The 110,557-nt window shown below is 65.7% G+C and carries 105 protein-coding genes and 3 rRNA genes (2 of these 108 cut by a window edge); 66 read left to right on the forward strand and 42 right to left on the reverse strand.

Annotated features, from left to right (window positions below; all coding sequences use genetic code 11):
* The 3 genes from SriyCCGPB3_RS01545 to rrf (SriyCCGPB3_RS01555) form a co-directional block, all read left to right on the forward strand.
* Window positions 1–424, forward strand: a 23S ribosomal RNA gene (locus SriyCCGPB3_RS01545); it begins 2,454 nt to the left of the window's first position.
* Window positions 425–549: 125 nt separating this feature from the next.
* Window positions 550–664: ribosomal RNA gene (gene rrf, locus SriyCCGPB3_RS01550) — 5S ribosomal RNA — on the forward strand.
* Window positions 665–797: 133 nt separating this feature from the next.
* Window positions 798–912: ribosomal RNA gene (gene rrf / locus SriyCCGPB3_RS01555) — 5S ribosomal RNA — on the forward strand.
* Window positions 913–1,165: 253 nt separating this feature from the next.
* Here rrf (SriyCCGPB3_RS01555) and SriyCCGPB3_RS01560 read toward each other — a convergent pair.
* On the reverse strand, window positions 1,166–2,875 hold the full coding sequence (locus tag SriyCCGPB3_RS01560) for a M28 family metallopeptidase (RefSeq protein WP_180855420.1): 1,710 nt from the start codon (window positions 2,873–2,875) through the stop codon (window positions 1,166–1,168).
* Window positions 2,876–2,960: 85 nt separating this feature from the next.
* A complete protein-coding gene (locus SriyCCGPB3_RS01565) occupies window positions 2,961–3,623 on the reverse strand; it encodes a hypothetical protein (RefSeq protein ID WP_110710815.1) in 663 nt (220 codons plus the stop codon).
* Between the two features lie 95 nt (window positions 3,624–3,718).
* Between SriyCCGPB3_RS01565 and SriyCCGPB3_RS01570 the strand changes: the two genes are divergently transcribed.
* Together SriyCCGPB3_RS01570 and SriyCCGPB3_RS01575 are read left to right on the forward strand one after the other, a co-directional pair.
* Entirely contained in the window at window positions 3,719–5,017 is a 1,299-nt protein-coding gene (locus tag SriyCCGPB3_RS01570; protein WP_350259767.1) for a murein hydrolase activator EnvC family protein, read from the forward strand.
* A gap of 108 nt (window positions 5,018–5,125) precedes the next feature.
* The gene (locus SriyCCGPB3_RS01575; RefSeq protein ID WP_350259768.1) at window positions 5,126–6,586 is read left to right on the forward strand and encodes a S41 family peptidase; all 1,461 of its coding nucleotides are present in this window, start codon (window positions 5,126–5,128) and stop codon (window positions 6,584–6,586) included.
* Between the two features lie 83 nt (window positions 6,587–6,669).
* Here the strand turns inward: SriyCCGPB3_RS01575 and SriyCCGPB3_RS01580 are convergent, their stop codons facing one another.
* The gene (locus SriyCCGPB3_RS01580; RefSeq protein ID WP_019662230.1) at window positions 6,670–7,362 is read right to left on the reverse strand and encodes a rhomboid family intramembrane serine protease; all 693 of its coding nucleotides are present in this window, start codon (window positions 7,360–7,362) and stop codon (window positions 6,670–6,672) included.
* A gap of 226 nt (window positions 7,363–7,588) precedes the next feature.
* On the opposite strand from SriyCCGPB3_RS01580, the gene SriyCCGPB3_RS01585 reads away from it, so the two are divergent.
* The 3 genes from SriyCCGPB3_RS01585 (at window position 7,589) to SriyCCGPB3_RS01595 (ending at window position 10,816) form a co-directional block, all read left to right on the forward strand.
* A complete protein-coding gene (locus SriyCCGPB3_RS01585) occupies window positions 7,589–9,016 on the forward strand; it encodes an outer membrane protein transport protein (RefSeq protein ID WP_153856994.1) in 1,428 nt (475 codons plus the stop codon).
* A gap of 140 nt (window positions 9,017–9,156) precedes the next feature.
* On the forward strand, window positions 9,157–9,756 hold the full coding sequence (gene pnuC / locus SriyCCGPB3_RS01590; protein WP_153856995.1) for a nicotinamide riboside transporter PnuC: 600 nt from the start codon (window positions 9,157–9,159) through the stop codon (window positions 9,754–9,756).
* Window positions 9,743–10,816 (forward strand): AAA family ATPase, encoded by a 1,074-nt coding sequence (locus tag SriyCCGPB3_RS01595; protein ID WP_350259769.1) that lies wholly within the window; start codon window positions 9,743–9,745, stop codon window positions 10,814–10,816. The genes pnuC and SriyCCGPB3_RS01595 overlap by 14 nt, the downstream gene beginning before the upstream one ends.
* A 119-nt stretch (window positions 10,817–10,935) precedes the next feature.
* Here the strand turns inward: SriyCCGPB3_RS01595 and putA are convergent, their stop codons facing one another.
* The gene (putA, locus tag SriyCCGPB3_RS01600) at window positions 10,936–14,154 is read right to left on the reverse strand and encodes a bifunctional proline dehydrogenase/L-glutamate gamma-semialdehyde dehydrogenase PutA (protein ID WP_153856997.1); all 3,219 of its coding nucleotides are present in this window, start codon (window positions 14,152–14,154) and stop codon (window positions 10,936–10,938) included.
* Between the two features lie 274 nt (window positions 14,155–14,428).
* Here putA and SriyCCGPB3_RS01605 point away from each other — a divergent pair, with 274 nt between their 5' ends.
* Genes SriyCCGPB3_RS01605 through SriyCCGPB3_RS01630 form a run of 6 tightly spaced genes read left to right on the forward strand, consistent with a single transcriptional unit; the run spans window position 14,429 to window position 19,258 of the window.
* A complete protein-coding gene (locus SriyCCGPB3_RS01605; RefSeq protein ID WP_004153894.1) occupies window positions 14,429–14,905 on the forward strand; it encodes a DUF2244 domain-containing protein in 477 nt (158 codons plus the stop codon).
* Window positions 14,906–14,916: 11 nt separating this feature from the next.
* The gene (coxB, locus tag SriyCCGPB3_RS01610) at window positions 14,917–15,870 is read left to right on the forward strand and encodes a cytochrome c oxidase subunit II (protein ID WP_153856998.1); all 954 of its coding nucleotides are present in this window, start codon (window positions 14,917–14,919) and stop codon (window positions 15,868–15,870) included.
* A gap of 59 nt (window positions 15,871–15,929) precedes the next feature.
* Window positions 15,930–17,537 (forward strand): cytochrome c oxidase subunit I, encoded by a 1,608-nt coding sequence (ctaD, locus tag SriyCCGPB3_RS01615; protein WP_004153896.1) that lies wholly within the window; start codon window positions 15,930–15,932, stop codon window positions 17,535–17,537.
* A gap of 8 nt (window positions 17,538–17,545) precedes the next feature.
* The gene (locus tag SriyCCGPB3_RS01620; protein ID WP_153856999.1) at window positions 17,546–17,782 is read left to right on the forward strand and encodes a hypothetical protein; all 237 of its coding nucleotides are present in this window, start codon (window positions 17,546–17,548) and stop codon (window positions 17,780–17,782) included.
* Window positions 17,779–18,369: a cytochrome c oxidase assembly protein gene (locus tag SriyCCGPB3_RS01625; RefSeq protein ID WP_149909064.1), complete on the forward strand. Its 591-nt coding sequence runs from the start codon at window positions 17,779–17,781 to the stop codon at window positions 18,367–18,369. Before SriyCCGPB3_RS01620 ends, SriyCCGPB3_RS01625 begins: the two co-directional genes overlap by 4 nt.
* 13 nt (window positions 18,370–18,382) lie before the next feature.
* Window positions 18,383–19,258: a cytochrome c oxidase subunit 3 gene (locus SriyCCGPB3_RS01630; protein WP_005412024.1), complete on the forward strand. Its 876-nt coding sequence runs from the start codon at window positions 18,383–18,385 to the stop codon at window positions 19,256–19,258.
* A 20-nt stretch (window positions 19,259–19,278) separates the two neighbouring features.
* On the opposite strand, the gene SriyCCGPB3_RS01635 is transcribed toward SriyCCGPB3_RS01630, so the two are convergent.
* The gene (locus tag SriyCCGPB3_RS01635; protein WP_010484233.1) at window positions 19,279–19,497 is read right to left on the reverse strand and encodes a twin transmembrane helix small protein; all 219 of its coding nucleotides are present in this window, start codon (window positions 19,495–19,497) and stop codon (window positions 19,279–19,281) included.
* A 57-nt stretch (window positions 19,498–19,554) separates the two neighbouring features.
* Here SriyCCGPB3_RS01635 and SriyCCGPB3_RS01640 point away from each other — a divergent pair, with 57 nt between their 5' ends.
* The 6 genes from SriyCCGPB3_RS01640 (at window position 19,555) to SriyCCGPB3_RS01665 (ending at window position 25,415) form a co-directional block, all read left to right on the forward strand.
* Window positions 19,555–20,271, forward strand: coding sequence for an SURF1 family protein (locus SriyCCGPB3_RS01640; RefSeq protein ID WP_350259770.1), 717 nt, complete (start codon window positions 19,555–19,557; stop codon window positions 20,269–20,271).
* A 108-nt stretch (window positions 20,272–20,379) separates the two neighbouring features.
* On the forward strand, window positions 20,380–20,949 hold the full coding sequence (locus SriyCCGPB3_RS01645) for a hypothetical protein (protein ID WP_110710826.1): 570 nt from the start codon (window positions 20,380–20,382) through the stop codon (window positions 20,947–20,949).
* A gap of 10 nt (window positions 20,950–20,959) precedes the next feature.
* A complete protein-coding gene (locus SriyCCGPB3_RS01650) occupies window positions 20,960–22,123 on the forward strand; it encodes a COX15/CtaA family protein (protein WP_087921290.1) in 1,164 nt (387 codons plus the stop codon).
* A gap of 4 nt (window positions 22,124–22,127) precedes the next feature.
* Window positions 22,128–23,021 (forward strand): heme o synthase, encoded by an 894-nt coding sequence (cyoE, locus tag SriyCCGPB3_RS01655; RefSeq protein WP_014035731.1) that lies wholly within the window; start codon window positions 22,128–22,130, stop codon window positions 23,019–23,021.
* A gap of 166 nt (window positions 23,022–23,187) precedes the next feature.
* A complete protein-coding gene (locus SriyCCGPB3_RS01660; protein WP_350259771.1) occupies window positions 23,188–23,994 on the forward strand; it encodes a calcium-binding protein in 807 nt (268 codons plus the stop codon).
* A gap of 668 nt (window positions 23,995–24,662) precedes the next feature.
* Window positions 24,663–25,415: a hypothetical protein gene (locus tag SriyCCGPB3_RS01665; protein WP_350259772.1), complete on the forward strand. Its 753-nt coding sequence runs from the start codon at window positions 24,663–24,665 to the stop codon at window positions 25,413–25,415.
* Window positions 25,416–25,532: 117 nt separating this feature from the next.
* Here the strand turns inward: SriyCCGPB3_RS01665 and SriyCCGPB3_RS01670 are convergent, their stop codons facing one another.
* From SriyCCGPB3_RS01670 to SriyCCGPB3_RS01685, 4 genes are all read right to left on the reverse strand, one after another.
* Window positions 25,533–26,504 carry a bile acid:sodium symporter family protein gene (locus SriyCCGPB3_RS01670; RefSeq protein ID WP_164162237.1) on the reverse strand — a complete coding sequence of 324 codons (972 nt, stop codon included), beginning with the start codon at window positions 26,502–26,504 and terminating at the stop codon, window positions 25,533–25,535.
* Window positions 26,505–26,532: 28 nt separating this feature from the next.
* Window positions 26,533–27,033 carry a protein tyrosine phosphatase family protein gene (locus SriyCCGPB3_RS01675; protein WP_350259773.1) on the reverse strand — a complete coding sequence of 167 codons (501 nt, stop codon included), beginning with the start codon at window positions 27,031–27,033 and terminating at the stop codon, window positions 26,533–26,535.
* Window positions 27,034–27,060: 27 nt separating this feature from the next.
* A complete protein-coding gene (gene dnaG, locus SriyCCGPB3_RS01680) occupies window positions 27,061–28,800 on the reverse strand; it encodes a DNA primase (RefSeq protein ID WP_110710830.1) in 1,740 nt (579 codons plus the stop codon).
* A gap of 61 nt (window positions 28,801–28,861) precedes the next feature.
* On the reverse strand, window positions 28,862–29,779 hold the full coding sequence (locus SriyCCGPB3_RS01685; protein WP_153857005.1) for a YihY/virulence factor BrkB family protein: 918 nt from the start codon (window positions 29,777–29,779) through the stop codon (window positions 28,862–28,864).
* 213 nt (window positions 29,780–29,992) lie between these two features.
* On the opposite strand from SriyCCGPB3_RS01685, the gene SriyCCGPB3_RS01690 reads away from it, so the two are divergent.
* Complete coding sequence (locus SriyCCGPB3_RS01690) at window positions 29,993–30,931, forward strand: hypothetical protein (RefSeq protein WP_228756498.1); 939 nt, start codon at window positions 29,993–29,995, stop codon at window positions 30,929–30,931.
* 78 nt (window positions 30,932–31,009) lie between these two features.
* Here SriyCCGPB3_RS01690 and SriyCCGPB3_RS01695 read toward each other — a convergent pair whose 3' ends face one another.
* Together SriyCCGPB3_RS01695 and rpsU are read right to left on the reverse strand one after the other, a co-directional pair.
* Window positions 31,010–31,456, reverse strand: coding sequence for a GatB/YqeY domain-containing protein (locus SriyCCGPB3_RS01695; RefSeq protein WP_180855405.1), 447 nt, complete (start codon window positions 31,454–31,456; stop codon window positions 31,010–31,012).
* 133 nt (window positions 31,457–31,589) lie between these two features.
* A complete protein-coding gene (rpsU, locus tag SriyCCGPB3_RS01700; protein WP_002808376.1) occupies window positions 31,590–31,805 on the reverse strand; it encodes a 30S ribosomal protein S21 in 216 nt (71 codons plus the stop codon).
* Window positions 31,806–31,971: 166 nt separating this feature from the next.
* Here rpsU and tsaD point away from each other — a divergent pair, with 166 nt between their 5' ends.
* Window positions 31,972–32,997 (forward strand): tRNA (adenosine(37)-N6)-threonylcarbamoyltransferase complex transferase subunit TsaD, encoded by a 1,026-nt coding sequence (gene tsaD, locus SriyCCGPB3_RS01705; RefSeq protein WP_180859627.1) that lies wholly within the window; start codon window positions 31,972–31,974, stop codon window positions 32,995–32,997.
* Window positions 32,998–33,053: 56 nt separating this feature from the next.
* Here the strand turns inward: tsaD and SriyCCGPB3_RS01710 are convergent, their stop codons facing one another.
* The gene (locus SriyCCGPB3_RS01710; protein ID WP_350259774.1) at window positions 33,054–33,764 is read right to left on the reverse strand and encodes a hypothetical protein; all 711 of its coding nucleotides are present in this window, start codon (window positions 33,762–33,764) and stop codon (window positions 33,054–33,056) included.
* 307 nt (window positions 33,765–34,071) lie between these two features.
* On the opposite strand from SriyCCGPB3_RS01710, the gene folB reads away from it, so the two are divergent.
* From folB to SriyCCGPB3_RS01730, 4 genes are all read left to right on the forward strand, one after another.
* Window positions 34,072–34,425, forward strand: a complete 354-nt coding sequence (gene folB, locus SriyCCGPB3_RS01715; protein ID WP_110710836.1) for a dihydroneopterin aldolase — start codon at window positions 34,072–34,074, stop codon at window positions 34,423–34,425.
* Between the two features lie 62 nt (window positions 34,426–34,487).
* Window positions 34,488–35,759, forward strand: coding sequence for a mechanosensitive ion channel family protein (locus SriyCCGPB3_RS01720; protein ID WP_110710837.1), 1,272 nt, complete (start codon window positions 34,488–34,490; stop codon window positions 35,757–35,759).
* A 128-nt stretch (window positions 35,760–35,887) separates the two neighbouring features.
* Entirely contained in the window at window positions 35,888–38,062 is a 2,175-nt protein-coding gene (locus SriyCCGPB3_RS01725; RefSeq protein ID WP_350259775.1) for a glycoside hydrolase family 3 N-terminal domain-containing protein, read from the forward strand.
* Between the two features lie 131 nt (window positions 38,063–38,193).
* A complete protein-coding gene (locus SriyCCGPB3_RS01730; RefSeq protein WP_248858844.1) occupies window positions 38,194–38,736 on the forward strand; it encodes a hypothetical protein in 543 nt (180 codons plus the stop codon).
* A gap of 70 nt (window positions 38,737–38,806) precedes the next feature.
* Here the strand turns inward: SriyCCGPB3_RS01730 and SriyCCGPB3_RS01735 are convergent, their stop codons facing one another.
* The gene (locus tag SriyCCGPB3_RS01735) at window positions 38,807–39,970 is read right to left on the reverse strand and encodes a PQQ-dependent sugar dehydrogenase (RefSeq protein ID WP_350259776.1); all 1,164 of its coding nucleotides are present in this window, start codon (window positions 39,968–39,970) and stop codon (window positions 38,807–38,809) included.
* A gap of 168 nt (window positions 39,971–40,138) precedes the next feature.
* Between SriyCCGPB3_RS01735 and yiaA the strand changes: the two genes are divergently transcribed.
* Window positions 40,139–40,594 (forward strand): inner membrane protein YiaA, encoded by a 456-nt coding sequence (gene yiaA / locus SriyCCGPB3_RS01740; RefSeq protein ID WP_110710841.1) that lies wholly within the window; start codon window positions 40,139–40,141, stop codon window positions 40,592–40,594.
* 108 nt (window positions 40,595–40,702) lie between these two features.
* On the opposite strand, the gene SriyCCGPB3_RS01745 is transcribed toward yiaA, so the two are convergent.
* The 6 genes from SriyCCGPB3_RS01745 to SriyCCGPB3_RS01770 all read right to left on the reverse strand — a co-directional run bounded on the left by SriyCCGPB3_RS01745 (window position 40,703) and on the right by SriyCCGPB3_RS01770 (window position 47,128).
* Window positions 40,703–41,026, reverse strand: a complete 324-nt coding sequence (locus SriyCCGPB3_RS01745) for a hypothetical protein (RefSeq protein WP_110710842.1) — start codon at window positions 41,024–41,026, stop codon at window positions 40,703–40,705.
* A 111-nt stretch (window positions 41,027–41,137) separates the two neighbouring features.
* Window positions 41,138–42,439, reverse strand: a complete 1,302-nt coding sequence (locus SriyCCGPB3_RS01750; protein ID WP_350259777.1) for an APC family permease — start codon at window positions 42,437–42,439, stop codon at window positions 41,138–41,140.
* Window positions 42,436–43,194 (reverse strand): L,D-transpeptidase family protein, encoded by a 759-nt coding sequence (locus SriyCCGPB3_RS01755; protein ID WP_350259778.1) that lies wholly within the window; start codon window positions 43,192–43,194, stop codon window positions 42,436–42,438. Before SriyCCGPB3_RS01755 ends, SriyCCGPB3_RS01750 begins: the two co-directional genes overlap by 4 nt.
* Before the next feature lie 15 nt (window positions 43,195–43,209).
* Entirely contained in the window at window positions 43,210–44,058 is an 849-nt protein-coding gene (locus SriyCCGPB3_RS01760; RefSeq protein WP_094000606.1) for a MurR/RpiR family transcriptional regulator, read from the reverse strand.
* 538 nt (window positions 44,059–44,596) lie between these two features.
* A complete protein-coding gene (locus tag SriyCCGPB3_RS01765; RefSeq protein WP_110710846.1) occupies window positions 44,597–45,691 on the reverse strand; it encodes a dipeptide epimerase in 1,095 nt (364 codons plus the stop codon).
* Window positions 45,692–47,128, reverse strand: coding sequence for an SH3 domain-containing protein (locus tag SriyCCGPB3_RS01770; protein ID WP_350259779.1), 1,437 nt, complete (start codon window positions 47,126–47,128; stop codon window positions 45,692–45,694).
* Between the two features lie 132 nt (window positions 47,129–47,260).
* Here SriyCCGPB3_RS01770 and SriyCCGPB3_RS01775 point away from each other — a divergent pair, with 132 nt between their 5' ends.
* The 10 genes from SriyCCGPB3_RS01775 (at window position 47,261) to hglS (ending at window position 58,776) form a co-directional block, all read left to right on the forward strand.
* Window positions 47,261–48,751: a transglutaminase-like domain-containing protein gene (locus tag SriyCCGPB3_RS01775; RefSeq protein WP_350259780.1), complete on the forward strand. Its 1,491-nt coding sequence runs from the start codon at window positions 47,261–47,263 to the stop codon at window positions 48,749–48,751.
* Window positions 48,752–48,802: 51 nt separating this feature from the next.
* A complete protein-coding gene (locus SriyCCGPB3_RS01780; protein WP_350259781.1) occupies window positions 48,803–51,805 on the forward strand; it encodes a TonB-dependent receptor in 3,003 nt (1,000 codons plus the stop codon).
* A gap of 65 nt (window positions 51,806–51,870) precedes the next feature.
* Complete coding sequence (locus SriyCCGPB3_RS01785; RefSeq protein ID WP_350259782.1) at window positions 51,871–53,424, forward strand: serine hydrolase domain-containing protein; 1,554 nt, start codon at window positions 51,871–51,873, stop codon at window positions 53,422–53,424.
* The gene (locus SriyCCGPB3_RS01790) at window positions 53,357–54,070 is read left to right on the forward strand and encodes a M15 family metallopeptidase (protein ID WP_350259783.1); all 714 of its coding nucleotides are present in this window, start codon (window positions 53,357–53,359) and stop codon (window positions 54,068–54,070) included. The genes SriyCCGPB3_RS01785 and SriyCCGPB3_RS01790 overlap by 68 nt, the downstream gene beginning before the upstream one ends.
* Before the next feature lie 227 nt (window positions 54,071–54,297).
* Complete coding sequence (locus SriyCCGPB3_RS01795; protein WP_032968343.1) at window positions 54,298–54,669, forward strand: hypothetical protein; 372 nt, start codon at window positions 54,298–54,300, stop codon at window positions 54,667–54,669.
* 232 nt (window positions 54,670–54,901) lie between these two features.
* Entirely contained in the window at window positions 54,902–55,312 is a 411-nt protein-coding gene (locus SriyCCGPB3_RS01800; RefSeq protein ID WP_004139214.1) for an EF-hand domain-containing protein, read from the forward strand.
* A gap of 105 nt (window positions 55,313–55,417) precedes the next feature.
* Window positions 55,418–55,927, forward strand: a complete 510-nt coding sequence (locus tag SriyCCGPB3_RS01805) for a DinB family protein (RefSeq protein WP_049400072.1) — start codon at window positions 55,418–55,420, stop codon at window positions 55,925–55,927.
* Window positions 55,928–55,973: 46 nt separating this feature from the next.
* Complete coding sequence (locus tag SriyCCGPB3_RS01810; RefSeq protein ID WP_164161726.1) at window positions 55,974–56,726, forward strand: HAD family hydrolase; 753 nt, start codon at window positions 55,974–55,976, stop codon at window positions 56,724–56,726.
* 31 nt (window positions 56,727–56,757) lie between these two features.
* Window positions 56,758–57,246 (forward strand): hypothetical protein, encoded by a 489-nt coding sequence (locus SriyCCGPB3_RS01815; RefSeq protein WP_350259784.1) that lies wholly within the window; start codon window positions 56,758–56,760, stop codon window positions 57,244–57,246.
* 165 nt (window positions 57,247–57,411) lie between these two features.
* Window positions 57,412–58,776 (forward strand): 2-oxoadipate dioxygenase/decarboxylase HglS, encoded by a 1,365-nt coding sequence (gene hglS, locus SriyCCGPB3_RS01820; RefSeq protein WP_350259785.1) that lies wholly within the window; start codon window positions 57,412–57,414, stop codon window positions 58,774–58,776.
* 147 nt (window positions 58,777–58,923) lie between these two features.
* On the opposite strand, the gene SriyCCGPB3_RS01825 is transcribed toward hglS, so the two are convergent.
* Complete coding sequence (locus SriyCCGPB3_RS01825) at window positions 58,924–60,438, reverse strand: acetyl-CoA hydrolase/transferase family protein (protein ID WP_350259786.1); 1,515 nt, start codon at window positions 60,436–60,438, stop codon at window positions 58,924–58,926.
* Window positions 60,439–60,802: 364 nt separating this feature from the next.
* On the opposite strand from SriyCCGPB3_RS01825, the gene glnE reads away from it, so the two are divergent.
* On the forward strand, window positions 60,803–63,598 hold the full coding sequence (gene glnE, locus SriyCCGPB3_RS01830) for a bifunctional [glutamate--ammonia ligase]-adenylyl-L-tyrosine phosphorylase/[glutamate--ammonia-ligase] adenylyltransferase (RefSeq protein WP_350259787.1): 2,796 nt from the start codon (window positions 60,803–60,805) through the stop codon (window positions 63,596–63,598).
* A 588-nt stretch (window positions 63,599–64,186) separates the two neighbouring features.
* On the opposite strand, the gene SriyCCGPB3_RS01835 is transcribed toward glnE, so the two are convergent.
* From SriyCCGPB3_RS01835 to SriyCCGPB3_RS01855, 5 genes are all read right to left on the reverse strand, one after another.
* A complete protein-coding gene (locus SriyCCGPB3_RS01835; RefSeq protein ID WP_087921316.1) occupies window positions 64,187–64,747 on the reverse strand; it encodes a queuosine precursor transporter in 561 nt (186 codons plus the stop codon).
* A gap of 75 nt (window positions 64,748–64,822) precedes the next feature.
* Window positions 64,823–65,335 carry a hypothetical protein gene (locus tag SriyCCGPB3_RS01840; RefSeq protein ID WP_350259788.1) on the reverse strand — a complete coding sequence of 171 codons (513 nt, stop codon included), beginning with the start codon at window positions 65,333–65,335 and terminating at the stop codon, window positions 64,823–64,825.
* Window positions 65,336–65,364: 29 nt separating this feature from the next.
* Window positions 65,365–66,216 (reverse strand): DUF2145 domain-containing protein, encoded by an 852-nt coding sequence (locus tag SriyCCGPB3_RS01845; RefSeq protein ID WP_350259789.1) that lies wholly within the window; start codon window positions 66,214–66,216, stop codon window positions 65,365–65,367.
* 48 nt (window positions 66,217–66,264) lie between these two features.
* On the reverse strand, window positions 66,265–66,492 hold the full coding sequence (locus SriyCCGPB3_RS01850) for a hypothetical protein (RefSeq protein WP_110710861.1): 228 nt from the start codon (window positions 66,490–66,492) through the stop codon (window positions 66,265–66,267).
* A gap of 128 nt (window positions 66,493–66,620) precedes the next feature.
* Window positions 66,621–67,580 carry a mitochondrial fission ELM1 family protein gene (locus tag SriyCCGPB3_RS01855; protein ID WP_197612549.1) on the reverse strand — a complete coding sequence of 320 codons (960 nt, stop codon included), beginning with the start codon at window positions 67,578–67,580 and terminating at the stop codon, window positions 66,621–66,623.
* 126 nt (window positions 67,581–67,706) lie between these two features.
* On the opposite strand from SriyCCGPB3_RS01855, the gene SriyCCGPB3_RS01860 reads away from it, so the two are divergent.
* Complete coding sequence (locus SriyCCGPB3_RS01860; RefSeq protein ID WP_110710863.1) at window positions 67,707–68,297, forward strand: malonic semialdehyde reductase; 591 nt, start codon at window positions 67,707–67,709, stop codon at window positions 68,295–68,297.
* An 86-nt stretch (window positions 68,298–68,383) separates the two neighbouring features.
* On the forward strand, window positions 68,384–69,091 hold the full coding sequence (locus SriyCCGPB3_RS01865) for a YceI family protein (RefSeq protein ID WP_005415047.1): 708 nt from the start codon (window positions 68,384–68,386) through the stop codon (window positions 69,089–69,091).
* Window positions 69,092–69,312: 221 nt separating this feature from the next.
* Here SriyCCGPB3_RS01865 and SriyCCGPB3_RS01870 read toward each other — a convergent pair whose 3' ends face one another.
* On the reverse strand, window positions 69,313–69,714 hold the full coding sequence (locus tag SriyCCGPB3_RS01870; RefSeq protein ID WP_350259790.1) for a hypothetical protein: 402 nt from the start codon (window positions 69,712–69,714) through the stop codon (window positions 69,313–69,315).
* Between the two features lie 207 nt (window positions 69,715–69,921).
* On the opposite strand from SriyCCGPB3_RS01870, the gene SriyCCGPB3_RS01875 reads away from it, so the two are divergent.
* Window positions 69,922–70,755: a hypothetical protein gene (locus SriyCCGPB3_RS01875; protein ID WP_350259791.1), complete on the forward strand. Its 834-nt coding sequence runs from the start codon at window positions 69,922–69,924 to the stop codon at window positions 70,753–70,755.
* Between the two features lie 190 nt (window positions 70,756–70,945).
* Here the strand turns inward: SriyCCGPB3_RS01875 and SriyCCGPB3_RS01880 are convergent, their stop codons facing one another.
* The gene (locus tag SriyCCGPB3_RS01880) at window positions 70,946–71,743 is read right to left on the reverse strand and encodes a siderophore-interacting protein (RefSeq protein ID WP_164161733.1); all 798 of its coding nucleotides are present in this window, start codon (window positions 71,741–71,743) and stop codon (window positions 70,946–70,948) included.
* A 59-nt stretch (window positions 71,744–71,802) separates the two neighbouring features.
* On the reverse strand, window positions 71,803–72,363 hold the full coding sequence (locus SriyCCGPB3_RS01885; protein WP_350259792.1) for a PadR family transcriptional regulator: 561 nt from the start codon (window positions 72,361–72,363) through the stop codon (window positions 71,803–71,805).
* Between the two features lie 569 nt (window positions 72,364–72,932).
* On the opposite strand from SriyCCGPB3_RS01885, the gene aceE reads away from it, so the two are divergent.
* The 6 genes from aceE to SriyCCGPB3_RS01915 all read left to right on the forward strand — a co-directional run bounded on the left by aceE (window position 72,933) and on the right by SriyCCGPB3_RS01915 (window position 78,807).
* Complete coding sequence (gene aceE, locus SriyCCGPB3_RS01890; RefSeq protein ID WP_197616195.1) at window positions 72,933–75,620, forward strand: pyruvate dehydrogenase (acetyl-transferring), homodimeric type; 2,688 nt, start codon at window positions 72,933–72,935, stop codon at window positions 75,618–75,620.
* Window positions 75,621–75,683: 63 nt separating this feature from the next.
* Window positions 75,684–76,208, forward strand: a complete 525-nt coding sequence (locus SriyCCGPB3_RS01895; protein ID WP_197612545.1) for a hypothetical protein — start codon at window positions 75,684–75,686, stop codon at window positions 76,206–76,208.
* Between the two features lie 3 nt (window positions 76,209–76,211).
* Window positions 76,212–76,742 carry a biosynthetic peptidoglycan transglycosylase gene (locus tag SriyCCGPB3_RS01900; RefSeq protein ID WP_197612544.1) on the forward strand — a complete coding sequence of 177 codons (531 nt, stop codon included), beginning with the start codon at window positions 76,212–76,214 and terminating at the stop codon, window positions 76,740–76,742.
* Window positions 76,743–77,234: 492 nt separating this feature from the next.
* On the forward strand, window positions 77,235–78,245 hold the full coding sequence (locus SriyCCGPB3_RS01905) for a hypothetical protein (protein WP_197612543.1): 1,011 nt from the start codon (window positions 77,235–77,237) through the stop codon (window positions 78,243–78,245).
* A gap of 68 nt (window positions 78,246–78,313) precedes the next feature.
* The gene (locus SriyCCGPB3_RS01910) at window positions 78,314–78,562 is read left to right on the forward strand and encodes a hypothetical protein (protein WP_197612542.1); all 249 of its coding nucleotides are present in this window, start codon (window positions 78,314–78,316) and stop codon (window positions 78,560–78,562) included.
* 65 nt (window positions 78,563–78,627) lie between these two features.
* Window positions 78,628–78,807, forward strand: coding sequence for a hypothetical protein (locus SriyCCGPB3_RS01915; protein ID WP_197612541.1), 180 nt, complete (start codon window positions 78,628–78,630; stop codon window positions 78,805–78,807).
* 625 nt (window positions 78,808–79,432) lie between these two features.
* Here SriyCCGPB3_RS01915 and SriyCCGPB3_RS01920 read toward each other — a convergent pair.
* A complete protein-coding gene (locus SriyCCGPB3_RS01920; RefSeq protein WP_197612540.1) occupies window positions 79,433–79,657 on the reverse strand; it encodes a hypothetical protein in 225 nt (74 codons plus the stop codon).
* A 324-nt stretch (window positions 79,658–79,981) separates the two neighbouring features.
* Window positions 79,982–80,197 carry a hypothetical protein gene (locus SriyCCGPB3_RS01925; protein WP_197612539.1) on the reverse strand — a complete coding sequence of 72 codons (216 nt, stop codon included), beginning with the start codon at window positions 80,195–80,197 and terminating at the stop codon, window positions 79,982–79,984.
* A gap of 580 nt (window positions 80,198–80,777) precedes the next feature.
* Here SriyCCGPB3_RS01925 and SriyCCGPB3_RS01930 point away from each other — a divergent pair.
* The 6 genes from SriyCCGPB3_RS01930 to SriyCCGPB3_RS01955 are packed head-to-tail and all read left to right on the forward strand — an operon-like array spanning window position 80,778 to window position 84,646.
* A complete protein-coding gene (locus SriyCCGPB3_RS01930) occupies window positions 80,778–81,005 on the forward strand; it encodes a PAAR domain-containing protein (protein ID WP_350259793.1) in 228 nt (75 codons plus the stop codon).
* Window positions 81,006–81,007: 2 nt separating this feature from the next.
* Complete coding sequence (locus SriyCCGPB3_RS01935; protein WP_197612536.1) at window positions 81,008–81,448, forward strand: DUF4123 domain-containing protein; 441 nt, start codon at window positions 81,008–81,010, stop codon at window positions 81,446–81,448.
* On the forward strand, window positions 81,438–81,791 hold the full coding sequence (locus tag SriyCCGPB3_RS01940; RefSeq protein WP_263469223.1) for a hypothetical protein: 354 nt from the start codon (window positions 81,438–81,440) through the stop codon (window positions 81,789–81,791). Before SriyCCGPB3_RS01935 ends, SriyCCGPB3_RS01940 begins: the two co-directional genes overlap by 11 nt.
* Before the next feature lie 2 nt (window positions 81,792–81,793).
* Window positions 81,794–82,513 (forward strand): Tox-REase-5 domain-containing protein, encoded by a 720-nt coding sequence (locus SriyCCGPB3_RS01945; RefSeq protein ID WP_350259794.1) that lies wholly within the window; start codon window positions 81,794–81,796, stop codon window positions 82,511–82,513.
* Window positions 82,510–83,211: a hypothetical protein gene (locus SriyCCGPB3_RS01950; protein WP_350259795.1), complete on the forward strand. Its 702-nt coding sequence runs from the start codon at window positions 82,510–82,512 to the stop codon at window positions 83,209–83,211. Before SriyCCGPB3_RS01945 ends, SriyCCGPB3_RS01950 begins: the two co-directional genes overlap by 4 nt.
* Before the next feature lie 10 nt (window positions 83,212–83,221).
* Window positions 83,222–84,646: a GAD-like domain-containing protein gene (locus SriyCCGPB3_RS01955; protein ID WP_350259796.1), complete on the forward strand. Its 1,425-nt coding sequence runs from the start codon at window positions 83,222–83,224 to the stop codon at window positions 84,644–84,646.
* 230 nt (window positions 84,647–84,876) lie between these two features.
* Here the strand turns inward: SriyCCGPB3_RS01955 and SriyCCGPB3_RS01960 are convergent, their stop codons facing one another.
* Entirely contained in the window at window positions 84,877–86,508 is a 1,632-nt protein-coding gene (locus SriyCCGPB3_RS01960) for a hypothetical protein (protein WP_197612532.1), read from the reverse strand.
* Window positions 86,509–86,843: 335 nt separating this feature from the next.
* Here SriyCCGPB3_RS01960 and SriyCCGPB3_RS01965 point away from each other — a divergent pair, with 335 nt between their 5' ends.
* A complete protein-coding gene (locus SriyCCGPB3_RS01965) occupies window positions 86,844–87,989 on the forward strand; it encodes a YncE family protein (RefSeq protein WP_350259797.1) in 1,146 nt (381 codons plus the stop codon).
* A gap of 168 nt (window positions 87,990–88,157) precedes the next feature.
* Window positions 88,158–89,057: an HNH endonuclease gene (locus SriyCCGPB3_RS01970; RefSeq protein ID WP_350259798.1), complete on the forward strand. Its 900-nt coding sequence runs from the start codon at window positions 88,158–88,160 to the stop codon at window positions 89,055–89,057.
* Window positions 89,058–89,127: 70 nt separating this feature from the next.
* Here SriyCCGPB3_RS01970 and SriyCCGPB3_RS01975 read toward each other — a convergent pair whose 3' ends face one another.
* Together SriyCCGPB3_RS01975 and SriyCCGPB3_RS01980 are read right to left on the reverse strand one after the other, a co-directional pair.
* Window positions 89,128–89,427 carry a hypothetical protein gene (locus SriyCCGPB3_RS01975; protein ID WP_350259799.1) on the reverse strand — a complete coding sequence of 100 codons (300 nt, stop codon included), beginning with the start codon at window positions 89,425–89,427 and terminating at the stop codon, window positions 89,128–89,130.
* Window positions 89,428–89,604: 177 nt separating this feature from the next.
* Entirely contained in the window at window positions 89,605–90,084 is a 480-nt protein-coding gene (locus tag SriyCCGPB3_RS01980) for a DUF4440 domain-containing protein (protein ID WP_350259800.1), read from the reverse strand.
* A gap of 220 nt (window positions 90,085–90,304) precedes the next feature.
* Between SriyCCGPB3_RS01980 and SriyCCGPB3_RS01985 the strand changes: the two genes are divergently transcribed.
* Window positions 90,305–91,117, forward strand: coding sequence for an alpha/beta fold hydrolase (locus SriyCCGPB3_RS01985; protein WP_350259801.1), 813 nt, complete (start codon window positions 90,305–90,307; stop codon window positions 91,115–91,117).
* Window positions 91,118–91,127: 10 nt separating this feature from the next.
* A complete protein-coding gene (locus SriyCCGPB3_RS01990) occupies window positions 91,128–91,301 on the forward strand; it encodes a hypothetical protein (RefSeq protein ID WP_350259802.1) in 174 nt (57 codons plus the stop codon).
* 122 nt (window positions 91,302–91,423) lie between these two features.
* Here SriyCCGPB3_RS01990 and SriyCCGPB3_RS01995 read toward each other — a convergent pair whose 3' ends face one another.
* On the reverse strand, window positions 91,424–92,104 hold the full coding sequence (locus SriyCCGPB3_RS01995; RefSeq protein ID WP_350259803.1) for a hypothetical protein: 681 nt from the start codon (window positions 92,102–92,104) through the stop codon (window positions 91,424–91,426).
* Window positions 92,105–92,236: 132 nt separating this feature from the next.
* Here SriyCCGPB3_RS01995 and SriyCCGPB3_RS02000 point away from each other — a divergent pair, with 132 nt between their 5' ends.
* Both SriyCCGPB3_RS02000 and SriyCCGPB3_RS02005 read left to right on the forward strand, forming a co-directional pair.
* Window positions 92,237–92,896: a hypothetical protein gene (locus SriyCCGPB3_RS02000; RefSeq protein WP_350259804.1), complete on the forward strand. Its 660-nt coding sequence runs from the start codon at window positions 92,237–92,239 to the stop codon at window positions 92,894–92,896.
* A 106-nt stretch (window positions 92,897–93,002) separates the two neighbouring features.
* A complete protein-coding gene (locus tag SriyCCGPB3_RS02005) occupies window positions 93,003–93,971 on the forward strand; it encodes a polysaccharide deacetylase family protein (RefSeq protein ID WP_350259805.1) in 969 nt (322 codons plus the stop codon).
* Between the two features lie 3 nt (window positions 93,972–93,974).
* Here the strand turns inward: SriyCCGPB3_RS02005 and SriyCCGPB3_RS02010 are convergent, their stop codons facing one another.
* Window positions 93,975–94,901, reverse strand: coding sequence for a class I SAM-dependent methyltransferase (locus tag SriyCCGPB3_RS02010; protein WP_433963283.1), 927 nt, complete (start codon window positions 94,899–94,901; stop codon window positions 93,975–93,977).
* A gap of 99 nt (window positions 94,902–95,000) precedes the next feature.
* Window positions 95,001–95,420 carry a hypothetical protein gene (locus SriyCCGPB3_RS02015; RefSeq protein ID WP_350259807.1) on the reverse strand — a complete coding sequence of 140 codons (420 nt, stop codon included), beginning with the start codon at window positions 95,418–95,420 and terminating at the stop codon, window positions 95,001–95,003.
* A gap of 90 nt (window positions 95,421–95,510) precedes the next feature.
* Here SriyCCGPB3_RS02015 and SriyCCGPB3_RS02020 point away from each other — a divergent pair, with 90 nt between their 5' ends.
* Window positions 95,511–95,795, forward strand: coding sequence for a hypothetical protein (locus SriyCCGPB3_RS02020; RefSeq protein ID WP_049454421.1), 285 nt, complete (start codon window positions 95,511–95,513; stop codon window positions 95,793–95,795).
* Between the two features lie 88 nt (window positions 95,796–95,883).
* Here SriyCCGPB3_RS02020 and dmeF read toward each other — a convergent pair whose 3' ends face one another.
* Complete coding sequence (dmeF, locus tag SriyCCGPB3_RS02025; protein WP_350259808.1) at window positions 95,884–96,870, reverse strand: CDF family Co(II)/Ni(II) efflux transporter DmeF; 987 nt, start codon at window positions 96,868–96,870, stop codon at window positions 95,884–95,886.
* Window positions 96,871–96,920: 50 nt separating this feature from the next.
* On the opposite strand from dmeF, the gene SriyCCGPB3_RS02030 reads away from it, so the two are divergent.
* Window positions 96,921–97,205 (forward strand): metal-sensing transcriptional repressor, encoded by a 285-nt coding sequence (locus tag SriyCCGPB3_RS02030; RefSeq protein ID WP_110710900.1) that lies wholly within the window; start codon window positions 96,921–96,923, stop codon window positions 97,203–97,205.
* A gap of 124 nt (window positions 97,206–97,329) precedes the next feature.
* On the opposite strand, the gene SriyCCGPB3_RS02035 is transcribed toward SriyCCGPB3_RS02030, so the two are convergent.
* A complete protein-coding gene (locus SriyCCGPB3_RS02035; RefSeq protein WP_110710901.1) occupies window positions 97,330–97,701 on the reverse strand; it encodes a MerC domain-containing protein in 372 nt (123 codons plus the stop codon).
* Window positions 97,702–97,770: 69 nt separating this feature from the next.
* On the opposite strand from SriyCCGPB3_RS02035, the gene SriyCCGPB3_RS02040 reads away from it, so the two are divergent.
* Complete coding sequence (locus tag SriyCCGPB3_RS02040; protein ID WP_350259809.1) at window positions 97,771–99,096, forward strand: GTP-binding protein; 1,326 nt, start codon at window positions 97,771–97,773, stop codon at window positions 99,094–99,096.
* Window positions 99,097–99,174: 78 nt separating this feature from the next.
* Here SriyCCGPB3_RS02040 and SriyCCGPB3_RS02045 read toward each other — a convergent pair whose 3' ends face one another.
* Together SriyCCGPB3_RS02045 and SriyCCGPB3_RS02050 are read right to left on the reverse strand one after the other, a co-directional pair.
* On the reverse strand, window positions 99,175–100,782 hold the full coding sequence (locus SriyCCGPB3_RS02045) for an ATP-binding cassette domain-containing protein (RefSeq protein ID WP_350259810.1): 1,608 nt from the start codon (window positions 100,780–100,782) through the stop codon (window positions 99,175–99,177).
* Between the two features lie 225 nt (window positions 100,783–101,007).
* Window positions 101,008–101,907: a LysR family transcriptional regulator gene (locus tag SriyCCGPB3_RS02050; RefSeq protein WP_350259811.1), complete on the reverse strand. Its 900-nt coding sequence runs from the start codon at window positions 101,905–101,907 to the stop codon at window positions 101,008–101,010.
* Window positions 101,908–102,135: 228 nt separating this feature from the next.
* Between SriyCCGPB3_RS02050 and SriyCCGPB3_RS02055 the strand changes: the two genes are divergently transcribed.
* Together SriyCCGPB3_RS02055 and SriyCCGPB3_RS02060 are read left to right on the forward strand one after the other, a co-directional pair.
* A complete protein-coding gene (locus SriyCCGPB3_RS02055; protein ID WP_350259812.1) occupies window positions 102,136–103,314 on the forward strand; it encodes a serine hydrolase domain-containing protein in 1,179 nt (392 codons plus the stop codon).
* Window positions 103,311–104,495, forward strand: a complete 1,185-nt coding sequence (locus SriyCCGPB3_RS02060) for an MFS transporter (RefSeq protein ID WP_350259813.1) — start codon at window positions 103,311–103,313, stop codon at window positions 104,493–104,495. The genes SriyCCGPB3_RS02055 and SriyCCGPB3_RS02060 overlap by 4 nt, the downstream gene beginning before the upstream one ends.
* A gap of 315 nt (window positions 104,496–104,810) precedes the next feature.
* Here the strand turns inward: SriyCCGPB3_RS02060 and SriyCCGPB3_RS02065 are convergent, their stop codons facing one another.
* A complete protein-coding gene (locus tag SriyCCGPB3_RS02065) occupies window positions 104,811–106,427 on the reverse strand; it encodes an EAL domain-containing protein (RefSeq protein WP_153856190.1) in 1,617 nt (538 codons plus the stop codon).
* 229 nt (window positions 106,428–106,656) lie between these two features.
* Here SriyCCGPB3_RS02065 and cycA point away from each other — a divergent pair, with 229 nt between their 5' ends.
* Window positions 106,657–108,030 carry a D-serine/D-alanine/glycine transporter gene (cycA, locus tag SriyCCGPB3_RS02070; RefSeq protein ID WP_180854847.1) on the forward strand — a complete coding sequence of 458 codons (1,374 nt, stop codon included), beginning with the start codon at window positions 106,657–106,659 and terminating at the stop codon, window positions 108,028–108,030.
* 218 nt (window positions 108,031–108,248) lie between these two features.
* The gene (locus tag SriyCCGPB3_RS02075; RefSeq protein WP_180848209.1) at window positions 108,249–109,025 is read left to right on the forward strand and encodes a lytic transglycosylase domain-containing protein; all 777 of its coding nucleotides are present in this window, start codon (window positions 108,249–108,251) and stop codon (window positions 109,023–109,025) included.
* Between the two features lie 94 nt (window positions 109,026–109,119).
* Here SriyCCGPB3_RS02075 and SriyCCGPB3_RS02080 read toward each other — a convergent pair whose 3' ends face one another.
* Window positions 109,120–110,557 carry the 3' portion of a tetratricopeptide repeat protein gene (locus SriyCCGPB3_RS02080; protein WP_197612515.1) on the reverse strand. Its footprint extends 83 nt past the window's final position, so the window shows 1,438 of its 1,521 coding nt (coding positions 84–1,521); its start codon lies off the right edge, out of view; the stop codon is at window positions 109,120–109,122.

Genomic DNA, 110,557 nt, shown 5'->3' on the forward strand with positions numbered 1-110,557 from the left:
TCGACGGCGGTGTTTGGCACCTCGATGTCGGCTCATCACATCCTGGGGCTGTAGTCGGTCCCAAGGGTATGGCTGTTCGCCATTTAAAGTGGTACGCGAGCTGGGTTCAGAACGTCGTGAGACAGTTCGGTCCCTATCTGCCATGGGCGTTGGAGATTTGAGAGGGGCTGCTCCTAGTACGAGAGGACCGGAGTGGACGAACCTCTGGTGTTCCGGTTGTCACGCCAGTGGCATTGCCGGGTAGCTATGTTCGGAAGCGATAACCGCTGAAAGCATCTAAGCGGGAAGCGCGCCTCAAGATGAGATCTCCCGGGGCACAAGCCCCCTGAAGGAACCATGTAGACTACGTGGTTGATAGGTCAGGTGTGTAAGTACAGCAATGTATTGAGCTAACTGATACTAATGATCCGAGAGGCTTGACCATATAACCTCAAGTTGCCTTGGCTTTACGACAGCGTCGTAAGAGCATCCAAGTGCACGCTACGTCACAAGAACTATGCGAGGCTGGCGCCTTGTCCCTCGGGACGAGTGCGACTCTCCAAAAGCCTCCCTGGTGAAATTAGCGCTGTGGAACCACCCGATCCCATCCCGAACTCGGAAGTGAAACGCAGCTGCGCCGATGGTAGTGTGGCTCAAGCCATGCGAGAGTAGGTCATCGCCAGGGTTTACACCCAAAACCCCGCTGCTTACGCAGCGGGGTTTTTCTTATTAAGTGAAGGCACTGCATTTTCCGGGTACCTTCCGCCCCACGGGCAAGATCGCGAAGCTGGCGCTGCAAGCGCTGCTGCAACCGTCTCCCTGGTGAAATTAGCGCTGTGGAACCACCCGATCCCATCCCGAACTCGGAAGTGAAACGCAGCTGCGCCGATGGTAGTGTGGCTCAAGCCATGCGAGAGTAGGTCATCGCCAGGGTTTACACCCAAAACCCCGCTGCTCACGCAGCGGGGTTTTTCTTTGTGCTCAGGAAATACCGGTAGTGCCGGCCGCTGGCCGGCAGGCGCGTTGATGAAACCGCCGCGAGCGGCGGCGCCAACCAAGGTTGGCGACTATCGATGGCAGAGTGCCAACCAAGGTTGGTATCCACCAATGGTGGAGCGCAAAAAAAAGCGGCGCCCTGTCGGGCGCCGCTCAGGCTTGAACCATGGTCAGTCGAGCATGGCTCGACTTACTTGGCCGGGACCTTGTCCTTCATCATCGCGTCGCGGGCAGCCTTGAACGGGTTGCCTTCGTACCAGTTCGGCCAACGATCACCACCGGCCAGTTCCTTGCCCACGCCGTACATCAGCTGCAGGTCTTCCACGGTGCCGTCCAGCTTCCAGGTGGCCGCATCGAACTCGTCCTTCGGGCCGTGGTAACGGTTGGCGCCGTAGTCGGCTGCAGCCTTGCGACCCGCGTCCACGCCACCCTCGCGCAGGTCTTCGCCGCCATCGGCGTACAGGGCTGGCACACCGGCCTTGGCGAAGTTGAAGTGATCGGAGCGGAAGTAGAAGCCACTCTGCACCGAGGTCTCACCGTGCAAGGTACGGTCCTGGGCGGCAGCCAGCGGCTTGAGGATGTCCTCCAGCTCCGAGCTGCCGAAGCCGGTGACGGTCACGTCCTTGGCACGGCCGGCCACCGACATCGCATCGATGTTGATCACACCGGCGATCTTGTCCAGCGGGAAGGTCGGATGGGCAACGTAGTACTTCGAACCCAGCAGGCCGGACTCTTCCAGGGTCACCGCCAGGAACACCACCGATCGCTCCGGCTTCGGCTCCTGGTGGGCCATGGCTTCGGCCACTTCGAGAATGCCGGCCACGCCGGTGGCGTTGTCGACTGCGCCGTTGTAGATGTTGTCGCCGGTCTCACCCTCATGCTTGCCGAGGTGGTCCCAGTGCGCCATGTACAGCACGGCCTCGTCAGCGCGCTTGCTGCCCGGCAGCACGCCCACCACGTTGCGCGACTGCTTCTGCGCGATCTGGCTCTTCAGGTCGACCGCAGCGGTCGCCTTCAGCGGCACCGGCTTGAAGCCGCGTTTGCTGGCGTCCTTGTAGGCCTGTGCAAGGTCCAGGCCGGCACCGGCGAACAGCGCCTTGGCGGCGTCGGCACTCAGCCAGCCCTGCACCGGGATACGTGCTTCCGGGTCATCCTTGGCCGGCAGGTCGTACTGCGGGCCGGCCCAGGAGTTCTTCACCACGTCCCAACCATAGGAAGCGCCGGCGGTGTCGTGCACGATCAGTGCAGCAGCGGCACCCTTGCGCGCGGCCTCCTCGAACTTGTAGGTCCAGCGGCCGTAGTAGGTCATGCGCTTGCCGTCGAACAGCTTCGCGTCATCGACGTGGAAGCCCGGATCGTTGACGAACATGACGACCGTCTTGCCCTTCCAGTCCTGGCCGGCGTAGTCGTTCCACTTCTGCTCCGGCGCGTCAACGCCGTAGCCGACGAACACCAGGTCGCTGGCATCGACCTTCACCTCGGCCTGGCCGGTACGGGTGCCGACCACCATGTCGGTGCCGAACTTCAGCTCGGTGGTCTTGCCGCCCTGGGTGATCTTCAACACGGTCGATTCGTCGGCCGTGGTCTCGGTCATCGGCACATCCTGGAACCAGCTGTCGCCGTTGCCGGGCTGCAGGCCGATGCGCTGCATCTGGTCGCGGATGTAGTTGACCGTCAGTTCCTCGCCCTTGCTGCCCGGGGCGCGGCCTTCGAACTCATCCGAAGCCAGGGTCTTGACCATCTCGGCGAAATCGCCGGCGTTGATCTCCGGGGAGAACTGATGGGCGGCCGGCTTCGCAGCGGCGGTGTCGGTGGCCGGCGCGGCGGCCGGCGTGTCTTCGCCTTTGCAGGCACTGAGCGCGGCCGCAGCGGCCAGGCACAGGAGGAGTTTGCGGGGCATCATCGATTCCTGGGAAACAAAGGGCGGCCGCACGTCTTGTACGACCGGTATCAGCGAGTATCACCGAACCCGAAGGCCGGTGCGCTCAGTCCGCGGGGGCGGTTTCGGTATCGAACGGGATCGGCTCGGCGCCGGTGACCGGCCCGATGCGGGCGGTGCGATGCACGTACAGCACCACTTCGCGTTCGAACTGCAGGGAGCCGTTGACCACCGCATTCGGTCCGATGATCACGCGCGGCTTGCGGCTGGCGGTCAGCGAGACGCTGAAGTTCGGTTTGCGCACGTGCACGCCGCCGTTGACCTGCGAGCCGATGCCCACGGTGATGTCACCGTTGACGGTCTCGACGTCCTTGCCGACGCGGCTTTCGACCAGACCGATGCCGCCGTTCACGGTTTCAACGCCGCCTTCGACCTCGCTGCCGCGGTCGGTGAAGATGCTGCCGTTGACAGTGCTGACGCTGCCGCGCGCGATGACTTCGCGGCCCAGGCGCACACCGCCGTTGACTGTTTCGATCTTGCCGGTGCGTGCGCGGTCGGCGACCTTCACCCCGCCGTTGACGGTATCGATGCTGCCGGTCTCGACGCCTTCACCGACGCGGATACCGCCGTTGACGGTATCCAGCTTGCCGTAGCGTTGGCCGGCTTCGGCGCTGATGCTGCCGTTGACCTTGCTGATGTTCTCCTGGGCACAGACTGGCCCGGTGGCCAGTAGTACGCCCAACAGCAGCGGAATGGAAAGAGCTTTCATGGGGACCTCGATGGATGTGCGGCTGGCAGGCCGCGTGCGGAGATGTCACCATTCCCCGGTAGCCCCTGCAACTGCCTGAAGTCACTGGAAAGCCCTTGCGCGACAACGCCTTGCCATCACGCCGACATCACATCGCCGCCTTGCGCGGCGGGCGCTGCCTGCTGTTGGGGCTGGCGATCGCCCTGGCGCTGCCGCTGCCGGGCGCCGCGCAGACCACGCGCGAGACCGAGCGCAAGCTGCAGAAGCTGCGCAGTGAGCTGAAGGGCGTGGCGCAGGAGCGTCGGCAGATCGAGGGCCAGCGCGGCCAGGCCTCACAGCAGCTGCGTGAGGCAGATGAAAAGGTGGCCCGCACCGGCCGTGCGTTGGCGCAGACCGAAACCGCGCTGCGCGAGCAGGGAAGGGCCCTGGCCGAGGCCGAACAGCGCCGCAGCACGTTGCAGGCCAACCTCACCCAGCAGCACCGCGAGCTGGCCGGCCTGCTGCGCGCGGCCTACCAGCTGGGCAACCATGCACCGTTGAAACTGCTGTTGTCGCAGGACACGGTGGCCGATGCCAACCGTGCCCTGGCCTACCACCGCTATCTGCAGCGCGAGCGGGCACAGCGCATCACCACGCTGACGGCTGACCTGAAGGAACTGGAAGCGCTGCAGGCGCAGATCGCCGAGCGCAAGCAGAAGCTGCAGGGCGCGCAGCAGGACCAGAAGCAGCAGGCAGCGGCCCTGGAAGTCGATCGCCGCGATCGCGCAAAGACGGTTGCCTCGCTGGACGAGCGCTTCAAGGACCAGCGCGAGAAGGAACAGGCGCTGGGCCAGGATGCCAAGGCGCTGGAAACACTGCTGGCCAATCTGCGTGCGGCCGCCGCCCGTGCCGAGGCCGAGCGTCGCGCGGCTGCACGCCGTGCAGCTGCGGAGAAGGCTGCCGCCGAACGTGCCGCACGCCAGGCAGCGGCACAGGGACGGCCGCCACCGCCCACCAAGGTTCCGCCGGCGGTGGCGTCCGCACCGGCCCCGAAGGTCGGTGGCCTGGGCTGGCCGTTGTCCGGCAACCTGTTGGCCCGCTATGGCGGCAAGCTGCCCGATGGCCGCACCAGCAGCGGCGTACTGATCGGTGCGCCGGCCGGCAGCACCGTCACCGCCGTGGCCGACGGCACCGTGGTGTTCTCCGACTGGATGACCGGCTACGGCATGATCCTGATCGTTGACCACGGCAACGGCTACATGAGCCTGTACGCCCACAACGACACCCTGCTGAAGGATGCCGGCGCGCGGGTCAGCCGCGGCGATGCGGTGGCCAAGGTCGGCAATTCCGGTGGCCAGGGCGTGACCGCGCTGTACTTCGAGCTGCGCCGGGGCGGGCAGCCGGTGAACCCCGACAGCTGGCTGCAGCGGCGCTGAATCCGGCGCTGTCGCGTGGCGGGCGGATTCAACGGGAATTTAGCTGTGCTTCGCGCATAATCGACGCATGTGCCTTGGGCACGATGCCAACGTCGACAGGAGTGATCCATGCGCGCAGCCCGTACCGCCACCCTCTTGCTGGCCCTGTTGCCAGTGCTGTCCTGGGCGCAGCAGACCGCGCCCGCTCCGAGCCAGGAAACCAGTGGGCAGGCAGCGAACAGCGAGGAGGCGGTGACCTCGAAGGTGCCGCTGGAGGAAATCCGCCGCTTCGTGGCCGTGTACAACGCGGTGCGTGCCGCCTATGTCGACCCGGTCGATGACAAGAAGCTGATGCAGGCGGCGGTGCGTGGCCTGCTGCTCGACCTCGATCCGCACAGCACCTACTTCAACAAGGAAGACGCGCAGGCCTTCGACGAGCAGGCCAATGGTGCCTACGAAGGCATCGGCGTGGAACTGCAGCAGCAGCCGGACAACGCCAGCATGAAGGTGATCTCGCCGATCGACGACACGCCGGCGGCCAAGGCCGGCATCCTCGCCGGTGACCTGATCATCGCCATCGACGGCAAGCCGATCAGTGCGATCGATGCCAGCGAACCGCTGCGCGGCCCGGCCGGCAGCAAGGTAGTGCTGACCATCGTGCGCGAGGGCAAGCCGAAGCCGTTCGATGTCAGCCTGACCCGCCAGACCATCCGCGTGACCAGCGTGCGCAGCCGCCTGCTGGAGCCGGGTTATGGCTACATCCGCCTGAGCACCTTCCAGGCCGATACCGGTTCGGACTTCCAGAAGCACGTGCAGCAGCTGCAGAAGCAGTCCGGTGGCCAGCTCAAGGGTCTGGTGCTGGACCTGCGCAGCAACCCGGGTGGCCTGCTGACTGCTGCGGTGCAGGTGGCCGATGATCTGCTCGACAAGGGCAACATCGTCAGCACCCGCGGTCGCATCAGCATCAGCGATGCCCGTTTCGACGCGACCCCGGGTGATCTGCTGAAGGGCGCACCGGTGGTGGTGCTGGCCGATGCCGGTTCGGCCAGTGCATCGGAAGTGCTGGCCGGTGCGCTGCGCGACAACAAGCGCGCGCGCGTGGTCGGCAGCCGCACCTTCGGCAAGGGCTCGGTGCAGACCGTGCTGCCGCTGGACAACGGTGATTCGGTGAAGCTGACCACCGCGCGCTATTACACGCCCAGCGGCAAGTCGATCCAGGCCACCGGCATCGTGCCGGATGTCGAACTGAAGCCCGCCGCCACGCCGGCCGAGGATGCACTGCCGGCCAGCCTGAGCGACTACAGCGAAGCGACCCTGCCGGGCCACCTGCGCGGCGACGACGAAGGCACCGAGGGCTACCACGCCGGTGCGGTGCTGCCGGGCGATGGCCCGATCAACGACGCGCTGGCCGAGCTGAAGAACCCGGGTTCGGTGGCTGCGCGGTTGAAGGCCGAAGCGGCCAAGGCGGAGGCTGCCAAGGCCGCGAAGGCTGCAGCGGCGAAGCCCGAAGCCAAGCCGGAGCCGAAGGTCGAACCGAAGGCGGACAGCACGCCGGAAACCAAGCCCGCCCCGGTTCCGGCCAAGCCCTGATTCTGCAGAGTCGAGCCATGCTCGGCTGATCTACGAACGAGCGGGTGAGCGTGGAGCCGGCCAGCGGCCGGCACGACCCGGTGTCAGAAGCCGTGGCGCTTGCGCAGGCGGCGGGCGATGGCCGCCCGCACGTAGACCCCGTACACCACGCCGAACACGAAGCCGCCGATGTGCGCCCACCAGGCCACCATGCCGAAGCTGGGGCCGATATGGGCGAATACGACCTGCAACGCGGCCCAGACACCGATCAGCAGGTAGGCTGGGGCGCGCACGAACTCCAGGAACAGGCCGAGCGGGATCACCACGCCCAGCCGGGCGCCCGGGAACAGGGCCAGGTAGGCGCCGATCAGTGCGGAGACCGCACCGCTGGCACCGATGATGATCTGGTCCGGGCTGCCCATGGTGTAGATCGCCACCAGATTGGACACCGCACCGCCGACCAGGAACAGCAGCAGCAGCCGCCACGGGCCCAGCACCCGCTCGGCGGGCAGGCCGAAGATCAGCAGGAACACCAGGTTGCCCAGCAGGTGCGACCAGTCGGCATGCAGGAACAAGGCGGTGAACAGGCGCAGCACGCTGCCGTCCTGCAGGGTCGCCCACCAGTCCAGCGGGTGGGTCAGGCCGGTGGACAGGGCGCCCCAGTCCAGCCAGAGGCTGCCGCGGGCATCGTCCGGACGCGAGATCGACCACAGGAACGCCAGCCACAGTGCCGCAAACAGCACGGGCGTGGCCCAGCGCAGGGCCGCCTTCTTGCGCGACGGGAGGGAGACGAACATGGGCACTAGCCTAGCGTGCGGGCGCTTGCGGCGGGGATTGTCCTGTTCAGCTTTTGGGACGAAAAAACCGCCACTGCTGTTATTGTTTCATTAACAGCTCTGGGTAATACTCGCATACGGCGTCGTATGTCGGGAGGGGAATCCGGCGCGCTCCGATGGGTCCCAGGACCTGCCGGGCGCAGGCGCACTCAGAGCAACATCACCGCTTACCGGAGAGAGAACTACGATGCAAACCGCTTCCACCATTGCCCGTCTGACCCTGCTGGCCGTCGGCGTTGCCGGTGCGCTGGCCGCCGCCGACGCCAACGCTGCCGCCTTCCAGCTGAAGGAAAACAGTGCCAAGGGCCTGGGCCGCGCGTTCGCCGGCTCCACCTCGGCCGAGGGCGACGCCTCGGTCATCGCCACCAACCCGGCCTCCATGCGCCTGCTCGACGGCACCATGCTGCAGGGCGACGTCAGCGCCATCAGCTTCGGTGCCAAGTTCCGTGGCCAGGGCAAGTACGCCAACGGCGCTCCGATTTCCGGCGGCAACGGCGGCGACGCCGGCATGATCGCCCCGGTCCCGGCGGCCTACTTCCACCTGCCGTTCGGCGAGAAGGAGAACATGCACTTCGGCGCCTCGCTGACCGTGCCGTTCGGCTTCAAGACCGAATACGACCGTGACTGGGTCGGCCGCTACAACGGCGTCAAGACCGAGCTGCAGGCGATCGACCTGGGCGTGGCGTTCTCCTACGACGTCAACCCGTACCTGTCGTTCGGTGCTTCGGTGTTCGCCGAGCGTCTGAACGTCGACCTGACCAGCGCCGTCGATACCGGCACCGCGATCAACGCCAGCGCCCAGCAGAAGGCTGCCGCTGCCGTTCTGGCTGCCGGTGGCACCGCCGCCCAGGCTGCTGCCGCCTCGCGTCAGGCCGCTGTCGCCATGGCCCAGCAGGGCTTCGCTCCGGGCACCGCCGATGGCTTCCTGCGCATCAAGGGTGACGAAGTGTCCATGGGCTACACCCTGGGCATGACCGTCAGCCCGGTGGAAGGCACCAACATCGCCTTCAGCTACCGCTCGCAGGTCAAGCACAAGATCAACGACGGCAAGGCCGACTTCACCATTCCGGGCAACGCCGCAGCCTTCCTGGCCGCTGCCGCTCCGGGCACCTTCATCGACAGCAAGGGTCGTGCCTCGATCACCCTGCCGGCCAGCGCCACCGTCAGCTTCACCCACCGCGTGAACGACCAGTGGAAGATCATGGCCGACGTCTCGCGTACCGCCTGGAGCAAGTTCGACCAGGTGGCCGTGCAGTATGACTCCAACCAGCCGGACAGCGTGCTGCCGTTCCACTACCGCGACACCACCTTCGCGTCGATCGGTACCGAGTACCGCATGAACGAGAAGCTGACCCTGCGCGGCGGTCTCGCCTACGACCAGACCCCGACCACCGACGCCCACCGCGACGTGCGCGTGCCGGACACCACCCGCAAGTGGCTGTCGCTGGGTCTGACCTACGCGGCTTCGGAAAAGATGGAATACAGCGTGGGCTACACCCACCTGTTCACCAAGGATCCGAACATCACCTCGACCTCGGCCACGGCCAACACCGTGACCGGCAAGTACAAGGTAAGCGGCGACGTGCTGGCGGCTTCGATGCAGTACAAGTTCTGATCCAGGCGATTGCCTGACGCAGGACGAAGGAGGCCCCGCGCAAGCGGGGCTTTCTTTTTGTGAGGTAGCTCGGGGCATCCATGCATGGCATGGATCTACCGGATCGTCCACGCAGCGCGCGGATCCATGACAATAGGGCGATGAACCTGTCCGATCCGAACTTCCAGCTGGAGCTGGCTGCCAACATTGCCGTCGCCGGCTCGATCCTGCTGGCCGGCCGCAACAACGTGCACACCTGGTGGCTGGGCATCGTTGGCTGCGCCTTGTTTGCCGCTGTGTTCGAACGATCGCACCTGTACGCGGACATGGTGCTGCAGTTCTTCTTCATCGCCATCAGCGTGCTGGGCTGGTGGCAGTGGCTGCGTGGCGACCATGGTGCGCCGCTGCCGATCACCGCGCTGCGGCCGCGGGCATGGGCCTGGCTGGCGCCGCTGGCGGTGGTGGCCACGTTCGGCTACGGCTGGATGCTGACCCGGCTGACCAACGCCTATGCGCCCTACATCGATTCGGCGGTGCTGGTGTTGAGTGTGATCGCGCAGATCCTGATGATGCGGCGCAAGCTGGAATCGTGGTGGGTGTGGCTGCTGGTGAACACCGTTGCGGTGCCGCTGTACTACAGCCGTGGCCTGCACCTGACCTCGATCCTGTACGTGGGCTTCTGGATCAATGCGCTGGTGGCCCTGCGCCATTGGCGGCACCTGATGCGCGACGAGGCCAGGGCGGCCGATGCCGCTGCCTGAGCGCGTTGCGCGCGGCCTGGTAGTGGGCAAGTTCTGCCCGCTGCATCTCGGCCACGAACGCCTGATCGACTTCGCCGCCACGCGCTGCCAGCAGCTGCTGGTGATCGGCTGGTCGCAGCCGGGCTTTGCCGGCTACAGCGCCGAGCGCCGCGAGCGCTGGCTGCGTGCGCGTTTCCCGCAGGCGACGGTGGCGGTGCTGGATGACACGCGACTGGCGGCATTGTGCACGCAGCACGGTTTGCCCGTGCGCACGCTGCCGCAGGACAGTGATGACGAACAGGTGCAGCGCGACTTCACCGCCTGGCTGTGCCTGAACCTGTTCGGTGGGCCAGTGCAGGCGGTGTACACCGGTGAGGACTACGGGGACGGTTTTGCCGATGCGCTGGCAGCCTGCTTCAACGCACCGGTGCGGCATGAACGGCTGGAACGCTCGCTCGATGTCGGCCAGGCCAGTGGCACCCAGCTGCGCGCCGATCCGCATGCGCATCGCCATGGCCTCGCACCGCAGGTGTATGCCGTCCATGTGCAGCGCGTGGCGTTCATCGGTGGCGAGTCCAGCGGCAAGACCACGCTGGCGCGCGTGCTGGCCGAGCGCCTGCAGACCGCCTGGGTGCCGGAGTACGGCCGCACCCTGTGGGAGCAGCAGGGCGGAGAACTGACGCCGGACGATCTGCTTCGCATTGCAATGACACAGCCACAGCACGAAGAGGAGGCCGCGCGGCGCGCGCATCGCTGGCTGTTCTGCGATACCACGCCGTGGGTGACGCTGGGGTACAGCGGCTGGATGTTCGGCACGGCACCGGAGCCGCTGCGGCAGGCGGCACGACGACGCTACGACCTGCTGTTCCTGTGCGCACCGGATATTCCGTTCGACCAGGACGGTACGCGTGTGGGCGAAGCCTTCCGGGCGCAGCAGCATGCGTGGTACCTGGCGCAGCTGCAGGCAGAGGGTGTCGAGTACGTGCTGCTGGAAGGCGATCTGGAGATGCGCATCGCACGGGTGCAGGGCGAGCTGGCGAAGCGGGCGGACAACCGGTTCAGTGTCGCCCCGCCTCTGTAGGGCCGATCCAGTGCCCGCATGCACCATGCAAGCCGAGCGTGGGCTCGGCTCTACAGGATGCAGAAGCACAAAAAACCCCGCTTTCGCGGGGTTTTTCGTTCACTGCAACTACTGGGCGATCAGTCGCCCAGGGTCAGCAGCGAGGCGTTGCCGCCGGCGGCGGTGGTGTTCACCGTCACCGTCTTTTCGGTGGCGAAGCGCAGCAGGTAGTGCGGGCCGCCGGCCTTCGGGCCGGTGCCGGACAGGCCCTGGCCGCCGAACGGCTGCACGCCGACCACCGCACCGATCTGGTTGCGGTTGACGTAGACGTTGCCGACGTGGACGCCGTTGCTGATGCGGTCGACGGTCTCGTCAATGCGCGAATGCACGCCCAGGGTCAGGCCGTAACCGGTGGCGTTGATCTGGTCGATCACCGCGTCGAGCTGGTCGCCCTTCCAGCGGATCACGTGCAGGACCGGCCCGAAGATTTCCTTGTGCAGCTGGCCCAGGTCCTTCAGCTCATACGCGCGCGGTGCGAAGAAGGTGCCGTTGGCCGCTTCGGCGGACAGCTCGGCGGCGGCGATCAGGCGCGCTTCGCGGTCCATGCGTTCGGCGTGGTCCTGCAGGATCTTCAGTGCATCGGCGTCGATCACCGGGCCGACGTCGGTGGACAGCAGGCCCGGATTGCCGACCTTCAGTTCCTTCATCGCGCCGGCCAGCATGGTCATCACCTTGTCGGCGATGTCGTCCTGCACGAACAGCACGCGCGCGGCCGAGCAGCGCTGGCCGGCGGAGGTGAAGGCCGAACCGATCGCGTCCTTGACCAGCTGTTCCGGCAGCGCCGAGGAGTCGGCGATGAAGGCGTTCTGGCCACCGGTCTCGGCGATCAGCACACCGATGGCGGCGTCACGCGCAGCCATGGCGCGGTTGATCGCACGTGCGGTGTCGGTGGAGCCGGTGAAGGCCACGCCAGCCACGCGCGGGTCGGCGGTCAGCGCGGCGCCGACGGTGGCACCGTCGCCCGGCAGGTACTGCACCACCTCGGCCGGCACGCCGGCGTCATGCAGCAGCTTCACCGCGTAGTAGCCGATCAGGTTGGTCTGCTCGGCCGGCTTGGCGATGACGCTGTTGCCGGCAGCCAGTGCGGCAGCGACCTGGCCCAGGAAGATCGCCAGCGGGAAGTTCCACGGGCTGATGCAGACGAACACGCCGCGGCCATGCAGCTGCAGCTCGTTGGACTCACCGGTCGGGCTCGGCAGCTTCTCGGCGTGGCTGAACTGCTCGCGCGCCTGCTTGGCGTAGTAGCGCAGGAAGTCCACCGCTTCGCGCACTTCGGCGATGCCGTCGGGCAGGCTCTTGCCGGCTTCCTTCACGCACAGCGCCATGAACTCCGGCATGCGCGCTTCCAGCTGGTCGGCGGCGTGCTCGAGGATGGCGGCGCGGCTGGCGGCCGGGGTGCGGTTCCAGGCCGGCTGCGCGGCCACGGCATTGGCCAGGGCCTTCTGCACGGTGGCGGCATCGGCGGCCTGCCACTGGCCGACCACCTCGCGGGTGTCGGCCGGGTTGGTCACCGGCAGCGAGGCGCCGGTCGGGTTGGCACCCGGTACCAGCGGGGCGGCCTGCCATGGCTTGACGGCTGCGTTGAGCTGCTCGGCCAGGGCGCGCAGTTCGTTGTCGTTGGCGAGGTTGGCGCCCATGGAGTTCTTCCTGTCGTGGTTCTGGCTGCGCAGCAGGTCAACCGGCAGCGGGATCTTGGGATGCGGAATCGATTCGAACGAAGCGACCATCTCGACCGGATCGCGGATCAGGTCGGCGATCGGCACGCGCTCGTCGGTGATGCGGTTGACGAAGCTGGAGTTGGCGCCGTTTTCCAGCAGGCGACGCACCAGGTACGGCAGCAGGTCTTCATGCGAACCGACCGGCGCATACACGCGGCAGGGCAGGTTCAAGCGGTCGGCCGGCACCACTTCGGCGTACAGGTCGTCGCCCATGCCGTGCAGCTTCTGGTGCTCGTACACGCCGCCATTGGCGATGCTGCGCACGGCCGCGATGGTGTGTGCGTTGTGCGTGGCGAACATCGGGTAGATCGCGTCGGCATGGGTGAACAGGCGCTTGGCGCAGGCCAGGTAGGAGACGTCGGTGTTCTGCTTGCGGGTGAACACCGGGTAGCCCGGATAGCCTTCGATCTGCGCGCGCTTGATCTCGGCGTCCCAGTAGGCGCCCTTGACCAGGCGCACCTGCAGGCGGCGACCGGCGCGGCGCGCCATGTCGGCCAGGTGGTCGATCGTGTACGGCGTGCGCTTCTGGTAGGCCTGCACGACCACACCGAAGCCATCCCAGCCGGCCAGCGACGCATCGGAGAACACCTGCTCGATGATGTCCAGCGACAGTTCCAGGCGGTCGGACTCTTCGGCGTCGACGGTGCAGCCGATGCCGTAGCTCTTGGCCAGCTGTGCCAGTTCCAGCACGCCCGGCACCAGGTCCTTCAGCACGCGCTCGCGCTTGGCGTGCTCGTAGCGCGGGTACAGCGCCGACAGCTTGATCGAGATGCCCGGGGCGTTGTTGACGTCGCCATCCGGACGGCCGCCGCGTGCCTTGTGGTCGCCGCCGATGGCGTGGATCGCACGACGATAGTCTTCCAGGTAGCGCAGCGCGTCCTTCATGGTCAGCGCGCCTTCGCCCAGCATGTCGAAGGAGTAGCGGTAGTTCGCGTTGTCGCCCTTGTGCGAGCGCGACAGCGCTTCGCTGATGGTGCGGCCCATGACGAACTGGTGGCCCATGATCTTCATCGCCTGGCGCACGGCCAGGCGCACCACCGGCTCACCAACGCGGCCGACCAGGCGCTTGAACGCGCTGGGCGCATCGGCGCGGGTGGCGTCGTTCATCTGCACCAGCTTGCCGGTCAGCATCAGGCCCCAGGTGGAGGCGTTGACCAGCACCGAGTCGCTGCCGCCCAGGTGCTTTTCCCAGTCGGCATCGGCCAGCTTGTCGCGGATCAGCTTGTCGGCGGTGTCCTGGTCCGGAATGCGCAGCAGCGCCTCGGCCACGCACATCAGCAGCACGCCTTCCTCGCTGCCCAGGTCGTACTGGCGCATGAAGGCTTCGATCGCGCCCTGGTCCTTGGCCCGCACGCGCACGCGGCCGACCAGGTCGGCGGCCAGCGCCTGTACCTTGGCCTGCTCCTCGGCGGGCAGGCGGGCCTGCGCCAGCAGCTCGCGCACGTGGCTGGCCTCGTCCTTCAACCAGCCATCGGTGATGGCCTGGCGGAACGGGTTGGGGGGCGCCGGCAGTTCCGGCGACAGCAGCGCGCCGGGACGCAGGGCGTCGCTGGCGGCAGGGGAGGAGGAAGGTGCGTTCATGCCGGTCCGGCCAGTGGAAAACTTGGCGATTTTAATCATTTTTGCGGGTTGCGGAAGTGCCCCTCAGCCACCTTCGTGAAGCGCTGATAGCCCCTAGCTGCGGTGGATTCAGCGTGTTCAGCAAGCTCGGCAGAATTTGTGCTGAATTCGTCATTCGTGCCGCCGGCCTCATGCTGTGTTGCAGCATGGGAAAAAGTGTGAATGCACCCTTGCTACCGGCGAGAGGGCGGGGCTACCATCGAGACGTTTCCCGCGGCAGGAACGCGGTTGCGACATGATCGAGGTGCTTCCAGCTCCGGATGGGTCAGGTACGCAGCTGCGGCTGCGTCCCCCACGGGCGCTCGATGCCCGGCAGTTCGTCCTGTTGTTCACCGTGTTGTCGGGTGCGATGTGGCTGGTGTCCGCCCTCGGGTGGTTGGCCGGCAATGCATTCGCCCCCCTGTTCGCGCTGCTGTACAGCCTGGTGCTGGCGGCGGCACTGCGTGCCTTGTGGCGCAGTGGTGAACGGCAGGAGGAGATCCGGGTAGTGCCGGCGTACGTGGAGGTCATCCCCGTACCCGGTGGATCGCCGGTGTTCCGGGCCCACCCCCACTGGGTGCGCCTGCTCACCGACGATGAGAGGGTCCGGCTGGCATCCAGCGGCCGGCAGGTGGAGGTGGGGAGTTTCCTCGCGCCGGCCGAACGTCAGACGCTTGCAGAGACACTTGAAAGCTTGCTCGCCGCCAGCGATGGCGGCAACCGACGACGCTAAGGGTCTAGGCAATGAAGCAAAGCAGCAGGTGGGGCACGAAGTGCGTTGCAGCGGTCACCGCCATGGTGGCCGGGGGACTGATGCCGGCGTTGGCCTGGGCCCAGGCGGCCGATCCCAAGCCGTGGCAGCTGAACATGGGCAAGGGGGTGACCCAGACCTCGCGCCTGGCCTGGGAATCGAACAATCTCTCGTTGATCATCTGCACGGTGATCGGCGTCATCGTGTTCGGTGCGATGGCCTACGCCATCTTCAAGTTCCGCAAATCCAAGGGCGCGGTCGCCGCCACCTTCAGCCACAACACCAAGGCCGAGGTGATCTGGACGGTGATCCCGGTGATCATCCTGATCGTGATGGCCTGGCCGGCCACGGCCAACCTGATCAAGATGTACGACACCCGCGATGCCGAGATGACGGTGAAGGTCACCGGCTACCAGTGGATGTGGAAGTACGAATACCTCGGCGAGAACGTCACCTTCACCAGCCGCCTGGACCGCGAGTCCGACCGCGTGCGGCAGAGCGGCATCGTGCCGACCCGCGAAAGCCATCCGCACTACCTGCTGGATGTCGACAACCGCCTGGTGCTGCCGGTCGATACCAAGGTGCGCTTCGTCATCACCTCCGATGACGTGATCCACGCCTGGTGGGTGCCGGCGCTGGGCTGGAAGCAGGACGCCATTCCCGGCTTCATCAATGAAGCCTGGACCAGCATCGAGCAGCCCGGCGTATACCGGGGCCAGTGCGCCGAGCTGTGCGGCAAGGACCATGGCTTCATGCCGATCGTGGTCGAGGCGGTGTCCAAGGAAGAGTTCAAGCAGTGGCTGGCGCAGCGCAAGCCGGCGCCGCCCGCCGAGCCGGCAACGCCTGCGGCACCTGCCGAGCCGACTGCACCGACGGGAGAGGCACCTGCTGCGCCTGCCGCTGCTGAAGCCGGCAGCGCGCCAGCCACCGCGGCCAGCGGAGCGTGATGTAAAGCCCGCGGCCGTTCGCGGCCGTGGTGACAACCGATTCTGAGAGGTGTTTTGCAATGGCGCACTCGGCAGTTGGGCACGACGATCACCATCACCAGCAGAGTTTCTTCGAGCGTTGGTTCTTCTCGACCAACCACAAGGACATCGGCACGCTGTACCTGGGTTTCAGCTTCATCATGTTCATCATCGGTGCGGCGATGAGCGTGGTGATCCGCGCCGAGCTGGCACAGCCGGGCCTGCAGTTCGTCAAGCCCGAATTCTTCAACCAGATGACCACCGTGCACGCGCTGGTGATGATCTTCGGTGGCGTGATGCCGGCCTTCGTCGGACTGGCCAACTGGATGATTCCGCTGCAGATCGGCGCGCCGGACATGGCGCTGCCGCGCATGAACAACTGGTCGTTCTGGCTGTTGCCGGTGGCCTTCAGCCTGCTGCTGCTGACCCTGTTCCTGCCCGGTGGTGCGCCGGCCGGCGGCTGGACGCTGTACCCGCCGCTGTCGCTGCAGGGCGGCTACAACGTGGCCTTCAGCGTGTTCGCCATCCACGTGGCCGGCATCAGCTCGATCATGGGTGCGATCAACATCATCGCCACCGTGCTCAACATGCGCGCGCCGGGCATCGACCTGCTGAAGATGCCGATCTTCTGCTGGGCCTGGCTGATCACGGCCTTCCTGCTGATCGCGGTGATGCCGGTGCTGGCCGGTGCCGTCACCATGCTGCTGACCGACAAGTTCTTCGGCACCAGCTTCTTCAACGCCGCCGGTGGCGGTGACCCGGTGATGTACCAGCACATCTTCTGGTTCTTCGGCCACCCCGAGGTCTACATCATGATCCTGCCCGCCTTCGGCGTGGTCAGCGAGATCATCCCGACCTTCAGCCGCAAGCCGCTGTTCGGCTACCAGGCGATGGTGTACGCCACCGCCGCGATCGCGTTCCTGTCGTTCATCGTCTGGGCCCACCACATGTTCACCGTGGGCATGCCGCTGGGCGGCGAGATCTACTTCATGTTCGCCACCATGCTGATCTCGATCCCGACTGGCGTGAAGGTGTTCAACTGGGTCAGCACGATGTGGCGTGGCTCGCTGACGTTCGAGGCGCCGATGCTGTGGTCGGTGGCCTTCGTCATCCTGTTCACCATCGGTGGCTTCTCCGGCCTGATGCTGGCCATCGTGGCCGCCGACTTCCAGTACCACGACACCTACTTCGTGGTCGCGCACTTCCACTACGTGCTGGTGACCGGCGCGGTGTTCGCGCTGATCGCGGCGGTGTACTACTGGTGGCCGAAGTGGACCGGGCGGATGTACAGCGAGAAGTGGGCCAAGGTGCACTTCTGGTGGTCGATCGTATTCGTCAACCTGCTGTTCTTCCCGCAGCATTTCCTCGGCCTGGCCGGCATGCCGCGCCGCATTCCCGATTACAGCGTGGCCTTCGCCGACTGGAACCTGATCAGCTCGATCGGTGCGTTCGGCATGTTCGTCACCCCGTTCATGATGGCCGCGATCCTGCTGTCCTCGCTGCGCAACGGCGAGAAGGCCGAGGCCCGATCGTGGGAAGGTGCGCGCGGCCTGGAATGGACGCTGCCGTCGCCGGCACCGGCGCATACCTTCACCACGCCGCCGACCATCCGCCCGGGGGATCTGGCGCATGACGACATCACGCATTGAGGTGGGGCATGCATAACGAGAGCCCGCTCCCGATCGGTAGCGTCGAGCCAGGCTCGACTGACGAAAAGCAGCCGAGCATGGCTCGGCTCTACAACAACGAAGCGCAGCCGACCGGCGGTCGGCTCTACCAGGGCGGAAGCATCGAACAGCAGCGCCAGCGTGCGAAGCGCACGGCGATGTGGGTCGGCGCCATCGCCGTGCTGGTCTACGTCGGCTTCATCCTCAGCGGGGTGATCGGCCGATGAGCGAGGCACCGGCCAGCACGCCGTCACCCAGCGCCGGGCTGCCGCGCCTGATCGGCGTGGCGGTGGCGGTGTTCCTGCTCACGTTCTCGCTGGTACCGCTGTACCGCATCGCCTGCGAAAAGGTGTTCGGCGTGCGCCTGGAACGCGGTCCCGGTGGCGAAGCGAGTGCCGGCGCGGCGGCCGGCAAGCGCACCGTGCGCGTGGAGTTCGATGGCGGCGTCAACTCGCGCCTGCCCTGGTCGTTCCATCCCGAACAGTTGACCATGGACGTGGTGCCGGGCGAGCTCAACGAGGCGCTGTACTTCGCCCGCAACGACAGCCAGCAGGCGGTGGTCGGCAGCGCGGTACCGTCGGTGGCGCCGGCGCGTGCGTCGGGCTTCTTCAGCAAGACCGAGTGCTTCTGTTTCACCGCGCAGACGCTGCAGGCCGGCGAGAAGCGCGACATGCCGGTGCGCTTCATCGTCGATCCGGACCTGCCGCCGGAGATCAAGACGATCACCTTGTCCTACACCTTCTACCGCAACGACGCGCTGTCCGATCGGCTGGCTCCGGCCGCCACCTCGGAAGGCGCGCACGCCGCACCCTGACCCGGATACCGACATGGCCCAGACACCGACCGATGCCAACGTGTACTTCGTCCCGGCCCAGAGCAAATGGCCGTTCGTGGGGTCCATCGCGATGATGGTGACCATGGTGGGCGTGGCCAGCTGGCTCAACGATGCCAGCTGGGGACGCTGGACGTTCTACATCGGCATCGCGATGCTGGTGCTGACCCTGTTCTGGTGGTTCAGCGACGTGGTGCGTGAGTCGCAGGCGGGCAACTACAACCACCAGGTCGATGGCTCGTTCCGGATGGGGATGATCTGGTTCATCTTCTCCGAGGTGATGTTCTTCGGTGCCTTCTTCGGCGCGCTGTTCTACACCCGCAACCTGGGCCTGTCGTGGCTCAGCGGCGAAGGCCGCGGGGTGATGACCAACGAGCTGCTCTGGCAGGGCTATTCCGCCGGATGGCCGACCAATGGCCCGGCGGCGATCGGTGGTGCGTTCCAGACCATTCCGGCCTGGGGCCTGCCGCTGATCAACACGCTGATCCTGTTGACCTCAGGCGTGACCCTGACCATCGCCCATCACGCGCTGAAGGCCGGCAACCGCCGCCAGCTGCTGATCTGGCTGGGCCTGACCGTGGTGCTCGGCCTCGGCTTCCTGACCCTGCAGGCGGAGGAGTACATCCACGCCTACAAGGAACTGAACCTGACGCTCGGTTCGGGCATCTACGGTTCGACGTTCTTCATGCTGACAGGCTTCCACGGCGCGCACGTGCTGCTGGGCACGATCATGCTGATCGTGATGTGGCTGCGTTCGGCCAAGGGGCACTTCACCCGCGACAACCATTTCGGTTTCGAAGCCGCCGCGTGGTACTGGCACTTCGTCGACGTGGTGTGGCTGATGCTCTTCATGTTCGTCTACGTGCTTTGACCGCGCACGTATCGGTGGCCTCAGCCGCCGATGCCGTGCGGTTTGATCCAGCCCATGTAGATGCTCACGATCACCAGTACGATCAAGGCCACCGACACCCCGATGCGGCGTGTCAGTGCGTTGACCGTGCGCTTGGTCTGGCCGCGGTCGACCAGCAGGTAATACAGGCCGGCGCCCAGATTCCAGACGATGACGATCAGAAACGCGATTACCAGCAGGGTCTTCAGCGAATCACTCATGCGCGGCTCGAGGGCAGGGTGGATGCGCCTATCTGACCGCGTTTGCGCGGACTTGTCATGATGCGCCAGCACACGCGCGTGATCGGCTGGCTGTTGGCGGTGCTGGCGATGGCCGGTTTCAGCGCATTGGGGCTGTGGCAACTGCAGCGCATGCATGCCAAACAGGCAATGTTGGATGCACAAGGTCCAGCCGTGGCACAGGCGCTGCCACTGGCGCAGGCTCTGGCGGCGCCCGGCGCGTTGCACGGCGTGGCCGACCACGGCCGCTTCCTGCCCGGCGTGGTGCTGCTGGACAACCAGACCCGGCATGGTCGCGCCGGGGTGAAGATCTATCGTCCGTTCCGCAGTGACGGAGGCAGCGTGCTGCTGGTCGACCTCGGCTGGCGCGCGCTGCCGCCGGATCGCACGCTGCCGGATGTGCCGGCGCCGCCTTCGCCGGTGGCGGTGCGTGGGTTGTTGGCGCCGCCGCCGTCGGCGGGACTGGCACTGGGCCCGGCGTTCTCCGCTACCGATGAGGCCGGGCGTTGGCTGGCCAGCCGTTTGCCCGCCGAAGGCCTGGCGCGCGCGCTGGGGCTGCAGGCGTTACCCGAACGCGTCCTGCGCCTGGACCCGGCACTGCCATTCGGCGATGAGCGTGACCTGGACCTGCTGCCGAACACACTGCCGCCGCAGCGTCATCTGGGCTATGCCGTGCAGTGGTTCGGGCTGGCCCTGACCGTGCTGGTCGTTGCGCTGGTGCTGGAGCGGCGTAGGAGACGCTCCATGGCCCGGTAGTGCCGGCCGCTGGCCGGCTCCCCTCGGATTCCTGGATGCCGGCCAGCGGCCGGCACTACCGGGGCACCCCACCCGCATCCCTTGCCCAACCATGAGAAAATGCCCCGCATGAACACTGCTACGTCCCCGCAGGCGCGCGGCTCCGGCCGCCGGACCCTGGTGCTGCTGTTTGCCGTGTTCTTCGGGGCGGTGGCGCTGGCCGCGGTACTGCGCTTCTCCGGCTGGCAGCCGACCGGGCACCGCAACGCCGGCCAGCTGCTGAAGCCGCCGGTGGACCTGCGCCAGCAGGCGCCGACCCTGGCCAGTGGCCAGCCCTATGCCTGGAATCCCGAGGCCCGCACCTGGCGCCTGCTGGTGGCCCCATCCGGCGCCTGCGACGCGCAGTGCGTCACTTTGTCGCAGGGACTGGGCAAGGTGTGGCAGCTGTTCGGCCATAACGCCGATAATGTCGAGATCCTGTGGCTGGGTACGCCACCGGCGTCGATCGCCTCGCTGCCCGCGCTGCGGCCGCTGGCTCCGTCGCCAGCCCTGCGCGCGGCGTTGCCGGGCGTCGATGATCCGGCGGGACTGCCGGTCTACGTGATCGATCCGAACGGCTTCGTGATCATGCGCCATGCCCCGGGCTCCGACCTCGGTGGCCTGCGCAAGGACATGGCCACGTTGCTGAAACTGAAGTGAGTCCCGTTTGATGAGCCTTTCCGCGCGTCCGGCGCTGCACCGCAATTTCCACCGCCTGGCGTGGTTCGCCATGATCATGACCGCGAGCACGATCATGTTCGGCGCGTTCGTGCGCCTGTCCGATGCCGGCCTGAGCTGCCCGGACTGGCCGACCTGCTATGGCCAGGCCACCTGGCCGCAGCACGTGGAAGAGACCATCGGCCACCCGGCGGCGGAGATCCGCCCGCTGGAGACCCACAAGGCCTGGCGTGAGCAGGTGCACCGCTTCCTGGCTGGCGCGCTGGGCATCGAGATCCTGACCCTGGCCCTGTTGGCCACGCGCAAGCGGCGATTCGGAAGCACGGCGGTGGTGACCGCCTGCGTGCTGGTGGCCGCCGGCATACCGCTGTACATGATGGGCTGGCATGGCACCGCCAGCGCCTTGGCCCTGATAGGCGAGGCGATCCTGCTGATCGCCGCGCTGCGCTGGAGCAACATCGACCTGGCGCGCGCTGCATTGCTGACCTTGGCGGTGGTGATCTTCCAGGCCCTGCTGGGCATGTGGACGGTGACCCTGCTGCTCAAGCCCATCGTGGTGATGGGCCACCTGCTCGGCGGCATGCTGATGTTCGGCCTGCTGGTGTGGATGGCCTGGCGCGCGACGCACATGCCGATCACCCTGGCTGAAGCGCCGAAGCTGAAGTGGCTGCTGCGCATCGGCGTCGCGGTGCTGGTCACCCAGATCGCGCTGGGTGGCTGGGTCAGCGCCAATTACGCGGCGCTGGCCTGCGGCGGTGGCAGCGCCTCGCTGGACAACTTCCCGCGCTGCGCCAACCAGTGGTGGCCGCAGCACAACTTCGTCGAAGGCTTCACTCTGTGGCGTGGCATCGGCGTGGACTACGAAGGGGGCGTGCTGGATGGCGCCTCGCGCATCGCCATCCAGATGGCACACCGCCTGTTCGCGGTGGTGGTGGCCGTCTACCTGCTGTGGCTGGGCGTGCGCCTGTTCCGGTTGCCGAGCATGCGTGGCTGGGCCAGCGCGCTGATCGCGCTGCTGGTGCTGCAGGTCACCCTCGGCATCCTCAATGTGAAGCTGGCGCTGCCGCTGGAAGTGGCGGTGGCCCACAACGGCGTGGCCGTTGCCCTGTTGTTCGTGCTGGTCAGCCTGCTGGCCCGCCTGCGTGCCCCGGACTGATTCCATGTTTTCCAATTACCGCCAGTACTGGGACCTGACCAAGCCCAAGGTCGTCGCCCTCATTGTCTTCACCGCCCTGGTCGGCATGGTCCTGGCCATCCCCGGCGTGCCCAGCTGGGAGCAGGTGCGCGCCGGCGTGCTCGGCTTCCTCGGTATCTGGCTGGCGGCCTCGGCCGCCGCCGCGATCAACCAGCTGCTGGATGCGCACATCGATGCGCAGATGGCCCGCACCTCGTGGCGTCCGCTGGTGGTGGGCAAGGTCAAGCCGTGGCAGGTGCTGGTGTTCGCCGGCGTGCTGATCGTGCTGTCGATGACCATCCTGGTGCTGTGGGTGAACCTGATCACCGCGGTGCTGACCTTCGCCTCGTTGATCGGCTACGCGGTGATCTACACCGTGTACCTCAAGCGTGCGACCTCGCAGAACATCGTCATCGGTGGCCTGGCCGGCGCGATGCCGCCGATGCTGGGCTGGGCCGCGGTGACCGGCATGCAGGGCTCGTCGGACTGGGCGTACTCGTCGCTGCTGGTGCTGATCATCTTCATCTGGACCCCGCCGCACTTCTGGGCGCTGGCAATCTTCCGCCGCGAGGACTACGCCAAGGCGGAGATCCCGATGCTGCCCGTGACCCACGGCGTGGTGCACACCCGCAAGCAGATCATGGTGTATTCGGTGGTGCTGGCGCTGGTCTGCCTGCTGCCGTACCTGGTGGGCATGAGCGGTGCGTTCTACCTGGGCGGCGCGATCGTGCTCAACGCCGTGTTCCTCTGGTACGCCTGGCGCATGCTGGACCCGCCGGACGAGCTGTTCTCGATGAAGATGTTCTATTACTCCATCGTCTACCTGATGGCGCTGTTCGCCTTCCTGCTGGTGGACCACTGGATCCTGCCCTGGTTGTGACGGGCGGGTGCATCCACGCATGGCGTGGATCTCCTGTAGAGCCGAGCCCATGCTCGGCTGAGGGTTGATCGGAGAAGCAGCCGAGCACGGGCTCGGCTCTACACTTGATCTGCGCCAGCTGCGTCGCCATTGCTGTTCCTGACCCCAAGGAAAGGACGGCGCAGGGATGCATTCGATCTTCCGCTGGACCGCGGCGCTGCTGCTGACGCTGGGCATGGCCCTTGGTGCGCATGCCGATGACACCGCCGCGCAGATCCGCCAGCATGCCGGTGACCATCGCCTGCTGGTACTGGGCGAATTCCACGGCACCCGCGAGACCCCGCTGCTGGTGCGCCAGCTGGTGGACGACTACAGCCGCACCGGCCCGGTCGTGCTGGCGCTGGAACTGCCACGCGGCGAAACCCCCACGCTACACGATTACCTGGCTTCCGACGGCGGCGAGAAGGCACGCCAGCAGCTGCGCGGGCGTGCCTTCTGGAGCGTGCGCGACGACCAGCACGATGGCCGTCGCAGCCGCGACATGCTGGCGATGATCGAAAGCCTGCGCGTGCTGAAGTCGCAGGGGCGTGTGATCGAAGTCGTTGGCTATGACGTCAATGCCAGCAAGGGCGGCAACCAGGCCCGCGATGACCACATGGCTACCGAGTTGCGGCGCCTGTACCGGCGTCTGCCGGCTGACGCACGCATGCTGGTGCTGACCGGTAACGTGCACGCCATGCTGCAGCGGCCGCAGGGCATGCCGCCGGAAATGCAGCTGCACCCGATGGCCTCCCAGCTGCGGGATCTGGAGATCTACAGCGTGCGGTTGGGCGCGCAGCGTGGTCAGGCGTGGGGATGCGCGGGCCGCTGCGTGGCGCGGTCACTTCCAGAGCAGGTGGCCACGGCGCCGCGGGTCGATGCCGATGCGAAACGGCCGTACGACCTGTGGGTGTGGATGCCGGAGTTGAGCGTCGGCACGCTGGTGGGCCCGTAACGGCAGGCAACCCATCCACGCATGGCGTGGATCTACTGGTGGTTCACGCCATCGGTGGGAGTAGAGCCACGCCATGCGTGGATGGGCTCTCACGGAACCCGGCGCAGCCAGTGTCGGGTTTCGCCCGGGATGGCTGCAACTGCGCGCATCGACCAAGCCGTCGCGCTGTAGGGTTTTGCCGCGCTGTCAGCTTCCTGCACGCAAGGCGTCACAGATACCGACTGTTCCACCAGACCGGATCATCAACAGTAGATACACAGGTATTGCGGGATGACTCGCAATTCTGTGGAGCAATCAATGAGATGTCATGTTTCTCTGCCCATCGTTCTGTGTGCCGCGCTTACCTGCCTGGCTGGCAATGCGGCAGCAGAAGTAAAAGCACTGAGTCGGGCCAACTGCATTGGATTCATCAACGAATCCGTGACCTATGAACGGCCCCAGTTTCGCAGTTTTCAGGGGTCGGCCGTAACCAGGCACGTTCCCCTCGGGAACATTGAGCCGAAGCATGCTTTCGGTGCGCCTAACAATGGACTGTACTCCTGGCGATTTTACGCAGGCGATGGCAGTGATCCAGAACGAATGGTTGTTCACGGATATCACACATGGGTGCTGGGCGGACGCGTATTTACGCAATCCACGAGTGCGGTCGATTGCCAACTTTCGGAGTGGTGAGCATCATGAAGAGTCTTTGCTTTATCGCATTCTCGCTGGCCATGTCGATGTCAGCTCAAGCATCCCAGAATGAACCTGCTCCCGATGCGGTAGGGAGCTGGCTACACCAACGCGCCATGCAGGCTGCAATGCAGGAGGCCTCGGCAATGGGAAGATCGTCCGCCAGCGTGGGCAGCTACCAGATGGTGAAACTGGCAGACCTTGATGCCCCCCGAGAAGTGAAGCGGCAGCTTCGCGATGACATCGAACGATCCAACGGTGTCGTGCGGGTTGCAGCAGGGAGCATCCCAACGCAGGCCGAAATGCTGGCTGCCGTGCCGCGGACTCACCGCTCAACTCCAGAACTACGCCAGCGCCTGCCGCAGCCACCCAGCAGGCTGGAAAGCAGCCTGCTGGGCGCAGCCGAGATGATTGGCATGGAGCCCAGTGGTGCGTTGGAGGGTGGAAAGTCCTCGGGCTTGAGCCGTTTCTACCGGCTGGAGGGTGTCGGCATCGTGGAGTTCAGCGAGAACAACTTCCTCGCTGCGGGCATGCAGATCGAGGTCATCGCGGAGGCGCAGAACACCGTGGTGGACGGCAAGCCCGCTTACCTCGGGAAGGTTGTGGATAGTGTCGGCCGTACTCGGGTTGAGCTTGCCTGGACGGGAGACAGCAAGACCTACAGTCTGACCGTCACGGGCGAGCCGGGCAGCGACGTGGAGCGCAACGCCCGAGTGCTGCACGACATCGCCGCGGCCATCGTGGATTAGCGGCGGCGTATGCGTCATCCACGCATGGCGTGGATCTACTGCGGGTTCACGCTATCCGCGGTTTGGTAGATCCACGCCGCGCGTGGATGGGCTCTCTACAAAAACCCGCGCGCCCAATCAGGGCGCGCGCTTCGCATACCGCTGCGCGATCACACCGCAGACGATCAGCTGGATCTGGTGGTAGATCATCACCGGCAGCACGATGGCGCCGAGGCTGCCGCCGGCGAACAGCACCTTGGCGATCGGCACGCCGGTGGCCAGGCTCTTCTTCGAGCCGCAGAAGACGATGGCGATCTCGTCCTCGCGGTTGAAGCGAAGGCGGCGGGCGATGAAGGTGATCAGCGGCATGGCGATGCCGAGCAGCACGGCGGCGACCACCGCCACGGCCAGCAGCGACAGCAGCGGTGTCTTGCTCCACAGGCCCTCGGTGACGGCTTCGCCGAACGCGGAGTACACCACCAGCAGGATGGTGGCCTGGTCGGTGTAGCGCAGCAGCGCGCGCTGCCTCTCTACCCAGCCGGCAATCCACGGCCGCAGCAGATGGCCGGCCACGAACGGCACCAGCAGCTGCAGCATGATGCCGCCGATCGCGTGCAGCGGGTCATGCACGCCGCCGGAGGTACCGGCCAGCGCGGTCAGCAGCAGCGGCGTCAGGAACACGCCGAGGATGCTCGACAGCGACGCGCTGCATACCGCTGCAGGCACGTTGCCGCGGGCCATCGAGGTGAACGCGATGGACGACTGCACGGTGGAGGGCAGGGTGCACAGGAACAGCACACCCAGGTACAGCTCCGGGGTCAGCAGCCAGCCCGACAGTGGCTTGAACATCAGCCCCAGCAGCGGGAACAGGATGAAGGTGCAGGCCAGGATGGTCAGGTGCAGCCGCCAGTGCAGCATGCCGCCGATGATCGATTCGCGCGGCAGGCGTGCGCCATGCAGGAAGAACAGCGCGGCAATGGCGACGGTGGTGACATCGTCGAGGACGATGGCGGCGGCGCCCTTCATCGGTAGCAGCGAGGCCAGGCCGACGGTGCACAGCAGGGCGAGGGTGAAATTGTCCGGTCGCAGGCGCGACCACCAGCGGGTCATGGTGGGCAGAGTCCTTGGTGCGGAGGGTTCAGGGCGAGGTGACCGGTGTGGCCAGGCGCTGGCGGGTGGCGGCTTCCAGCGACTTCAGGCCGGCACGCTGGCCGAGCTGCAGGGCCTGTTCCGGGCTGGCGTGTTCGTAGCGTGCATTGACCAGGCCGAGCACGGCACCGGCGCGGTTGCCGGAGGCGCAGTGCAGCAGCACCGGCCCCTGGCTCTGCTGCAGGACCTGGTGCACCGCGCGTACGTTGGCGGCATCGAGCCCCTCGGCGCCGGCCACGGGAATGCGCACGTAGCGCAGGCCCAGTGATTCGGCCACGCGGGTTTCGTCGAAGCCCCGGTCCTCGCCGGGCTGGCGCAGGTCGATCACGGTGCGCACGCCCTGCGCGGCCAGGGTCTGCAGCTGTGCGACGCTGGGTTGGCCGCCGGCATACAGGCCGGGGCGGACTTCGTTGAGGGGCGCGTCTTCGGCCAGGGCCGTCAGTGGCAGGCAGAGCGACAACAACAGCAGGCAGGTCAGGCGCAGCAGCATGGTCCTCTCCGGGAAAATGTTCTGCCGCTACAGGCGCAGTCCGGCGCGGGCCTTCAGCAGCTCGCGCAGTTCGTACTTGTCAGTATCGTCCAGACCCTGCTGCCGCTGCTTTGCCAACAGCTCTTCCAGACGTTGCACCAGCAGCTGTTTCTCCAGCTGGGCGACGGCATCGTGCAGTTCCTGGGTCCAGCTCGCATCGTCGCCCGGCATCGTCTGCGCGGCCAGGGTATGCAGCGACGCTTGCTCCTCACGCCCGTCGAAGTGCTCCAGCAGGGCGCCGGTGCTGATGTCCGGGCGCTGTTCGACCAGGCCCAGCAGCTCCAGCAGCAGCTCCACGCCGGGCAGGCGCAGGCCCTGGAAGTGGTGCTTGCCGCCCAGCGTCAGTGCCAGCGACGGCTGCTGCAGCAGTACGGCGATCGCGCCGCGTACCAGGCTGCGCTTGGCCACGGGCTGGATCGTTCGCGAGGGCTGGCGCTGCGGCATCGGCGCGCGTGCGGCCTGGGCGTTGCCGCCAAGGCCGGTCAGCTGCGCCAGCTGCTGCTTCATTAGATCGCCGAAGGCGCCGTCGGGAATCTGCGCCAGCATCGGCTTGGCCCGCTCGGCCAGGCGTGCCTTGCCATCGAGCGTGCCCAGGTTGATCTCGCGGGTCAGTTCATCGAAGAAGAACTGCGACAGCGGGGTGGCCTGCTTCAGGCGTTCGTTGAAGGCCTCGGCGCCTTCCTTGCGCACGATGGTGTCCGGGTCCTCGCCATCGGGCAGGAACAGGAAGAAGGCCTGGCGGCCATCCTTCATGCGCGGCAACACCGACTCCAGCGCCTTCCAGCCGGCGCGGCGGCCGGCGGCGTCGCCGTCGAAGCAGAAGAACACATCCGGTGCGTTGCGGAACAGCAGCTCGGCATGGTCCGGCGTGGTCGCGGTACCCAGTGTTGCCACCGCCTGGGTGACGCCGAACTGGAACAGCGAGACCACGTCCATGTAGCCCTCGACCACGATCAGCCGCTCGATCTTCTGGTTGGCCTGGCGCACCTGCCACAGGCCGTACAGCTCGCGGCCCTTATGGAACAGCGCGGTCTCGGGTGAGTTGAGGTACTTGGGGCCGTCGTCCTTCTCGAACACGCGGCCACCGAACGCGATCACCCGGCCACGGCGGTCGAAGATCGGGAACATCACCCGGTCGCGGAACTTGTCATAGACGTGGCCGCGATCGTTCTTGGAGAACAGGCCGGCGCGATCGAGCAGCTTCATGCGGCGCTCGTCCTTGCCCAGCGCATCGCGCAGGCCGCTGTAGCCATCCGGTGCGTAGCCGATCTGGAAGCGCGCGCGGTTCTCTTCGTCCACGCCACGGCCATCCAGGTAGCTGCGGGCCTTGTCGCTGCCCTGCAGGTTGTTCTGGAAGAACTTGGTCGCGGCATCCAGCGCCGAGTACAGCTCGCGGCTATCGTCCTGCTGCTGCGGGCTGCGCGGGTTCTCGCTGCGCGGCACTTCCATGCCCGCGCGCTTGGCCAGCTCATCCACCGCATCGAGGAACTCGAGGCGGTCGTAGTTCATCAGGAAGCTGATCGCGGTACCGTGCGCACCACAGCCGAAGCAGTGATAGAACTGCTTGGTGGGGGAGACCGTGAACGACGCCGATCGCTCGTCATGGAACGGACAGCGCGCCGCGTATTCCTTGCCCTGGCGCTTCAACGGCACGCGGCTGCCCACCACCTCGACGATGTCGGAGCGGGCCAGCAGGTCGTCGATGAAAGCGTCGGGGATACGGGCCATGGGCAACAGGGCAGGGCGCGGCCGCCAGGGCGCGCAGCGGGGGGCGGCGGATTCCCCTAGTTTACCCGCTGGCGCCGCCGGGACCGGCCTGTTCGGCTTCGACCCCGGCCTTGGCCAGCTGCGCCCGTGCATGCTGACGCTCGTCGATCACTGCGGTCATCAGCGCGCCGACGAAGAATACGGCGGTGGCGTAGTAGATCCAGACCAGCGAGATCACCAGCGCGCCCATTGAACCGTAGGCGCTGCCCGGAGCCACGGTGGCGATGTAGACGCCAATCCCGTAGCGGCCGAGGGTGAACAGGATCGAGGTGATGGCACCGCCGATGAAGGCCTGGCGCCAGGCCACGCGGCGGTCGGGCAGGTAGTGGTAGAGGAAGGCGAAGGCCAGCGTGTACAGCAGCAGCGAGGTCAGGTACCCGATCGCCGGCAGTACCGAGGGCAGCTGCGCGAACACCACCTGCAAGGCGGTAGTGGCGGTCATCGACAGGATCAGCAGGAAGCCCAGCGCCAGCACCACGCCGAACGAGAACACGCGCTTGCGCAACCAGGCCTTGACGCCTTCCAGGCGTTGGCCGCTGGTGTGGAAGATCCGGTTCAGCGCGTTCTGCAGCTGGGCGAACACCGCCGTGGCGCCCACGAACAGCAGCAGCGTGCTCCACAGGCCGGCCAGTGAACCGACGCTGGGCTGGCTGTTGGCGTTGTGCAGCACGGTGTCGGCGACGCTGGCCACACTGCTGCCAGCGACCGAACCGATCTGGCTGATCAGCGTCTGCTGCGCCGGTGGGTACAGCGAGGCGGTCAGCCACAGCAGCAGCACCAGCAGCGGTGCCATCGACAGCAGGGCGTAGAAGGAAACCGAGGCGGCCTGGGTCAGCACGTCGATTTCGACGAAGCGCTTGGCCACCGCCATCGGGAAGCTGTCCTGCAGCTTTCCCAGGCGGGATCGGACGGCAGGCAGGAAGGCGCGGGGATGGGGCATCAGCGGACAACGGTGAGGGACGGGAGAGTGTTTTTCTAGCAAATCACGACGTCATGCGGGGTGAAGCGCCTATTCAGCACCTCGTTCCGTGAGCGTCCGCGCTATCCTTTTGGCGGACCGAAGGCGCGCAAGGGGGTTGCCGTCGCGGTATCCGGGGCCGGCTGCCGCAGCGCAGGGCCACGACATTCCAATTTCTCTACAGAAGGACGCGTTATGAAAGGGATGGTCTACACCACGATGGTGTTGCTGGCGACCGTGAGCGGCTCGGCTGCCGCAGCATCGGCCGCCTGTGAGAAGGCATTCAAGACGGTAGGGGATCCGCGAAACGGCGCGATGTACATGGCCGACATCACCGTGCCGGGGCTGAAGGTGCAGAGCGCGCTGGACCAGCTGCGGCAGATCGGTGCGGAGGATGAATTCGAAGTGGGCGGGCAGCTGGTGGAAGGCAATACCGGCAACCAGTACCTGATCCAGACCAAGGGGCTGCGTACGCCGCTGGTGCTGATCGGCACCGCCGACCACACCGGCCGGGTCACCCTTGCGACGAAGCTGGCGCGTGGCCAGACGATCGGCCAGGAAGAGGCGCGGCAGTCGATGTGCGCCATGCTGGACAAGCTGAAGGGGGGCAGCCAGGGCGAAGCGCTTGCCGCGGCGGCGCGCTCGAAGCAGCCCATGCCTGCGCCGGAAGAGGTGGCCGCGCCGGACCTGTCCAAGAAGATGGGCAAGGAAGTGCGCAGCACGATGGCGGCCTACAATGCCGCCGGCAGCTTCAAGGACCTGATGCTGGGAACCACCACCAACAAGGAAGACCTGGGCGATCGTTCGGCCACCTTCCTGCCGCTGTACGCGAAGTACATCGGCCGCCGATACCGCATCGACGGGCAGGTATATACGGTCAATCGGAACAGCTACTCCACCCGCCCGGGTGAAGTGGGGTCGATCAACTACCTGGTGACGCCGGAACGCGGCCTGCTGCGGATCCGCCAGAACGACTCCTTCAACAACAACAACTACACCATCCGCTGCGAGTTCGCGCCGGACCAGGCTGCCAACTTCAGCATGCTGCGCGAGCGTGACTGGGCAAAGCTGGAAGGCGAGGTGAGCTCGCTCGAGGGCAGCTCGATGACCCTGCGCAACTGCCGCCAGGTGTAAGCGGCAGCGCCACCACCTGCCGGATACGACAAGGCCCGCATTTGCGGGCCTTGTCGTATCCGGCAGGTGCGGCGAGGTTCAGCCGGCCAGCTGCTGCTTGACCAGCTTGGACACCAGACCCATGTCGGCCTGGCCGGCCAGCTTGGGCTTCAGGGCGCCCATCAGCTTGCCCATATCGGCCGGGCCGGAGGCGCCGGTCTCGGCGATGGCGGCCTGGATGGCGGCCACGATCTCGGCTTCGCCCATCTTGGCCGGCAGGTAGGCTTCGATGACCACGATCTCGGCGCGCTCGATCTCGGCCAGGTCTTCGCGGTTGGCGGCTTCGAACTGGCTGACCGAGTCCTTGCGCTGCTTGACCATCTTGTCGAGCACGGCGATCACGGCGGTGTCATCCAGCTCGATGCGCTCGTCCACTTCGCGCTGCTTGATGGCGGCGTTGATCAGGCGGATCACGCCCAGCTTGTGCTTCTCGCCCGCCTTCATGGCGGCCTTCATGTCTTCGGTGAGCTGCTGCTTCATGCTCATGAGGAACCTCGTGGTGGTAGGTGGGGCGGGGCGGATGCCCGAACCCGAAAACGCAAAAAGCCGGCGACGCTCGCGCGTGCCGGCTTCGGCTCCATCGCGACGGGCAGGCCCGCCGCAATGAAGATGCGTCCGATCAGTACAGGCGCTGACGCTTGGTGACGTCGCGCGACGAGCGGCGCAGCTGACGCTTCACAGCAGCGGCGGCCTTGCGCTTGCGCTCCTGGGTCGGCTTTTCGTAGAACTCGCGCTTGCGGGTTTCGGCCAGCACACCGGCCTTTTCGCAAGTGCGCTTGAAGCGGCGAAGAGCAAACTCGAAGGGCTCGTTCTCGCGGACTTTGACGCTGGGCATGGAATCTCCGGGACACAGTAGAACCGGGTCACGCCCGGCGAGCCGCACATTATAGCGGCGAATCAACAAACTGCAAGCGGCCAACCCTGAATACGGGCCGGGGGTTCGAAAGCAGTGAGATCTGCACGTCCCCCGAGGGGGCGGCAGGGGCGTCATAATAGCAGGCATGCGAGTCCTTGGCATCGAATCTTCCTGTGATGAGACCGGCGTGGCGGTGTATGACACCGACCTGGCCGGCAGCGCGGCCCTGCGCGCCCATGCGGTCTACAGCCAGATCGCCCTGCACGCCGAATACGGTGGTGTGGTGCCCGAACTGGCCAGCCGCGACCACGTCCGCAAGCTGCTGCCGCTGGTGCGACAGACCCTGGCCGACGCCGGCCTTGGCGTGGACGACATCGACGGCGTGGCCTATACGGCCGGGCCCGGCCTGGTCGGGGCACTGCTGGTCGGCGCGGGCGTGGCGCGTTCGCTGGCCTGGGCGCTGGAGGTGCCGGCGGTGGGCGTACACCATATGGAAGGCCACCTGCTGGCGCCGTTGATGGAAGACGATCCGCCGGAAGCGCCGTTCGTGGCGCTGTTGGTGTCCGGTGGGCATACCCAGCTGGTGGCGGTGGACGCGATCGGCCAGTACCGCCTGCTGGGCGAGACCCTGGACGATGCGGCCGGCGAGGCCTTCGACAAGACCGCCAAGCTGATGGGCCTGCCGTACCCGGGCGGCCCGCAGCTGGCCAGGCTGGCCGAGCAGGGCAGGCCGGGGGCCTACCGCTTCGCGCGGCCGATGACCGACCGCCCGGGGCTGGATTTCAGCTTCTCCGGCCTGAAGACCCAGGTCCTGATGGCCTGGCGCGACAGCGACCAGAGCGAGCAGACCCGCGCTGACATCGCCCGGGGCTTCGAAGACGCCGTGGTCGAGACCCTGTCGATCAAGTGCGAGCGCGCGCTGGAAGCGGCCGGGACCAATGTGATCGTGGTGGCCGGCGGTGTCGGTGCCAACAAGCGCCTGCGCGCCCGCCTGCAGCAGATGGCCGAGCGCCTCGGCGGACGGGCCTGTTTCCCGCGGCCGGCGTTGTGCACCGACAACGGCGCGATGATCGCCTTCGCCGGCGCGCTGCGGCTGCAGGCCGGCCAGCACAGCCCGCCGAAGGTGGACGTGACCCCGCGTTGGGATATGGCGACGCTGCCGGCGGTCTGAGTTCCAACGGCCGCTCCCTGTAGCGTCGAGCCATGCTCGACTGCGCGTGATCCAGGCTACGCACGCGCGCCCAACGGCGACGCTGCCAATACCGTCGTCGCCCGCTCATGGCGCTGCAGCCACCCCAGAGTGTGCGGGCAGCGGGCGTGGATCAGCCGTCCGATCGCCGCCAGGTCGGCACCGATGTCGCGTTCCAGGATGGGTTCGTGGTGGGCGATCCGATTGCGCAGGAGGCGGATGCGGTCGAGGTCGGCATGGATGGACCGACGCAGGACGGACAGCGGCACCGAGGGTGCGTGTGGCAGCGCCAGGCCCATGGTCCCGGCCCAGATCGAATGCTCGAACCGTCGAGCGAACAATTGCTGCCAGAAGCCGAATCGCAGTTTGGCGATGACCTCCGGTACATCCCGCGGAGCTCCGGCGCTGCCGCGGACATCGCATAGCGAGGCAAGGGCGCCTTCGGCAGGAAGGCTGCGCAGCAGCGCTGGATGCCAGGGCCAGCATCGACCATAGCGATGCACCAGCGCCGTAGCGGCTGCATTGCGGATCACGACTTCACAGATATGCAACGGTGGCAGGAGAGCAGCACACATCTGCATGTTCCAGGCATAGAGCGTGGCTGGATCGGCTACGCAACGAGAAGCGATGCGCTCGTAGGTCGACCATCTCTGCCGGGATAGCGCTGCCTGCAGGATCCTGCTTTCCTTCATCAACTCACTCCCAGGGAACGTGGTTTCACCTTGACCTTGGGAACGAGGCAGGAACATCAGAAAACGGCATCATGATCGTCGGTGTTTTTTCGTGGATCGGCTCGGTTTTTCACCCGGTCGTCTGCCGTGACGCATTTGCCAATTGACTGGTCTGGGGGCACTCCTAACCTTGCGGCGTGTGCTCCGGGACTCGCGGCTGGATTCCAGCTTCCCCTGGGGACGTTGAGAGGTACCAAAGGGCCCCGCTAGCAGGGCCCTTTGTCTTTTCTGAAGCCGTGTCCCTGCCGGCTGCTCATCGCCCGTTCCGGGCAGGCTCACCGCCGTGCCGTTACCATGGCCCCCTGTACTCGGGCTGGTAAGCGCAATGGACAAGGTTTTCATCGAGGGGCTGACGATCGACGCCCTGATCGGTATCTACGATTGGGAACGACGGATCCGCCAGGACCTGGTGTTCGACCTGGAAATGGGCTTCGACAACCGTCGTCCCGCGGCCTCCGACGACATCGCCCATACCCTGAACTACAAGGCGGTGAGCAAGCGCCTGGAGCAGTTCGTGCGCGAGTCGGAGTTCGGCCTGGTGGAAACCCTGGCCGAGCGCTGCGCACGGATCGTGCTGGACGAATTCGACGTGAAGTGGCTGCGCCTGAAACTGAGCAAGCCCGGCGCGGTGCGTGGCGCGCGCGCGGTGGGCGTGATCATCGAGCGCTCGCGGGACTGATCCGGTAGTGCCGGCCGCTGGCCGGCACCCCCAACAACAACGACAACGCAAGGAGACAACTGATGGTGGACGCGGTGGTGGCGGTACAGTGGCTGGAACGGCTGCAGAACACACTGGAACCCTATCCCGGCGCCTACCTGGCGTTGATGATCTCAGCCCTGCTGATCGCCGCGGGCCTGGCCAACTGGGTGACCAAGCGCATTCTCGTGCGCGGCCTGCGGCGCCTGCTGCAGCGCCTGCCCGGCGCCGAGTCCGGGCGCGGCAGCCACCTGATGCGGGTGATCTCGCGCCTGTCCAACGTGGTGCCCAGCCAGGTGATCGCCTCGGGCATCACCCTCATTCCCGATCTGCCGCCAGGCCTGGTCAACGTCATCATCAAGCTGTGCATCGTATGGGCCGTACTGACGGTGTCGATGGCGTTCTCGCATGCGCTGGACGCGGCCAACAGCCTGTACGAACGCAAGCCCGATGCGCGCAACAAGCCGATCAAGGGCTACCTGCAGGTGGTCAAGATCGTGGTGTTCGTGGCCGCCGGCCTGTCCATCATCGCCACCCTGCTGGGGGTGAAGCTGGGCCCGCTGGTGACCGGCCTGGGCGCGGCCACAGCGGTGCTGATGCTGATCTTCCAGGACACCATCCTGTCGCTGGTGGCCAGTGTGCAGATCAGTGGCGATGGCCGCGTGCGCATCGGCGACTGGATCGAGATGCCCAGTCAGAACGCCGACGGTGACGTCATCGATATCGCGCTGCATACCGTCACGGTGCAGAACTTCGACAAGACCATCACCACCATCCCGACCAAGAAGCTGGTGACCGAGTCGTTCAAGAACTGGCGCGGCATGCAGGAGGCCGGTGGCCGCCGCATCAAGCGCGCGCTGTACCTGGACCAGCACAGCGTGGGATTCCTGGACAAGGGCGACCTGGCCTTCCTCGGCGAATTCGCATTGCTGCGTGACTACCTGCAGGAGAAGGAGCAGGAGCTGGGCCAGTGGAACGGGCGCCTGCGCGAGCAGGGCGTGGCCGAGGTCAACAGCCGCCGGGTGACCAACCTGGGCACCTTCCGTGCGTATGTGGAGCGCTATCTGCGCAGTCACCCGGGCATCCATACCGACATGACCCTGCTGGTGCGACAGCTGCAGCCGACCACCGAGGGCCTGCCGCTGGAGCTGTACTGCTTCACCCGCAGCACCGCCTGGGGCGAGTACGAGGCGGTGCAGTCGGACATCTTCGACCACCTGCTGGCGATCCTGCCGGCCTTCGGCCTGCGGGTGTTCCAGGCCTCCAGCGACGCCATGTTGATGGCCGGGCAGCGCCAGTTGGCCGGCTCGGAGTAAGCTGCGATGCCTCCGGCCGGACCGTACGGATCCGGCTGGAGCCTGAAACTGAATGACGAAACCTCTCGCCAAATGGCTCGGGATCGCTAGAATGCCGGGCTTGTAAACGTTTTCATCAAGGACTGCTGGTGGCCTCCGATCGCATCGAATCCCTCATTGCCCAGATGACCGTCGAGGAAAAGGTCGGCCAGCTGGGTGTCTTCGCGGACATGGTCCGCCCGTTCGCCCCGGACGTGAACCCGGAAGCCAACGTGCGCAATGCCGACCAGGTGCTGCAGCAGGTACGCGAGGGCAAGGTCGGTTCCCTGTTCAACGGCGTGGGCGCCGAGCTGGGCCGCCGGATCCAGCAGGTCGCCACCGAAGAGAGCCGCCTCGGCATCCCGGTGATCCTGGCCGCCGACGTCATCCACGGCATGCGCACCGTGTTCCCGATCCCGCTGGGCGAGGCCGCCAGTTTCGAGCCGGAGCTGGCCGAGCGCACCGCACGCGCCACCGCCATCGAAGCCACCGCTGCCGGCCTGCACTGGACCTATGCGCCGGCGGTGGACATCGCCCGCGACCAGCGCTGGGGCCGTGGCGCCGAGGGTGCCGGTGAGGACGTGGTGCTGGGCTGTGCGTTCGCCGCCGCCCGCGTGCGCGGCTTCCAGGGCAGCGACCTGCGCGCCGACGATTCGTTGCTGGCCACGCCGAAGCACTTCGCCGCCTACGGTGCGGTGATGGCCGGCATGGAATACAACATGGTGGACATCTCGCCGCAGACCCTGCGCGACGTGCACCTGCCGCCGTTCAAGGCCGCCTTCGACGCCGGCGCGATCACCGTGATGTCCTCGTTCAACGACATCAACGGCGTGCCGGCCAGCGCCAATGCCGAGCTGCTGACCGACATCCTGCGCGGTGAGTGGAAGTTCCCGGGCGTGGTGATCTCCGACTACACCGCCGACATGGAACTGGTCGCGCACGGCTATGCCGCCGATGACCGCGATGCCACCGCCAAGGCGTTCACCGCCGGTCTGGACCTGAGCATGCAGAGCGGTTTCTACGCCGAGCACCTGCCGGGCCTGGTCGAGAGCGGCGAGGTGCCGATGGCGGTGCTGGATGAAGGCGTGCGCCGCATCCTGTGGCTGAAGGAAACCATCGGCCTGTTCGACGACCCGTACCGTTCGCTGGACCCGGCGCGCGAAGCCGATACGTCGCACCTCGCCGCGCATGACGCGCTGTCGCGCGATGCCGCGCGCCGTTCGATCGTGCTGCTGAACAACCGCGACAACGTGCTGCCGCTGCAGAAGCGCGGGCAGAAGATCGCGCTGATCGGCCCGTTCGTGCAGGACCGCGAGAACATCGAAGGCTGCTGGACCCTGTTCGGCGACAAGCAGCGCTACGTGGACCTGGAAACCGGCGTGCGTGCCGCCATCGGCGACGAGGCGTTGCTGGAGATCGTGCCGGGCTGCGAACTGGAAACCGCGATTCCGGGCGGCACCGAAGCGGCCGTGGCCGCCGCGCTGCGTGCTGATGTGGTGGTGCTGGCGCTGGGCGAGCCGCAGCGCTACAGCGGTGAAGCGCAGTCGCGCGTGGAGATCACCCTGCCGCCGGCCCAGCAGGCGCTGGCCGAGGCGGTGGCGATGACCGGCAAGCCGCTGGTGGTGCTGCTGCGCAATGGCCGCGCGCTGGCGCTGCAGGGCGCGGTGCGCAATGCACAGGCGGTGGCGGTGACCTGGTACCTCGGCACGCAGACCGGCCATGCGGTGGCCGATGTGCTGTTCGGCGACTACAGCCCGTCCGGCCGCCTGCCGGTCAGCTTCCCGCAGGTGTCCGGCCAGCAGCCGTATTTCTACAACCACCCGCGCACCGGTCGCCCGGAACTGCCGACCATGTCCGAGTTCAAGGCACGCTGGCGCGAGATCCCGAACGAGCCGCTGTATCCGTTCGGGCATGGCATCGGCTACACCACCTTCGCTTACGGCATGCCGCAGCTGAGTGCGGCCCAGCTTGGCTGGGACGACAGCCTGACCATCACCACCACGTTGACCAACAGTGGCGACGTGGCCGGTGAAGAAGTGGTGCAGCTGTACATCCACGACCGCGTGGCCAGCCGCGTGCGTCCGGTGCGCGAACTGAAGGACTTCCGCAAGGTGGCACTGCAGCCGGGCGAGTCGGCCGAAGTGGTGTTCACCCTGACCCGCGAGCAGCTGGCGTTCACCGGCCGCGACGGCGTGCTGCGTGCCGAGCCGGGCCAGTTCGACCTGTGGGTCTGCGCCTCGTCTGCGGCAGGTGAAGCCGTGCAGTTCGAACTGCTGAAGGCCTGATCGAGAAAAAGGGGACGGAGGGGATTAAGTCGTTAGTGGCACAAACGACTTAATCCCCTCCGTCCCCTTTTTTGTTGTCCTCACTGGCACGGCGCTACCATCGGTGTTCTTGAACCGATGGATGCCCGCGCATGCGCACGATCGCTGTGTTGATTCCCGCCCTGTTGCTGGCGGCCTGTTCGCAGCCGGCGCCGCCGGCCGAGCCTGCGGTGGATGCACCGCCGCCGATGGAGGCCAGTGCTGCGGCGACGCCCGCGGCTGAACCGGCGAAGGCTGCTGCTGAGCCGGTCGGCGCCGCACCGGCGGATGTGTCCGCGGAAGACGCGCGTGCACGCATCGAGACCCTGCTCGGTGATGCCGCGCAGTACGAGAAGGTCTTCAACGCGTTCAAGACCGCGGTGGTCAGCGGTGATCGCGCTGCGGTGGTGGAGGAAGTGCGCTTCCCGTTGAACATCAGCGGTGGAAAGAAGATCACCGGCCCCGGTGAGTTCCAGCGCAACTACGAGAAGATCATCACCCCGGCGGTGGTCAAGGCGGTGTCCGGGCAGGACTTCGGCAAGGTGTTCGTCAACCAGCAGGGCGTGATGATCGGTGACGGGCAGGTGTGGTTGAACGGGCAGTGCCTGGACCAGGCCTGTGCGCAGACCGAGGTGAAGGTCATCACCATCCAGTGAACGCAGACGGCCCCGCGTGCGGGGCCGTTGCGGGCAAACGTGCCGGCCAGCGGCCGGCACTATCGGGGCATCAGGTCTTCGGCGTGAGCTTCAGCAGGCGCGCCTTGCTGCCATCTTCCAGCAGCCACAGCGCGCCATCCGGGCCCTGTTCCACTTCGCGGATGCGCTCGCCCATGTTGAAGCGCTCGGCTTCGCGCGCGCTGTCACCATCGAAGGCCACACGCACCAGCGAGGTGGACGACAGGCCGCCGATGAAGCCGCTGCCCTTCCACTGCGGGAACAGGGTACCGCTGTAGATCACGAAGCCGGCCGGCGAAATCACCGGCGTCCAGGTCACCTTCGGGGCGGCGAATTCCGGCCGGGTATCGTGATCGGGAATCGGGCGGCCGTCGTAGTGGTTGCCATTGGAGACGATCGGGTAGCCGTAGTTGGCGCCGCGCACGATCAGGTTCAGTTCGTCGCCGCCAGCCGGGCCCATCTCGTGCGCCCACAGCTTGCCGTTGGCATCGAAGGCCATGCCGAGGATGTTGCGGTGACCCAGCGACCACACCTGCGCGGCAACCCCGCCCTGCGAGGTGAACGGGTTGTCGGCGGGCAGGCTGCCATCGTCGTTGAGGCGGATGATCTTGCCGAGGTTGCTGCCCATGTCCTGCGCCGGATCGAACTTCTGGCGCTCGCTGGAGCTGATCCACAGCTTGCCGTCCGGACCGAAGGCGAGGCGATGGCCGTAGTGGCCCTCACCGCTGACCTTGGGGCTTTGCCGCCAGATCACCTTCAGGTCCTTCAGCTGGCCGGCACCATTGGCGTCCAGCGCCAGCGTGGCCCGGGCCACGGCGGCACCACGGGTATCCAGCGTGCCTTCCTCGGCGTAGCTGAGGTAGATCACGTGGTTGCGGGCGAACTGCGGATGCAGGATCACATCACCGAAGCCGCCCTGGCCGCCATAGGCGACCTTGGGAACGCCGGTGATTTCGTGCTTCTGGCCGGTGGCCAGGTCCAGATGCTGCAGCTTTCCACGCTTCTCGGTAACCAGCAGGCTGCCGTCGGGCAGGAAGCTCATCGCCCACGGTTGGTCGAAACGGCTGACTTCGGTGGCGGTGAACGGACGTTGGTCGGCGGCGGTGGCCGGAGCGGCCTTGGCGGCCGGTGTCGTCTCCGGACCGGCAGCATTGCAGGCGGAGGTGGCGAGGATCGGCACCAGGCCGAGGGCGAGCAGCAGGGGCGTGCGGGTCATGGGTATCTCCAGTGCGGGGATGCGGATGGCCGGGCTGTCCCTTGTATACCACTGCAGCGGTGACCGTCGTGGCCCGAAGGTCCTGCGCCCCCTGTGCGGCGGCCGTGGGATCGTCTAGGGTGGGTACGCCCGGGCAAAGCGTGCCCGCCTGCCTGCCAAGGACCTGCAATGAACACTGCCATGCCCCACAAGCCGTCCACCGCCTTCATCGCCGCCTCGTGGGTGGCCCTGCTGCTGGGTGCGGCGGCCTACCTGATCGGCCTGTTCAATGCCGCCACGATGGCGCTCAACGAGAAGGGCTACTACCTGACCCTGCTGCTGTTCGGCCTGTTCGCGGCGGTGTCGCTGCAGAAGAGCGTGCGTGACCGCGTCGAGGGCATTCCGGTGAGCGCGCTGTACTACGCACTGTGCTGGTTCGCGCTGCTGTCGGCGCTGATGCTGCTGCTGGTTGGGCTGTGGAATGCCACCCTGGCGTCGAGCGAGAAGGGCTTCTACGGCATGGCGTACGCGCTGTCGCTGTTCGGTGCGGTGGCGGTGCAGAAGAACACCCGCGACCTGATCGCCGCCGGCGGCGGTGAAAGCAAGCGCAGCGCGACCGTGCCGCCGCTGCCGGAACAGGAGTGATCGATCCGGTGTAGAGCTGAGCCATGCCCGGCTCAGTCGAGCATGGCTCGACTTCTACAGACGAGGTGCGAGAGCCGAGCGTAGGCTCGGCTCTACAGGGGGCTTGCGCTACCGCGTTAGACGCGGATCCGCCCGCTGCGCTTCCTCCCAGCCACGACGCGCCGCATTGCGTGCCTGCGCCCAGTCCAGGCGGCTGCGGCCGCGTTCGCTGGCCCAGCGTGATTCCAGCTCGCGTTCCACTTCCTCGTAGGCGCGGATCATGTCCTGCGCACGTGCGGCGTGGCCGATGCGGTAGGCCGGCTCATAGTCCTCGAAGAACAGCTGGTCGTCGTAGTACGGTTCGGCCGTGTAGCGTTCGCGCCAGTAGTTGCTGACCGCATCGCGCGGTGTGCTGTCGTCCGGTACGCGGCCGGGAATCTGGTACTCGGTCATGGAAGGGCTCCGTTGTGGACGAAGCCTGATCGTGCCTGCACCGCGGTTAACGGCCCGGTCCGGCAGCGTGATCGCCAGATCAATCCACCGGGCATGGCCCGGCGCTATCGATCACCCGGCGTCGGCATCCTTGCGCGGCAGCTTGTAGATCACCGCGCCGATGGCGAACGCCACCAGCGCCGCGACGATGTTCTGCCAGCTGGCACTGGCGAACAGCGCAACGCACAGCAGCAGCGCCAGCACCGGAATCAGCGGGCCACCGGGCAGCTGCAATGCACCGGGGCGGTTGGCGTAGCGCTTGGCCAGCACCAGTACTGCAGCGGCAGTACCGATGTAGGCGAACAGACGCGTGGTCATCGACAGCAGCGCCAGCTGCACGAACGAACCGGACAGGGCCAGGCCGAGTGCGATCAGGCCCTGACACAGGATCGACGCGGCCGGCGTGTGGAAGCGCGGATGCACCTGCGCCAGGATCTTCGGCCCGTAGCCATCGCGGGCCAGCGCGAACAGGAAGCGCGGGCCCATCATCATCGTGTTGCTGTTGGTGCCGAGGATGGAGATGGTCGCGCCGATGGTCAGGATCAGCGCCAGGGCTTCGCCACCGAAGCCGGCGGCGGCATCGGCCAGCGGTGTGGCCGAGCTGGCCAGGCCGGCCAGCGTGCCCTGCGCCACCACCTGCACCGCGCCGTAGATGACGGTGACGGTGATGATCATGGTGATCAGCGCGAACGGAATATCGCGGCGCGGATTGCGGTACTCGCCCGCTGCAGCCGGGATGTTCTCGAAGCCGGCGTAGGCGTACAGCAGCAGCAAGGCGGCTTCGCCCATGCGCTGCAGGTCATGCGGGTCCGGGCGCTGGCCGGAGAAGGCCAGCTGCGGATCGATGTAGAACGCACCGATGGCCACGAACAGCAGCAGCGGCAGCATCTTGCCGATCACCAGCACCACGCCGGTACGCGCGGCCGAGCGTACGCCGATGATGTTGACGCCGGTCAGGAAGCCCAGCGACACCACGATCACCGCGATGCGGCCCATGCCGGCGCCGGCCCATGGCCAGAAGCGCGCGACGGCATCGGCCAGCGCGTTGCTCAATGCGGCCGCCGAGCTGATGCGGGTCAGCCAGATCATCCAGCCGATCTCGAAACCGGCGAAGCGGCCGAAGGCTTCGCGGGCATACAGGTAGCTGCCTCCGGGGTCATCGAAGTAACTGGCGGCCTGCGCGTAGCAGAGCACCAGCAGCGCGACGACGATGCCGGCGGCGACCACGCCCCACAGGCTGAAGGGACCGAGCAGGGCGACGGTGGCGGCCGGCAGCAGGTAGATGCCGCTGCCGATCACATCGTTGATCGACAGGCCGACGATCTGCCAGCGGCTGACCGCGCGCTGCAGCTGCGGTTCGTCCTGCGCGCTCAACGGGTGTCTCCGCGCAGTGCGGGCAGCTGCCACTGGGCCTGCAGGCGCTTGTACTCGGTGCGCGGCAGCAGCACGAAGCGCGGCGTATCCTGCGGCCGCAGCCAGTCCAGCAGGGCCTGCATGCGCGCCTGCGGCATGGCGGTGCAGCCAGCGGTGGCCTCACCCGGCTGGCGCCACAGATGGGCGAAGATGCAGCTGCCCTTGCCGGGCTGGTTGCTTGGGTTGTGGGCAATCACGAAGCCCTGTTGATAGCGCACGTCGCCCTTGTTGTGCAGGTCCAGCCGCATCGGCTCGGTGGAGCCCTTGACCGCTGCACTGCCGACCTTCTTTTCATCCACGATGCGGTTGTAGAATGGCGAGCCGGGCACATCCATGCAGTAGCTGCTGTCCAGCATCGGCTGGTAGGGCATGGCGGTGCCGGGGCGTGTAACGGCATAGCCGAACGCGCTGCCCAGCGCGAACACGCCGGCCGGGCTGCGGCCATCGCCTTCCTGTTTCTGCGGGCCGTCGGTCTGCGCCGGATGCAGGCCTAGCCCCCAGGCGCTGCCGGTACGGCCGAGCGCCACCGGGAACGCCTGCCCACGTGCATGCCAGCCCTTGCCATCACGCACATAGGCCTGCAGTTGTCCCTCGGTGCTGTCCCAGCTTTCGCTGGTGACCACGATCAGCTGGCGCGCGCCATCCAGTGGCGCGGCGTGGGCGGACATCGCCGCAGAAAGCAGCACGGCAGTAGCGAGGCGGACCAGCGATTTCATCAACGTGCGCTCCGGTCAGGAATCCAGCAGGTGGTCGATCCGCTCCAGGTTCACCGCGAGCTGCTGCTGGCGATCCGGATTGGCGTGGCAGAGCAGCACGAACAGGAAATCGAGCAGCGCGTGCATGGCGCTACGGTACAGCAGCTGCGCGACCTGCGGCGTGCGGTCGTGCGCACACACCACCAGTGTTGCATCAGCATGCGCGCGCAGCGGGTTGGCGGTGTGGCGGGTAATGGAAATCACCTTGCCACCCATGTCCTGGAACTGCCGCGACAACTGTGAAAGCTGCGGCAGGTTGCCGAACTCGGAGAACACCAGCAGCGCATCGCCGGGACGTGCGGCCGACAGGTTGGCCAGCATCAGGATCGGGTCGGTATGCGGCACCACCAGCAGGCCGAGCAGCGACAGCCGCATGGCGAACTCGCGGGCGAACAGGCCGTCGTCACCCAGGCCGTACACGAACAGCTTCGGCGCGCCGTCGAGCAGCTGCACGATGCGCTCGATTTCCCCGCGTGGATTGGCCTGTCGGGTTTCCTCTTCGGCTTGTGCCTTGCTGCGGCGCAGGGCCTCGCCCAGGCGCAGGTAGTCATCGCCGCTGTCGGGTTCGCTGGGCGCCTGCTGCGGGTCGGCACCGGCGCGAGCTACATCCTGGCCGATGGAGTACTTCAGGTCCGGGTAGCCCTTGAAGCCGAGCTTCTGGCTGAATTTCACCACGCTGGACTGGCTGATGCCCAGCGCGCTGGCCAGCTGCTGGGACGAGTAGTCGCGCAGCAGGTGGGCGTTGTCGAGGATGAAGTCGGCGATGCGGCGCTCGATGGCCGACATCTGCCCGCGCTCGGAACGGATCTTCAGCAGGGGCGGCATGCGGGGAGTCCGGGCATGTGTAGGCGCATTGCGGTTGGTCGCGTAGAGCGTGTCATGGAGTGGGTCGGGCGGGTGGGGTTTGCAGGGGACGCCGTGAATCCGTCCATGGAGGCTTGGCCGCCGCATCCATGCGGCGGACACCCCTGCAAACCCCACCCGCCCGACCTCGGACACATCGCGCGCGTGCCAGCCGCGAAGGGGTTACGGGGTAGGGCAGAAGCAAGAGCAGGTGCATCCACGCGTGGCATGGATTTACTGGGTGCAGCTGTTGCTTTGGACGTTGAGTCCGCCTTGTAGCGAGCCGAGCACCGCAGGTCCGGCGAGGGCGAAGAGGCGCGGGTGTCTGAGCGCAGCGAGTTCCGCGCCGTCCCTCGGCGGGCCGAGGAGCGCAGGGCACCGACGTGCGCAGCACGTCGGCTCGCGGCCGGCGGAGCGTTTCTTTTGGTTACTTTTCTTTCCGCAGAAAGAAAAGTAACGCCCGACCAAGCATCAGATACGCACGGCCCTTGTAGAGTCGAGCCATGCTCGACTGCGCGGGTCACCCCAGCATCTCCAGCCCACGCACTTCGGTGATGCCCAGCCCCGGTACGTCGCTGATGCTGATCTCCGATTCGTTGAAATGCACGCCCCCGCTGACCGGGTCGAACTGGCCCAGCGAGGGGCCATCCAGGTCGACCTTGGTGATCACATCGCTCTTGGCCACCGCCAGATGCACGGCGGCAGCCACGCTGATGCTGGATTCGATCATGCAGCCGATCATGCAGGGCACGCCGTAGATGCCGGCGATGTCGGCAATGCGGATCGCGTTGGACAGGCCGCCGGTCTTCATCAGCTTGATGTTGATGATGTCGGCCGCGCGCTGCTGGATCAGGTCCATCACCTGGCTCGGGCTGAACACGCTTTCGTCGGCCATCACCGGCGTGTTGACGCGGTCGGTGACGTACTTCAGGCCGCTGATGTCGGCCGCCTTCACCGGCTGCTCCAGCAGCTCCAGTACCACGCCGGCTTCCTCCAGCGTGCGCATCGCATGCACCGCCTGCTTGGCGGTCCAGCCCTGGTTGGCATCCAGCCGCAGCAGGGCGCGGCCTTCCACAGCGGCGTGGATCGCCTTGACCCGTTCGATGTCCAGGCCGATGTCCTTGCCGACCTTGATCTTCAGCGACTCGAAGCCGCGCTCGATCGCCGACAGCGAATCGGCCACCATCTTGTCGATGTAGTCCACGCTGATGGTGATGTCGGTGGTGATCACCGGGTCGCCGCCGCCGAGCATCTGGTACAGCGGTGCACCGTGCAGCTGCGCCCACAGGTCGTACAGCGCGATCTCCACCGCGGCTTTGGCGCTGGTGTTGCGCTCCATCGCGGTCTGCACCAGACCGCACAGGCGATTGAGGTTGGCCACGTCCTGGCCGATCAGGCGCGGCGCAATGAAGTGGCGGATCGCTTCGATGATCGAGCCGTGCGTATCGCCGGTGATCACCGCCGTGGCCGGGGCTTCACCGTAGCCGGTGTTGCCGGTGTCGGTGCGGATCAGCACCACCACGTCTTCCACGGTTTCCACCGTGCGCAGGGCAGTCTTGAACGGTGTCTTCAGCGGCACGCGCAGCATGCCCAGTTCGATGGCAGTGATCTTCATTCAGGGGGTCTTGGCACGCAGGCGTTGGATGTTGGTGATGCGGTCGATGTAGCGGACGCTGTCGCTGGCCATCATCGGCTCCAGCGGGGTGACCGAAACACCATTGAGGTGGGCCTGCACGCGCTTGCCGTCAACACCGAACCAGCTGCCGCCCGCCGTATCGTGGATGACCCAGGTGCGGCCGTCGACGTGGCCAATGGTCATCATCACGTGGCCGGGGATGTAGACCAGGTCGCCCACCTGCAGGTCGGTGACGGCGCGGTCGCGCACGGCCTTGCCGTCCTTGCCGGTGAACGGCAGGCGATCCAGCGCCGGACTGACCGCCTGCGCGCTGGTATTGCGTGGCAGCAGCACGCCGAAGCTGCGGTAGATCTCGGATACGAAACCGCTGCAGTCGCGGGTGTCGTAGTCGTGGCCCCAGCCGTAGCGTTCACCGAGGAACTTGAAGGCCTGCTGCAGCAGCAGGCGTGGGGTCAGCGGCAGGTAGTCGGCGGCAGTGTCCTGCGAGCGCGGCAGCAGGGCCGGTATCAGCTTCAATCGACCATCGGCCTCGCGTACCGGCAGCTGCACCACCCACGATGCGTGCGCCTGCTGGCCGTTCACCGGCTCTGACGCCGGCCAGTCGGCCAGCACCGGCAAGCGCACGCCCATGTCCAGCTGCAGGCGCGAGACGCGCGGTTCTTCCGGGGTGTAGGCAGTCTGCGCGGTGGCGCCGGTGATGATCCGGTAAGGTCCCTTCGCGCCGTAGCCGAGCACCGTGGCTTTGTCGCCGCTGGCGATGGCATCGGCCTCGATCCATGCGCTGTAGCGCTCGCTGTGCACGAACAGCCAGCGGCCGTCGGCGCTGCGATGGACCACGGCAACCTTGTCGCCGGGGAACAGCGCCGACTCCTGGAAGCGATCGATGTCGGTGTCGCCGATGCTGCTGAAGACGCGCTCGCGGGTGGGGAAGGTACGCAGTGCAGCGCGCTTCACCACCAGCCCGTATTGCGGTGTCGTCTGCGCGGGAATGGACTGCAGGCCCAGATTGGCTTCGGTCGCGCTGCGCAGTGCCGGCGCGATGGCCTGGCCCTTGTCGTTGTACAGGATGCGGCTGGGCCAGCTCGACAGCGAGGTGATGCTGGCACGCACCGTCGCCGCATCCAGCTGGGCTGGCAGTGTGGCGATGTCCTGGATGTGGCTGTCCTGTGCCTGCATCCGCGCGTTCTGTGCCTCGATCTGGCTGCGGTCCAGGATCGGCACGTCTGCGTTGTCCAGGCGCGCGGTCCAGTACTGCGGGGTGAGGTAGGCCTCGTGCAGGCCGATCACATAGGGCAGCGGCGCGCCCGGGTCGGGCGGCGGGGCCGCCTGTGCAAAGGCCGGTGCGGCCAGCAGGCACAGGGCCAGGGTCAAGCGGCGTGGCCAATGCCGATGCCGTTCGCGGGAAGCCAGGATCATGCGCTGCACACCCTCCTCGAATGCCTGTTGGAATATTTATTCCTTTTGGCATCGAAAGCAAGAATAAATTATTGACCGGCATCCCGGCCCGTGTTACACAGCCGTTACCACCCGCGCTGGGGAAGTGTCGCTGTGGATCCTGCCGTTCGCAAACCACGTCTGCCTGCCACTGCCGGCCTGTGTGCCGCGCTGCTGCTGTGGGCGTGGTCGGCGGGAGCGGAGCCGCCACCCTCGGCCATCCAGTTTGCGCGGGTCGTGCAGATGATCGACGCGGGACGGTTCTCCGAAGCCGGCAGCGAACTGAACACCTGGTCGGCTGCGGACGCGGCGGAGCCTGGCGTCAGTTTCGACGACATCGCGTTCCAGGAAGAGCGCATGCGCCGCATCCGCCTGGATTTTTCCCTCGACGAAGCCGCCGCCAAGTCTGCCGTGCGCCGCTGGATTCCCGACCTGACCGACGAGGAATTCGCACGCTGGGACCAGCTTGGACTGATCGAACACCTCGACATCGATGGCACGCGCTGGTACTTCAAGCGCGCACCGTCGAACCTGTTCCTGCTCGGCGACGAGGCACGTGCACGCCGCCGCGCGGATGCACCGATGCCGGCGCCGGGCCCAAACGAGGTGCTCAACGCGCACCACGCACGCGTGCTTGCCGCAGCGGAACAAAGTGGCCGGGCGTCGGTACTGCCGCAGCGCATTGAATTCACCCAGTCGCTCACGGTGAAAGCCGATGCGGTGCCGGCCGGCGAGACCGTACGCGCCTGGATTCCGTACCCGCGCGAGATCCCGGGCCAGCAGGAGCGGGTGCAGTGGCTGGGCAGCACCCCGGGCAAGGCGCGCGTGGCGCCAGCCAGCACCCTGCAGCGCACGGCCTATCTGGAAGCCAAAGCGGTGGCCGGGCAGCCGACCCGCTTCGAGGTCCGCTATGCGGTCACGATCCTGGCCCGGCATACCGCGATCGATCCGGCCAAGGTGCAGCCGACACCGGCCGATCCGGCACTGAAACCCTACCTGGCCGAGCAGCTGCCGCACGTGCGCTTCACGCCGGCGCTGAAGCTGTTCTCCGACCAGGTGCTGCAGGGGGAAACCCGCCCGTATGAAGTGGTGCGCAAGCTGTTTGCTGCCGTGGATCGCATTCCATGGGCCGGTGCGCGCGAATACTCCACGATCAGCAACATCAGCGATTACGCGCTGCATGCCGGGCATGCCGACTGTGGGCAGCAGACCCTGCTGCTGATCGCGCTGCTGCGTATGAACGGCATTCCCGCACGCTGGCAGTCGGGCATGGTGTTCTCCGGCGATGGCAGTGGTTACAACAACCTGCATGACTGGGGGCAGGTCTACCTGGCGCCGTATGGATGGCTGCCGATGGACGTGACCACCGGCGCACTGGCCAGCGACGTGCCGGCCCTGCGCGATTTCTACCTGGGTGGCCTCGACGGCTACCGCATCGCCTTCAACGACGATTTCGGCCAGGCCCTGGTGCCGGCCAAGCAGCACTTCCGCTCGGAAACGGTCGACTCGCAGCGCGGCGAGGCCGAGTGGGCAGGCGGCAACCTGTACTTCGACCAATGGAGCTACGACTTCCAGTGGCGGGTACTGCCAGCCGGGCAACGCTAGCGCGACACATCGCACTCCACACCATTCAATTCTTGCAGGAGAGAGCAGGGGATGAAGGCTTACAGCATCAAGCGGGCGGCGTTGTGCGTCGCCCTTGGGGCGTGTCTGGGCATGATCGCGCCCAGCGCATTCGCACAGGATGGTTCGGTGGTTGGCCGGTTGGTCACCGATTCGGGCCAGCGCCTGGACGCCGCTACGGTGACCGTGCGCAATCCGGCCACCGGTTTCTCGCGTTCGGTGAAGGCCGACGCCAACGGCAGCTACCGCATTCCACAGTTGCCGGTAGGCACCTACACGCTGGAGGTCGCGGTGGCTGGCGGTACGCCGGCGCAGGTGGGTGAAGTGACGGTGTCGCTTGGCAACGCCACCACGGTCAATGTGCCCGTCTCTGGAATCAGCACGCTGGGTGCCGTGCAGGTGCGCGCGCCACAGGTCATCTCGATGGTCGACGTGACCTCCACCGATTCGTCCATGAACCTCAGCCGCCAGGACATCGAGCGGCTGCCGGTCGACCAGGACCTGAAATCAGTGGCGATGCTGGCCCCGGGCGTGGTCTCGGGCAAAGGCTCGCTGGGTGCGCAGGGCATCTCCTTCGGTGGTTCGTCGGTGGCCGAGAACGCGGTCTACATCGATGGCCTGAACGTGACCGACTTCTACAACCGCGTCGGCTTCTCATCGGCGCCGTTCGCGTTCTTCCAGGAATTCCAGGTGAAGACCGGTGGCTACTCGGTGGAGTTCGGCCGTACCACCGGCGGCGTGATCAACGCTGCGACGCGCTCGGGCAGCAACGATTTCCACGCTGGCGTCGAGTACACCTTCGAGCCGCGTGCCTGGCAGTCCAGCAAGAACGATCACTACACCGCTGACGGCACGCCGTACATCATCGGCAGCCAGGACAAGCACACCACCAATCGGCTCAACGTGTGGGGTTCGGGTGCACTGGTACAGGACCGCCTGTTCTTCTTCGGCATGTACGAGATCCGCGACAACCGCGCCCAGTACACCAACAACGATGGCAACGTCTTCAACCAGGGCAGCACCGACGATCCGTTCTGGGGCGGCAAGCTGGACTGGCAGATCAACGACAACCACCGCCTGTCGCTGATGGGGTTCTCGGACAAGGACAACTGGGCCTACGACGTCTACGGCTTCGACCTGGCCAAGGGCGAGCCCACTGCCAAGACCAACGAGATCTACACCACCAACGGCGGCAAGAACTGGGCCGCTTCCTACAACGGCCAGCTCACCGAAGGGCTGTCGGTGCGTGCGATGTATGGCAAGAACCAGCGCTATGCCTCGCAGCGCAGCTTGACCGACCTGGAGTGCAACCGCGTGGTGGCCGAGAGCGGACTGGCTCCGGCAGGCGTACCGCTGGGCTGCACCACCAACTCCACCGTGCAGTCGCGCGTGGATGATCGCGAGCAGGCGCGGCTGGATTTCGAGTGGCAGCTGGGTACTCATCTGCTGCGCTTCGGTGTGGATCACGAGAAGAACGTATCCACCTATGATCGTTACTATCCCGGCCCCGGTGCGTTCTACTACAACGTCTACAAGACCACGCCGGGTTCGATCCTGGAGAACGGCGGCGTGGTACCAGCGGGCACTACCGCCTACGTACGTGCGCGGCGCAATGAAGTGGGGGGTGAGTTCGAGAGCACCAACGCGGCGTACTACCTGGAAGACAACTGGTCGGTCACCGACAACCTGCTGCTGAATCTCGGCATCCGCATGGAGACCTTCGACAACAAGGACGCCGAAGGCCGCAGCTACATCAAGATGGACAACATGTGGGCGCCGCGCGCCGGCTTTGCCTGGGACATCAAGGGCGATGGCGCGATGAAGCTGTTCGGCAACATCGGTCGTTACTACCTGCCGGTGGCCAACGTGATCAACATCAAGCAGGCCGGTGGGCTGCTTGATGAGCGCACCTATTACGCTTTCAACGGCTGGGACATCCGCGAGATCAACGGCAGCCGCTACGCCGTGCCGCGCACCGGTGCGCAGATCGGGCCGGTGGACAACTCGCAGGGCGATGGCACGGTCGGTGACCTGCGCTCGGAAGTGGACCGCGACATGGACCCGGTCTACCAGGATGAACTGATCCTGGGCTTCCAACAGATGCTCAACGAGCGCTGGTCCTATGGGGTGCGTGGCATCTACCGCAAGCTGCACAACGCCATCGATGACATGCACATCACGGCCAGCGCGCAGTGCGGCAATGCCGAAGTGGGCTGGGTGATGGCCAACCCGGGCAGGAAGGTCACCGTGTGGGGTGATACCAACTGCGACGGTGTCTCCGATGGCTGGTTGACCGTGGACACCAGCAAGGAGGGCTTCGCCCAGTACGACGACAAGGGCAACTACATCGGCCAGATCGGCTGGGACAAGCCGCGTCGCGACTACAAGGCGCTGGAACTGCAGCTGGACCGTGGCTGGGACGGCACGTGGGCGATGAATGCCTCGTACACGCTGGCGTACGGGCGCGGCAACGCCGAAGGCCCGGTCAACTCCGATACCGACTTTGCCGATACCGGCCGCACCGAGAACTTCGATGATCCGTGGGTCAACCGCGGGGGCTACGGCTACCTGGCCAATGATCGTCGCCATCAGTTGAAGCTGCGCGGCAGCTACGCGATCACCGAGAACCTGCTGGTCGGCGCCACCCTTGACGCCCGCTCCGGCGGTCCGATCACGGGGTTTGGCGTGGGTAACCCCAGCGGCAATACCAAGCCCTTCCACAGCTACTACATCTGCGTGCAGAACTGCACCTCCAGTGTTCCTTCCGAGCGCGTCTACGAGCATTCCCCGCGCGGAGGCTACGGGCGCATGCCGTGGACCTACGAACTGGGTGCGAACATCACCTGGAACAAGCAGTTCGGCGAGGCCGACCTGAAGGTGAAGCTGTCCATCTACAACCTGACCAACCAGCAGAAGAAGATGTCGGTGGACCAGGAGAAGGAGAACGCCATTGGGCACATCAGCGACACCTTCCTGTGGCCGACCAGCTTCCAGTCGCCGCGCTATGCACAGCTGACCGTAAGCCTGAGCTACTGAGGCACCCTCCCGCGCCATCCCGATGGGTGGCGCGGGGGCTGGGTCATACGCCGTGAGGAACGCCCATGCACCCCCTGCTGATCCTCGCAGCGGCACTGGCCGCACCCTCCGCTTCGGCGGTCGATACCGCATCCATCGATGCCGATGTCGCCGCCGTGGTCCGGGCCGAGCATCTCCCCGGGCTGGCGATGGCGGTGGTCGAGAACGGACAGGTGGTCTATCGCCACGCCGAAGGCGCGCGCGGTGATGGCGGCCGCATCGACGAGGACACGCTGTTCAAGATCGCCTCCAACAGCAAGGCGATGACCGCCGCACTGCTGGCGCGACTGGTGCAGCAGGGCAGGCTGCGCTGGGACGATCCGGTGCAGCGCCATCTGCCGGGCTTCCGCATGCACGATGCATGGGTGGGGCAGCAGATGCAGGTGCGCGACCTGCTGATCCACAACAGCGGTCTCGGCCTGGGTGCCGGTGACCTGATGCTGTGGCCGGAACCGAACACGTTCTCCCGTGCCGACATCATCGCCGGGCTGGCGCACCTGAAGCCGGTCAGCAGCTTCCGCAGCCACTATGCCTACGACAACCTGATGTACGTGGTGGCCGGCGAAGTGGCCGCCGCGGCCGCTGGCAAACCCTATGACCAGCTGATGCGCGAGCAGGTGTTCGAACCACTCGGCATGACGCGCTGCCAGCTGGGGGCCTGGTCGCTGAAACGCGTGGGCAACGTCGCCCAGCCACATGCCTGGCGTGGTGATCGCAATGAGGTGGTGAACGCCGACGGTGCCATCAGCCCGGACCTGCCGTCGATGGCGGCCGGAGGCATCCGCTGTTCGCTGCGTGACATGACGCGCTGGATGCAGGTACTGCTGGATCCTGCCGTGGTGCCGGACTGGTTGGACAGTGACCAGCGCCGCACCTTGTGGACATTGCACATGCCGATGCCGCTGGGTGAGCGCCAGCGGCGCTGGGACAACGCGCATTTCTACGGCTACGGCTATGGCTGGCGCGTGTCCGACATGGACGGGCAGTGGAAAGTAGCGCACACCGGCACGCTGTCGGGCATGTACTCGTCGCTGGCGCTGCTGCCCGACCGGAAGGTGGGCGTGGTGATGCTGGTCAACGGCGAAGGCGAGGACGCGCGCACGGCCCTGATGCAGGCCACGCTGAAGCGCTTCACCACACCCGACAATGCGCGCCCGGCGATGGCGTACCTGGCCGAGCTGAAGGCTGACCAGGCAACGCGGGCGGCGACCGGCCATTCGCGGCCGTCCACCGTTGCGGCGCAGGAGACGAGCCGCACGGATCTGCCACGCTGGCAGGGCCGTTACCGCGATCCGTGGCTGGGCCCGGCCTCACTGTGCCCGGGCGCGGACGGCCTGCGCTTCAGCGTGGACAAGTCGCCCCGGCTGCAGGCCACGGTGCTGCAGTTGCAGGGGCGTTGGCTGCTGCGCTGGGATACGCTGGGCGAAGACGCACAGGCCTGGCTGCAGCCCGGTGACGGTGCGCCGCCCACGCTGGACCTGCGTGCCATCGACCCGGACATCGACTTCAGCTATGACTTCCAGGACCTGCATTTCACTCGTACTGGCGACTGCGCTGGCAGCGAGCGCCAGCGCCGCTGAGCCGCCGCGCGTTTCGCCGGCCACCGATGCCGCCAGCGCCGGCCTGGTCGAAATCCGGTCGCTGGCACCGCACATCGACATGGACATCCGCTACGCCAGCGCCAACAACTTCACCGGCGCGCGCGTACCGGGTTACGAGGCGCCCTCGTGCTTCCTGCTGGCGCCGGTGGCCAAGGCGCTGGCGCAGGTGGAACAGGACCTGCGCGCGGATGGGCTTGGCCTGCGGATCTACGACTGCTATCGCCCGGTGCGCTCGGTGCAGGCCTTCATGGCCTGGGTGAACGACCCGCGCGAGCGCTCGCGCAAGGCTTTGCAGTACCCGGATCTGGACAAGCCGCGGCTGCTGGCCGACGGCTACATCGCCGAGCGCTCCGGCCACAGTCGCGGTGCCACCGTCGATCTCGGCCTGCTGGATTGCCGTAGCGGCCGCTGCTCGCCACTGGACATGGGGACCGACTTTGATTTCTTTGGGCCTCGCGCGCATACGCAGGCGAGCGGACTGAGCGATGCGCAGCAGGCGAACCGCCAGCAGTTGGTGCGCGCGATGGCGGGCCGCGGTTTCGTCAACTATCCGCAGGAGTGGTGGCACTACACCCTGCAACCCGAGCCGGATCCCGGCACCGCGTACGACGTCCCGGTGCGGTAGGGGTTACCGGCAGGGGGCACCCTCGACAATTTCCCGCTGCTCCTGGTAGGTGTCGACCTTGGTCGACACGGTAGATCCACGCCACGCGTGGGTGCCTTTCGTTCAATTCCCGCGATATTCGATTTCGATGGAGATTCATCCACGCATGGTGGGGATCTACCGTGGCCACCAGATCGGGTCCGGGGCAGATCCCTTACACTGGCCGCCTCTTCATCCCTGCCCACCCGATGAACCTTCCCCTGCACTTCGGCCTGCTCGGCACCCTGGAGGCCGGCGCCATCGCGCTGCTGGTCGGCCTGCTGGTGTACTTCCTGTGGTCGCAGTTGTGCCGGTTGCTGCACTGGACGGTCGGCCACGCGATCGGCTGGTCGTGTGTCATCGCCGTGATCATTTCCGCCGGCATCGATGCATGGAAGCTGTTCTACATGGGCATCGTGCGCCTGGAGTCGCCGCTGTACGCGCGCCTGTTCCTCGCCACCATCCACGATCCGAACGAACTCGGCAGCCGTGTAGTGCTGGAAATCGCCGGCGCGCTCGCTGGTGTTGCCCTCGGCTGGGTGGTGTTCAGTTCGCGGTCATCGGCGCAGAACGTCGACTGACGCAGGTTTTTCGTTCGCTGCCGGTTAAATCCAGCAGCGCTGAATGCGCATCTTATGAGCTGCTCACTTGCTGCTAACCACCGCGCTAAAGCATGCGTGGAGGTGAGTGGTTAATCGTGCGTGTTGACACCGGTCGCGGGGCAAAATCGATTCAGAAAGGCGGTGGCAGGGTAGGTGCCGTGCGGAGACAACACGCCGCGCAACACCACCCAATCGGTAGGAGACACCCCTGATGACTATTCGCAACCGCAAGCCCCTGATCGCCCTGATCGTCGCCGCCGGCAGCGTGCTGGCCATTCCGGCGATGGCCCAGTCGGCCAAGCAGCAGGCCGCGCAGGCACAGAACGAGGCCGCGCAGGCGCAGCAGTCGGCGGCACAGGCAGGGCAGGCGGCTGACCAGGCGACCAATGCGGCCGCAGCGGCCTCGGCACAGGCCAATGGCGGTGGCCAGACCTGGGCCAGCATCGATACCGATGGCAACGGCACCATCAGCAAGACCGAGGCGCAGGTGAATGCCGGGCTCGCCCAGGTGTTCGACCAGGCCGATACCAACAAGGACGGCGAGCTGAGCGCCGACGAGTACAAGGCCTACGTGGCCGCCCAGCAGGCCGGTGCAGGTGCCGGCGCGGCGCAGGGCCGCTGATCCACGCCTGATTCGGGAAGGCCGGTGCATGGGGACCCGGGCGGCTGCGGCCGCCCGGGTTTCTGCTGTATTGACGGCGCCCGCGGCGGGCTCGACCATCCGCACATGGCAACCCTCAAAACCCATTTCGAGGCCATGGCACGCTACAACGCCTGGGCCAACCAGCGCCTGTACGCCGCCGTGGAGGCGTTGCCCGAGGAGGACTACCGCAGGCCGTGCGGCGCGTTCTTCGGCTCCGTCGAAGGGACGCTCAACCACCTGCTGGTGACGGATCGCATCTGGCTGCGCCGGTTGGCCGGGCAGGGCGATACCGGCTATGCGCTCGATACGCTGCTGTTCACCGATTTCACCGCGCTGCGTCAGGCGCGGATCGAGGAGGATGCCGGCATCGTCGCGTTCGTGCTCGGGCTGTCCGACGCGGCGTTGGCGACCCGTGTCGCCTATCGACGCGTGTCCACGCCCGAACCGCAGCTGCAGCGGGTGGACGCCGGGCTGGCGCACTGGTTCAACCACCAGACCCATCACCGCGGCCAGGTACATACCCTGCTGACCCAACTGACCGGCCAGGCCCCGGCACTGGACCTGCTGGTCTACCAGCGCCAGCACGGCGACTGAGCGTGCCCGGTGTCCCACGTGGCCGGGACGGCGGTATCCTTGTGCGATGACTACCCCCACGCCTGCGCCGTCGCGCGCCATTGGCCTGGTCGGTTTTGACGGTGACGATACGCTGTGGAAGAGCGAGGACTACTACCGCAAGGCCGAGCAGGATTATCTTGACCTGCTGTCGCGCTACGTCGACGTGCATGACACGCAGACGGCGCGCCACCTGCTGGAAGTGCAGCAGCGCCACCTGGGCACCTTCGGCTACGGCGTGAAGAGCATGACGCTGTCGATGATCGAAGCGGCCATCGACATCACCGGCCAGCGCATCGAGGCCAAGGACATCCAGCGCATCCTGGATATCGGCCACGACACCCTGCGCCACCCGGTCGACCTGATCGACGGTGTGCGCGAAGCGGTGGCGGCCATCGCCGAGCACTACCCGGTGGTGCTGATCACCAAGGGCGACCTGTTCCACCAGGAAGCGAAGATCAAGGTCGCCAACCTGGCCGAGCTGTTCCCGCGCATCGAGATCGTCTCCGAGAAGGACCCGGAGACCTACGCCCGCGTGCTGGCCGAGTTTGACCTGCCGATGCAGCGCTTCGTGATGGTTGGCAACTCGCTGCGTTCGGACATCGAGCCGGTGGTGACCCTGGGCGGCTGGGGCGTGCATACCCCGTACGCGGTGACCTGGGCCCACGAGACCCAGCACGGCGTGGCCGACGATGAACCGCGCATGGTCACCGCCGATACCGCCCACGACTGGCCGGCTGCACTGGCGGCGATCGAGGCCAAGGCCGCTGCGGCGGCCTGACAGGGCGCGGCGGCTGCGGCAGAATCGGGGCATGAACGTCCGACTGCGCGCACTGTTGTTGTCCCTGCTGCTGGCGCCGGCCACCGTGCTGGCCCAGCAGAGCGCCGAGCGTTCGGCTGCGTATGAGGTGGAAACCGGCGACAGCTGGGTCGATGCCCAGCTGCAGGACATCAACCATTACGCCGAACGCTACCCCGATGCCTTCCTCGATGAGGTATCGCGCTATGCCGACGTGCCGCGCGGCTACATCAGCGCGCTGTTCACCACCCATGGCTGGCAGGCCGGGGACATCTATTTCGCCTGCTTCTGGGCCAAGGCCAGCGGCCAGACCTGCCGCGACAGCGTGCGCGCCTTCAGCCAGGACCCGGAGGGTGGCTGGGAGGCAGTGGTGAAGCGGATGCCGACCAAGCCGGACAACCTGCACTACCGCGCCGTGCGCCATGCCATCGTGGCCAGCTACCAGCACTGGGACCGGCCGATCACCCTGGATGCCACCCTGAGGCGCCAGCTCAAGCGGTAGTGCCGGTCGCTGGCCGGCAACTGCATCATTCCAGGCATCCGGAGGTTGCCGGCCAGCGGCCGGCACTACCGATTTCCGTCATGTTGCTCTGCATATCGCCGCCGCCGCGCGCTCCGGCGACAATACAGGTTCGAGCTGTTCCCCGTTCCCGTAATCGAGTGACTGATGAGCGCCTCTTTCGTTTCGCCTGATGTGATCCGCCGCCTGTTCGCGCAGGCCATGTCCCGCATGTACCGCACCGAAGTGCCGCTGTACGGCACGCTGGTGGAACTGGTGGAGCGGATCAACGCGCAGGTACTGGAGCAGGACCCGGCGCTGGCTGCGCAGCTGCAGCGCAACGACGAGCGTGCGCGCCTGGATGAAGAGCGCCACGGTGCGATCCGCGTTGGCACCGTGCAGGAACTGGCCACGCTGCGCCGCCTGTTCGCGGTGATGGGCATGTACCCGGTCGGCTACTACGACCTGTCCGTGGCCGGTGTGCCGGTGCATTCCACCGCGTTCCGCCCGCTGACCGGCGCCGCACTGGCGCAGAACCCGTTCCGCGTGTTCACCTCGCTGCTGCGCCTGGAGCTGATCGAAGACGAAGCGCTGCGTGCCGAATCGGCGCGCATCCTCGAACGCCGCCGCATCTTCACCGAGGGCGCGCTGGCGCTGATCGACCAGGCCGAGCGTGACGGCGGGCTGTCGCAGGCCGATGCCGAGCGCTTCGTCGATGAAGCACTGGAAACCTTCCGCTGGCATGGCGATGCCACCGTCGATCTGCCGACCTACCACGCGCTGCACAACGCGCATCGCCTGGTGGCCGACGTGGTCAGCTTCCGCGGCCCGCACATCAACCACCTGACCCCGCGTACGCTGGATATCGATGCCGCACAGGCGGCAATGATCGAGCACGGCATGGCGGCCAAGGCGGTGATCGAAGGCCCGCCGCGCCGCGCCTGCCCGATCCTGCTGCGGCAGACCAGCTTCAAGGCACTGGAAGAAGCCGTGCATTTCCCGGACAGCGAGGGTGGCGATGCCGGTACGCATACCGCGCGCTTCGGCGAGATCGAACAGCGTGGCCTTGCGCTGACCCCGAAGGGCCGCGCGCTGTACGACCAGCTGCTGTCGCAGGCCCGTGATGCCGGTGGCGAAGGCAGCACGGGCGGCGACTACGGCCAGCGCCTGCAGGCGGTGTTCGCCAGCTTCCCGGATGACCACGACACGCTGCGCCAGGAAGGCCTGGGCTATTACCGCTACCAGTTGACCGATGCCGGTCGCGCCGCGCCGGAGCGCGTGGCCGATCTGCCCGCCGAAGTACTGGTGGCCGCGGGCCTGGCCACCGCCGACCCGATCGTCTACGAGGATTTCCTGCCGGTCAGTGCCGCGGGCATCTTCCAGTCGAACCTGGGCGGCGAAGAACAGCGCGCCTATGCCGCGCACGCCAACCGCGAGGCCTTCGAGCAGGCGCTGGGCGTGGCGGTGAATGACGAGTTCGAGATCTACGAGCGGCTGCAGGCCGAATCGCTGGCGGCGCTGCGCACCGCGTGAAGGTAGAGCCGGCCGCTGGCCGGCTGTACCCGATGTCCGTACCTGGGGTCAGAGCCCTTTCCTGCGGAAAGGGATCCGACCCCGACGTTGCGCATGACCGGGGTCAGATCCCTTTTCGGCAGAAAAGGGCTCTGACCCCCAACGCAGTCAGCCCTTCATCGTGCCGGTATCCAGCCAGCGCTGGTGCCACGACAGCGCTTCCGGCAGCAGGTGCGGGGTGTGCTTGCCGTAGCTCTCGCGGCTGGCGCGGTCGAAGTAGTCCTGCAGTTGCGCGCGGAAATCCGGATGCGCGCAGTTGTCGATCAGCACCTGCGCGCGCTTGCGCGGGGTCAGGCCACGCAGGTCGGCCAGGCCCTGTTCGGTGACGATCACCGACACGTCGTGTTCGGTGTGGTCGACATGGCTGGCCATCGGCACGATCGCCGAGATGGTGCCGTTCTTCGCGGTGGACGGGCTCAGGAAGGCCGACAGGAAGCCGTTGCGGGCGAAGTCACCGGAACCGCCGATGCCGTTCATGATCCGCGTGCCCATCACGTGCGTCGAATTGACGTTGCCGTAGATGTCCACCTCGATCATGCCGTTCATGCCGATGCAGCCGAGGCGGCGCACCAGTTCCGGATGGTTGGAGATCTCCTGCGTGCGCATGATGATGCGCTCGCGGTAGAAATCGATGTGTTCCTTGAACGTCTCGTTGGCCTGCGGGCTCAGCGCGAAGCCGGTGCACGAGGCATAGCTCAGCACGCCGTCGCGCAGCAGGTCGAGCATGCCGTCCTGGATCACTTCGGTGAACGCGGCCAGGTCGCGGAAACCGCTCTTGGCCAGGCCGGCCAGCACCGCGTTCGGAATATTGCCCACGCCCGACTGCAGTGGCAGCAGGTTCGGCGGCAATCGGCCCTTCTTCACTTCGTGCTTGAGGAACTCGATCAGGTGCGAAGCGATCTGCTCGCTGGTCGCATCGATCGGGCTGAACGGGCTGTTGCGGTCCGGGCCGTTGGTGCGCACCACGGCCACGATCTTGTCCGGGTCGCAGCGCAGCGCGGTATCGCCGATGCGGTCGTTGGCGTTGACCAGCGGAATCGGCTTGCGGTGCGGCGGCAGCGCGGTGCCGTAGTAGATGTCATGCATGCCGTCGACGCCGGCCGGCTGCCATTCGTTGACCTCGACGATCACCTTCTTCGCCAGGTCCAGCCAGGTCTTGTTGTTGCCGACCGAGGTGGAGGGCACCAGCGAACCGTCTTCGCGGATGGCCGAGACTTCGATCACGGCGGTATCGATCTCGCCGTAGAAGCCGAACCACACGTGCTGGGCCACGTGGCTGAGGTGGATGTCGATGTAATCCAGCTTGCCCTCGTTGATGCGGTTGCGCGCATCCGGGTCGCTCTGGAATGGCATGCGCATGGCGATGCCATCGGCCTTGGCCAGCGCGCCATCAAGTTCCGGCGCGGTGGAGGCGCCGGTCATCAGCTTGATCTGGAAGGGCTGGCCCTGGGCGTGCACCGATTCGATGCGACGGGCCAGTTCAACGGGGACGGTCTTGGGATACCCGGAGCCGGTAAAGCCGCTCATGGCCACGGTTTCACCGGGCTGGATCAGCGCGGCTGCGGCCTCGGCGGAGACCACGCGGTCACGGAGACGCGCGTTGGCGATGCGATCAACAGACATGACGACAGTGTTTCTGGGGGGAATCCCGATTATCGGCCATCCTCCTCCGTACGGGGGGTTCTACCTTCGTGGAATGGCTTTTCCCCGCAGGCGTCACCCCTACCCACCGGTTTTGTTTTGCAGTGCAGCGTGCAAAGTGCTTTCGCAGCCCGCACGATGGCCCTGCATCCCGACGTGGGGGAGGGAGCAGAGCCCGCTGGCAGTTCGCTGCAAGCGGGCTTTTTTATTGCCTGTCGCCCAGTATGAATACGCGGCCTCCATTGTTGGTAATGCCGGCCGCTGGCCGGCAACTGCAGGAAGCTGCTGCGGAATCATCGGATCTGCCGGCCAGCGGCCGGCACTACCGGGTCGATACAATCAGCCCATGACCCTCGCCCCCGCCGATCTGCCCACCTCCCTGCAGCCCCTTGTCGACCGCGCGCTGGCGCGCCTGGCCCAGGTCCTGCCCGAGACCGTTCCTGCCGAGCTGCTGCCGTTGCTGACCCGGCTGGCGGTGAGCAGCGACTTCGCGCTGGACACCCTGGTGCGGCAACCGGCCTTGCTGGCACAGCTGGCCGCGCCCGGCTGCCCGCCGATCCCGGCGCCGGTGCTCGATCCGCTGCAGCCCAGCGACTGGCCGGCGCAGATCCGGCGCTGGCGCACGGCGATGTCGACGCGGCTGATCTGGCGCGACCTGACCGGTCTGGACGACGTGGCGCAGACCCTGGCCGGCGCCACCGCTTTGGCCGAAGACTGCCTGCGGCTGGCGCTGGACGCTCTGCAGCAGGAATTCGCCCAGCGCCACGGCGTGGTCCGCGACGGCGAAGGCGCGCCGCAGCAGCTGGTGGTGTTCGGCCTTGGCAAGCTCGGCGGTGGCGAGCTCAACTTCAGTTCCGATGTGGACCTGGTCTACGCCTACCCGCATGGCGGCGAATCCGACGGCCCACGCGCACTGGCTGCCGAGGAGTATTTCGCGCGCCTCGGCCAGCGCCTGGCCAAGCTGCTGGACGAGACCACCGTCGATGGCTTCAGCCACCGCGTCGACCTGCGCCTGCGCCCGTTCGGCAGCGCTGGTCGCGTCGCGCTCTCGTTCGCGGCGATGGACCAGTACTTCCAGCGCGAGGGCCGCGACTGGGAGCGTTACGCGTGGCTGAAGGCACGCGCGGTGGCCGGCGATATCGAGGCCGGTGAGGCGTGGCTGCAGACCCTGCGTCCGTTCGTGTACCGCCGCTACCTGGATTTCACCGCGCTAGACGGCCTGCGCGAGATGAAGGCGGCCATCACCGCCGAAGTCGCACGCCGCGAATTGCACGAAGACATCAAGCGCGGCGCCGGTGGCATCCGCGAGATCGAGTTCCTGTGCCAGGCGCTGCAGCTGATCCGCGGTGGCCGTGAACCGGCGCTGCGCGAGCGTCGGCTGCTGGTGGCGCTGGACGCACTGGTGGCCGCCGGACAGATCGCGCCCGAGGATGGCAGTGCGCTGCGCGAGGCCTACCTGTTCCTGCGCCGGCTGGAAAACCGCCTGCAGATGCTGCGTGATGCACAGACGCATGTGCTGCCCAGCGATGCGCTGGACCGTGAACGCATCGCGGTCGGTCTGGGTTATCCAGACTGGGAGGTGTTGCGTGCGGCGTTGGCCGAACAGCAACAGCGGGTCAGTACCGAATTCGCCGCGCTGCTGGCGCCGCGCAAGGGTCAGGCCGCGCCCGACGCGCTGGCCAACTACTGGCGCAGCCTGCCCGAGGGCAGCAACGCACCGCTGCTGGCCGAAGCCGGATTCCTCGATGCCAATGGCGCCGACCAGTCGCTGCGCGACTTCGCCCAGGGCACCGGCGTGAAGTCGTTGTCCGATGCGGCGCGTGCGCGGCTGGATCGCGTGCTGCCCGCGCTGCTGCATGCGGCCACGCGTTCGCCGCAGCCCGATGCCGCACTCAAGCGCGTCCTCGGCCTGCTGCAGGCGGTACTGCGCCGGACCAGCTATCTCGCGCTGCTGGACGAGCAGCCCAGCGCGTTGGCGCGGTTGGTGGACGTGCTGGCGCGCAGCGCGCTGCTGGCCGAGCGCTTGGCCGCGTACCCGCTGCTGCTGGACGAACTGCTGGACGTGCGCGTGTCCGGGCCGATGCCGGATGCCGACGGCATGCTGGCCGAGTGCCAGCAGGTGCTGGCGGTGGAAGATCCGGAATCCGCGCTGCGCTGGCTCAATGAAACGCGGCTGGCACTGAGCTTCCGCATGGCGATGGCCACGCTGGATGGGCGTCAGGGTGCAGTGGACAGCACGCGGCAACTGGCCGAGCTGGCGCAGGCGGTGGTGGTCACCGTGCTGGCGATGGCCGAGGCGGACATGCGCGCCGCGCACGGTGAGATTCCCGGTGGCCGTTTCGCGATCATCGGCTACGGCAGCCTCGGTGGCCTTGAACTGGGCTTCGGTTCCGATCTGGACCTGGTGTTCCTGCACGACAACCCGGCTGGCGTGGATGCCAGCGATGGCGCGCGTCCGCTGGAACCGGGGCGCTGGTATGCGCGGCTGGCGCAGAAGGTGATGGCACTGCTTGGGGCAGTCACTGCCGCCGGGCGCCTGTACGACATCGACGTGCGCCTGCGCCCGGATGGCGGCAAGGGTTCGCTGGTGTCTTCGTTGGCCAGTTACACCGAATACCAGCGCGAACGTGCGTGGACCTGGGAGCACCAGGCGCTGGTGCGCGCGCGTGGCGTGGCCGGCGATGCCAGCCTGCTGGCCGACTTCGAGCACGTGCGTGCGCAGACGCTGGGCCGCGAACGTGATGCCGGTGTGCTGTATGCCGACGTGTTGAAGATGCGTGGGCGCATGCGTACTGAACTGGACCGCAGCGATGCCGCACGGCTGGACCTGAAGCAGGGCGCGGGTGGCGTGGTGGACCTGGAGTTCCTGCTGCAGACCGGCGTGCTTGCGCGCAGTGCCCAGCATGCGGCGTTGTTGCAGCCGCGCGACACGCCGTCGTTGATCGATGCGTTGGCGATTGCGGGATTCCTGCCGGAAGACACCGCGCAGGCGCTGCACGGGGCACATGCAACGCTGCTGGACGTGGGCCTCGCCTGCACGCTGGACCGCCGCCCGCGGTTGGCCCCGACCACGCCCGCGATTGAAGAGGCGTGTGCCGCGATTACGGCGGCGTGCATCGCCGCGGAGCTGCCATTCGCCTGAGGGGGTGCACCCACCAGCGCAATGCCCCGGCAATGAACCGCCGGATCAATGATCTGACCGTTGTCCTGTTGTTGGTAGGTGCCAACCCTGGTTGGCACAACCCATCAGCGTTCATGACCCCGGCAACAGCGTGCCAACCAAGGTTGGCAGCTACCGGATCAATGGCCCGGCGATGACCTGCCGGATCAATGATCTGACCGTTGGCCTGTTGTTGGTAGGTGCCAACCTTGGTTGGCACAACCCATCAGCGTTCATGACCCCGGCAACAGCGTGCCAACCAAGGTTGGCACCCACCCGAGCAATGGCCCGGCGATGACCCGCCGGATCAATGATCTGACCGTTGTCCTGTTGTTGGTAGGTGCCAACCCTGGTTGGCACAACCCATCAGCGTTCATGACCCCGGCAACAGCGTGCCAACCAAGGTTGGCAGCTACCGGATCAATGGCCCGGCGATGACCCGCCGGATCAATGATCTGACCATTGGCCTGTTGTTGGTAGGTGCCAACCTTGGTTGGCACAACCCATCAGCGTTCACGACCCCGGCAACAGCGTGCCAACCAAGGTTGGCACCTACCAGAGCGACGGCGGTCAGCTGGTGGCGCGCAGCGGCGCCATCTTCCACAACAACGCACGGAACGGGGCCAGCAGGCACACGCCGATCGCCAGCTTCACCGCCAGATCGCCGGCGGCCCAGCTCACCCACGGCAGGGTGGAACCGGCAAAGGCGATCGACCAGAAAATGGTGGTATCCACCGTCGCACTGCAGGTCGTGGCCACCATCGGCGCACGCCACCAGCTGCCCCGGCGCAGGCGGTCGAACACGGTGATGTCCAGCAGCTGGGCCACGATGAAGGCCGAGCAGGAGGCAATGGCAATGCGCGGCGTGGCCACCCAGATCGACAGCAGCACTGCCACCGCAAAACCGATCCACGCCACGCGGCGGGCCGGGCCCGGGCCGAAGCGGCGGTTGATCAGGTTGCTGACCAGGAACGCGACCGGGTAGCTGAAGGCACCCCAGGTCAGCCAGTCATTGATCGGGTACTGCACCAGTACGTTGGACAGCAGCACCACCGCGCCCATGGCCAGTACCGCCAGCACCAGGGCGCGGGCGGTCAACGGGGCAAACACAGGGGCAGGACGCACGGACATGGCGAGCCAGGAGGACAAAGGGGATCGCCCATTATCCGCCCGGCCCGCGGCAAAACCAAAACCGGCCGTTCAGCTTTACAGTGCTTCGCTCATCACATCGCCGGCGGCATAGGCGGTCGGCACATAAGCCAGCGCCTGGCCCTGTGCGCTCTTCACGGTCCAACCGGCACCGGCTTCGGTGGGGTCGAAATGCACCTGCTGGCCGACCACGAAGGCCGCCGTCTGGTCCTCGTGCACGGGCGCCGGCCAACGCAGCGTGGCGGTCTGGTCGGCCTTGTCCGGTACCTGCAGCTGCACCTGGCGCTCGCCCTCCGGCGTGGTCTCCACCTTCTTCACTTCCATCGGTGGCAGCGGCACCGCCTTGGTGCGGCGGGCCCTGTCACGGCGTTCGCTGGCCTTGAACGGCGCCTTGGAGAGTTCGGACAGGCCTGCCGACGCCGCAAGGGGAACCGATACCACGATCAACGAGGTGATCAGCACGCTGGCCTCGCTGCTGTTCAACTGCGGCGCAGCGCCGGCATGGACGGTGGGCACCAGCAGCGCCGAGAGCAGCAGGGCAGAGGCAGGCATACGCAGGTAACGGAGCATCGGGACCTCCAGGTCGCAAAGAAGGGAATTCAGGGTGTGGCTGCGGCGGCTCCGGCCACCGGCACGTGGGGGATCACCAGTTCCTGCTGCAGCTGGCTGTGCTGGTGCAGGAAATCGAACACCGATTCCACCGTCACGACCGAGTAGTTGCCGGAGATGCGTTCGCCGGCGGGGTGGTCGGTGGTGGTGGCGTTGGCTACGAACAGGCGTGCGCCCACACGCTTGCCCAGGCCGATATGCAGCACGCTGGGCTGGTACTTCTGCTGGCGCAGCCACTGCTGGGCCTGTTCGCGCTTGACGATGGCCGGTGCGCCATCGGCCTGTGCCATCGCTGCTGCCAGCACTTCCAGCACCCACTGGTTGGAGTTCTGGTAGTCGGTGGCGAACGGGTAGGCGACCACGTTGTACCTGGTTTCGTGCAGCGCCTTGGGCTGGATCGAGGGCGAGACCAGCATCGCGCGCAGTGCTGCACGCAGCGGTGCCGACGGTACGCCGATGCGCAGATCGGTATGGCCACCGCTCTCGCCGACGAAGTTGCCCAGCCCTTCGTGGTACAGCTGCGAGCTGTCGGTCTTGCAGCGGTTGAGCAGGTGCATCGCGCGCCAGCGGCCATCGTCCTCGCGCAGCAGGAAGGCCAGGTGGCTGTGGCGCAGGCCGTAGCGGCTCAGGTCCTGGCCGCCACGTGCAGCCACCACCACGTCCACGTCGGGCAGCGCATCCAGACGCTCGGCGGTGGTCCACGCCACGTCCAGCATTGCCGCCTGCGACGCCACGCTGGGGTAGCGCTCGCGGCACTCGGTGCTGTTGGCCCATGCCGGTGCGGTCGCCAGCAGGCTGGCGATCAGCAGCGCGGCGCGGGGCAGGCGGGAGAAACGATCCATGTCGATACCTTCAACGGCGGGCAGGCCCGCGCGCCGATCATACGCCGGTCAGCGCAGCGGGCGGTCCACGCCCTTGCGCTTGAGTTCCTTGTCGCAGGCGTCGCTGATGGGAGCCACCGGCAGTGGCGGGCGCTGGCCCTTCGGATCGCGCAGCGCCGGTTGTTCGCGGTACGCGTCCAGCTGCTGCTGGCATTGATACGAGATCGGATCCAGCTCGGTGGGCGTGGTGGAACACGCGGCGAGCAGGGCCAGGGGCAGCAGGAGCAGGGTACGCATGAAGACGTTCAGAGTGATGGGGGAAGCTGGACTCTAACCGCGCAGCTGGATCGAAATGTTCAGAAATCGCTGCGCACCCGGCATTCCCGTGATGCCAGGCGCCCAGGATTACCGGCCAGCGGCCGGCACTACCCCGCTGCCAGACGCTGTTTCACTTCTGCCGCGATCCGCGCGGTTTCGCGCAGTGGCTCGATGCGGTCGTACTGCCAGTCCAGCCAGCGTTCCTGCAATCGCCCGCGCTCGCGCAGCTGCTGCTGGAAACGCGCCAGCCGCCCCTGCGCGGTCTCGGCCAGGGCCACCATCACCGGCATGCGCGTGGCGCAGGCTTCAGAGAGCAGGTTCACCGAATCGGGTGAGACCACCACGCGGTTGGCCCAGCCGAGCAGGCCCCCATACGGGTTCACGCCATCGCCGCCATCGCCCCAGATCACGTGCGGCAGGTCGGCGAATTTCGCGCGCAGGATCTCGGCCAAGGCCGGTGGCGTGCGCCGCGAGGTGGTCGCCAGCAGGCTGCCGCCTTCGCTGCGGATCTGCTCGGCCAGCGCCTGGAACACGCGAACCATCGCCGCTTCGTCCCACGGTGCCAGCGGCGTCGGCCCGCCCACCAGCAGCGCGGTGCGTGGGCCAGGCAGGGTACTGAAGCCGGCAAACGCGGCGCGGCCCCAGGCCAGCCAGTCATCGTCCACCGGGTTGAGGCTGCCGAGCAGGGTCAGCACGTTGCTGCCACGCAGGGCATCGTGCTCGGGCACCACCACCACATCCCAATGGCGGGCGCCGATGCGCGGGTCGAGGATCTGCACCACCTGGCTGCCGCGTGCGCGCAGGACGCGCAGGGCACCGGCGGCCTGGCGGCCACAGCCGATCGCCAGCGCCGGGGCCTCGGCGGCCAGTGACGCGAAAGCCTCGCCATAGCCGTTCACATCGCCCGGCAGGCGCCGCGGCGACAGCCAGCGCCAAGGCGCGCGCGGCTGCAGGACCAGCGGTCGGTGGGTGCCCTGGCGCAGCGCCGAGGCCAGCGCGACCGCCTGGCGGACATTGCCCGCACGGCCGTCAGTGACCGTCCATGGCGCGCTCGATCGTTTCACCATTGGCATTAATTCGTTTCAGCCCTGCTGGGTGTTGCAACAGTCGCGACACTCTACACTGCGGCTCGTCGATTCGCCCCGCGCCGCCCGCGGGCACTGACTTCCCTTAGCCGCCCTGGAGATCCACCGATGTCCCACGCGCTCGACGCTGCTGCCCTCGATCAGCTGTTCCGCACTGCCCGTACCCAGAACGCCTTCCTCGACAAGCCGGTCCCGGCCAGCCTGCTGCAGGAACTGTACGACCTGGTGAAGTGGGGCCCGACTGCGGCCAACACCACGCCGGCCCGCTTCGTCTTCGTCACTTCGAAGGAAGCCAAGGAAAAGCTGGCCCCGGCCCTGTCCGAAGGCAACCTGGCCAAGACCATGGCCGCCCCGGTCACCGCCATCATCGGCTTCGACCTGGACTTCCACGAGAAGCTGCCGTACCTGTTCCCGCACACCGATGCCAAGGCCTGGTTCGACGGCCCGCAGGAAGGCCGCCACGAAGCCGCCATCCGCAACGGCAGCCTGCAGGGTGCCTACCTGATCCTGGCCGCGCGCGCGCTGGGCCTGGATGCCGGCCCGATGTCCGGCTTCGATGCAGCCAAGGTGGATGAAGCCTTCTTCGCCGGCACTGCCATCAAGTCGAATTTCCTGGTCAACCTGGGTTACGGTGACCCGGCGGGCCTGTTCCCGCGTCTGCCGCGCCTGTCGTTCGACGAAGCGGCGCGCATCGCGTAAGTCGCTGTATCGGTTTCGGGCCTGCCGTCCCGCGGCGGGCCCTTGCTGCACCGTGTACCCACCCTACGATCCGGAGAGTTCCTGAGATGAGCGCCACCCGTAAACTGCTGCTGCCGCTGGCCCTGACCCTGGCCATCGCCGCCTGCTCCAAGCCGGCCGACACCGCTGCCCCGGCTGCCGATGCTGCCGCCCCGGCCACCACCGAGCAGGCCGCCACCCCGGCTGCCGATGCCGCCGCTGCCGCGCCGGCCGCCGAAGCGATCAAGATCGCCTCGGGCACCTACAAGCTGGACCCGAGCCACACCGACGTGCTGGCCCAGTGGAGCCACTTCGGCTTCTCCAACCCCAGCGCGCACTTCGGCAACGTTGAAGGCACCCTGGTGTACAACGCCGAAGACGTGACCAAGTCCACCGTGGAAGTGAAGCTGCCGTTGAGCGGCCTGAACAGCTTCACCGCCAAGTTCGACGAGCACCTGAAGAGCGCCGACTTCTTCGACGCGGCCAAGTTCGCCGATGCCACCTTCAAGAGCACCAAGGTGGAAGCGGCCGGCACCAACAAGCTGACCGTCACCGGCGACCTGACCATCAAGGGCATCACCAAGCCGGTCACCCTGGACGTCACCGTCAACGGCGGCGGCGAGCACCCGATGGCCAAGGTTCCGGCCGCCGGCTTCGATGCCACCACCACCCTGAAGCGCAGCGATTTCGGCGTCGGCGCGTATGCCCCGAACGTCAGCGATGAAGTGAAGATCCGCATCACCACCGAAGCCACCGGCGAAAAGCCGGCGGCTTGATGCACCCCACTCACTCGTCGTGAGAAGGCAGAAGGCCCGCTGAAAAGCGGGCCTTCTTTTTGGGTTCTGGTAGAGCCGGCCGCTGGCCGGCTGCTTGCGAGGTGCCCGATGCTGATGGGGTTGCCGGCCAGCGGCCGGCACTACCCGGTAGGTGCCAACCTTGGTTGGTACACGAGCATTTCGCGGGCCAACCAAGGTTGGCCACTACCGGGTACGCGCGTTCAGCGCAGCGCGCCCAACCATGCCACGCACGCTTCGCTCGGGCTCTGCTTGGCCTTCACCGCCAGCCCGCTCACGCGCACGAAGGTCTGCGCGGCCTGCGCCACCACCTGACGTGCGATCAGCGCGGCCTGCTTGGTCGCGGCCTGCTGCTTGCGCAGCTGCACGATGTTGATCGAAGGCCGACCGACCGGCGCGTACTTCTGGTCACGGCGCAGCACGTCGGCCACCTGTGCCACTTCGAACTCGGCCTGCAGGTAGCGGTGCTGTGCCTCCACCAGCTCACGCAGCGGCGCGCGCAGTGCAGCCGGATCGGTGAACGCGGCCAGTGTCGCATCACAGGCGGCGTCATCGGCAAAGCGGGTACGCAGCGCATCCACGCTGGCCAGGGTCAGTTTGGCCATGTGGGCCTCGTTGCTGCAGGAAAGGAGCGCGATTGTCGCATTGCTTGCCGGCTGATGCGTTGAACCAGGTGGCGGAATCCCTGTAGCCGAGCCCATGCTCGGCTCATCGCGCGCAGCGCGAGGGTTCTCCGATGGCGGAACGAAAAGCAGCCGAGCGTGGGCTCGGCTCTACAATGGGCTGCTGTTTCATTCACGGAAGGAAGACCCATGCAGGACGCGCAGTACTGGTTGAACGAATTCTGGACGGGCCTGAGCGTGCTCGACCTGCTGGGCGGCAGCCTGCTCGGCACGCTGCTGGGCCTGGTGCTGGGCATCTTCGCCTGGCGCTGGCTGCACCGCCGCGGTTGGCTGCAGCGGCGCAAGCGCTGGCATCACTGGCTGCTGGCCAGCTACGTGGTGCTGCTGCCGCTGGCCACCGCCTTCTTCGGCCTGCAGCTGGGCTTCACCGCCGGCGCGCATCGCGCGCTGTTCAAGCAGCTCGATCATTTCCAGCCGCATCTGCAGACGCTGGTGGAAGGGTGGAGCGAAGGCTTCACCGATTCGCTGGACGACCCGCGCATGCGCGAGGCCCTGCGCAGCCAGGGCACGGTGGGCGATGTGGCGGATACCATCGCCTCGGCCTATCTGAGCGAGCATCCGCTGCCTGGCCTCGACCGCCTCGGCAACGGCCCACTGGCACGCGGCACCGGCTGGGTGATCGGCAAGGTGCGCGAAGGCCTGCTGCACGGCATGGTGGAAGACACGCTGGTGGACAAGGCTGGCACGATTGGCCTGGAGCCGAAGGTGGTGCGAGAAGCGCTGACCATGCACGTGGATGAGCTGCTGCACACCCGAGGCGTGCTGCGGCTGGTGAAGGCGCAGATCAACGGCATGATGCCCGGTGTGTACTTCGGGCTGCTGTTGCCGCTGCTGGTCATCGCGCTGCTGGTAGCGCTGGAGATCTGGGCCGCGCAGCGGTTCGGGTGGACGCGGCGGGTGGCGTCCAGCGCGGTAGTGCCGGCCGCTGGCCGGCAGCTGCAGGTTCCTGCCGAAGGTTCATGAGGTTGCCGGCCAGCGGCCGGCACTACCCCCTGGCAAAAAGTGCATGACCGCCGATGGCCCCCTGTAGAGTCGAGCCACGCTCGACTCATCGCGCGCAGCGCGATGGCGGACCCAAAAGCAGCCGAGCGTGGGCTCGGCTCTACACAGTCAAGGGCGGGCGGACCAACGGTCCGCATCCGCCATCTCTTGATCAATCGCCGTCGGTTTCGTCCGGGTGGGCCTTCCAGTAGCCGGTCGAGCGGATCCAGTCGCGCGGCACGCCCAGGTGGCCTTCGATGAACTTGCGCATCATGCGGGCGCGGCGCGATTCGGTGGCGATCCAGTAGAAGACATCGCCGTCCGGTGCTTCGAAGTCGGTCAGCATGTCTTCCAGCAGCGTGCTGCTGGCCGCGGGGAAGCCGTTGCGCTCCAGCCAATGGATGCGCACGTTCTCGTACTGCGGCAGGTCCTGGCGTTCGGCTTCATCGCTCACTTCGATGAAGGCCTGCACCTCGGCATCCTCCGGCAGCACGTCCAGCCAGCGGGCGATGGCCGGCAGCGCGGTTTCATCGCCAATCAGCACATAGGCGTCGTAGCTGTCGGCCACCACGAACGAGCCGCGCGGGCCGCCGATCACCAGCGTGTCGCCAGCCTTGGCCTGCTCGGCCCACGGCCCGGCAATGCCCTGGTCGTGCAGCACGAAGTCGATGGCCAGCTCGCCGGTTTCGTGGTCCCACCAGCGCGGGGTGTAGTCGCGGGCCGGTGAGGGCTCCTTGCCGGCCGGATAGCTGCGGCCTTCGGCAGTGACCACCGGCAGCACCATCTCGCCGCTGGCATTGGGGAAGAACAGCTTGATGTGGTCGTCGGCACCGGGCGAATCGAATCCGGCCAGATCGTCGCCACCCAGCACCACGCGGCGCATGTGTGGGGTGACCTCTTCGGTGCGCAGCACGGTCAGTTCACGGAAGCGCACATCCAGGCGCAGGCGCGTGTTGTTGTGTTCGGTCATGGGGTTACCTGCAAAGGTGTCGCGCGGGGGCGCGCGGCGTAGGGGCGACCTGGCTGGATTCAGTCTGGCTGGGTCGTTGAAAAGGATTGGTTCTCGCTACCGGCCGTACCGTTGAGCAGCGCGGACGCCCGCGTCAGCAGCGCCGCTACTTCTTCCGCCTCGCCCTCGGCCCAGCGGCCGTGGTGATGCACCAGCGCCCGCTTGAACTCGCGCAGGGCACCGGCCAGCGGCGGCGGCAGCGAGGCCTTGGTGATCTCGCGGGCGCGGTCGAAGGCACGCCGCTGCGCCAGGCGCACCTGGGTGCGCTGCACCTTCAGCTCGAACTCGCCGGCGGCGGTGATGCGGAAGATCCGCTTGCCGTCCACTTCCTCGGCCTCGATCCAGCCGGCCTGCTCGAAGCTGGCCAGCAGCGGGTACATGGTGCCGGCGCTGGGCGTGTAGGCCTGCATGAACTGGTTGCTGATCAGCTGCATCAGCTCGTAGCCATGGCGCGGCTGTTCGCCGATCAGGGCCAGCACCAGCAGGCGCAGGTCGCCGCGGCTGAGCACGCGTGGCTGGCCGTTGCGGCGCGGCACCGTCGAATCGGTGGAACGGGTTCTGGGAGAGGCGGTGCGGCTCATTTCGATATATCGGTAAACGAGTGTGCAAACGATATATCGATATATCGAAGCCGACAACCGCCGATCCGGCCACAAGCAGGTCATTTTTGGGCCATGGCCGACCCCGCGCACAGCAAAAGGGGCGCCCCTTGCGAGGCGCCCCGGGCGAAGCTGTGGAAGGGAGCGAGGCAGGGCCAGACGGCGGACCGAGGCGGGCGAGGCCAACACTCGAGGCCTACCCTGAGGGCAGGGCGGGGGCCGATCCAGAGGCGGGTGCGACACGTTGTCGCCGGTTCAGCGCCAGCGCCGGGGCGCTCGCGAGCAGGCCTGCCACGCTGCCCCACAACCGTCATCGGCAGCAGTAACACTGCGTCCTGCACATGGGCGCAGCGGTCCGGAGGCGACACCCCGCGCAGCCGCCAAGCCCCGCCAGTGCGCCCTCGCACGGTCTGGCAAGCCCCTTGCGGACACTGGCTGGTTGCATCCATACGCCAGCGTAGCCAAGTGACGAAAGCCCTTGGTGCGCTACACTTTGCGGTCTAGAAATCTATACAACAGTCGCGCGCGTGCGTGCGGTTATGGGAGCGCTAATGAACTGGTTGAACGAGGTGCTGAACAACGACCCGAATCCTGTGGAAACCCAGGAGTGGATCGAGTCGTTGAAGGCCGTTATTGATGTCGAGGGCTCCGAGCGCGCGCATCAGCTGCTGGAAGGCATGGTGGAACTGACCCGTCGTTCGGGCGCCTACCTGCCGTTCTCTCCCACCACCGAGTACGTCAACACCATCGAGCCGCAGTTCGAGGCCAAGAGCCCGGGCAATGCCGAGCTGGAATGGCGCATCCGTTCGATCATCCGCTGGAACGCGATGGCCACCGTGGTGCGCGCCAACCGCAAGCCGGGTGACCTGGGCGGCCACATCGCCTCGTTCGCCTCCGGCGCCACCCTGTACGACGTGGGCTTCAACCACTTCTGGCGCGCCCCGAGCGAAAACCACCCGGGCGACCTGCTGTTCATCCAGGGCCACAGCGCCCCGGGCATCTACGCGCGTTCCTTCCTGGAAGGCCGCATCAGCGAAGAGCAGCTGGACAAGTTCCGCATGGAAGTGGACGGCGGTGGCCTGTCCTCGTACCCGCACCCGTGGCTGATGCCGGAATACTGGCAGACCCCGACCGTGTCGATGGGCCTGGGCCCGCTGGCCGCCATCTACCAGGCGCAGTTCATGCGCTACCTGGAAAACCGTGGCCTGATCGAGAAGTCCGACCGCAAGGTGTGGTGCTTCATCGGCGACGGCGAGAGCGACGAGCCGGAAACCCTGGGTGCCATCGCCCTGGCCGGCCGTGAAGGCCTGGACAACCTGATCTTCGTGGTGAACTGCAACCTGCAGCGCCTGGACGGCCCGGTGCGCGGCAACGGCAAGATCATCCAGGAACTGGAAGGCGTGTTCCGTGGCGGCGGCTGGAACGTGATCAAGCTGCTGTGGGGCGGTTACTGGGACGCCCTGCTGGCCAAGGACAGCGACGGCGTCCTGAAGAAGCTGATGATGGAAACCGTCGACGGCGAATACCAGAACTGCAAGGCCTTCGGTGGCGCGTACACCCGCGAGCATTTCTTCGGCAAGTACCCGGAAACTGCTGCGATGGTCGCCGGCCTCAGCGACGACGACATCTGGCGCCTGAACCGTGGTGGCCACGACCCGCACAAGGTGTACGCCGCCTACCACCAGGCCGTGAACACCAAGGGCATGCCGACCGTCATCCTGGCCAAGACCGTGAAGGGTTACGGCATGGGCAGCGCCGGTGAGGCACTGAACCCGACCCACCAGACCAAGAAGCTGGACGACGAAGCGGTGCGCCACTTCCGCGACCGCTTCAACATTCCGGTGACCGACGCGCAGCTGGCCGACGGCCAGGTGCCGTTCTACCACCCGGGCCCGGATTCGCCGGAAGTGCAGTACCTGCAGGAGCGCCGTGCCGCGCTGGGTGGTTACCTGCCGCAGCGCCGCCGCAAGGCCGACAAGACCTTCGTTGCCCCGAAGCTGGAAAGCTACGAGCGCCTGCTGAAGAGCAGCGGCGAGCGCAGCTACTCCACCACCATGGCCTTCGTGCAGAGCCTGAACATCACCCTGCGTGACAAGGAACTGGGCCCGCACATCGTGCCGATCGTGGCCGACGAAGCCCGTACCTTCGGTATGGAAGGCCTGTTCCGCCAGATCGGCATCTACGCGCCGTTCGGCCAGAAGTACAAGCCGGTCGATGCGGACCAGCTGATGTTCTACCGCGAAGACCAGAGCGGCCAGGTGCTGCAGCAGGGCATCAGCGAGCCGGGTGCGATCAGCTCGTGGATGGCGGCTGGTACCAGTTACTCGGTCAGCAACGTGCCGATGCTGCCGTTCTACATCTACTACTCGATGTTCGGCTTCCAGCGCGTGGGCGACATCGCCTGGCAGGCCGCCGACATGCGTACCCGCGGCTTCCTGCTGGGTGGCACCGCCGGCCGCACCACGCTGAACGGTGAAGGCCTGCAGCACGAAGATGGCTTCAGCCATCTGGTGGCCGGTGGCATCCCGAACGTGCGCAGCTACGACCCGACCTTCGGCTTCGAAGTGACCGTGGTGCTGCAGCACGGCACCAAGCGCATGATGGAAGACCAGGTGGACGAGTATTACTACGTCACCCTGATGAACGAGAACTACACCCACCCGGAAATGCCGGAAGGTGCGGCCGAAGGCATCGTCAAGGGCATGTACCTGCTGACCGACGCCGGCAAGCCGAAGAAGGGCGAGCTGCGCGTGCAGCTGCTGGGTTCGGGCACCATCCTGCGCGAAGCCATTGCCGCCGCCGAGCTGCTGGACAAGGACTTCGGCGTGACCGCCGACATCTGGAGCTGCCCGAGCTTCAACGAACTGCGTCGCGATGGTTTCGACGTGGAACGTGCCAACCGCCTGCATCCGGAAGGTGAGCAGCGCAAGGCCTACGTGACCGAGCTGCTGGAAGGCCGCCAGGGCCCGGCGATTGCCGCCACCGACTACGTGCGTGCGTATGCGGACCAGATCCGTGCGTTCGTGCCGATGAGCTACACGGTGCTGGGTACGGATGGGTTTGGTCGTTCGGATACGCGTGCGAACCTGCGCCGGTTCTTTGAGGTGGATCGCTACTACATCGCGCACGCCGCCATTGCGGCGCTGGCGAAGGAAGGGAAGATGACCGCGAAGGATGTGGCCCGGGCGATCAAGCAGTACAAGATTGATCCGGAGAAGGCTAATCCTGTTGGGGTTTGATCCAACGGTGTAGCAGAACGAAGGGCGGCCTCTGGTCGCCCTTCTTTATATAAGGAGAAGACTTTGGAGATTGGATTCTTCGATGCTGTGTTGCAGAACGCTCTTGGCGGGGTGCTAGCTACTGGCTCACTCGGCGCGTGGGCCTACTATCGGGCACGGGTTCCGGATGTGTCTGGTATTTGGACGATGGAAGTCACCGTCAAAAAGACGGACTACAACCCCTATCTTGGAATGAGACTGTCGTACATTGTCATGTTGACTCAACGTTACGGCGAGCTGGAGGGGGTTGCGGAAAAAGTTCATGAAATATCAAGAAAGAATCCAGCGCCGGGATACCACTATCAGAAGCATGGTCGGATGCATTCGGATGTTAAGGGGGGAGTGAAAGGGAACATTTTTCAGGAGAAGGATTTTCAGCTACTTCTTCGTGAGCAGGGGCAGCACAGAAGATTTATATCCACTGTCAACCTTAAGGTTGAAAATGAAAATGTTCTAAGGGGTAGTTACAGTTCCACTGCAGCTAACTCGTCAGGGACGGTTGTTCTAACCAAGGGCGTTCGCCAGGGCCTAAAGTGGAGCGGGGTATAGCATTTGAGGTCGCTGTTCGTTGATCTTAATAAGGTTCTTAAGGTTGTCGATGAGTGTGATTTCGCACCGCCTGACGGTTTTGTGAGGGCGCTGATTGCTGCTGAGGATCGGCGATTCTTTTTCCATGTCGGTTTTGACTTGATTTCCATAGTTCGTGCGGCCTATATGACGATCTGTTTGGGGCGTCTTCAGGGTGCAAGTACCATCGAAGCGCAGCTTGTTCGCACGGTCACTGGGCGTACGGAGATATCCTTTTCCAGGAAAATTAGAGAGATTCTTATATCAACTCTGGTTTCGCTAATGAGGTCAAAGCGGAGAATTGCTTCGGCATACCTTAGTGTTGCCTACTTTGGTTTTAACAGGCGTGGGATTGCTTACGCCGCAATTCGTCTCGGTGCGCCTATTGATTCGTGCGCGGATGAGCAAATATTCTTCTTGATTGCCATGCTGAAACGCCCGCTTAGCCAGTCGGGAGATCAATCCAATCTGGCTGCAATTGAGCGACGCGCCGCGTGGATAGCGAGGAAATTTTAGATAAATATTCTTGATTTTTCAGCGCGGAGAGATTGAAAGCTACAATGGATGGCGAAACCTATATCGGCAGTGACCCACTGACCCACCCCCGAAGAACCGGACCAGCGCAAATTAGAGACTTCGCCCCGTATGGGTCACCGTGGATCACGAGGAATCAGGCGATGAAAAGGGGCGCCCTCACAGTGCACCGGCATGGAAAACCCCTGCGGAATTCGCCCGAGAACACGGTTTCCAAGCGAATCCCCTGGTGTCAAAAGAGGGCGAAATCTCTACCGGCTGATGGCCCTGCTATTGGGGGTGGGTCAGTCTGGAGGCATGACCTATCGGCACGACCTCACTAATCTTTAGATTGAGAATGGGTGGCGCTGGGAGATTCAATGTTCCTCTTACGGGGTCAGTTCGCCTGAGTTGCCGTGAGGGCGTCACTGCTATGATCTTCCCAGGACGCTGGCGCTGACAGATGGCCTGAAGGAAACCGTTAAATGACAGGGGATGTTGATGTTCATCATGCTTGAAAGGCGTGCAGAGATCGCGCGCGCCCAGGAACTGCTTGAACTGACGCTGGAACAACAATGCGACGGTAACGTGGTTCGTGATATCGGTTATCCCGGTGGTCGACGCCCGGGCGAAACGATCAAGACCTTCGGCAAGTACTGGTATTGGCCCGGCGCGCTGAAGGCGGGCTCCACCACGACCCCGCGCCGGTTGAACTGGTTTGGTCTCTATTCTGACAATGATGGTGTCAGCATCACCGTCGAGGTCAATGTCGTAGAAGAAGGCCGCAATGACCGAGTAGGCGGATTCTTCGCCCGCGATTCGGACACTGGCCGGATCTACCTTTTTCACTCTGCGCGGATCGGTGGTGGCCGGACAGGTGTGGGCAAAGAAGCATTTCTTGCCTGGAGCAACGAACCCCTGCGCCAAGTGATGGACTCGGAGGGCGCCTATCGTGAGGGCGTGCTGATGGGACCGGTGGGGGGCAAGGGTGCTGCGCGCACGTTGCTGCGCTACGTAGGCATAGTTGCAGCGTTCAAGGATGCTGTACGCGAAGGCGAAGTGGACTCACCCGAATTCCAGCGCCGATTGGCGCAATTGCGGGAGTACTACGCCGAGCCCATGGGTCCCCGTTCCGGCCATCGCGGCCGCGTGCTGGATTACATATCGCGGCACGGCGAGGTGGTCGATGCACTGAGCGCGTGGCTTCAGGAGGCGGGCCTCAAGCGAGGGCGACGGCTGGTGAAGAACGTGCTGATTGACCTGGGTGTCGCCAAGGGCGATCAACTTGAGGACGTCTTTGAGGTAAAAACATCGACCGATCGGTCGAGCGTCTATGCTGGAATCGGGCAGTTAATGGTGCACGGCGTGCGAGCCGGTCGCCGTGTGCTCGTCCTGCCGGAAGAAGGAATATTGCCGGCAGGTATTGAGGAAGCGCTGGAAGAGCTTGGAATAGAGCTGCTGCGTTTTCGTCTTACACCCAATGACGTCATGCTACCCATGGCGTAAGCCACCAAGCAGTTGCGGGCGCGGGTTAGCCAGGTGTAGCGTGATACTTGAACACTTCAGGGGGGATCATGGACTGGGGCTACAAAGAGCTGGGAAAGGCGTGGCGCAAGATCAGCGACGCATCTGGCGCAGGCGAGACCACGAAAGCCTGTGCATCGTTTGCGGGCGATCTGTTGTGGAATGCAGGGCGGTATGTGGTGACCGAAGGGCCTGGCGTTATGGCCAAAGCGGTAGAGAAGCAACTGAATGAGAGCAAGGATCTGACGCCCGAGAGGCGTGAGCAGATGCAGGAATTTGTGGAAAAATACAAGAAGTAGGCTGCCATTACGGCGGCCCGCAACGAATGTTGGATGACCGAACCAAACACAAAGGAGGTGCCGCGATGGGCAAGTATCAGGTTTTCTTTGACGTACGAAAGGGCAGCAATTCGACGGGCGTTAACACTGTCGTCGAGGCAGAGTCGGACTACATGGCGGCAAAGCTTGCCGAGGCAAAGCTGCGCAGGTCCTGGCCCAGCTATAGCGACTACACCTGGTCTGCTACGAAGATCGTGAAGCGCTAAAGACCCGTGGGCGATCGCTTGACGGGTATTCTTCAGCCGTGCGATTGCACGGAGCCGATCAAGGACGGGGCCGAACCCTGTGCGTGGCCTCTTCCGAGGCAGATGGTAGCCCCAGTCCGACACCACTTTCGCGCCATCGTTGCCGAATGCTGTCCTCCGCCTGTCCAGGTCCGGAGGAATTCAGCAGTAGTGCGCGAATCGCACCTGTGTAGCGGCAGAGCATCCTCAGCAACCGCGCGCTAGGGGGCATGTCGAACGCAATGTCGTCCGGATGGTCATCAGAGTCGAGCGGCGTTTCCTCACCTATCCGCAAGATCGACAGCATGTTCCGGAGCAGACTCAAGCAAATTTTTGTCGCTCATTGCACTGCCGGATTTGCAGGCGACGACCTTCTACAGCAGTTCCTCCAGATTGTAGTTCGGCCGGTCAGCCAGAAGCGGTAGTAGATGTGGGGTTTCCCCGCGGTGCGGGGCTGCCGCCACGATGGCCGGAGATGGGGCCCGCAGCCGTTTCCGATCGGCGAATGTTGCACCGTGCGTATCGGAGCCAGCTGGGGCCGATACGCCCGGTCAAATTTCGTTGATGAACAGTGCGGCATGGCCCACCCTTTGCTCGCCAAGTTCTTTTACTTCCTGAGCTGGCTGTGAAATCGCGAATAATTCGGCGCAGCAAGCTTGTTGTCCCATGCCTTTGCGACATCCAAACCGGGCCGCTGGGCCTCAATGCCCACAGCCTTGTAGAGATTGCCTATCTGAATAACCAGGATGGCAACAATGCCATTGGCCACCCCTTGGTTATGAGTAGGCTGGCGGGCCGCGAAATAGCTGATGCCTCCTTGGGGCTTCCACATGCCGCGCGCGCGGACGAGGCACGCGGCAACGTGCGCGCGCTCGCCAGCGATTGACTGTTCCTACAGGTCCACACGTGTTGCGCAATCGGCCAGATAGACCACTTTGGGAGCCAGTGCAAGCATGATCGCAGCTCCCTGGTAGTAGGCGGCTCGATCCTTCCATTCCGTGGACAGTGTTTCATGAGGCGTCAGCCGATAATGTCCGCGTCATCCCCAAGGCGAATGTAGGAGAGTTCTGGGCCGATCCCATTGATGTCTCGGAACCTCAGCGACGACAGCCCCGCCACAGCACCGAAACGCGAAACGTGCCGATTGGGACGCAGCTTAACTCTGCAGCGCCAATCCAGGCATCGGCCACAGGAACGGCGTGCGGGGCAGATCGTAGTCGTTGCCAAAGGCCATCGCCGCCTCACGCGGTTGCAGATTCGCGTAGCAGTTGAGCAGGTACTCATCCATGCCTGCATCGCTGTGGCCGACGGCAAACAGGCCCAGAAGGGCCTCGTCAAAGTCCTCCAGCCACTCGGCGTCGATCTTGGCCATGGTTATCCTCCTCGGGGCAAGGGGGGCGTGGCGGTATCTCACGGACTGGAACGGGGCGAGCTGCGGGCAAAGACCAGGCTTACGCGGACTCGGATCGGCATGGCGTGGCCACCTGAGGGGAGGCGAATCGCCATTGCCCCACCGCCGCAAGCGCGGCGCGGTCGAGATCGAGATCGAGATCCTGCAGGCGACTGGAGATGGCGACGATCTGCACGTTCCCAAGTGGTGACGCTTACGGCATTGTTTCACGCTGTGCATTGTCCGAATGCTCTGCAGTGAGATGGTGGTGGGCATCGTTGAGTTGCTGCCCCAAAGCATCTGACGAGGAACAGCTAACAAAGCCCTGTAATCCCCACCACGACAGCCCCGCTGCAGCGCCGAAATGGAAAACGGGTCGATTGCGACATGGCTTGAATTCTCAGCGATAGATCCAGTCCAACGTTTCCAGTCTCGGGTTGGAGATCGCAGTTTATCTTTCACTACAGGGCGCTAGACGCATCATGTGATAGCGTGAAATCCAATGCGCAGCGAGACCACAATGCTGAAGTCATTGACAGTCATACAGAGTTGACTGACAAGAATGCTCATCGCTTTAGGTGACAAGCACACTGGTGGCGGAACGGTCATCACGGGATCACCCGATACAGACATTGATGGAATTCAAGTCGCCCGAATAGGTGATAAAGCCGTGTGCCCGCTGCACAAGGGTGTTTTCCCCAGAGTCACGGGTGATGGCACGCTGATTATCGACGGTCAGGCAGTGCCTTTTCAGGTTGGCAAGAGCGCCGCGGAATATCTGGAGCACTAACCATGTATACCTATCTCATCGTTGACTGTGCCGTTAGATCAGATGCCGCTCGCACGTTGCGCTTCTATGCCCAGGATCTCCTGCACCGTTCCTTGTTCCATGGCCAACCGGAGGCCAAGCACGCTGATGTAGGCCCATGGCTGGTCAAGCTGGACGGAGTAACAACACTGGATGGCTGGCTTAACGCCCTGGAGGGGACTGGGGATTGTGTGCCGTGTGTTAGCCATCTAAAGAGCAATCGTGATTTTGAAACAGTCTTCGCGCACCTTCAGTCGTTCCTGGACCTGCATCTATCCGATGGCTCGCATGCGCTATTTCGCTTTTGGGATCCCAGGGTGTTCACGCGCTTGCAGTGCGTTCTGACCCGCGAACAGCTCCAGGGTCTCATGGCGCCATTTTCCGAATGGTGCACCGCCAAAGGAATATTGAAGAATGCCTATTGAGCTGACCGCAGAGCAGGAAGCCCTGCTGCGCTTGCCAGAGCCTGAATCGTTTACCGGACGCATTGCTGCGGAACTCCGACGCGACATGCCTGAAGATATCCACCATACGTCGGATCAGCAGTTGTCGAGTGCGGTGCGCGAGTCGTATGACTTTGCGACCTACGAATTGCATATTACTCGCGTGCCGACTCTGGTGCGCTGGGTGCGAGCAGACACGACCCACAATGGATTGTTGCGGCGAGAACCCGCCGTGGTCCTGAAGATGAAGGTTGCTGCCAACCCCAATCTAACAGCGGAGGATCTGTTGTCGATCTTCCGTGCACAGACAAATTGGAGGAACTGACGATGGCCAGTGCGCTGCCAATTGGAGGGCGAGCTATCGGCGAAGTCATTCGGCGTTCTGCATCGTTGGAGCGGTTGCGGCGTGCCATTGGTGTCATACCAATTGAGCAAGCAAAGGAGGGGGATTGCACAAACCAAAGCAGCTCAACCGAATGCAATCAGTGCAAGCTGGATCAAGGTGTGTTGGTGCCTGCCGTGCCGCGTCGAGCGGTTCGCCGCGAGAACAAGGTCAATTGGGACTACCAGTTACAGATCGCCAACATGAATGCTGGGCCCGAAAGGTTCAGCTATTGTGACAAGAACACTGGCTTGCCGATCACTGATTTCGACACATCCATTGCCGGGCGAGCATGGTCCGCACTCAAGGGCGAATCTCAACCAAACGCCGAGCAATTGAACCTCTTGGAATGGCTGTATGGCGGCGTCTACTTCGATGGCTTCTGGAGGGCCCAATGTACCGTGGTGGATGCGAAGGGCTGTTACGCGCAATTCCTCTCCCGGGACGACGGGGCGCCCAAGCTGGGGTTCCCAAGTCGATTCGTATTCCCGGGCATGATTGAGGAGGCTGGTCGGCAGATTGCGGTCATCAACACCGCTTCGCCGCAAGGAAAGCTGCAATGGCATTTCATGGAGATAGAGGTCTATAGATGGGCCTCATCCAGCATTCCGCCACCCGTTGTCTGTGTCCACACCCCATACATTCAGCAGGTTGTCCACGCATGATATTCGCGATCCTTCGTTTCGACATCGGTCAGCGAGCCGAGACCGACTTTCGTGGCGCCTACCGTCAACTGTTGGCAACGCTACGGCGCATCCCTGGTAACAACGAATGGTTCTGCGGGGAGAACACACCTAAGCAGAAGCTCATTCCCTTTGAGGATGAGGACGCCGTTGTGGAGAGGTTGCGGGAACGCGCCGATCGAATAGGGTCAACGTCATTCAGTGCGTCCGTGGTCAACGACAACGGAACCAAGCGGCGGCCAGGGCTGATCGAAATAGACTACATCCCGGCAATGGGGTACATGACGGTCTCCCTGTATCGGCCAGATCAGTTGCACGCCAACCCGAGCCGTTTGGTTGCAGAGACCTTGCTTTCATTGCTTGAGGGAGAGCCGGGAACCACGTTTGCCTTTGCTGACATCTACGACAAGGTGGATGGTGAATTTCAGTTCTATAAGACCAAGTACGCTACCTTCCCGCATCGGCAGTGCGTGGGCTGGATGGCGTACGTACGCCAGGCGGTCAGTCGACAGCAGCTCCCTCTGGCCGCAGACGTGCTGCCCGCTCCAGGCGGCTCCATCGTGGTGTCCATTGATCAGGCATTTGATCTGTCGAACAAGGAACACATCCAACGCGCCAACGAAGTCGAAATGGAAATGAACGACCTGGGCCTGCTTGCCGTCACAGATCCAACGTTCTAGGGGTGCTTGCGTGGTCTTTCTTCGCCGACTTACCCTACATCGCTTCGTAAAAGCGCACCCTCCATCACGACAGGTTTCGCCGGCTCCCCGTGAGCTTGTTTCCGCCTATGAGGGTGTTGTTCCTGCCAGCCTTCTCGAACTGTGGCGTCGAAAAGGTCTCGGATTTTATGGCGACCTTCAACTTGCCCTGATCGATCCCCGGCCATGGCAACCCGTGCTCGATCGGTGGATCGTCTCGCCGCCCGACACCGTACGGCGCGTTCCCATCGCGCTTACGCCTTTCGGCACACTTCTTTACTACCGAAAGCTGACGGAATCTGACGAGGATGTGGTCTACATCGATCCCGTGTCAAAAAGGACGGGTGACCTGGCGTGGAGTCTCGATGACTTCTTCAACGAGCTCCTGTGTGAGCAGGAAGCGCTCGAATCGCTCATTTCACCAGCGTTGGTTCGCACCGCAAGAGAAGAGTGCGAAGCACTGGCCCCCGGCGAAGTCTACGAAGTCGATCAGATGCTGCTTTCCATGCAGATGCTACGGATCGCAAGGGTCGATGGGCTCGACATGCATCGCCGCCTTCGCGATGCCGTTGATTCGCCCAAGCCGAAGGCCGGCAAGCCGACGACAGTAGCCCACGCGCTGCCGGTCGGACATCTGTCCATGTTCGAGGGTATTGCAACAGGCCCGGGACTCGCTGGTCTGTATCTGTCCTCTTACATCGACTGGCATCGGCTGCTGGCGCTATTGCCGAGCGGACAGTACCGTCTGCTCTTCTGGCGTATTCATCACGAGACGTTCGAGCGAACGGAGATACGTGTTTACAGCGGCTGCTACGAAATCTCCGGTAACTCCGCGGGAGATGACATCGTTTCGCTGGACGTCACCCTGCGCAGCTATTCGCTAGGCAGTGACGCCAATGATGATGAACTGGTGGCGATGCATGCAGATGAAACGACCTTCCTGCTGCGTACCAATGAGTTGGAGGACATGGCAACCGCCATCGGCGGTCGCGACGTGATGGGGCGAAGTGAACACTATTTCCGTCGCGTTACGCTGGACGACCCATTCGTAGAAGAGCCTAGCGATGGCCGCGCAGCATCATCATTCACGAATTTGCCACATGCGCTACGAGCTTTGATACATGTCGCCCCCCTTCTGGCGACCATTACTCATGTCGGCGATCCAGACCCCGACGAAGAGTGTGAAGGCGAAGGCACCGTCATGTGCACGCTCAATCTAGGCGAGGATGACGGGTTGCGCATGAACATGCCGCTCTATTCGCCTGGCAATGCCAGTCGTCAGCTCAAGGGATGGGTTTGGGACATGGCACCGCGTGCTTGCAAGGCCGGCATCACATATCGGCGCGGGGACGATGGTGTCATTGAATGTGGGCCTATGGTCGGAGACGTGTTGACGACCCGGGCTCCGGATAGGTGATCCGTGCGACTGAACATTCACTTCGCGGCTTGATCACTACATGTTTTAGAAAGCCGAAAGACTTTTCACTTAGCGCCAAAGACATCAGGAGAAGGTCACTGCGGTACACGCTTTCGAAGCTCGGCGGCATTGAAAAGCGCAGGTGAGCGGGTAGTTCTTGGAGTCGCAGGCTTTAACGTAGTACCGCATCAAAGAAGAATGCCCCCGAGGTAAACCTTGGGGGCATCTCGTCAAACAGGTACGACCGGCTGCTGTGCCTGCGGCAATTCCGGTGGCCGTCCGCCGTGGCTCATCGCCTCGCGCACCTGATGTTCCTGCTGATAGAACTGCCCGGCGCGCTCCTGTGCATCACGGGTATAGTCCTGCAGTACATCGAACAATGCCTGCGATTCGTTGGGCAGCAGGTCCAGCGCGGTCACGTGCCGTCGGCCGCCACGTGCGAACGCCACTGAAGTGATCTCGGCCACGCATACGGCCACGCGCAGCGGCCCGAAGCGCACCGCGCCTTCGGCCAGCGTGCCATTGCCGGCGTACGCGTTTCCCGCCACGCGCTTGGCGCGGTGGAAGGTGCCGCGATAGCTCACGCGGTACACGGTCGACTGGAAGTCCACGCGGTTCCACAGCTTGTGGGCAGACGCCAACGCGAACTGCGCCGAAGAAATGAAGCCCAGGGCGATCAGGCCCATCATTGCAGCGCCGCTGCTGCGTGCGTAGACGAAGGCGAACACCACGCCGGCCAGGCCCAGCACCAGCCCGAACAGGCCCAGCGCCAGCAGTGGGCGCTGCGTGTCAGAGTTCCACGCGGCCGCGAAGGCATCACCCAGCCGCGACGTGCTCTGCTCGGCGCGTACCACCGGCTCGGTTTCCAGCAGCAGGTGGCCATCGTAGGCGTCGTCGCTGACGTTGTGATACTCGGCGTGGTACTCGCTGGGGTAGGGCATGCGCGTCTTCAGGCGCTCCAGCAGGCCACCGGTCAGATCGGGCATCTGCAGATCCTCACGCACGATATGGCGTGCGGCAGAAGCGCTGTAGCTGCCGGTCTGTGCGATGAGCGAAACGGTGAACAATGCACTGGCGATCAGCGCGCTGCCCAGCACGGCAATCGTTGGTAGCACCACGGTACTGACCGCGAACGGTGGAGCGGGCACCTGCACTGGCGACAACGTAATCGCCAGCGGACCAGCAATGGAGAGCAGCAGCAGGACAACCATGGCGCCCCAGCGCGGGGGCGGCACGGCGTCAGGTGCGGCTTCCATCGCGCCGCGACGGATGGCTGCCAGCGTGGCGAACGGCTTCAGCAGCACCACTGCAAGTGCGAAGTAGAGGCCTGCCATCCATGCAAATGCGGCGGGCTGGGCGAATACCCAGGCCAGCGTGAAACTGATCAACACCGCGGCCAGGTAGACCGCGCGGCGCAGCTGCACTTCAGCATGCCAGCGGATGGCCGACGGTGCATGGATCAGATGCGGAACGAGGCCGTACAGCATGGACAACAGCGGATCATCCGGGCGCTGGCGCACCGTGATGCCGTCGTTGATCAGCCCCACCAGGTGATTGCTGACCGAAACGCCATCCGGCGCGGCGATCTTGCCCGCTTCGCCGGGCATGACGGTGAAGCGGAAGTAGCGCATCGCCACACCCACATGCACGCCGCCCAGCAGCAACAGCGTCAGGCCGGTGGCTGCGCGGCCTACCAGGCCCAGGCCCATGGCGCGCGCCTGTTCGGCGTTGCTGACACCGAGCAGCAGCACCAGGCCCAGCACCAGTGCGAACAACCCCAGGGTGAGATGAAGGGTATTGGGCAGCCGCATCGGGTTGACGGTGGCGGACTGGGACGGCGGTGTGCTGTATTCAGTGCTCATCGGATTCTCGAACGGACGCTTGAACGGCATTAGCGGCCGCGCCGGGAGGATCTTGAGCGGTGAAAGGCGAGATGGAGCGCCGTTGTGGAAGGCGAGCAACGCCAATCGTCCGCAATCGTGCTGCTCAATTCGCGACTTCAACGTACGAGGCTGGGGAGGACTATGCCCTCACGTCGAACGCCCGCCACGCGTGCGCAGACGCACGCCACGCCCCCCACCTGCTACCATTCCCCCGCTACCCCAGCCAGCCTTTCCGCGCGCGCACGCCGGAACGGCCGTCTTTGTACGGCCCAGCGAGCCAGGACACCCTCCCGTGCCCTTTCAAGGATGCTCGCATGTTCCGTCATTCCGCTCTCCGCTCGGCCGCCCTGGCCCTTGCCGTCTCGCTCAGCCTTGGCGTGCCCGTCGCCTTCGCCGATAACGCCCCGACCGCCACCGCCGCCACCGCCGTGCAGCGCCAGGCCGTGGCCAAGGGTCTGTACGAACTGGCCTACAGCCCGAAACAGAACGCCGTGTTTGTGGCCTCGTCCGGTGGCTTCGGCGATGACGCCGGCCCGGCTCAGGTGCTGCGCCTGAACCCGGCCACGCTGGCCGTGGAAACCCGCATCCCGCTGGAGCGCAAGGCGTTCGGCGTGGTGCTGGATGACGCCCACAACCGCCTGTACGTGGGCAACACCGTGGATCTGTCGGTGACTGTGGTCGACACCGCGCAGAACAAGGCCATCGGCACCATCCAGCTGATGGAGAAGAAGACCGGCAAGGACGGCAAGGCCGCCTACACCCATGACCTGCGCGAGCTGGTGGTCGACAGCGCCGGCAACCGCCTGTACGTGACCGGCCACAGCAGCCAGCCGGACGTGAGCAGCGTGCTGTTCGTGATCGATACCACCACGCTGAAGGTGATCAACACCATCGACGGCTTGGGCAATGCGAAGGCACCTGGCCTGGCGTTGGATGCGGCCAACAAGCGCGTCTACACCAGCAACCTGCTGGCCGACCTGGTGGTGGTGGGCACCGATTCGAACAAGGTAGTGGCACAGCACAAGATCGCCGCCGAGCAGCCGATGAACATCGCGCTGGACCCGGCCGGCAAGCGCCTGTTCGTGACCGACCAGGGCTCGGAATTCCTGCGTGGTTACCAGGCCAAGAGCAGCGGCCTGGTCAGCAAGCACCCGGGCCAGCGCGTGCTGGTGCTCGACCGCAGCACTGGCAAGGAACTGGCCAGCATCCCGACCGACGCTGGCCCGCTGGGCATCCTGCTGGATGCACCGCGCAAGCGCCTGTACGTGACCAACCGCGAAGCCGGCACGGTGACGGCGTACAACAGTGACAGCTACCAGAAGGTGGCCACCTACACGGTGCCGACCCACCCGAACAGCCTGGCGCTGGATGCGAAGAACAACGTGCTGTTCGTGAGCATCAAGAACGGCGAAAAGGACGACAAGGGCGCTGACGAGAGCGTGGCGCGGATTCAGTTGTAAGACATTCCGCAGCACTAAGGCGTAGCGAAGGCAGGGTATTCCCCTGCCTTCTTTGCATTTGGCAAAAGCGTGCCGATTACGACATCGAAAGGTACTATCCCGTCTCTAAGGCCAATAGGCCACATCAATTAGATGAGACAGGGGGAAGCAGGGATGGCGTACTGGTGGGTGAACCAGAAGAAGACCTTTGAGGCCTCGGCAAAGGGAGGCTTTCTGTGGTCGCCAAAGAAAAAGACCGACGGCCATCGCAGCGCCTTCTACGAGAACATGACCTTGGTACGGCCAGGCGACGTGGTCTTCGCCTTTGCCGACAAGCAGATCAGGGCTCTTGCCATCGTGAGTGGAGCGCACGCCGAAATGGCGCGTCCCGAGAGCTTCAAGACTGCCGACAGCGACTGGAACAACGACGGCTGGACGGTGCCGGTGCAATACCAGCTGGTCGAAGTCCCGCTTGAAGTGCGCAATCACATGGACCTGCTGGGACAGCATCTGCCCTACAAATACGCCCCCATCAAGGCGAGCGGAAAGGCCAATGAGGCGTATCTGTGCCCGGTGCCAGAGGGGATGGCGGAAGACCTTCTTGATCTGTTGAATACTGACCGCGAGGAGCTTCGTCAGTGGCGCGAGGAGGTGCCGATCTCTAGTGCAATTCGTTCGATTCAGAACGATGAAACGCTCTCGACGACCCAGAAGAAGCAGTTGATCAACGCGCGCGTTGGACAGGGCAAGTTCCGCAGTAGCGTGTGCGAGATCGAACCGATGTGTCGTGTAACCGGAACGACGAACCCAAATTTCCTTATTGCCAGTCACATCAAGCGCTGGGCCGATAGCGATAACCACGAACGCCTCGACGGCAACAACGGGCTGATGCTTGCACCCCACATCGATCGACTGTTCGACCGTTGGCTCATTTCTTTCACTGACGATGGTGTGATGATCTTCAGTGAGGCGCTGCCGGATGGAATTCGCGCTCAGTGGGGATTGGAGCAGAAGATCGCGCCGAAACCGTTTAACGCAGAGCAGTTGCGCTACCTACAAGGACATAGGAAAAGGTTGGTTTCTATCTAAGTCGCAAAGTGCCGCCGAGCTTACCCCGGCAGCACCACTATTAGACTATTGCCGTGCGGATGGACGCAGGTCAATCTGCTTTGAAGAGGCCAAGACGATCGGACTCGCTCTTCGCGATGGTGGTGAGGAAATCACATCTATCGCGAATCTCGGGGAACTCTTCAGCCATCCACTCTGCTGGGACATAGGGGTGACCATCCAGCATCGCTACTATGGTGGGACTGTATTTCGCACACATAAGAACGACGTGCTCGGATTCAGCCAGCAGGGCCGGTAGGAACACCGTGCCGTCCCTCTTAGCGATGCCAAGAGTCAACAACTGCTTGGGGAACTTCTTTTCGGCTGGCTGCTCGAAGTCAATCCAGTACATCGACGTATATCTCCTTTCTGGTGCAAATGTGCCAGCAAAGGATGAAGGTTGACCAGCCGAGATCCAACAAGCGACCCATGTAGAAGGCTGCGTTACAGATCACACTTTGTCGCGCATCGTTGGATGGCGACCCAGAACCATTGAAGTATGGCCGCATGTCACACGACGCCCCGCCGCTCAATCCGCCGGCCGATGGTCGTAGCTGATCACCCGCTCCACCTGCCACTGCCCATCCACCCGCCGCCAGACCTGGATGAAGCGGGCCTGGCCGGTCCAATGCTCCACACCCTTCGCATCGCGCTCGTGGAAGCGGTGGTCGCCGATCTCCAGCGCCCGCTCGTCGTGCAGCGGAAACACCTGCAGTGAGCTTTCCACCAGCTCACGGCGCAGATGCCTGTGGTTGGTGCGGGTGCTTTCACACAGCGCGGCCACGCTGCGGCGGAAGTCGTCGCGGTTGCTGGCGGACTTGCCGGCCTTGTCGTGGAAGAACTCCATGTCGTCGGTGGTCATCGACGCGGCCTTGTCGGCGTCACAGGCATCGAACGCGGCAGCGAACAGCTGCATGTCCGCTTGGCGGATCTGCTCGCGCAACGTGTCGGGTGCGGTCGGGGCGGCAGCCAGGCCGGCGGCCAACAGGGGCAGGGTGAGCAGCAGCATGACGAATCTCCCGGAAGTGGTCCGCGCAGGCTGGCACGGTCCACCGCACTCTGCCGCCGTGTTGCGACGAAACCGGCGCTGGACGCGATGGAGCGGGGATTTGGCGGTGCGGTCCACCCTTCAGCCTGTGCACGCCATGTCATAGCGCGCCTCGATTCCCTCACGGGCACCATAGGGCCGGGGTCCTAGCCTGCAACCCTGCCCTTCCACAGGAGCCCCCATGCCCACTTCCCGCATCCGCCTGCACGTTGAAGACACCGGCGGCGATGGCCGCCCGGTGATTCTGATCCATGGCTGGCCGCTGTCGGCCGATGCCTGGAAACCGCAGGTGTCGATCCTGCGCGATGCCCAGCATCGGGTCATCAGCTACGACCGACGTGGCTTCGGGCGTTCCGACAAGCCTGCCGACGGCTACGACTACGACACGCTGGCGGCGGACCTGGCCGCGCTGATCGAGGAGCGCGACCTGCGCGACGTGACCCTGGTCGGCTTCTCGATGGGCGGCGGTGAAGTGGCGCGCTACGTGGCCAACCACGGCCAGGACCGCCTGCACAGCGTGGTGTTCGCCGCCGCAGTCCCTCCCTGCCTGCTGCGTGGCGACAACAACCCGGAAGGTCCGCTGACCCAGGAAAAGGCCGATGAAATGCGCGGTGACCTGGAGCAGGACCGCGAGGCCTTCTTCGATGGCTTCACCCGCGATTTCTTCAGCGCCGATGGCAAGTTGATGGTGACCGAAGACCAGCGCCAGGCGGCAATCGCGCTGTGCCACCAGTCCGACCAGACGGCTGCACTGGGCTGCATGCAGGCCTTCGCTACGACTGACTTCCGCGATGATCTGAAGAAGATCACCGTGCCGACGCTGATCCTTCACGGCGACAGTGATGCCATCGTGCCGTTCGAAGGCTCGGGCCAGCGCACGCACCAGGCCATCGCGGGAAGCGAGGTCGTCATCCTGGAAGGTGCGCCACATGGCTGCAACACCAGCCATGCCGATCACTTCAATCTGGCATTGCTGAACTTCCTGAAGAAATAATCCTGCGGCCATGCGCGCACCCCGAACACCCCCCTGGAAAAAGCCCAACCCCAAGGGTCAGAAATCGCAGGCGCTGTCGCCGGCCCAGAAAGACGCCGCGCGGCAGCGGGCGGAGGAGAACGGCCGTCCGTACCCCAATCTGGTCGACAACATGTGGGCGGCGAAGCTGCCGCGTGAGTTCTGATCTATCGAGGCCGAGCGTGGGCCAGCGCTATCTGCAGAGTCGAGCCATGCTTGACTCCGTCATGACGGCCATCCACGCGTGGCATGGATCCACTGCAACCGCCGCCGAGCCTAGGCTCGGCTCTATCGTTCGGTCAGGGGCGTCCAGCCCGATTGCAGCCAAGGTGAGATCTGGCTCTGGCGAACGGTGATTGCCTCCCTCGGAACCCCCGCCAGGCGCGCGAGCTCCGCATGCAGTCGCTCGGCATCCACCGGCACGGCCGAGGCAATCTGCAGCCGATCAGCCTGGTGCCTCACCTGCACGGGCAGCGTGGCGCGTGCGGTGTGCTCGCCGCCGGTTCGCCCGATGGGGTAGCGCATGGCCACCGGCCGCGACAGCTGTGCGAGCACAGGCTGCCACGCCTGCAGCACGGCGGCCTGCGCGGTGGCGGGAACCTGTGCTTCCGCAATCGTGGACGGATAGCCGGAGATGCTCTCGACCATCACCTGGAAGCGTGCGCCATCGGGCACGACGAGGGCGGCAGCAATCAGTGCGCACAAAGCAATGATCGCTGCGGCGAAGTTCCAGCTGCGCGGGGCGGTTGCGGGCAGGGTTGCAGTACGCAGCCCTGGCTTGCGCCGCAGCTTGCGTTCGTAGATGCGTCGATCCTTCTTGCGTGGGCTGCTGCTGTGTTCCGGCAGATTCAAGGGGACGCGCGGAAGGCGGGCGACGCGGGCCTTGATCAGGCGCGACAGCAGCATCCAGGCGAGCACGAAGATCAGCAACGGGAACAGCGTTCGCACCAGCAGATACATCGTCACCATTCCATTGCTCCATCACATGCCTGTTCGTCCCTCAGGACATCCTACCGGGACGGACCAGAAGTTGTCGCATACGCCCGCCGACAATCCGGAAGCGCTTGGTTAGGATGGACCCTTGTTGTCATGGATGAACCGATGGCCTCTACTGCTTCACGTTTCTGCCGCATCTGTGGGCCCGGGCCCATCCTGCTGGTACTGCAGATACTGGTCGTGCTGGCGGTGACGATGGCGGTCGGCTTCTTCCACTACAGGGTGGACCTGTTGCTGGAACCAGTGGGCGAGGCCTGTGGGGGCCCGGATCCGGTGGCACGCATGCAGGTGGCTGAGCAGTTGATGGCACGTTCCAATGCGCTGCAGGGCTGGTACCCGCTGCATCTGATTCCAGTGGTCGGCGTTGGGCTGGCCTTGCTGGGGGCGATGGCGATCTGCGCCTATCGCCTGCGTCGCGCGTCGGGGCGCCTGCGGCAGGCCAGCTGGGGGCTGCTGGCATTGCATGGCCTGGCCCTGGCGTTGTCACTCAGGGCGCTGCACTTGTACGAGAGTGCCTGGCTGAGCGTGGCAACGCTGTCTCCGGCAGCATGCCTGGTGGATCTTGCCGCAGACGGCAGGATGCCACTGGCCCAGGCGCAGCACGTAGTGTTCGACATCCTCACCCGCGAGCACGCGCCGCTGCTGCGCAATCCCGATGATCTGGCGATGGTGCTGGCCGCGTTGCTGCTGGTGGCCATGGTGGCGGGAGTGATGCTGTGGCGGGCGATCGTGCGTGAGCGCCGGGCGGGATCATCGGCCCCATAGGGGGAATTGTGCTGTACGCGCACTGCATCGCCAGCTGGGCCCTGAGCCGGCTGCGCATCCGCAATCGCGCTACAGTTCACGCCTCGCCCCCTGCAAGGAAGTGCTGATGCGTTGGTTGCTGCGGACTGTGCCGTTGCTGCTGTGCTCGTTGGCGGTACACGCCGCCGATGTGGACCGCCGGATTGCGGTGACCATCGATGACCTGCCGTGGGCGCGGGTGGACGAGATCGTGCCGCCGGACCTGCAGGCGCGCCATGAGGCACTGATGGCCCAGTTGCGGCAGGCGGGTGTACCGGTGGTGGGTTTCGTCAACGAGAACAAGCTGGAGATCGATGGGCAGGTGCAGCCGGCGCGGGTGCAGATGCTGCGCGACTGGCTGGACGCCGGCTATGTACTGGGCAACCACACGTACTCGCACATGGATCTGAATGCCAAGGGCGTTGCGGCCTTCCAGCAGGATTTCCTGCGCGGCGAAACGGTGCTGCGGCCCTTGCTGGCCGAGCGCGGACTGAAGCCGCAGTGGATGCGCCATCCCTATCTGCGTGCTGGCCGCACGGCGGAAGAACGTGCGGAGATGGATGTGTTCTTCAAGGCACACGGCTACCGCGTGGCTCCGGTGACGGTCGACAACGGTGAGTGGGTGTGGGCGTTCGCCTATGCGAACGTGATGAACGAGCAGCCTGATTCGCCCGAGCGCGAAGCGACGCTGGCACAGCTGCGCAAGGGCTATGTGCCGTACATGCTGAACAAGCTGGATTACTACGAGAAGCAGTCGCAGGCGCTGCTGGGCTATGCGCTGCCACAGGTGTGGCTGATGCACGCCAATGAGCTCAACGCGGCCACGTTCGCCGAACTGGTGGCGGCGGCCAAGCGCCGGGGCTATCGCTTCGTGTCACTGGACGAGGCGATGCATGACCCTGCCTATGCGCGTGGTGCCGAAGGCTACAGCGGCCGCTATGGCCCCAGCTGGCTGCACCGCTGGGCAATGGCGGAGAGGAAGCCCAAGGACTTCTACGCCGGCGAGGCGGTGGTGCCGGCGTGGGTGATGAAGCTGGCGAAGGTGGATTCGGAGTGAGGCTCAGCGCTTGACGGCCAGCACACCGTCAAGCGCCAGTTCTGCCTTGAAGCCGGCCTTTTCCAGACGCTTGGCCACTTCGCGCGGGACATCGCGCCCGCTGGTCAGCTTGTTCGGCGCACCGGTGTAGTGGAACAGGCGACCGCCCTTGCGGATGACGCGGGCGAGGTGGTCGTAGAACACCTGGGAGTACAGTTCGCCGGCGATGCCGAAGCGCGGCGGGTCGTGCAGGATCGCGTCGACACTGTTGCTGGCCACCTGTTCGATCTGCTGTGAGACGTCACCGTGGCTGAACTGCAGGCGGCCACCGGCGGCAGCCGAGTCTGGATCCGGCGACCACGGATTGAGCGTACGCAGCCACATCACGTCGGCGTTCTTCTCGAACGAGCGGATCTGGCCGACACCGGCCTCCAGCGCGCACGCGGCGAAGTAGCCCAGGCCGCCGCAGGTATCGAGGATGACCTTGCCGGCCGGGGCGACCAGCTCGACCTTGCGGCGCGCATCCTCGAACGGTGACAGCTTGGAGGTCGGCAGCATCTTGATGCCGTCGATCTCGAAGGTCGGTGCACCCCATTCGGTCGGCACCAGCTTGATCAACGAGCCGCTGTAGCGCGAGATCGGTGCGAAGCCCTCGCCGTCCCAGTAGTACAGCGTGCGGTCCTTCAGCTTGCCCGGCCACGGGTAGAGCTGGCCACGGAAGTGGAAGCCGTCGGCGTTCAGGGCCACGGTGTCCTGGCTCCGGCCCAGGTCGAGCGACCCCTGCCAGTCGGCAGCGCCCTTGTCATGGGCACGGCGCAGGGTGTCAGCGCTGTCGCGGGTCAGCAGGGGGCCGGTGTAATGGGGCACGGCGGGTACCGGGGCGGTTCGGGGGAGGGCATGGTACCGCAGCTGTTGTAGAGCCAAGCCGATGTCACAGTAGATCCACGCCATGCGTGGATGCAGGCAGGGAGGAGTCGAGCATGGCTCGACTCTACTGTTCATCTCTACTGTTCATCGCGCCGTTGCCGGCTTGGCGTACTGCGCGTTCACTCAATTGCACTTCACCGCATACACCGGCCCAGCACCGATCAGCATCAACGCCATGTAGTCACTATCACTGGCCTTGCCCTTCAACGTTGCGCCCTTGTTGAAGTGGAAGATGCCGAAGCCACCAGCCATGCGAATCAACGCGCTGTCGATCAGATCGGCATCATCGCGGAAGTAGCGGCTGATCTCGCTGCGGGTGGCCTTGTGCAGGGCATTCGGCTCGCGCTGCCATTGGTCGCCGCGGCTGAAGGAAACGAAGTACTGGCCGCCTTCCTTTTCGACGCGGAAGTCGGCCGGTTTGCGCGCACTGGTGGCGAAGCAGCCCTGCAAGGGGTCGGTGGAGAAGGGAAGCCCGGCGTCACCGCTGCAGGCGGTGATCAGCAGCAGGAGGGCACCGGGCAGCAGCAGGCGGAGCGTGCGCATGGGATGTCCCTACGGGGCAGGTGCGGCTAGTGTAGGCACTACGCGGGCGTGGCCCGTACAGGAATTCGGCAAGAACACAGGGGTTTTCGGATGGCGCAGGGCAAGGCACCGTGGTGCGGCGTGGCCAGTTGGCTGGGGATCGCTGTGGGGTGGGGGGCAGGCACGTTGGCAGCGCAGGCAGCGGTGGCTGCAGGCGGCAACGGTATGGCCGCAGGGCTGGGCGTGGGCGTGCTGGGCGCGGCGCTGGTGGGCGGAGGCCTGGCGGTGGCCTCGCGTGTGCGCGGCGAGCGCTGGCCGTGGATCGGCATCGGCGGTGCGGTGCTGAGTGCGCTGCCGCTGCTGATGTACCTGCTGCGGATGATGTTGAAGTTGTAGCGGTAGAGCCGGCCGCTGGCCGGCAACGCTGGGTTGTTTCTGGAGTCCATGAGGTTGCCGGCCAGCGGCCGGCACTACCCGATGGGAGTCACGCGCTGCGGTGGATCTCCACCGTCACGTGCACCAGCTCTTCATGGATGGCCAGCGCGTTGCGCACGGTATCGGCATCCAGGCTGGCGTCGCTGGTGACCACGCTGGCGCTGACCGCGTACTTGCCGCGGCCGACCTGCCAGACGTGCAGGTCGGCCAGGCGTGCCGGCCACGGGCCCTGCTCGATCACTTCGCGGACTTCGGCCACCACCGGCGCGTCCATCTGAGCGTCGAGCAGGATGCGGCCGCTGTCGCGCAGCAGGCCGATCGCCCAGACCGTGACCAGTACGGCGCCGACCAGGCCCATCACCGGATCCAGCCAGGTCAGCCCCAGTAGCTTGCCGCCGAGCAGTGCGACGATGGCCAGCACCGAGGTGGCGGCGTCGGCCAGCACGTGCACGTAGGCCGAGCGCAGGTTGAGGTCGTGACCATGCGCATGGCCGTGATCGTGGTGATCGTGATCATGCGCGTGGTCATGGTCGTGCCCATGGTCGTGCCCATGCCCATGATGGTGATGCGCGTGGCCAGGACTGTCGTGCAGCCACCAGGCACACAGCAGGTTCACGCCCAGGCCCACCGCAGCGATGACGATGGCTTCGTTGTAGTGGATCGGTGCAGGCACCCACAGCCGTTCCAGCGATTGCACGGCCATCAGCGCGGCGACGCCGAGCAGGGCGATGGCGCTGGTATAGCCGGCCAGGATCTCGATCTTCCAGGTGCCGAAGGCAAAGCGCGGGTCGTGCGCGTAGCGGCGTGCGCAGCGGTAGGCGAAGACCGAAAGGCCCAGCGCCAGTGCGTGCGAACTCATGTGCCAGCCGTCGGCGAGCACGGCCATGGAGTTGAACCACCAGCCGCCGACGATCTCCACCAGCATCATGCTGACGGTGAGCCACAGGGCGCGGCGGGTGTTGCGTTCGGCCAGCGGGTTGCCGTCGTCGAAGTGGTGTTCGTGACGACGGGCGGCGGCGAGGGCGTCCAGGTGCATGCGGAGACCAGAGGGTGGAAGGATACCCCTATAGGGTATACGATCCACTCATGGCCCATGTACACAAGCATCGAAAGCAGCTGCTGACCCGGGTGCGCCGGATCGGCGGCCAGGTGGCGGCGTTGGAGCAGGCGCTGGACACGCCCGAGGGGGAGGCAGGCGACTGCGCGGACGTGCTGGTGCAGGTCGCCGCGGTGCGCGGTGCCGCCCACAGCCTGCTGATGGAGCTGCTGCACGAGCATCTGCAGGAGCACGTGGTCGGCGCTGAAGACCCGCAGCAGCGGGCGGCGGAGGCCGAGGTACTGGTGGAGCTGCTGCGCCGCTACGGCAAGTAGGCCGGTAGTGCCGGCCGCTGGCCGGCACCTGCAGGTTGGGTCCGAAGCTCATGCAGTTGCCGGCCAGCGGCCGGCACTACCGGGTATGTCCGGCGTTCATGGGGATGCCGGCCAGCGGCAAGCACTACCCGTGCCGGTGCCGTGCGTTCCAGACATGCGTGGCGGCCAGCAGCAGGCTGCCGGTGACGGTCATCGGCGTTTCCCAGTCGTGCGAGGGCAGCGCCAGCGCGCCGGCCAGCAGCAGACCGAGCCCGGCGCCGGCAGTGGCCCAGGCCAGTACGGGCAGCGGGTGACGGCGCTCGGCGCGCCATAGTGCGTAGCCGGTCAGCGGCAGGGCGATGGCCACGAACAGCAGGTGCACCCATTCCGCCTCGGCCCAGGTGCCGAACAGCGGCAGTGCGGCGGCAAGCAGGGGCAGCGCCAGGCAGTGCAGCAGGCACAGGCTGGACAGGGCGACCGCGCCGGCATCGAGCAGGGCGGCAGAAGGCGACTTCATCGGGGGAGGTTCCTTGCGCAACAATTGTTATACAGTAACATTTCCGTTCCGCAGCCAACCCGCTCCGACATGAACACTGTTTCCCGCGCCGACCGTCGCCTTCCGGTCACCGTGCTGTCCGGCTTCCTGGGGGCCGGCAAGACCACCCTGCTCAACCAGATCCTGCGCAACCGCGAGGGCCTGCGCGTGGCGGTCATCGTCAACGACATGAGCGAGGTCAACATCGATGCGCAGCTGGTGCGCGAAGGTGGCGCCGAACTGCGCCGCACCGAAGAGACGCTGGTGGAGTTCAGCAACGGCTGCATCTGCTGCACGCTGCGCGACGACCTGCTGCAGGAAGTACGGCGGCTGGCCGATGCCGGTCGCTATGACTACCTGCTGATCGAATCGACCGGCATCGGCGAACCGATGCCGGTGGCAGCCACCTTCGCAGTGCGCGACGAGCACGGCTTCAGCCTGAGTGACATCGCGCGGCTGGACACGATGGTGACGGTGGTCGACGGCAGCGCGTTCCTTGCCGACTTCGGCTCGACCCTGCGCCTGGCCGAACGTGGCCAGCAGGCCGGCCCGGATGACGACCGCGGCGTGGTTGATCTGCTGTGCGAGCAGGTGGAGTTCGCCGATGTGATCGTGGTCAGCAAGATCGACCAGGTGGATGACGAAGTACTGCAGGACACGCTGGCGGTGCTGCGCGGGTTGAACCGTGATGCGAAGCTGCTGCTGTCCAGATTTGGTGACGTGCCGTTGCCCGAGCTGCTGGATACCGGCCGCTTCGATATGGAACGTGCACAACGCGCGCCGGGTTGGGTGAAGGAGCTGCGGGGTGAGCACACGCCGGAAACCGAGGAGTACGGCATCGGCAGCTTCGTCTACCGTTCGCGGCGTCCGTTCCACCCCGCGCGCTTTGCTCGCGCGCTGCAGTCGGGCATGCCCGGCGTGATCCGCAGCAAGGGCTGGTTCTGGTTGGCCAATCGGATGGACTGGGTGGGCGAGCTGAACACCGTGGGTGCAGCGACGCGCACGCAGGCGGCGGGCTTCTGGTACGCAGCGCGTGACCGCGTGCGGGCCGGGCTGGAAGACACCACGCCGCTGTTGCCGCCGACGCCGCTGCCCTACAGCGACCTCGGTTGGGCACGGCAGCAGGCCGACTGCTGGAGTGCGCCGCTGCCGGGGCTGGAGGAATTCCCGGACAGGGCCGCGCATTCGGCGATGCAGCGGCTGTGGCACCCGCTGTGGGGGGATCGGCGCCAGGAGCTGGTGGTGATCGGCGTGCACATGGACGAGCGCGCGGTGCGCGCGGAACTGGATGCGTGCCTGCTCAACGACCAGGAGCTGCGTGCGGGACCCTTGTTGTGGCAGCAGTTGCCGCAGTCGTTCCCGGCGTGGAAGCGTTGACGGTGCATTGAGGATCCATGGGTTGCCGGCCAGCGGCCGGCACTACCCGCCATGCATCCATCCACGCATGGCGTGGATCTACAAGGCATCGCGCCACTGCCATCCATCGGCGCCTACCTGCAACACCTGCGTCGGCTGCAACGCCTGCAGCAGATGCAGGTCGTGGCTGACCATCATCAGGGCACCCGGCCATGCCGCCAGCAGTTCTTCCAATGCCTGCAATGCGCTCAGGTCCAGTGCATTGCCAGGCTCGTCCAGCAGCAACAGCTGCGGCGCGGGATCGGCGTACAACACGCTGGCCAGTGCGCCTTTCACCCGTTCGCCATCGCTGAGGCTGCTGGCGGGGCGCTGGATGCGCTGTGCGTCCAGACCCAACAGGGCCAGGCGGGTGCGCAGCTCCCCGGGGTCGGCACTCGGGTTGGCGGCCTGCACGCTGTCGAGGATGCTGCATTCGCCGGACAGCCCCAGCAGCTGCTGGTCGAGCAGCGCCAGCGGTGCGTGACGCTGCACGGTCCCATCACGCGCGGGCAACTGACCTGCCAGCACCCGCAGCAGGGTCGACTTGCCGCTGCCGTTGTCACCCACCACGGCAATGCGCTGGCCGCGACGGACATCCAGCTGCAATGGAGCATCGCAGCCATGCGGCAGCACCAAGGCCTCGGCCTGCAGCAGGCGCGTGCTGCCACGTTCCCCCGCACCGGCAAACAGCGCCAGTTCCGGCGCGGTGTGAACCGCCGAGGCCGCAGCGCGCAGCTGATCGGCGCTGGCCTGCAGGCGCTCGGCCTGTACCTGCTGTGCGCGGCCGTGACTGGCTTCGGCGCGCTGCTTCTGCCGGCCGAGCAGGATCGGTGCCTGGTTGGCCTGCTTCGCATCGCGGTTGCCGCGTGCCTGGCGCTGCTGCTGGCGTTCGTGCTGTTCGCGCGCGCTGCGTTGCTGTTGCCGGTGCTGGGCGCGCGCATGGTCGAGCTGCGTGGCAGCCGCGTCACGTTCGGCGGTCCGCGTGTCGGCGTAGTGCTGCCACGGTCCACCATAGCGACGCAGTCCGCGCGCATCGAGCTCGACGATCTGCTGCATGTGCCCCAGCAGTTCGCGATCATGGCTGATCGCCAGCAGGCCACCGCGCCACTGCTGCAATTGCTCGTACAGCTGTTGGCGATGGCGTGCGTCGAGGTGGTTGCTGGGTTCGTCCAGGATCAACCAATCAGCACCGCTGGCCCAGGCGCCGGACAAGGCGACCTGCATCGCTTGGCCGCCGCTGAGGCGCGCGGCCGGCTGGGCGGGATCGAGGTCGTCGGGAAGCTGCAGTGCCCGCCATTGCTGCTGCAGGCGTTCGCGCAGATCCCAGCGGTCGCCGACGCAGGCGAAGTCGGTCTCGTCCACGCTGCCGGCTTCGATGCGTTGCAGCGCGGCCAGTTCCGCGCCGACGCCGGCCAGTTCACCGACCGTGCCGGCGGGTGGATAACCGGGCGTCGGCAACAGGAACACGCGGCCACTGCCGCGAACCTGGCCGTTGTCGGGCAGCAACCGGCCGGCCAGCAGGCGTGCGAGCACGCTCTTGCCGGCGCCGTTGGCACCGACCAGGCCGGTAGCGACCGGTTCGAAGGAAAACGTCAGATCGGAAAACAGCGGACGGCCGTCGGCCAATCGATACGACACGCGATCGAGCGTGAGGGAATGCGGGGTCATGCGACCTCCATGGATGCCGGGTTCTCCCCTGCGCGCAGGGGCGGGAAGAGTCAGGCCGTCTGGTGGGAAGACGGCGGCATCAATGGCGCATTGGTCGCGAGCCTCTGGGAGGGATGAGCGGCCAGTATAGCGGGGCTGGCTGAATGGTTTGATGGCGCGACTCTACAAAGGCATCCACGCATGGCGTGGATCTACTGTGGGCCGGGCATGGTGTGGATCGATGGCCTAGGGCACGGTTTCCAGGCGTGCGCTGACGAAGTCGATGAACACGCGCAGTTTCGGCAGCACGTGGCGGCCCGAGGGCCACAGCAGGTGGAAGATGCCGCAGGAATGCACGTGCTCGTCCAGCACGGTGACCAGGCGGCCATCGGCCAGTGCATCGCGTACCGAGTGCACTGGCACGAAGGCCAGGCCGATGTCACGCAGGGCCAATGCCACGCGCGCTTCGATGGTGTTGGCCACCATGTGCACCGGCAGCTCCTGCGGGGTTTCGTCATCGGGCCAGTGGATCGGCCATAGCTCCAGCTTGCCGGTGCTGGGGAAGCGATAGTGCAGCAGCGTGTGCTGCATCAGTTCGGCCGGCGTGCGGGGAACGCCGCGCCGCTGCAGGTAGGCCGGCGAGGCGACGATGCGGCGTGGGAAGACCCCCAGGCGCCTGGCGTTCATGCGTGAGTCGCTGGGCTCGCCGACGCGCAGCACGGCATCGAAACCTTCCTCGATGACATCGACCAGCCGATCGCTGAAATCCAGATCCAGGCGGATGTCCGGGTACGCGGCCATGAACTCGGCCATCAACGGCAGGGTCAGGTCGCCGACCAGGGGCAGGCTGATACGTAGCGTGCCACGTGGGGAGGCATGTGGCTGTGCCAGCTCGGTACGCGCGGCATCACGCTCGTCGAGGATGCGCCGGCAGCGTGCCAGGAACAGCTGCCCCTCGGCGGTGAGGGTGATGCTGCGAGTGCTGCGATGGAACAGGCGCACGCCCAGTGCGTGCTCCAGCCGCGCGACGCATTTGCCAGCGGCCGAGGCGGAGATGCCCTGCAGGCGCCCGGTCTCGACGAAGCTGCGGGTATCTGCGGCGTGCACGAAGGTCTGCAGATTGGCGAGGTTGTCGAGGACTGACATGGGTATGCGGGCAATGAAAGCGGCAGGGTAGGTCGGCGCGGCTGTAGCGGGTGGCTCCGCCATCGCAACACTGTGGTGCGGGGTGGCGTGGGGACCGTTGCGGCCTTGCAGTTCCGGCCATCATGCCGATTGCGGACTGCACGGTCCATGATGCCCGGAGCGGCAACCGGCTTTTTGCGTGCTGGCGTGCTGCCTAACGTGGCGGGCCTCTCCCCACGGATCACCGCGATGAACGCTGCCCTTTCCCTTGAACCCACGCCGACCCTGCCGTCGGTGCAGCGGCTGCTGCAGCAGGTCCACCCGCAGCGCCTGGTCGGTGCGGTGGTGCTGGTACGCGAGTACGGTGTGCTGCGTCATGCCAGCGCCAGCGGCCTGGCCGATCGCGAGTCGGCCACGCCGATGCGGCGCGACCAGCTGTTCCGGCTGGCATCGGTAAGCAAGCCGCTGCTGACCACGGTGATCCTGCGCCTGGTGGCCGAGGGCGTGCTCGACCTCGACGCGCCGGTGCAGCGTTGGCTGCCGGACTTCCGCCCGGCCCTGGCCGATGGCAGCACGCCAGCGATCAGCCTGCGCCAACTGCTCAGCCACAGCAGCGGGCTGGGTTACCGCTTTCTGGAAGCCGACGCCGACGGCCCGTATGCGCGCGCCGGTGTCAGTGACGGCATGGATGCCAATCCCGTGAGCCTGGCGGAGAACGTGCTGCGTGTTGCCCAGGCACCGCTGTTGTTCGCCCCCGGCAGCCAATGGATGTATTCGTTGGGCGTTGACGTGGCCGGTGCGGTGGCCGAAGCCGCGACCGGTGAAACGCTGCAGGCGTTGTTCGTACGCCTGTTGGCCACGCCGCTGGGCCTGCGCGATACCGCGTTTGCCATCGACGATGCTGCGCGGCTGGCCACGCCCTATGTCACCGACATGCCGCAGCCGCATCGCCTGCAGGAGGGCGAGGTGGTCGCGCCGTTCGAGGGGACGGTGGGTATCGACTACAGTCCCGCGCGTGCCACCGACGCCAGCCGTTTTGCTTCTGCGGGTGCGGGCCTGGTTGGCACGGCCGATGAGGTGATGACCGTGCTGGAAGCACTGCGCGACGTGCAGGCATCGGGCCTGTTGCCGGTCGCGCTTGCTGCGCAGATGGGCACCCCGCAGGTGGGCGAGCAGGGGCCGCCGGAACCGGCCGGCTGGGGCTTCGGCCTGGGTTTTGCGGTGCTGCGCGATGCGGCGGCCAGTGGCACCCCGCAGCGCGAAGGCACGTGGCGCTGGGGAGGTGCCTATGGCCACAGCTGGTTCGTCGACCCGTCGCGCGGGCTGAGCGTGGTGGCACTGACCAATACCCTGTACGAAGGCATGGACGGCGCTTTCGTCGATGAACTGCGTGACGCGGTCTACGTCGATCTGGAGGCCGTGCGATGAGCGGCCATGCCATCGACGCGGCCAGCCCGGCCGGTGAGGCCACGCGCCTGCCGTGGGCAGGCCTGCTGGCGCTGGCCGGCGGCGGCTTCATCACCCTGCTGACCGAGACCCTGCCGGCCGGTGTGCTGCGGCCGATGGGTGAAAGTCTCGGCGTGAGCGACGCCGCGGTGGGCCAGCTGGTCAGCGTGTATGCGCTGGGTTCGGTGACGGCCGCGTTGCCGATGACCGCGCTGACCCAGCGCCTGCCACGACGCCCGTTGCTGCTCGCTGCGATCGCTGGCTTCGTGGTGGTCAATACGTTGACCGCACTGAGCAGCAGCTATCCGCTGATTCTTGCCGCGCGCTTCCTGGCGGGCGTGAGTGGTGGCCTGCTGTGGTCGCTGGTGGCGGGGTACGCAGCACGCATGGTGGTGCCCTCGCTGCAGGGCAGGGCGATTGCAGTAGCGATGGTCGGTTCGCCGCTGGCGTTGTCGCTGGGCGTGCCGGCCGGTACGTTGCTGGGCCAGCAGATCGGCTGGCGCTGGGCGTTTGCGCTGATGAGCGTGCTGGGCGTGGGCCTGCTGGCGTACACGCGCTGGGCACTGCCGGCGCTGCCAGCAGCCGGTGCCGGTCAACGTACGTCGCTGGGTACGGTCTGGCGCATGCCCGGCGTGCGCAGCGCGCTGCTGGTGATGGTGTTGTACGTGCTGGCGCACAACGTGCTCTACACCTACATCGAACCGTTGGCGGTGGAGGCGGGTGCCGGCCCGTGGCTGGACCGCCTGCTGCTGGCCTTCGGCGTGGCAGCCATCGCTGGCATCGGCATCGCAGGCTGGGGCGTGGATCGTCATCTGCGCACGCTGGTATGGGCGGCCGTGATCGGTTTCGTCCTGCCGGTGCTGACCCTGCTGCTGTGGCCAGGACAGGCCACACCGCTGCTGCTGGCGACGATCCTGTGGGGCGTGGCCTTCGGCACGGTACCTACCCTGTTCCAGACCGCGCTCGCACGCCGAGCCGGTGCCGCTGCGGACCTGGCGCAGTCGATGCTGGTGACCGGCTGGAACCTGGCGATTGCCGCCGGTGGCGTAGCGGGCGGTGTGCTGCTGCAGGCCAGCGGCCCGAGCCACCTGGGCTGGCTGCCGTTGCTGCTGCTGGCGGTGACCGTGGCCTGGCTGCTGGCACGGCCGAAAGCCTGGGCGTAGGCGCAGACCCGACGTTACCGAGGTGCCGGCCAGCGACCGGCACTACCGTGGTCCACGCCATCCACGCATGGCGTGGATCTATCGAGCGCAGCGACCCGCGTTTGCTTTTGCTTTCTTCTGTTGATTCCGTGGTGGGACGCCGCCGGAACCTGTCAGAGGCCGGGGCGGTCGGGTTCGCGGGGGTGTCCGCGGCATGGATGCCGCGGCCAAGCCCCCATGGATGGGTTTACGGCGTCCCCCGCGAACCCGACCGCCCCGGCCAACTCCGGGATAGCTGTACGCGACCCACCACGAGGGGCTCTGCCGTTGGCCGTCCTACTCGATCCCCTCACGCTCGATCGGCACGCTGCGCGGATTCTGCATGTGCTCCCGCGCCGCACCGTATCGCTGCTGCCGCTTGTGGTGGAACGCCACGAACTCATCACGGGGCAGCGGCCGCGAAAACAGCCAGCCCTGCCCGAACTCCACGTGCCGGCTGTGCAGGTAGGCCAGCTGCGCCTCGGTCTCCACGCCCTCGGCCACTACCCACAGGCCCAGTTCCTTGGCCATGTCGATGATGTGCGGGGTCACCGGGCTGGTCGCGCTCTCGGTGCCGATCGCATCGATGAACGATTTGTCGATCTTCAGCGCATCCAGCGGCAGCTGTTCCAGGTACTGCAGGCTGGAGAAGCCCACGCCGAAATCGTCGATGGCCACGCTGTGACCGGCACGGCGTGCCTGCGCCAGCATCGTGCGGGCGCGGTCCAGGTCGAGGAAGCCGCGCTCGGTGGCCTCCATCCAGATCTGCTGCGGCAGGATGCCGCTGCCGGCCATGTGCTTGGAGATCATCTTCAAGGCACGGCCGCTGCTGATGTCCTCGGCGGCAAGGTTGATCGCGATGTGCGCACTGCGGTCGGCCACCAGCAGTTCGCGCATGTCGCGCACCACGTTCTCGATCACCAGGTCGGTCACTGCCGCGATCATGCCGGCCTCTTCGGCCAGTGGAATGAACAGGTCCGGCCGCACCTGGGTACCGTCCGGACGCTGCCAGCGGATCAGGGCCTCGGCGCCCACGCAGATGCCGGTGTCCAGTTCGATGATCGGCTGGTAATGCAGGTACAGCTCGCGGCGACGGATGGCGGTGGCCAGCTCGCCACGCAGTGACAGGCGCCGCCGCGACAGCCAGATCACCAGGCCGGCGCCGGCGGCCGCCAGCAGGAGGCCCAGCGGCACGAACAGCCAGGCCTGCTGGCGGAAGGTGGCGGCCAGCGCGGTGCGTGGCGTGGTGGCGATCGCCAGCCATTCCTCGTTGCGGGCGGTGGCGTAGAGCGTGTTCTGGTCCAGCCCTTCGCCGGGATTGCGCAGCAGGGCCTCCAGCAGTGCCGGGTCCATGCCGTCCTGCTTGGCCAGCAGGCGCCCATCCGGGCTGGCCAGCGCCAGGCGCACATGCGGATCCACGATGACATCGACGAAGCGGCGCGGATCGACCAGCACGTCGTAGGAACCGTACAGGATCGACAGTACCTGGCGACGGCCGCTGGCTTCGGGACGCACGTCCACCGCAATGCCGGCGCCGTCACTGGTCACGTGGTCGGCCTTGGGCTGGTTCACGTCGGAGCGGAACGGGCCCCACGAGGTGCAGCGCAGCTTGCCGCCTTCGAAGTAACCCATCTGGTCGGCCGACGGCGTGGTCATCACCAGCGTCTGCATGCGCCGGATGTGTTCGTCGTCGCAGCCCGAGGTGGTGCTGGCCTCGGCCGATTTCAGCGCAGCCAGCGCCTCGTGGTAGGACAGGTCGGAACGGCGCAGGGTGCGCAGGGCGATGTCGTGCAGCCGTTGCTGTTCGACACTGATCGTGCGGTCCCAGGTGGCGTAGGCCATCACCGCGATCGGCAGCGCCGCCGCCAGCAGCGCCAGTGCGGTGCCGCCGATGATCACGCGCAGCCGGCTCATGGCCGGAGCTCCAGCGGGGCGGGCAGGGCAGGAGGCATGGGCGGGGCCGGTCCTTGGGCAGATGCGGCTATCTGAGCATGGCGCCGGGCCGGGTGGAATGGGACGAATCAGGTACTGGGTCACATTGTGATGAAAGCGGCCAGGTTTGACGTGATCGGGCCGTCCGGCGCTGGCGCTCCAGGCCGTAGAGGACTACCGTCGGACGCTTCGCCCGCCCTTTCCCGCGCCCATGACCGAGCCCGCAACGCCTCCCGAGCACCTGCGCCGCAGCCTGTCCAACCGCCACCTGCAGCTGATCGCCATCGGCGGTGCCATCGGTACCGGCCTGTTCATGGGGTCGGGCAAGACCATCAGCCTGGCGGGCCCGTCCATCGTCTTCGTCTACCTGATCATCGGCGCGATGCTGTTCTTCGTGATGCGCGCGATGGGCGAGCTGTTGCTGTCCAACCTGCAGTACAAGTCGTTCATCGATTTCTCCACCGACCTGCTCGGCCCCTGGGCCGGGTTCTTCTGTGGATGGACGTACTGGTTCTGCTGGATCGTCACCGCCATTGCCGATGTGATCGCGATCGCCGCCTACGCGCAGTTCTGGTTCCCCGGGCTGGACGCATGGATACCGGCATTGGCCTGCGTACTGTTGTTGCTGGCGCTGAACCTGGTGACGGTGAAGCTGTTCGGTGAAATGGAATTCTGGTTCGCGCTGATCAAGATCGTGGCGATCTGTGCGCTGATCATCACCGGTGCCGGGCTGGTGGCGTGGGGCTTCACTTCGCCCAGCGGCCACACCGCATCGCTGTCGAACCTGTGGAATGACGGTGGCATGTTCCCGATGGGCCTGGTCGGCTTCTTCGCGGGTTTCCAGATTGCGGTGTTCGCCTTCGTCGGCATCGAGCTGGTCGGCACCACGGCCGCCGAAACTGCTGATCCGGAACGCAACCTGCCGAAGGCGATCAACTCGATCCCGGTGCGCATCATCATCTTCTACGTGCTGGCGCTGATTGCGATCATGGCCGTCACCCCATGGCGCCAGGTGGTGCCGGACAAGAGCCCGTTCGTGCAGCTATTCGTGCTGGCCGGCATTCCTGCCGCCGCAAGCCTGATCAACTTCGTGGTGCTGACCTCGGCCACGTCCTCGGCCAACAGCGGTATCTTCTCCACCAGCCGCATGCTGTATGGCCTGGCCGAAGAGGGCCACGCACCGCGCGGGCTGTCGCGCCTGTCGCGCGCGGCAGTGCCGGCCCGTGGCCTGTTGTTCTCCTGCCTGTGCCTGCTGGGCGGCACCCTGCTGATCTACCTGATCCCGAACCTGGTGACCGCCTTCACCCTGGTGACGACGCTGGCCACCGTGCTCTTCATCTTCGTCTGGTCGTTGATCCTGGTGGCCTACATGGTCTATCGCCGCCGCTACCCGGAACGCCATGCGGCATCGATCTTCAAGATGCCCGGCGGCGTCGCCATGTGCTGGGCCTGCCTGGTGTTCTTCGCCGGCGTGCTGGTGCTGCTTAGCCTGCAGGGTGACACCCGCCAGGCGTTGATCGCCAGCCCGGTGTGGTTCGTGCTGTTGGGCGTGGGGTATTGGGTGCGGCGGAGGACTGCGAAGTAACCCGGCGTCTTCGTTCCATTGATTGATCCAGAGATCTTTCTGGAGTGGGGTCAGAGCCCGTTGCTCAGCAACGGGATCCGACCCCCGCAGGAAATCGGTCGTTGCCGTTGCTGTTGAGGTTGCCGGCCAGCGGCCGGCACTACCGCGGGTGCAGGGCGCAGCCCTGCCGACCCCCATTCACCCAGCATTAGCGGGCGTGGCCGGATGATCCGCCCGCCATGTCCCGCCACCCCTTCCTGCTCGCGCTGTTGCTGCTGCCCAGCCTGTGGCCCGGGTTGGCTGCAGCGCGCACCGTCTATCGCTGCGTGCAGGGCAACACCGTCAGCCTGGCCACCGCACCGGAGCCGGGCTCGCGCTGTACCGCGAAGGAGATCGACGACAACGCCATCCAGACCCCGAACCTGTGGGGCAACATGGGTGTTTTCAGTGGCGTGCTGTACGAACGCGAGCAGGACGGTGTGCTGGTCTACTCCACCCGCAACCTGCCCGGCTCGAAAGTGTTCCTGAAGTTCACCATGGCCACGCCGCCGGGGGAACCGGCACACGAGGGCCTGGGCAAGGTCGGCACGCCGCAGCTGGCACAGCATGCCAAGCAGTTCAAGGCCGCTGCCAAGGCCACCGGCGTGGATGATGCCTGGCTGCGCGCGATCGCCCATGCCGAAAGCAATTTCGATGCGCTGGCGGTATCGACCAAGGGCGCACAGGGCGTGATGCAGCTGATGCCGGATACCGCGCAGGAATACGGTGTGAGCGATCCGTTCTCACCGCAGCAGTCGATCGATGGCGGCGCCCGCTACATGCGGGCGCTGCTGCGTCGCTATAACGGCGACCGGCCGCTGGCCGCTGCCGCCTACAACGCCGGCATCGGCGCGGTGACCCGCTACAAGGGCGTGCCGCCCTATGCCGAAACCCTGGCCTATGTGGACAAGGTGATGGCGCTGTACGCGCGCTACCGTGAAGCGATGGGCATCCGTACCGAGGTGCCGGCGCGCTAGGCTGGCGGTGCTGGATGTGTCGTGTAGAGCCGAGTCCATGCTCGGCTCATGGTGCCGGCAGCCGAGCATGGGCTCGGCTCTACACAAAAGCCGCTCAGCGCGAGGTCGAGCTGCCGACCAGTTCGTAGCGTTCGATGCGGCCCATGCGGGCGACCTCGGCCTGCACGTCGGCGCGCTGCTTCAGCGCACGCCAGGCAGCATCGATCTTCACATCACCCGGCAGCGACGGATAGGTGCGCATGTCCTGCAGGCTGGCCAGCGCGTCGTCGCGATCAAGGGGTGAACGCAGCTGTTCGATCAGCACTGCGGCGGCGCCGTCCAGGTTGCCTTCGTCCAGCAGCATCTCGCGATGGAACAGGCGCGCGTTGTCGCGCTCGGCAAGGATGGCGTCGCGCGCGACGTCCATCGCCTTGCTGTCGCCCCGCTCGCGAGCGGCGGCGAACTGTACCAGCGCCTGTGCGGCCCTGCCGTAGCCCGCCAGGCCCTGGATGCCGTTCACCGCCTGCGCGGCATCCTGCATGCGGCCCAGTGAAGTGAACACGAAGCCAAGATTCAGCTGGTGCTCGATGCCATCCGGACCGAGCGCACCGATGCGGGCGGCCTGCTGCGCTGCAGCCAGGGCATCGTCGATGCGGCCCAGGCGGCGCAATGCGGTGATCCGGCTGTTGAGCAGCCATGCCACCCACTCGGCTTCCTCCGCCGAAGGAGATTCGCCCTCTGCGGCCGCACGCGCCATGCCATCGGTCAACGCCAGCACTTCCTCGTTGCGGTCCAGCATCAGCAGCGTGCTGCTGAACTGCGCCATGCGCGCATCCAGCTTGCGATCCAGCAGGCCGGATACACGCAGTGCGTCCAGATGCTTCTGTGCAGCCTGCACGGGATCAAAGCGTGGATCGGCACGATCGACATAGGGATCGAAGCGCTTGTCACTGCGCAGCCGGATGATTTCGGCCGGGCTGTCGATGCGGGCCAGGGTGGCCGGCACGTCGTTGCCACGGCCGTTGTCGACCTGCAGCGTTGCCAGCACCAGCCACATCGCCGTCGGTTCCAGGCCGCCGCTCTTCCAGCCATTGTGGAACAGGGCCTGCAGCAGTTCCATGCGCTGCTGCGGTTGCTCGCGCAGGCGGTATTGCAGATAGTTGATGGTCTGGTGCTCGAGTGGCAGCGGCGCGTCGGCATGCGTCAGTGCCTGCACCAGAAGCCTGGTGGCGGGAGCGGGCTTGTTCTCGGACAGCTCCAGCGACATCAGGGTCAGCAGGATCTGCGCATCGTCCGGCAGCGCTTCCTGCGCGCGCTGCAGGTAGCGACGGGCCTGGTCCGGCTTCTTCTGCACCATCGCGGTCCAGCCGGCCACCTGCGCGGCGCGGCCGCGATGTTCAGCATCGAAGTCATCCAGCATCGGATCTTCCATCAGCCGTTCCATCGCCATCAGTGCGCCCAGCGTGTTGCCACTGCGCGACTGTTGGATCGCCTCATCCCATCGCGTGGCATAGGCCTGGTGCATCGCATCGGCGGTGACGGACGGCTTCTGT

It is taken from the genome of Stenotrophomonas riyadhensis, assembly GCF_040256885.1.
GTDB lineage: Bacteria > Pseudomonadota > Gammaproteobacteria > Xanthomonadales > Xanthomonadaceae > Stenotrophomonas > Stenotrophomonas riyadhensis.

Bases quoted from the DNA above. Each gene is read 5' to 3' on its own strand.
- SriyCCGPB3_RS02005 (WP_350259805.1), top strand. From the start codon at position 93,003: ATGCGTTGGTTGCTGCGGACTGTGCCGTTGCTGCTGTGCTCGTTGGCG.
- SriyCCGPB3_RS01815 (WP_350259784.1), top strand. From the start codon at position 56,758: ATGAACGTCCGACTGCGCGCACTGTTGTTGTCCCTGCTGCTGGCGCCG.
- SriyCCGPB3_RS01735 (WP_350259776.1), bottom strand. From the start codon at position 39,970: ATGACCCGCACGCCCCTGCTGCTCGCCCTCGGCCTGGTGCCGATCCTC.
- folB (WP_110710836.1), top strand. From the start codon at position 34,072: ATGGACAAGGTTTTCATCGAGGGGCTGACGATCGACGCCCTGATCGGT.
- SriyCCGPB3_RS02065 (WP_153856190.1), bottom strand. From the start codon at position 106,427: ATGAGCCGGCTGCGCGTGATCATCGGCGGCACCGCACTGGCGCTGCTG.
- SriyCCGPB3_RS02035 (WP_110710901.1), bottom strand. From the start codon at position 97,701: ATGAAGTCGCCTTCTGCCGCCCTGCTCGATGCCGGCGCGGTCGCCCTG.
- SriyCCGPB3_RS02015 (WP_350259807.1), bottom strand. From the start codon at position 95,420: ATGCGCACGCTCCGCCTGCTGCTGCCCGGTGCCCTCCTGCTGCTGATC.
- SriyCCGPB3_RS01575 (WP_350259768.1), top strand. From the start codon at position 5,126: ATGCGCGCAGCCCGTACCGCCACCCTCTTGCTGGCCCTGTTGCCAGTG.
- SriyCCGPB3_RS01875 (WP_350259791.1), top strand. From the start codon at position 69,922: ATGCAGGACGCGCAGTACTGGTTGAACGAATTCTGGACGGGCCTGAGC.
- SriyCCGPB3_RS01860 (WP_110710863.1), top strand. From the start codon at position 67,707: ATGTCCCACGCGCTCGACGCTGCTGCCCTCGATCAGCTGTTCCGCACT.
- SriyCCGPB3_RS01645 (WP_110710826.1), top strand. From the start codon at position 20,380: ATGAACACTGCTACGTCCCCGCAGGCGCGCGGCTCCGGCCGCCGGACC.
- SriyCCGPB3_RS01755 (WP_350259778.1), bottom strand. From the start codon at position 43,194: ATGAAATCGCTGGTCCGCCTCGCTACTGCCGTGCTGCTTTCTGCGGCG.
- tsaD (WP_180859627.1), top strand. From the start codon at position 31,972: ATGCGAGTCCTTGGCATCGAATCTTCCTGTGATGAGACCGGCGTGGCG.
- SriyCCGPB3_RS01770 (WP_350259779.1), bottom strand. From the start codon at position 47,128: ATGATCCTGGCTTCCCGCGAACGGCATCGGCATTGGCCACGCCGCTTG.
- SriyCCGPB3_RS01800 (WP_004139214.1), top strand. From the start codon at position 54,902: ATGACTATTCGCAACCGCAAGCCCCTGATCGCCCTGATCGTCGCCGCC.
- SriyCCGPB3_RS02040 (WP_350259809.1), top strand. From the start codon at position 97,771: ATGAACACTGTTTCCCGCGCCGACCGTCGCCTTCCGGTCACCGTGCTG.
- putA (WP_153856997.1), bottom strand. From the start codon at position 14,154: ATGAACGCACCTTCCTCCTCCCCTGCCGCCAGCGACGCCCTGCGTCCC.
- SriyCCGPB3_RS01910 (WP_197612542.1), top strand. From the start codon at position 78,314: ATGGACTGGGGCTACAAAGAGCTGGGAAAGGCGTGGCGCAAGATCAGC.
- SriyCCGPB3_RS01620 (WP_153856999.1), top strand. From the start codon at position 17,546: ATGCATAACGAGAGCCCGCTCCCGATCGGTAGCGTCGAGCCAGGCTCG.
- SriyCCGPB3_RS01870 (WP_350259790.1), bottom strand. From the start codon at position 69,714: ATGGCCAAACTGACCCTGGCCAGCGTGGATGCGCTGCGTACCCGCTTT.
- SriyCCGPB3_RS01825 (WP_350259786.1), bottom strand. From the start codon at position 60,438: ATGTCTGTTGATCGCATCGCCAACGCGCGTCTCCGTGACCGCGTGGTC.
- pnuC (WP_153856995.1), top strand. From the start codon at position 9,157: ATGAACCTGTCCGATCCGAACTTCCAGCTGGAGCTGGCTGCCAACATT.
- SriyCCGPB3_RS01640 (WP_350259770.1), top strand. From the start codon at position 19,555: ATGATGCGCCAGCACACGCGCGTGATCGGCTGGCTGTTGGCGGTGCTG.
- SriyCCGPB3_RS01840 (WP_350259788.1), bottom strand. From the start codon at position 65,335: ATGCTCCGTTACCTGCGTATGCCTGCCTCTGCCCTGCTGCTCTCGGCG.
- SriyCCGPB3_RS02055 (WP_350259812.1), top strand. From the start codon at position 102,136: ATGAACGCTGCCCTTTCCCTTGAACCCACGCCGACCCTGCCGTCGGTG.
- SriyCCGPB3_RS01660 (WP_350259771.1), top strand. From the start codon at position 23,188: ATGCATTCGATCTTCCGCTGGACCGCGGCGCTGCTGCTGACGCTGGGC.
- cycA (WP_180854847.1), top strand. From the start codon at position 106,657: ATGACCGAGCCCGCAACGCCTCCCGAGCACCTGCGCCGCAGCCTGTCC.
- SriyCCGPB3_RS01850 (WP_110710861.1), bottom strand. From the start codon at position 66,492: ATGCGTACCCTGCTCCTGCTGCCCCTGGCCCTGCTCGCCGCGTGTTCC.
- SriyCCGPB3_RS01920 (WP_197612540.1), bottom strand. From the start codon at position 79,657: ATGTGGAAGCCCCAAGGAGGCATCAGCTATTTCGCGGCCCGCCAGCCT.
- SriyCCGPB3_RS01675 (WP_350259773.1), bottom strand. From the start codon at position 27,033: ATGCTGCTGCGCCTGACCTGCCTGCTGTTGTTGTCGCTCTGCCTGCCA.
- SriyCCGPB3_RS01880 (WP_164161733.1), bottom strand. From the start codon at position 71,743: ATGACCGAACACAACAACACGCGCCTGCGCCTGGATGTGCGCTTCCGT.
- SriyCCGPB3_RS01865 (WP_005415047.1), top strand. From the start codon at position 68,384: ATGAGCGCCACCCGTAAACTGCTGCTGCCGCTGGCCCTGACCCTGGCC.
- SriyCCGPB3_RS02050 (WP_350259811.1), bottom strand. From the start codon at position 101,907: ATGTCAGTCCTCGACAACCTCGCCAATCTGCAGACCTTCGTGCACGCC.
- SriyCCGPB3_RS01885 (WP_350259792.1), bottom strand. From the start codon at position 72,363: ATGAGCCGCACCGCCTCTCCCAGAACCCGTTCCACCGATTCGACGGTG.
- SriyCCGPB3_RS01695 (WP_180855405.1), bottom strand. From the start codon at position 31,456: ATGAGCATGAAGCAGCAGCTCACCGAAGACATGAAGGCCGCCATGAAG.
- ctaD (WP_004153896.1), top strand. From the start codon at position 15,930: ATGGCGCACTCGGCAGTTGGGCACGACGATCACCATCACCAGCAGAGT.
- SriyCCGPB3_RS01950 (WP_350259795.1), top strand. From the start codon at position 82,510: ATGATATTCGCGATCCTTCGTTTCGACATCGGTCAGCGAGCCGAGACC.
- SriyCCGPB3_RS01625 (WP_149909064.1), top strand. From the start codon at position 17,779: ATGAGCGAGGCACCGGCCAGCACGCCGTCACCCAGCGCCGGGCTGCCG.
- SriyCCGPB3_RS01730 (WP_248858844.1), top strand. From the start codon at position 38,194: ATGCGCACGATCGCTGTGTTGATTCCCGCCCTGTTGCTGGCGGCCTGT.
- rpsU (WP_002808376.1), bottom strand. From the start codon at position 31,805: ATGCCCAGCGTCAAAGTCCGCGAGAACGAGCCCTTCGAGTTTGCTCTT.
- SriyCCGPB3_RS02060 (WP_350259813.1), top strand. From the start codon at position 103,311: ATGAGCGGCCATGCCATCGACGCGGCCAGCCCGGCCGGTGAGGCCACG.
- SriyCCGPB3_RS01925 (WP_197612539.1), bottom strand. From the start codon at position 80,197: ATGGCCAAGATCGACGCCGAGTGGCTGGAGGACTTTGACGAGGCCCTT.
- SriyCCGPB3_RS01905 (WP_197612543.1), top strand. From the start codon at position 77,235: ATGTTGATGTTCATCATGCTTGAAAGGCGTGCAGAGATCGCGCGCGCC.
- yiaA (WP_110710841.1), top strand. From the start codon at position 40,139: ATGAACACTGCCATGCCCCACAAGCCGTCCACCGCCTTCATCGCCGCC.
- SriyCCGPB3_RS01935 (WP_197612536.1), top strand. From the start codon at position 81,008: ATGTATACCTATCTCATCGTTGACTGTGCCGTTAGATCAGATGCCGCT.
- SriyCCGPB3_RS01685 (WP_153857005.1), bottom strand. From the start codon at position 29,779: ATGCCCCATCCCCGCGCCTTCCTGCCTGCCGTCCGATCCCGCCTGGGA.
- SriyCCGPB3_RS01805 (WP_049400072.1), top strand. From the start codon at position 55,418: ATGGCAACCCTCAAAACCCATTTCGAGGCCATGGCACGCTACAACGCC.
- SriyCCGPB3_RS02020 (WP_049454421.1), top strand. From the start codon at position 95,511: ATGGCGCAGGGCAAGGCACCGTGGTGCGGCGTGGCCAGTTGGCTGGGG.
- dnaG (WP_110710830.1), bottom strand. From the start codon at position 28,800: ATGGCCCGTATCCCCGACGCTTTCATCGACGACCTGCTGGCCCGCTCC.
- SriyCCGPB3_RS01945 (WP_350259794.1), top strand. From the start codon at position 81,794: ATGGCCAGTGCGCTGCCAATTGGAGGGCGAGCTATCGGCGAAGTCATT.
- coxB (WP_153856998.1), top strand. From the start codon at position 14,917: ATGAAGCAAAGCAGCAGGTGGGGCACGAAGTGCGTTGCAGCGGTCACC.
- SriyCCGPB3_RS01985 (WP_350259801.1), top strand. From the start codon at position 90,305: ATGCCCACTTCCCGCATCCGCCTGCACGTTGAAGACACCGGCGGCGAT.
- SriyCCGPB3_RS01930 (WP_350259793.1), top strand. From the start codon at position 80,778: ATGCTCATCGCTTTAGGTGACAAGCACACTGGTGGCGGAACGGTCATC.
- SriyCCGPB3_RS02030 (WP_110710900.1), top strand. From the start codon at position 96,921: ATGGCCCATGTACACAAGCATCGAAAGCAGCTGCTGACCCGGGTGCGC.
- SriyCCGPB3_RS01835 (WP_087921316.1), bottom strand. From the start codon at position 64,747: ATGTCCGTGCGTCCTGCCCCTGTGTTTGCCCCGTTGACCGCCCGCGCC.
- SriyCCGPB3_RS01975 (WP_350259799.1), bottom strand. From the start codon at position 89,427: ATGTACTGGATTGACTTCGAGCAGCCAGCCGAAAAGAAGTTCCCCAAG.
- SriyCCGPB3_RS01810 (WP_164161726.1), top strand. From the start codon at position 55,974: ATGACTACCCCCACGCCTGCGCCGTCGCGCGCCATTGGCCTGGTCGGT.
- SriyCCGPB3_RS01580 (WP_019662230.1), bottom strand. From the start codon at position 7,362: ATGTTCGTCTCCCTCCCGTCGCGCAAGAAGGCGGCCCTGCGCTGGGCC.
- SriyCCGPB3_RS01605 (WP_004153894.1), top strand. From the start codon at position 14,429: ATGATCGAGGTGCTTCCAGCTCCGGATGGGTCAGGTACGCAGCTGCGG.
- cyoE (WP_014035731.1), top strand. From the start codon at position 22,128: ATGTTTTCCAATTACCGCCAGTACTGGGACCTGACCAAGCCCAAGGTC.
- SriyCCGPB3_RS01790 (WP_350259783.1), top strand. From the start codon at position 53,357: ATGACTTCCAGGACCTGCATTTCACTCGTACTGGCGACTGCGCTGGCA.
- SriyCCGPB3_RS01995 (WP_350259803.1), bottom strand. From the start codon at position 92,104: ATGGTGACGATGTATCTGCTGGTGCGAACGCTGTTCCCGTTGCTGATC.
- SriyCCGPB3_RS01690 (WP_228756498.1), top strand. From the start codon at position 29,993: ATGAAAGGGATGGTCTACACCACGATGGTGTTGCTGGCGACCGTGAGC.
- SriyCCGPB3_RS01560 (WP_180855420.1), bottom strand. From the start codon at position 2,875: ATGCCCCGCAAACTCCTCCTGTGCCTGGCCGCTGCGGCCGCGCTCAGT.
- SriyCCGPB3_RS01915 (WP_197612541.1), top strand. From the start codon at position 78,628: ATGGGCAAGTATCAGGTTTTCTTTGACGTACGAAAGGGCAGCAATTCG.
- SriyCCGPB3_RS02000 (WP_350259804.1), top strand. From the start codon at position 92,237: ATGGCCTCTACTGCTTCACGTTTCTGCCGCATCTGTGGGCCCGGGCCC.
- SriyCCGPB3_RS01595 (WP_350259769.1), top strand. From the start codon at position 9,743: ATGCCGCTGCCTGAGCGCGTTGCGCGCGGCCTGGTAGTGGGCAAGTTC.
- SriyCCGPB3_RS01965 (WP_350259797.1), top strand. From the start codon at position 86,844: ATGTTCCGTCATTCCGCTCTCCGCTCGGCCGCCCTGGCCCTTGCCGTC.
- SriyCCGPB3_RS01780 (WP_350259781.1), top strand. From the start codon at position 48,803: ATGAAGGCTTACAGCATCAAGCGGGCGGCGTTGTGCGTCGCCCTTGGG.
- SriyCCGPB3_RS01720 (WP_110710837.1), top strand. From the start codon at position 34,488: ATGGTGGACGCGGTGGTGGCGGTACAGTGGCTGGAACGGCTGCAGAAC.
- SriyCCGPB3_RS01765 (WP_110710846.1), bottom strand. From the start codon at position 45,691: ATGAAGATCACTGCCATCGAACTGGGCATGCTGCGCGTGCCGCTGAAG.
- SriyCCGPB3_RS01845 (WP_350259789.1), bottom strand. From the start codon at position 66,216: ATGGATCGTTTCTCCCGCCTGCCCCGCGCCGCGCTGCTGATCGCCAGC.
- SriyCCGPB3_RS01795 (WP_032968343.1), top strand. From the start codon at position 54,298: ATGAACCTTCCCCTGCACTTCGGCCTGCTCGGCACCCTGGAGGCCGGC.
- SriyCCGPB3_RS01990 (WP_350259802.1), top strand. From the start codon at position 91,128: ATGCGCGCACCCCGAACACCCCCCTGGAAAAAGCCCAACCCCAAGGGT.
- SriyCCGPB3_RS01585 (WP_153856994.1), top strand. From the start codon at position 7,589: ATGCAAACCGCTTCCACCATTGCCCGTCTGACCCTGCTGGCCGTCGGC.
- dmeF (WP_350259808.1), bottom strand. From the start codon at position 96,870: ATGCACCTGGACGCCCTCGCCGCCGCCCGTCGTCACGAACACCACTTC.
- SriyCCGPB3_RS01635 (WP_010484233.1), bottom strand. From the start codon at position 19,497: ATGAGTGATTCGCTGAAGACCCTGCTGGTAATCGCGTTTCTGATCGTC.
- glnE (WP_350259787.1), top strand. From the start codon at position 60,803: ATGACCCTCGCCCCCGCCGATCTGCCCACCTCCCTGCAGCCCCTTGTC.
- SriyCCGPB3_RS01960 (WP_197612532.1), bottom strand. From the start codon at position 86,508: ATGAGCACTGAATACAGCACACCGCCGTCCCAGTCCGCCACCGTCAAC.
- SriyCCGPB3_RS02045 (WP_350259810.1), bottom strand. From the start codon at position 100,782: ATGACCCCGCATTCCCTCACGCTCGATCGCGTGTCGTATCGATTGGCC.
- SriyCCGPB3_RS02075 (WP_180848209.1), top strand. From the start codon at position 108,249: ATGTCCCGCCACCCCTTCCTGCTCGCGCTGTTGCTGCTGCCCAGCCTG.
- SriyCCGPB3_RS01760 (WP_094000606.1), bottom strand. From the start codon at position 44,058: ATGCCGCCCCTGCTGAAGATCCGTTCCGAGCGCGGGCAGATGTCGGCC.
- SriyCCGPB3_RS01940 (WP_263469223.1), top strand. From the start codon at position 81,438: ATGCCTATTGAGCTGACCGCAGAGCAGGAAGCCCTGCTGCGCTTGCCA.
- SriyCCGPB3_RS01855 (WP_197612549.1), bottom strand. From the start codon at position 67,580: ATGGTGAAACGATCGAGCGCGCCATGGACGGTCACTGACGGCCGTGCG.
- SriyCCGPB3_RS01980 (WP_350259800.1), bottom strand. From the start codon at position 90,084: ATGCTGCTGCTCACCCTGCCCCTGTTGGCCGCCGGCCTGGCTGCCGCC.
- hglS (WP_350259785.1), top strand. From the start codon at position 57,412: ATGAGCGCCTCTTTCGTTTCGCCTGATGTGATCCGCCGCCTGTTCGCG.
- SriyCCGPB3_RS02010 (WP_433963283.1), bottom strand. From the start codon at position 94,901: ATGGCGTGGATCTACTGTGACATCGGCTTGGCTCTACAACAGCTGCGG.
- SriyCCGPB3_RS01650 (WP_087921290.1), top strand. From the start codon at position 20,960: ATGAGCCTTTCCGCGCGTCCGGCGCTGCACCGCAATTTCCACCGCCTG.
- SriyCCGPB3_RS01710 (WP_350259774.1), bottom strand. From the start codon at position 33,764: ATGTTCCTGCCTCGTTCCCAAGGTCAAGGTGAAACCACGTTCCCTGGG.
- SriyCCGPB3_RS01670 (WP_164162237.1), bottom strand. From the start codon at position 26,504: ATGACCCGCTGGTGGTCGCGCCTGCGACCGGACAATTTCACCCTCGCC.
- SriyCCGPB3_RS01785 (WP_350259782.1), top strand. From the start codon at position 51,871: ATGCACCCCCTGCTGATCCTCGCAGCGGCACTGGCCGCACCCTCCGCT.
- SriyCCGPB3_RS01745 (WP_110710842.1), bottom strand. From the start codon at position 41,026: ATGACCGAGTACCAGATTCCCGGCCGCGTACCGGACGACAGCACACCG.
- SriyCCGPB3_RS01630 (WP_005412024.1), top strand. From the start codon at position 18,383: ATGGCCCAGACACCGACCGATGCCAACGTGTACTTCGTCCCGGCCCAG.
- SriyCCGPB3_RS01565 (WP_110710815.1), bottom strand. From the start codon at position 3,623: ATGAAAGCTCTTTCCATTCCGCTGCTGTTGGGCGTACTACTGGCCACC.
- aceE (WP_197616195.1), top strand. From the start codon at position 72,933: ATGAACTGGTTGAACGAGGTGCTGAACAACGACCCGAATCCTGTGGAA.